This window comes from Acrocarpospora macrocephala, from assembly GCF_009687865.1.
GTDB classification, from domain to species: domain Bacteria; phylum Actinomycetota; class Actinomycetes; order Streptosporangiales; family Streptosporangiaceae; genus Acrocarpospora; species Acrocarpospora macrocephala.
In genome coordinates, this window is the sequence record NZ_BLAE01000022.1 from 56,120 (window position 1) to 154,307 (window position 98,188).

Annotated in this window: 98 protein-coding genes, 1 pseudogene and 1 riboswitch (1 of these 100 only partly in view); of the genes and pseudogenes, 54 read left to right on the forward strand and 45 right to left on the reverse strand. The window is 70.6% G+C overall.

The features are described from left to right. On the reverse strand, positions 1 to 136 hold the 5' end (the start) of the coding sequence (locus Amac_RS20105; RefSeq protein WP_170322570.1) for an ATP-binding protein. Its footprint begins 2,963 nt before the window's first position; only the first 136 of its 3,099 coding nucleotides appear in the window; the start codon lies at positions 134 to 136; the stop codon falls past the left edge of the window. 135 nt (positions 137 to 271) lie between these two features. On the opposite strand from Amac_RS20105, the gene Amac_RS20110 reads away from it, so the two are divergent. After that, the gene (locus tag Amac_RS20110) at positions 272 to 1,249 is read left to right on the forward strand and encodes a carbon-nitrogen hydrolase family protein (protein WP_155355919.1); all 978 of its coding nucleotides are present in this window, start codon (positions 272 to 274) and stop codon (positions 1,247 to 1,249) included. 95 nt (positions 1,250 to 1,344) lie between these two features. Further along, a complete protein-coding gene (locus Amac_RS20115) occupies positions 1,345 to 2,085 on the forward strand; it encodes an AfsR/SARP family transcriptional regulator (protein ID WP_170322571.1) in 741 nt (246 codons plus the stop codon). On the opposite strand, the gene Amac_RS20120 is transcribed toward Amac_RS20115, so the two are convergent. Then, positions 2,063 to 3,256 carry an FAD-dependent monooxygenase gene (locus Amac_RS20120; RefSeq protein ID WP_155355921.1) on the reverse strand — a complete coding sequence of 398 codons (1,194 nt, stop codon included), beginning with the start codon at positions 3,254 to 3,256 and terminating at the stop codon, positions 2,063 to 2,065. The two genes, Amac_RS20115 and Amac_RS20120, sit on opposite strands and share 23 nt — an antisense overlap. Before the next feature lie 70 nt (positions 3,257 to 3,326). Here Amac_RS20120 and Amac_RS20125 point away from each other — a divergent pair, with 70 nt between their 5' ends. Continuing rightward, complete coding sequence (locus Amac_RS20125; RefSeq protein ID WP_155355922.1) at positions 3,327 to 3,908, forward strand: TetR/AcrR family transcriptional regulator; 582 nt, start codon at positions 3,327 to 3,329, stop codon at positions 3,906 to 3,908. Here Amac_RS20125 and Amac_RS20130 read toward each other — a convergent pair. Then, on the reverse strand, positions 3,889 to 4,659 hold the full coding sequence (locus Amac_RS20130) for a TetR/AcrR family transcriptional regulator (protein ID WP_155355923.1): 771 nt from the start codon (positions 4,657 to 4,659) through the stop codon (positions 3,889 to 3,891). The two genes, Amac_RS20125 and Amac_RS20130, sit on opposite strands and share 20 nt — an antisense overlap. Positions 4,660 to 4,716: 57 nt before the next feature. Between Amac_RS20130 and Amac_RS20135 the strand changes: the two genes are divergently transcribed. From Amac_RS20135 to Amac_RS20150, 4 genes are read left to right on the forward strand one after another with little or no spacing between them, the layout of a single operon-like run. Beyond that, positions 4,717 to 5,634 carry an ATP-binding cassette domain-containing protein gene (locus Amac_RS20135; protein ID WP_218041185.1) on the forward strand — a complete coding sequence of 306 codons (918 nt, stop codon included), beginning with the start codon at positions 4,717 to 4,719 and terminating at the stop codon, positions 5,632 to 5,634. Then, positions 5,631 to 6,413, forward strand: coding sequence for an ABC transporter permease (locus Amac_RS20140; protein WP_155355925.1), 783 nt, complete (start codon positions 5,631 to 5,633; stop codon positions 6,411 to 6,413). Before Amac_RS20135 ends, Amac_RS20140 begins: the two co-directional genes overlap by 4 nt. Before the next feature lie 48 nt (positions 6,414 to 6,461). Continuing rightward, positions 6,462 to 8,732: a DEAD/DEAH box helicase gene (locus Amac_RS20145; RefSeq protein ID WP_246268504.1), complete on the forward strand. Its 2,271-nt coding sequence runs from the start codon at positions 6,462 to 6,464 to the stop codon at positions 8,730 to 8,732. Between the two features lie 4 nt (positions 8,733 to 8,736). Further along, positions 8,737 to 9,474, forward strand: a complete 738-nt coding sequence (locus Amac_RS20150) for an SRPBCC family protein (protein ID WP_155355926.1) — start codon at positions 8,737 to 8,739, stop codon at positions 9,472 to 9,474. Positions 9,475 to 9,650: 176 nt separating this feature from the next. Here Amac_RS20150 and Amac_RS20155 read toward each other — a convergent pair whose 3' ends face one another. The 5 genes from Amac_RS20155 to Amac_RS20175 all read right to left on the reverse strand — a co-directional run bounded on the left by Amac_RS20155 (position 9,651) and on the right by Amac_RS20175 (position 14,446). Beyond that, positions 9,651 to 10,313 (reverse strand): CHAP domain-containing protein, encoded by a 663-nt coding sequence (locus Amac_RS20155; RefSeq protein ID WP_246268506.1) that lies wholly within the window; start codon positions 10,311 to 10,313, stop codon positions 9,651 to 9,653. Between the two features lie 35 nt (positions 10,314 to 10,348). Continuing rightward, a riboswitch (cyclic di-AMP (ydaO/yuaA leader) is annotated at positions 10,349 to 10,532 on the reverse strand. Between the two features lie 137 nt (positions 10,533 to 10,669). Beyond that, positions 10,670 to 10,876 carry a hypothetical protein gene (locus tag Amac_RS20160; RefSeq protein ID WP_155355928.1) on the reverse strand — a complete coding sequence of 69 codons (207 nt, stop codon included), beginning with the start codon at positions 10,874 to 10,876 and terminating at the stop codon, positions 10,670 to 10,672. Between the two features lie 69 nt (positions 10,877 to 10,945). Beyond that, a complete protein-coding gene (locus tag Amac_RS20165) occupies positions 10,946 to 11,464 on the reverse strand; it encodes a hypothetical protein (RefSeq protein ID WP_155355929.1) in 519 nt (172 codons plus the stop codon). A gap of 80 nt (positions 11,465 to 11,544) precedes the next feature. Continuing rightward, the gene (locus Amac_RS20170) at positions 11,545 to 12,885 is read right to left on the reverse strand and encodes a serine hydrolase domain-containing protein (protein WP_155355930.1); all 1,341 of its coding nucleotides are present in this window, start codon (positions 12,883 to 12,885) and stop codon (positions 11,545 to 11,547) included. A 10-nt stretch (positions 12,886 to 12,895) separates the two neighbouring features. Beyond that, positions 12,896 to 14,446, reverse strand: coding sequence for a hypothetical protein (locus tag Amac_RS20175; protein ID WP_155355931.1), 1,551 nt, complete (start codon positions 14,444 to 14,446; stop codon positions 12,896 to 12,898). 108 nt (positions 14,447 to 14,554) lie between these two features. Here Amac_RS20175 and recD2 point away from each other — a divergent pair, with 108 nt between their 5' ends. Next, complete coding sequence (gene recD2 / locus Amac_RS20180; RefSeq protein WP_155355932.1) at positions 14,555 to 16,744, forward strand: SF1B family DNA helicase RecD2; 2,190 nt, start codon at positions 14,555 to 14,557, stop codon at positions 16,742 to 16,744. 165 nt (positions 16,745 to 16,909) lie between these two features. Further along, a complete protein-coding gene (locus Amac_RS20185; protein WP_246268507.1) occupies positions 16,910 to 18,145 on the forward strand; it encodes a L,D-transpeptidase in 1,236 nt (411 codons plus the stop codon). Positions 18,146 to 18,161: 16 nt separating this feature from the next. Here Amac_RS20185 and Amac_RS20190 read toward each other — a convergent pair whose 3' ends face one another. The 7 genes from Amac_RS20190 to Amac_RS20220 are packed head-to-tail and all read right to left on the reverse strand — an operon-like array spanning position 18,162 to position 27,008. Then, positions 18,162 to 20,138 (reverse strand): S9 family peptidase, encoded by a 1,977-nt coding sequence (locus Amac_RS20190; RefSeq protein WP_155355933.1) that lies wholly within the window; start codon positions 20,136 to 20,138, stop codon positions 18,162 to 18,164. A gap of 43 nt (positions 20,139 to 20,181) precedes the next feature. Further along, a complete protein-coding gene (locus tag Amac_RS20195) occupies positions 20,182 to 21,549 on the reverse strand; it encodes an amidohydrolase family protein (protein ID WP_155355934.1) in 1,368 nt (455 codons plus the stop codon). Beyond that, on the reverse strand, positions 21,546 to 22,433 hold the full coding sequence (locus Amac_RS20200) for an ABC transporter ATP-binding protein (RefSeq protein ID WP_155355935.1): 888 nt from the start codon (positions 22,431 to 22,433) through the stop codon (positions 21,546 to 21,548). The genes Amac_RS20195 and Amac_RS20200 overlap by 4 nt, the downstream gene beginning before the upstream one ends. Beyond that, positions 22,430 to 23,512, reverse strand: coding sequence for an ABC transporter ATP-binding protein (locus tag Amac_RS20205; RefSeq protein ID WP_155355936.1), 1,083 nt, complete (start codon positions 23,510 to 23,512; stop codon positions 22,430 to 22,432). Before Amac_RS20205 ends, Amac_RS20200 begins: the two co-directional genes overlap by 4 nt. Beyond that, positions 23,509 to 24,399 (reverse strand): ABC transporter permease, encoded by an 891-nt coding sequence (locus tag Amac_RS20210; RefSeq protein ID WP_155355937.1) that lies wholly within the window; start codon positions 24,397 to 24,399, stop codon positions 23,509 to 23,511. Before Amac_RS20210 ends, Amac_RS20205 begins: the two co-directional genes overlap by 4 nt. A 42-nt stretch (positions 24,400 to 24,441) precedes the next feature. Beyond that, positions 24,442 to 25,410 carry an ABC transporter permease gene (locus Amac_RS20215; protein ID WP_155355938.1) on the reverse strand — a complete coding sequence of 323 codons (969 nt, stop codon included), beginning with the start codon at positions 25,408 to 25,410 and terminating at the stop codon, positions 24,442 to 24,444. Beyond that, positions 25,410 to 27,008 (reverse strand): ABC transporter substrate-binding protein, encoded by a 1,599-nt coding sequence (locus Amac_RS20220; protein ID WP_155355939.1) that lies wholly within the window; start codon positions 27,006 to 27,008, stop codon positions 25,410 to 25,412. Before Amac_RS20220 ends, Amac_RS20215 begins: the two co-directional genes overlap by 1 nt. Before the next feature lie 494 nt (positions 27,009 to 27,502). Between Amac_RS20220 and Amac_RS20225 the strand changes: the two genes are divergently transcribed. Beyond that, the gene (locus tag Amac_RS20225) at positions 27,503 to 28,663 is read left to right on the forward strand and encodes a C45 family autoproteolytic acyltransferase/hydrolase (RefSeq protein ID WP_170322572.1); all 1,161 of its coding nucleotides are present in this window, start codon (positions 27,503 to 27,505) and stop codon (positions 28,661 to 28,663) included. A gap of 67 nt (positions 28,664 to 28,730) precedes the next feature. Then, on the forward strand, positions 28,731 to 30,071 hold the full coding sequence (locus Amac_RS20230) for an aminotransferase class I/II-fold pyridoxal phosphate-dependent enzyme (RefSeq protein ID WP_170322573.1): 1,341 nt from the start codon (positions 28,731 to 28,733) through the stop codon (positions 30,069 to 30,071). Positions 30,072 to 30,151: 80 nt separating this feature from the next. On the opposite strand, the gene Amac_RS20235 is transcribed toward Amac_RS20230, so the two are convergent. The 3 genes from Amac_RS20235 to Amac_RS20245 form a co-directional block, all read right to left on the reverse strand. Continuing rightward, entirely contained in the window at positions 30,152 to 30,331 is a 180-nt protein-coding gene (locus tag Amac_RS20235; RefSeq protein ID WP_155355942.1) for a hypothetical protein, read from the reverse strand. Between the two features lie 49 nt (positions 30,332 to 30,380). Then, entirely contained in the window at positions 30,381 to 31,364 is a 984-nt protein-coding gene (locus Amac_RS20240) for a radical SAM protein (protein WP_155355943.1), read from the reverse strand. Positions 31,365 to 31,516: 152 nt separating this feature from the next. Further along, on the reverse strand, positions 31,517 to 32,659 hold the full coding sequence (locus Amac_RS20245; protein WP_155355944.1) for an FAD-dependent oxidoreductase: 1,143 nt from the start codon (positions 32,657 to 32,659) through the stop codon (positions 31,517 to 31,519). A 77-nt stretch (positions 32,660 to 32,736) separates the two neighbouring features. Here Amac_RS20245 and Amac_RS20250 point away from each other — a divergent pair, with 77 nt between their 5' ends. The 5 genes from Amac_RS20250 (at position 32,737) to Amac_RS20270 (ending at position 36,053) form a co-directional block, all read left to right on the forward strand. Next, positions 32,737 to 33,177 carry a MarR family winged helix-turn-helix transcriptional regulator gene (locus Amac_RS20250; protein WP_170322574.1) on the forward strand — a complete coding sequence of 147 codons (441 nt, stop codon included), beginning with the start codon at positions 32,737 to 32,739 and terminating at the stop codon, positions 33,175 to 33,177. Between the two features lie 48 nt (positions 33,178 to 33,225). Beyond that, a complete protein-coding gene (locus Amac_RS20255; RefSeq protein WP_155355946.1) occupies positions 33,226 to 33,894 on the forward strand; it encodes a HEAT repeat domain-containing protein in 669 nt (222 codons plus the stop codon). A 7-nt stretch (positions 33,895 to 33,901) separates the two neighbouring features. Next, positions 33,902 to 34,906, forward strand: a complete 1,005-nt coding sequence (locus Amac_RS20260) for a HEAT repeat domain-containing protein (RefSeq protein ID WP_155355947.1) — start codon at positions 33,902 to 33,904, stop codon at positions 34,904 to 34,906. Positions 34,907 to 35,031: 125 nt separating this feature from the next. Beyond that, complete coding sequence (locus tag Amac_RS20265) at positions 35,032 to 35,355, forward strand: DMT family transporter (RefSeq protein WP_155355948.1); 324 nt, start codon at positions 35,032 to 35,034, stop codon at positions 35,353 to 35,355. Then, entirely contained in the window at positions 35,352 to 36,053 is a 702-nt protein-coding gene (locus tag Amac_RS20270) for a TetR/AcrR family transcriptional regulator (RefSeq protein WP_170322575.1), read from the forward strand. The genes Amac_RS20265 and Amac_RS20270 overlap by 4 nt, the downstream gene beginning before the upstream one ends. On the opposite strand, the gene Amac_RS20275 is transcribed toward Amac_RS20270, so the two are convergent. The 3 genes from Amac_RS20275 to Amac_RS20285 are packed head-to-tail and all read right to left on the reverse strand — an operon-like array spanning position 36,028 to position 37,246. Beyond that, complete coding sequence (locus Amac_RS20275; protein WP_155355950.1) at positions 36,028 to 36,354, reverse strand: DMT family transporter; 327 nt, start codon at positions 36,352 to 36,354, stop codon at positions 36,028 to 36,030. The genes Amac_RS20270 and Amac_RS20275 overlap by 26 nt on opposite strands. Further along, positions 36,351 to 36,701, reverse strand: a complete 351-nt coding sequence (locus tag Amac_RS20280; RefSeq protein ID WP_155355951.1) for a DMT family transporter — start codon at positions 36,699 to 36,701, stop codon at positions 36,351 to 36,353. The genes Amac_RS20275 and Amac_RS20280 overlap by 4 nt, the downstream gene beginning before the upstream one ends. Then, positions 36,698 to 37,246 (reverse strand): TetR/AcrR family transcriptional regulator, encoded by a 549-nt coding sequence (locus Amac_RS20285; RefSeq protein WP_155355952.1) that lies wholly within the window; start codon positions 37,244 to 37,246, stop codon positions 36,698 to 36,700. The genes Amac_RS20280 and Amac_RS20285 overlap by 4 nt, the downstream gene beginning before the upstream one ends. Positions 37,247 to 37,404: 158 nt before the next feature. On the opposite strand from Amac_RS20285, the gene Amac_RS20290 reads away from it, so the two are divergent. The 6 genes from Amac_RS20290 (at position 37,405) to Amac_RS20315 (ending at position 41,124) form a co-directional block, all read left to right on the forward strand. Further along, a complete protein-coding gene (locus Amac_RS20290) occupies positions 37,405 to 37,638 on the forward strand; it encodes a hypothetical protein (protein WP_155355953.1) in 234 nt (77 codons plus the stop codon). After that, on the forward strand, positions 37,635 to 38,117 hold the full coding sequence (locus Amac_RS20295; RefSeq protein ID WP_155355954.1) for a Clp protease N-terminal domain-containing protein: 483 nt from the start codon (positions 37,635 to 37,637) through the stop codon (positions 38,115 to 38,117). Before Amac_RS20290 ends, Amac_RS20295 begins: the two co-directional genes overlap by 4 nt. A 241-nt stretch (positions 38,118 to 38,358) precedes the next feature. Further along, entirely contained in the window at positions 38,359 to 39,261 is a 903-nt protein-coding gene (locus Amac_RS20300; protein WP_155355955.1) for an ABC transporter ATP-binding protein, read from the forward strand. Then, positions 39,258 to 40,103 (forward strand): ABC transporter permease, encoded by an 846-nt coding sequence (locus Amac_RS20305; RefSeq protein ID WP_155355956.1) that lies wholly within the window; start codon positions 39,258 to 39,260, stop codon positions 40,101 to 40,103. Before Amac_RS20300 ends, Amac_RS20305 begins: the two co-directional genes overlap by 4 nt. A 176-nt stretch (positions 40,104 to 40,279) precedes the next feature. Beyond that, entirely contained in the window at positions 40,280 to 40,729 is a 450-nt protein-coding gene (locus tag Amac_RS20310; RefSeq protein ID WP_155355957.1) for a hypothetical protein, read from the forward strand. 77 nt (positions 40,730 to 40,806) lie between these two features. After that, complete coding sequence (locus Amac_RS20315; RefSeq protein WP_155355958.1) at positions 40,807 to 41,124, forward strand: DUF952 domain-containing protein; 318 nt, start codon at positions 40,807 to 40,809, stop codon at positions 41,122 to 41,124. A gap of 175 nt (positions 41,125 to 41,299) precedes the next feature. Here the strand turns inward: Amac_RS20315 and Amac_RS20320 are convergent, their stop codons facing one another. Beyond that, positions 41,300 to 42,040: a DUF2786 domain-containing protein gene (locus Amac_RS20320; protein WP_170322576.1), complete on the reverse strand. Its 741-nt coding sequence runs from the start codon at positions 42,038 to 42,040 to the stop codon at positions 41,300 to 41,302. 77 nt (positions 42,041 to 42,117) lie between these two features. Here Amac_RS20320 and Amac_RS20325 point away from each other — a divergent pair, with 77 nt between their 5' ends. From Amac_RS20325 to Amac_RS20350, 6 genes are all read left to right on the forward strand, one after another. Then, complete coding sequence (locus Amac_RS20325; RefSeq protein WP_155355960.1) at positions 42,118 to 43,122, forward strand: phosphotransferase family protein; 1,005 nt, start codon at positions 42,118 to 42,120, stop codon at positions 43,120 to 43,122. Positions 43,123 to 43,241: 119 nt separating this feature from the next. Continuing rightward, positions 43,242 to 43,637 carry a DUF3224 domain-containing protein gene (locus Amac_RS20330; protein WP_155355961.1) on the forward strand — a complete coding sequence of 132 codons (396 nt, stop codon included), beginning with the start codon at positions 43,242 to 43,244 and terminating at the stop codon, positions 43,635 to 43,637. Between the two features lie 120 nt (positions 43,638 to 43,757). Continuing rightward, the gene (locus Amac_RS20335) at positions 43,758 to 44,096 is read left to right on the forward strand and encodes a hypothetical protein (protein WP_155355962.1); all 339 of its coding nucleotides are present in this window, start codon (positions 43,758 to 43,760) and stop codon (positions 44,094 to 44,096) included. Positions 44,097 to 44,675: 579 nt separating this feature from the next. Beyond that, positions 44,676 to 45,125: a hypothetical protein gene (locus Amac_RS20340; RefSeq protein WP_155355963.1), complete on the forward strand. Its 450-nt coding sequence runs from the start codon at positions 44,676 to 44,678 to the stop codon at positions 45,123 to 45,125. A gap of 117 nt (positions 45,126 to 45,242) precedes the next feature. Next, positions 45,243 to 45,638 carry a type II toxin-antitoxin system VapC family toxin gene (locus tag Amac_RS20345; protein ID WP_155355964.1) on the forward strand — a complete coding sequence of 132 codons (396 nt, stop codon included), beginning with the start codon at positions 45,243 to 45,245 and terminating at the stop codon, positions 45,636 to 45,638. Positions 45,639 to 46,018: 380 nt separating this feature from the next. Beyond that, positions 46,019 to 46,909 carry a DUF2268 domain-containing putative Zn-dependent protease gene (locus tag Amac_RS20350; RefSeq protein ID WP_155355965.1) on the forward strand — a complete coding sequence of 297 codons (891 nt, stop codon included), beginning with the start codon at positions 46,019 to 46,021 and terminating at the stop codon, positions 46,907 to 46,909. A gap of 297 nt (positions 46,910 to 47,206) precedes the next feature. Here the strand turns inward: Amac_RS20350 and Amac_RS20355 are convergent, their stop codons facing one another. Next, positions 47,207 to 47,968, reverse strand: a complete 762-nt coding sequence (locus Amac_RS20355) for a MerR family transcriptional regulator (RefSeq protein ID WP_155355966.1) — start codon at positions 47,966 to 47,968, stop codon at positions 47,207 to 47,209. Positions 47,969 to 48,257: 289 nt separating this feature from the next. Between Amac_RS20355 and Amac_RS20360 the strand changes: the two genes are divergently transcribed. Then, positions 48,258 to 48,842, forward strand: a complete 585-nt coding sequence (locus Amac_RS20360; RefSeq protein WP_218041187.1) for a GNAT family N-acetyltransferase — start codon at positions 48,258 to 48,260, stop codon at positions 48,840 to 48,842. A gap of 115 nt (positions 48,843 to 48,957) precedes the next feature. Here the strand turns inward: Amac_RS20360 and Amac_RS20365 are convergent, their stop codons facing one another. From Amac_RS20365 to Amac_RS20375, 3 genes are all read right to left on the reverse strand, one after another. Next, positions 48,958 to 52,272, reverse strand: a complete 3,315-nt coding sequence (locus Amac_RS20365) for a PQQ-dependent sugar dehydrogenase (RefSeq protein ID WP_155355968.1) — start codon at positions 52,270 to 52,272, stop codon at positions 48,958 to 48,960. Positions 52,273 to 52,380: 108 nt separating this feature from the next. Continuing rightward, on the reverse strand, positions 52,381 to 53,532 hold the full coding sequence (locus tag Amac_RS20370) for a sugar phosphate isomerase/epimerase family protein (protein WP_218041188.1): 1,152 nt from the start codon (positions 53,530 to 53,532) through the stop codon (positions 52,381 to 52,383). 704 nt (positions 53,533 to 54,236) lie between these two features. Beyond that, the gene (locus tag Amac_RS20375; protein WP_155355969.1) at positions 54,237 to 55,649 is read right to left on the reverse strand and encodes an amidase; all 1,413 of its coding nucleotides are present in this window, start codon (positions 55,647 to 55,649) and stop codon (positions 54,237 to 54,239) included. Positions 55,650 to 55,733: 84 nt separating this feature from the next. Between Amac_RS20375 and Amac_RS20380 the strand changes: the two genes are divergently transcribed. Continuing rightward, a complete protein-coding gene (locus tag Amac_RS20380; protein ID WP_155355970.1) occupies positions 55,734 to 56,336 on the forward strand; it encodes a TetR/AcrR family transcriptional regulator in 603 nt (200 codons plus the stop codon). A 154-nt stretch (positions 56,337 to 56,490) separates the two neighbouring features. On the opposite strand, the gene Amac_RS20385 is transcribed toward Amac_RS20380, so the two are convergent. After that, positions 56,491 to 56,979 carry a cupin domain-containing protein gene (locus Amac_RS20385; RefSeq protein WP_155355971.1) on the reverse strand — a complete coding sequence of 163 codons (489 nt, stop codon included), beginning with the start codon at positions 56,977 to 56,979 and terminating at the stop codon, positions 56,491 to 56,493. Positions 56,980 to 57,087: 108 nt separating this feature from the next. Between Amac_RS20385 and Amac_RS20390 the strand changes: the two genes are divergently transcribed. The 6 genes and pseudogenes from Amac_RS20390 (at position 57,088) to Amac_RS20415 (ending at position 61,921) form a co-directional block, all read left to right on the forward strand. Then, positions 57,088 to 58,188 carry a tyrosine-type recombinase/integrase gene (locus Amac_RS20390; RefSeq protein ID WP_155355972.1) on the forward strand — a complete coding sequence of 367 codons (1,101 nt, stop codon included), beginning with the start codon at positions 57,088 to 57,090 and terminating at the stop codon, positions 58,186 to 58,188. A gap of 211 nt (positions 58,189 to 58,399) precedes the next feature. Then, positions 58,400 to 58,767 (forward strand): annotated as a pseudogene (locus tag Amac_RS58390) (Tn3 family transposase); the annotation flags it as partial. Positions 58,768 to 58,859: 92 nt separating this feature from the next. Continuing rightward, complete coding sequence (locus Amac_RS20400; RefSeq protein ID WP_218041189.1) at positions 58,860 to 59,699, forward strand: helix-turn-helix domain-containing protein; 840 nt, start codon at positions 58,860 to 58,862, stop codon at positions 59,697 to 59,699. A 66-nt stretch (positions 59,700 to 59,765) separates the two neighbouring features. Next, positions 59,766 to 60,347: a dihydrofolate reductase family protein gene (locus Amac_RS20405; protein ID WP_155355973.1), complete on the forward strand. Its 582-nt coding sequence runs from the start codon at positions 59,766 to 59,768 to the stop codon at positions 60,345 to 60,347. Positions 60,348 to 60,383: 36 nt separating this feature from the next. Beyond that, positions 60,384 to 60,743, forward strand: coding sequence for a tyrosine-type recombinase/integrase (locus Amac_RS20410; protein WP_281356313.1), 360 nt, complete (start codon positions 60,384 to 60,386; stop codon positions 60,741 to 60,743). A 458-nt stretch (positions 60,744 to 61,201) separates the two neighbouring features. After that, positions 61,202 to 61,921, forward strand: a complete 720-nt coding sequence (locus tag Amac_RS20415) for an HAD family hydrolase (protein ID WP_170322577.1) — start codon at positions 61,202 to 61,204, stop codon at positions 61,919 to 61,921. On the opposite strand, the gene Amac_RS20420 is transcribed toward Amac_RS20415, so the two are convergent. The 6 genes from Amac_RS20420 to Amac_RS20445 all read right to left on the reverse strand — a co-directional run bounded on the left by Amac_RS20420 (position 61,884) and on the right by Amac_RS20445 (position 69,765). Then, positions 61,884 to 62,594 carry a hypothetical protein gene (locus Amac_RS20420; protein WP_155355975.1) on the reverse strand — a complete coding sequence of 237 codons (711 nt, stop codon included), beginning with the start codon at positions 62,592 to 62,594 and terminating at the stop codon, positions 61,884 to 61,886. The genes Amac_RS20415 and Amac_RS20420 overlap by 38 nt on opposite strands. Continuing rightward, on the reverse strand, positions 62,591 to 63,457 hold the full coding sequence (locus tag Amac_RS20425) for an ATP-binding cassette domain-containing protein (protein ID WP_155355976.1): 867 nt from the start codon (positions 63,455 to 63,457) through the stop codon (positions 62,591 to 62,593). The genes Amac_RS20420 and Amac_RS20425 overlap by 4 nt, the downstream gene beginning before the upstream one ends. After that, entirely contained in the window at positions 63,454 to 63,813 is a 360-nt protein-coding gene (locus Amac_RS20430; RefSeq protein ID WP_155350479.1) for a GntR family transcriptional regulator, read from the reverse strand. Before Amac_RS20430 ends, Amac_RS20425 begins: the two co-directional genes overlap by 4 nt. Before the next feature lie 67 nt (positions 63,814 to 63,880). Continuing rightward, entirely contained in the window at positions 63,881 to 64,909 is a 1,029-nt protein-coding gene (locus Amac_RS20435; RefSeq protein ID WP_218041190.1) for a DUF4037 domain-containing protein, read from the reverse strand. A gap of 60 nt (positions 64,910 to 64,969) precedes the next feature. Beyond that, the gene (gene purB, locus Amac_RS20440) at positions 64,970 to 66,391 is read right to left on the reverse strand and encodes an adenylosuccinate lyase (protein ID WP_155355977.1); all 1,422 of its coding nucleotides are present in this window, start codon (positions 66,389 to 66,391) and stop codon (positions 64,970 to 64,972) included. Positions 66,392 to 66,561: 170 nt separating this feature from the next. Next, complete coding sequence (locus Amac_RS20445; protein WP_155355978.1) at positions 66,562 to 69,765, reverse strand: efflux RND transporter permease subunit; 3,204 nt, start codon at positions 69,763 to 69,765, stop codon at positions 66,562 to 66,564. A gap of 120 nt (positions 69,766 to 69,885) precedes the next feature. Here Amac_RS20445 and Amac_RS20450 point away from each other — a divergent pair, with 120 nt between their 5' ends. Continuing rightward, positions 69,886 to 70,461 carry a MarR family winged helix-turn-helix transcriptional regulator gene (locus tag Amac_RS20450; protein WP_246268508.1) on the forward strand — a complete coding sequence of 192 codons (576 nt, stop codon included), beginning with the start codon at positions 69,886 to 69,888 and terminating at the stop codon, positions 70,459 to 70,461. Between the two features lie 143 nt (positions 70,462 to 70,604). Here the strand turns inward: Amac_RS20450 and Amac_RS20455 are convergent, their stop codons facing one another. Together Amac_RS20455 and Amac_RS20460 are read right to left on the reverse strand one after the other, a co-directional pair. Continuing rightward, entirely contained in the window at positions 70,605 to 71,024 is a 420-nt protein-coding gene (locus tag Amac_RS20455) for a hypothetical protein (RefSeq protein ID WP_155355979.1), read from the reverse strand. Beyond that, on the reverse strand, positions 71,017 to 71,286 hold the full coding sequence (locus Amac_RS20460; RefSeq protein WP_155355980.1) for a type II toxin-antitoxin system ParD family antitoxin: 270 nt from the start codon (positions 71,284 to 71,286) through the stop codon (positions 71,017 to 71,019). The genes Amac_RS20455 and Amac_RS20460 overlap by 8 nt, the downstream gene beginning before the upstream one ends. Before the next feature lie 139 nt (positions 71,287 to 71,425). On the opposite strand from Amac_RS20460, the gene Amac_RS20465 reads away from it, so the two are divergent. After that, entirely contained in the window at positions 71,426 to 72,178 is a 753-nt protein-coding gene (locus Amac_RS20465) for an SDR family NAD(P)-dependent oxidoreductase (protein WP_246268510.1), read from the forward strand. 167 nt (positions 72,179 to 72,345) lie between these two features. Here Amac_RS20465 and Amac_RS20470 read toward each other — a convergent pair whose 3' ends face one another. Continuing rightward, positions 72,346 to 72,816, reverse strand: coding sequence for a pyridoxamine 5'-phosphate oxidase family protein (locus tag Amac_RS20470; protein WP_155355982.1), 471 nt, complete (start codon positions 72,814 to 72,816; stop codon positions 72,346 to 72,348). A gap of 180 nt (positions 72,817 to 72,996) precedes the next feature. Between Amac_RS20470 and Amac_RS20475 the strand changes: the two genes are divergently transcribed. Beyond that, the gene (locus tag Amac_RS20475) at positions 72,997 to 73,971 is read left to right on the forward strand and encodes an aldo/keto reductase (protein ID WP_155355983.1); all 975 of its coding nucleotides are present in this window, start codon (positions 72,997 to 72,999) and stop codon (positions 73,969 to 73,971) included. Between the two features lie 88 nt (positions 73,972 to 74,059). On the opposite strand, the gene Amac_RS20480 is transcribed toward Amac_RS20475, so the two are convergent. Genes Amac_RS20480 through Amac_RS20490 form a run of 3 tightly spaced genes read right to left on the reverse strand, consistent with a single transcriptional unit; the run spans position 74,060 to position 76,648 of the window. Beyond that, the gene (locus Amac_RS20480; RefSeq protein WP_155355984.1) at positions 74,060 to 74,803 is read right to left on the reverse strand and encodes an alpha/beta fold hydrolase; all 744 of its coding nucleotides are present in this window, start codon (positions 74,801 to 74,803) and stop codon (positions 74,060 to 74,062) included. Next, positions 74,800 to 75,633, reverse strand: a complete 834-nt coding sequence (locus Amac_RS20485; protein ID WP_246268512.1) for a LysE family translocator — start codon at positions 75,631 to 75,633, stop codon at positions 74,800 to 74,802. Before Amac_RS20485 ends, Amac_RS20480 begins: the two co-directional genes overlap by 4 nt. Positions 75,634 to 75,679: 46 nt before the next feature. Continuing rightward, entirely contained in the window at positions 75,680 to 76,648 is a 969-nt protein-coding gene (locus Amac_RS20490; protein WP_155355985.1) for a helix-turn-helix transcriptional regulator, read from the reverse strand. A gap of 73 nt (positions 76,649 to 76,721) precedes the next feature. Here Amac_RS20490 and Amac_RS20495 point away from each other — a divergent pair, with 73 nt between their 5' ends. The 3 genes from Amac_RS20495 (at position 76,722) to Amac_RS20505 (ending at position 79,679) form a co-directional block, all read left to right on the forward strand. Then, a complete protein-coding gene (locus tag Amac_RS20495) occupies positions 76,722 to 77,480 on the forward strand; it encodes a DeoR/GlpR family DNA-binding transcription regulator (protein WP_155355986.1) in 759 nt (252 codons plus the stop codon). A gap of 21 nt (positions 77,481 to 77,501) precedes the next feature. Then, complete coding sequence (locus tag Amac_RS20500; RefSeq protein ID WP_155355987.1) at positions 77,502 to 78,680, forward strand: MFS transporter; 1,179 nt, start codon at positions 77,502 to 77,504, stop codon at positions 78,678 to 78,680. A gap of 102 nt (positions 78,681 to 78,782) precedes the next feature. Continuing rightward, positions 78,783 to 79,679: a hypothetical protein gene (locus tag Amac_RS20505; protein WP_155355988.1), complete on the forward strand. Its 897-nt coding sequence runs from the start codon at positions 78,783 to 78,785 to the stop codon at positions 79,677 to 79,679. Positions 79,680 to 79,682: 3 nt separating this feature from the next. Here Amac_RS20505 and Amac_RS20510 read toward each other — a convergent pair whose 3' ends face one another. Continuing rightward, the gene (locus Amac_RS20510) at positions 79,683 to 80,447 is read right to left on the reverse strand and encodes a sulfite exporter TauE/SafE family protein (RefSeq protein WP_155355989.1); all 765 of its coding nucleotides are present in this window, start codon (positions 80,445 to 80,447) and stop codon (positions 79,683 to 79,685) included. 77 nt (positions 80,448 to 80,524) lie between these two features. Further along, positions 80,525 to 81,271 (reverse strand): hypothetical protein, encoded by a 747-nt coding sequence (locus tag Amac_RS20515; protein ID WP_246268514.1) that lies wholly within the window; start codon positions 81,269 to 81,271, stop codon positions 80,525 to 80,527. 95 nt (positions 81,272 to 81,366) lie between these two features. Between Amac_RS20515 and Amac_RS20520 the strand changes: the two genes are divergently transcribed. The 12 genes from Amac_RS20520 to Amac_RS20575 all read left to right on the forward strand — a co-directional run bounded on the left by Amac_RS20520 (position 81,367) and on the right by Amac_RS20575 (position 93,479). After that, complete coding sequence (locus Amac_RS20520) at positions 81,367 to 82,401, forward strand: AAA family ATPase (protein WP_155355991.1); 1,035 nt, start codon at positions 81,367 to 81,369, stop codon at positions 82,399 to 82,401. Then, positions 82,398 to 83,306 (forward strand): DUF58 domain-containing protein, encoded by a 909-nt coding sequence (locus Amac_RS20525; protein ID WP_246268516.1) that lies wholly within the window; start codon positions 82,398 to 82,400, stop codon positions 83,304 to 83,306. Before Amac_RS20520 ends, Amac_RS20525 begins: the two co-directional genes overlap by 4 nt. Then, positions 83,303 to 84,250: a VWA domain-containing protein gene (locus Amac_RS20530; protein WP_155355993.1), complete on the forward strand. Its 948-nt coding sequence runs from the start codon at positions 83,303 to 83,305 to the stop codon at positions 84,248 to 84,250. Before Amac_RS20525 ends, Amac_RS20530 begins: the two co-directional genes overlap by 4 nt. A 49-nt stretch (positions 84,251 to 84,299) precedes the next feature. Further along, positions 84,300 to 84,905: a class I SAM-dependent methyltransferase gene (locus Amac_RS20535; RefSeq protein ID WP_155355994.1), complete on the forward strand. Its 606-nt coding sequence runs from the start codon at positions 84,300 to 84,302 to the stop codon at positions 84,903 to 84,905. Next, positions 84,902 to 85,444, forward strand: a complete 543-nt coding sequence (locus Amac_RS20540; protein ID WP_155355995.1) for a TrmH family RNA methyltransferase — start codon at positions 84,902 to 84,904, stop codon at positions 85,442 to 85,444. Before Amac_RS20535 ends, Amac_RS20540 begins: the two co-directional genes overlap by 4 nt. A 53-nt stretch (positions 85,445 to 85,497) precedes the next feature. Then, positions 85,498 to 86,994, forward strand: a complete 1,497-nt coding sequence (locus Amac_RS20545; protein ID WP_155355996.1) for an AAA family ATPase — start codon at positions 85,498 to 85,500, stop codon at positions 86,992 to 86,994. Positions 86,995 to 87,096: 102 nt separating this feature from the next. Next, a complete protein-coding gene (locus Amac_RS20550; protein WP_218041191.1) occupies positions 87,097 to 88,506 on the forward strand; it encodes a CBM96 family carbohydrate-binding protein in 1,410 nt (469 codons plus the stop codon). A 4-nt stretch (positions 88,507 to 88,510) separates the two neighbouring features. Continuing rightward, positions 88,511 to 89,719 (forward strand): MFS transporter, encoded by a 1,209-nt coding sequence (locus Amac_RS20555; protein ID WP_155355997.1) that lies wholly within the window; start codon positions 88,511 to 88,513, stop codon positions 89,717 to 89,719. Next, positions 89,716 to 90,690, forward strand: coding sequence for a TolB-like translocation protein (locus Amac_RS20560; RefSeq protein WP_155355998.1), 975 nt, complete (start codon positions 89,716 to 89,718; stop codon positions 90,688 to 90,690). The genes Amac_RS20555 and Amac_RS20560 overlap by 4 nt, the downstream gene beginning before the upstream one ends. 82 nt (positions 90,691 to 90,772) lie before the next feature. Beyond that, positions 90,773 to 91,561, forward strand: a complete 789-nt coding sequence (locus Amac_RS20565) for a glycerophosphodiester phosphodiesterase family protein (RefSeq protein ID WP_155355999.1) — start codon at positions 90,773 to 90,775, stop codon at positions 91,559 to 91,561. A gap of 32 nt (positions 91,562 to 91,593) precedes the next feature. Beyond that, on the forward strand, positions 91,594 to 92,964 hold the full coding sequence (locus Amac_RS20570; protein WP_155356000.1) for an MFS transporter: 1,371 nt from the start codon (positions 91,594 to 91,596) through the stop codon (positions 92,962 to 92,964). A 170-nt stretch (positions 92,965 to 93,134) separates the two neighbouring features. Beyond that, complete coding sequence (locus tag Amac_RS20575; protein WP_155336694.1) at positions 93,135 to 93,479, forward strand: RNA polymerase-binding protein RbpA; 345 nt, start codon at positions 93,135 to 93,137, stop codon at positions 93,477 to 93,479. A gap of 117 nt (positions 93,480 to 93,596) precedes the next feature. Here Amac_RS20575 and Amac_RS20580 read toward each other — a convergent pair whose 3' ends face one another. The 4 genes from Amac_RS20580 to Amac_RS20595 form a co-directional block, all read right to left on the reverse strand. Beyond that, on the reverse strand, positions 93,597 to 95,477 hold the full coding sequence (locus Amac_RS20580; protein ID WP_155356001.1) for a glycoside hydrolase family 15 protein: 1,881 nt from the start codon (positions 95,475 to 95,477) through the stop codon (positions 93,597 to 93,599). 81 nt (positions 95,478 to 95,558) lie between these two features. Next, entirely contained in the window at positions 95,559 to 96,038 is a 480-nt protein-coding gene (locus Amac_RS20585) for an FxsA family protein (RefSeq protein WP_155356014.1), read from the reverse strand. A gap of 141 nt (positions 96,039 to 96,179) precedes the next feature. Further along, positions 96,180 to 97,052: a CU044_5270 family protein gene (locus Amac_RS20590; RefSeq protein ID WP_155356002.1), complete on the reverse strand. Its 873-nt coding sequence runs from the start codon at positions 97,050 to 97,052 to the stop codon at positions 96,180 to 96,182. Further along, positions 97,045 to 97,617 (reverse strand): RNA polymerase sigma factor, encoded by a 573-nt coding sequence (locus Amac_RS20595; RefSeq protein ID WP_155356003.1) that lies wholly within the window; start codon positions 97,615 to 97,617, stop codon positions 97,045 to 97,047. The genes Amac_RS20590 and Amac_RS20595 overlap by 8 nt, the downstream gene beginning before the upstream one ends. Positions 97,618 to 98,188 lie beyond the last annotated feature (571 nt).

Genomic DNA, 98,188 nt, shown 5'->3' on the forward strand with positions numbered 1-98,188 from the left:
GGGCGGTCTTGCCGATCCCGGCCTCACCGGTGACCAGCGCCAGCCCCACCCGGCCGCCGGGCGGCGCGGTGGTGAGGGCGTGGTAGGCGGCGGTCAACCGGGCCAGCGGCTCGATCCGGCCGACGAAAGTGAACATGTCTGACATCTTCCGCTGGCGCCAGGCGAAAGTGCTAGCCGGTTTCTGGCGGGAGACAGCCGCGTTCTGGCGCGTTCCGGGTATGACCCCACATCTGCACATCATGACCGGCACATTTGAGACAGGCGGCCGGCGATGACCACCGTGAAGATCGCCGCCGTGCAGGCGGCGTACCTCCTGATGGACCAGAAAGCCTGCCTGGACAAGGCGGTCGAGCTGCTGCGCCAGGCGGCCGCGGCAGGAGCCGGGATCGTGGTGTTCCCCGAGGTGTTCATCCCCGGCACCCCGATCTGGATCGACTCCCGCCCGATCTGGGACGGTGACGACGACTGGTACGCACTGCTGGTCGAGCAAGCCGTCACGGTCCCCGGCCCGATCACCGACGCCCTGGCCGCCGCCGCCGGCGAAACCGGCACCTACCTGGTGATCGGGGTGAACGAACGCGAACCGCACGGCGCCACCATCTACAACACCACCCTCTACTTCGGACCCGACGGCACCCTGCTCGGCAAACATCGCAAGCTGATGCCCACCGGCTCGGAACGCACCGTGTGGGGCATGGGCGACGGCTCCACCCTGCCGGTCATCGACACCCCGTACGGCCGGCTCTCCGGGCTGATCTGCTGGGAGAACTACATGCCCCTGGCCCGCTTCTACCTCTACAGCCAGGGCGTGGACATCTGGACCGCCCCCACCCTCGCCCAGGGCGACGGCTGGCTCGCCGCCATGCGCCACATCGCCCATGAGGGCCGCTGCTACGTGATCGGCGTCAACCCGTGTGTCCACATCGACCAGATCCCCGCCGACTTCCCCCACCGCGACCGAGTCTGGCGCGCCGAGCAGGAATGGGTCGAACCCGGTAACAGCATCATCATCGATCCCACCGGCAAGATCCTCGCCGGGCCCGCCCGGCACGAGGAGACCATCCTCTACGCCGACATCGACCTGGCCGCGGTCCACGCCGCCCGCCGGTACTTCGACCCGGTCGGCCACTACCACCGCCCCGACATCTTCCAGCTCGCCGTGGACACCAGCCCGCGCCCAGCAGTCGTGACCCGGCAGGGCATGGTGTCCGCAAGTGAGCCGGCCGATCCGAAGCCCCCGCCGGCATGACCCTGGGGTGTCAGCCATCAGTTTCGCCGTGGGGGCCGAGCTCAGCGCTCGATTGCCTCCCTCAGCGGGGTTCTGGCGACATCGCGCGGGCACCGGTGACGATCCGGCTGCTGGGCCCGCCGGCCATCGAACGCGACGGCCTGCCGGTCCGGCCGCCGCGGGGCCGCAAGACCTGGGCGCTGCTCGGCTATCTGCTGCTGGCCGAGCGGCCGCCCAGCCGCAGACGGCTGGCCAGCCTGCTCTTCGGCGACGCCGAGGATCCGCTCGGAGCGCTGCGCTGGTCGCTCGCCGAGCTGCGCCGCGCCATCGGCGTGCCTGGGCTGCTCACCGGTGACCCCGTCACCGTGCGGTACGGCGCGGAGTTGAACGTCGATATTCCGCTGCTCACCGGCGAGCTCGCCGACCCGGCTCCGCTGCTGGAATTCGGCGGTGAACTGCTCGAAGGCCTGCACGTGACCTCCAGCCCGGAGTTCGAGTCCTGGTTGCTGGTGGAACGGCGCCGGGTCTCGGCCACGGTCGAGGCGCGGCTGCGCCAGGCGGCCGCCACCCTGCTGGCCGAGGGCCGTGCGCGGGAGGCACTCGCGTACGCCGGGCGGGCAGTGGCGGGAAACCCGCTCGAGGAGGCCAACCATGAACTGCTGGTGCGGAGCCTGGCCGGGATGGGCGATCGGGCCGGGGCCCTGCGGCAGGTCGCGATATGCCAGGACACGCTGCGCCGCGAACTCGGCGTCGAAGCCTCCACGGCGTTGCGGGCGGCGGCGGCCGTCGCGCCCCGGCGGGGCGCACGAGGCGGGATGCGGGTCCGCTGGCGGATCACTCGTAGGTTTTCAGCGTGATCGCGTTGGCGGCCCGCCGGATCGGCTCGATCGCCTTGGCCATCAGGCGTTTCCCGCCGGGCAGCCGGTTGATGAGCGACAACATGGCCAGGGACGTCCGCACCTGTCCCCGGGTGCGCAGCACCATGCGCTTGATGTTGGCGGGGCCCAGCTTCTGGTTGGCCTCGGCGAAGGGCCGCATCTCCCGCTCGTACGCCGCCAGCCCCGCCCGCAGATCCCCCGCGGCGGCCAGTTCCCCGGCCAGCACGTACGCCCCGACCAGCGCCAGGCTGGTGCCCTGCCCCGAGGCGGGCGAGGCGCAGTAGGCCGCGTCCCCGACCAGGGCAACCCGCCCCCGCGACCAGCTGTCCATCCGCACCTGGCTGAGCGAGTCGAAGTAGAAGTCGCCCGCCTGGGCGGCCCCGGCCAGCAGCCGCGGCACCTCCCAGCCCTCCCCGGCGTACGCCTCGGCCAGCAGCGCCTCCTGCCGGGCCCGGTCGCGGTGGCCGTAGGCCAGCGGCGGGGAGGCGAACAGGAACATCGCCTTCGCGCCGCCGTCCCCGGCCGTGCTGTAGGTCAGCGCGGTACGGCCGGGCGCGACATAGGTCAGCTCCCACCGGTCCAGCCCCAGATGGTTGGGCACGCTGAAGATCGACACGTAGTAGCCCAGATCGTGAACGAACGACGATTCGGGGCCGAAGGCCAGGGCGCGGGTGTGGGAGTGCAGGCCGTCCGCGCCGACGACCACGTCGAAGTCGCGGACGGCGCCGCTTTCGAAGGTGACCTGAACGCCGTCGCCGCGCTGGACTAGGGCGGCGATGGAGTCGTCGAAGAGGTATTCCACGTCGTCCTTGGTCAGGTCGTACAGCAGGCGGTTGAGGTCGCCGCGCAGGATCTCGGCATCGCCGCCGTGGCGGCCGCCGAAGGTGTCGCCGTCCATGGCGGCCACCTGGCGGCCGGTGGCGGTGACGATGGAGCCGCCGCGCACGTCGGTGCGGCGTGCCCGGATCGAGGGCAGCACGCCCATCCGGTCGGCGACGTCGAGGGCGGCGCCGCGGATGTCGACCTTGTAGCCGCCGTCCCGGATCGCGGGGGCGCGTTCGACGACGGTGGGGGTCAGGCCGTGGCGGCGCAGCCAGTAGGCGAGCGTGGTCCCGGCGATGCTGGCGCCGGAGATGAGCACTGAGGTCATATCCCGGACGGTACACACGTCTTAGACATTTGTGCAAGACGCTCGTCTGAGACGTGTGTAGGATGCGGTCATGGGAAACAAGGAAGACCTGCTGGCGGGCGCGAAACAGTGCCTGTTCGCGCAGGGGTACGCCCGCACCACCGCCCGCGACATCGCCACCGCCGCCGGGGTCAGCCTCGCCGCGATCGGCTACCACTACGGCACCAAGGACGCCCTGCTCGACGAGGCCCTCCGGCAGGCCATCGAGGAATGGGGCGACGATCTGGGCCGCACCCTGGTCGCCACGCTCCGCCCGGGGGCCTCCCCGGCGGAACGCTTCGAGGCGGCCTGGGCGGGCGTCATCGAGTCCTTCCACGCGCACCGGCCGCTGTGGGCGATCCAGTTCGAGGTGCTGGCCCGCATCGACGAGCTGCCCGGCATGCGCCAGACCTACACCGAGTCCAGCCGCCAGGCCCGCCTCGGCCTGGCCCAGATCTTCGGCGGCGCGGACGTCGCCGCGGACGAGGAGGCCGCGGTCCGGCTCGGCGCCTTCTACCAGGTGCTGCTCACCGGCATGGCCGCCCAGTGGATGGCCGACCCGGACCAGGCCCCCTCCGGCCGCGACCTGCTCGACGGCCTGCGGGCCGCCGCCCTCAGCCTCCGCGAAGGCTGACGACCAGCGTCTGGATGCCGTCCAGTACCCGGGCCAGGCCGAACTCGAAGGCGTGGCCGGGGTTGTAGGCCGCGCCGTGCTCCTGGCCGGCCGCCGTGCCGACGCGGGAGGCGATCGGGAACCGGGTCTGGTCGACCAGGGAGTTCAGCAGCGGCGCGTAGGTCTGCCACCACTGCTCGTCGGTCATCCCCGTCTCCTGGGGCGCCCGGGAGGCCTCCACCGCGCCGCGCGCGGCGCCGTGCACGTACCCGTACACGAGCGTGACGACCGAGTCCATCTCCAGGTCGGACAGGCCGATGCCCTCGACGGCGGCCAGCTCGAACTCGTATTTGGCCATCGCGTTCGGGCCGAGCGTGGGCCGGCCGGTGGCGACCTGCAGGAGCCACGGGTGGCGGTGGTAGAGCGCCCACTGCTCGCGCGCGATCGACTCCAGCCGCTCCCGCCAGCCGCCGGCGGGCGCGGCCTGGTAGAGGTCGCCGTAGACGGTGTCGAGCATGACGTCGATCAGTTCGGCCTTGCCCGGCACGTACGTGTAAAGCGACATCGTGCCCACACCCAGGCGTTCGGCCACCCGGCGCATCGACAGCGCGGCCAGCCCGTCGGCGTCGCCCACCTCGATGGCGGCCCGCACGATCAGGTCCACGCTCAGCTCGGGCTTGCCCTTCCTGGACACCCGGCCCTTGCCGGGGGTGCGCCAGAGCAGCGCCAGGCTCCGGGCGGGATCGCCCTGACCGCTGTATTCCGTCGTCATGGTGCAGGCCAGCCTACCCGTACGCTCAACCGTATGTCGTACGGTACGCTGTACGGCATGATACGCGTCACTGGTCTGGCCAAACGCTTCGGCGCCACCCCAGCCCTGGACTCCCTCGACCTGCACGTCCCCGAAGGCCAGGTGCACGGCCTGCTCGGCCCCAACGGCGCCGGAAAGACCACCTTGGTCCGCATCCTCACCACCCTGCTGCGCCCTGGCGCCGGCCAGGCCCGCGTCGCTGGCTTCGACGTGGTACGGCAGGCCGCCGACGTGCGCCGCCACATCGGCCTGGTCGGCCAGCACGCCGCCGTCGACGAGCTGCTCACCGGCCGCCAGAACCTGGCCATGTTCGCCCGCCTCTCCCACCTGCCCCCGCGCGCCGCCGCCGCCCGCGCCGACGAACTGCTGGACCAGTTCGGCCTGGCCGACGCCGGCTCCAAACCGGCCAAGGACTACTCCGGCGGCATGCGCCGCCGCCTGGACCTGGCCGCGGGCCTGATCCTCGCCCCGCCGGTGCTGTTCCTGGACGAGCCCACCACCGGCCTGGACCCCCGCGCCCGCGACCAGGTCTGGTCGGCCATCCGCGACCTGGCCGGGCGCGGCGCCACGATCCTGCTCACCACCCAGTACCTGGAGGAGGCCGACCGGCTCGCCGACAAGATCTCGATCATCGACGGCGGGCGGCTGGCGGCGGCCGGCACCCCGGCCGAGCTGAAGGCCACCATCGGCGGCGACCGGATCGAGGTCGTCGCCGCCTCGGCCGCCGACCTGCCCGCGGTGGCCGCGCTGCTCGGCCCGTACGCGCGCATCGACGCCGACGCGCGGCGGGTGAGCGCGCCCGCGCCGGATCGGGTGGCGGCGCTGACCCGGGCCGTGCGCGGCCTGGAGGAGGCCGCCATCGCGGCCGAGGACATCGGCGTGCGCCGCCCCACCCTGGACGAGGTCTTCCTGCGACTGACGGAGAGAACAGCATGAGATGGGCTATCGCCGACGGCTGGACGATCACCCGCCGCGACCTCGCGCACTGGGCCAACCAGCCCGGCCAGATCGTCGCCGGGCTGCTGTTCCCTGTCATGATCGTGCTCATGTTCGGCTACCTGTTCGGCGGCGGCATGACCGTCCCGGGCGGCGGCGACTACCGCGAGTTCCTGATGCCGGGCATGTTCGCGCTGACCATGGTCTTCGGCCTGGAGACGACCTACGCCGCGGTCAGCGCCGACGCCGCCCGCGGCGTGACCGACCGGTTCCGGTCGCTGCCGATGGCCTCCTCGGCGGTGGTGACCGGCCGGGCCGCCGCCGACCTGCTCAACTCGGCGCTGGCGCTGGCCGTGCTGGTCGGCTGCGGCCTGGCGGTCGGCTGGCGGGCCGAGGCCGGGCCCGGCCGGGCGGCGCTGGCGCTCGGCCTGGTGCTGCTGCTGCGGTTCGCGCTGCTGTGGCTGGGCATCTGGCTCGGCCTGGTGGTCGGCAAGCCGGAGGCGCTGGTGGCGGTGCAGATCCTGGTGTGGCCGGTCGGGTTCCTGTCCAGCGCGCTGGTCTCGCCCGCGACCATGCCGGGCTGGCTGGGCGCGATCGCCGAGTGGAACCCGCTGTCGGCGACCGCGGCCGCGGCCAGGGAGCTGTTCGGCAATCCGGGCTGGGGCGGCGACTCGTGGGCGGCCCAGCACGCGATCACCCTCGCCGTCGCCTGGCCGCTGGTGATCGTGGCGGTGTTCTTTCCGCTCTCGATCCGGGCTTTCCGGCGGCTGGGCGGCTGACCCCCCGGTAGCCTGTCGGACCACGGCGCGAGAGGGGAGTCCCGCAGCGTGGCACGAGACCCCGATCGGGTCGCCCTGGTCCGGGGCATGGCCGTCTTCGAACCCGCGGAGCCGCCCCGGGAGGGCCGGATCGCCTTCCACCCGCCGCCCGGCGCGCCGGGACCGGTGGTGCGGATGGCGGTGGCCGAGGCGATGCCGCTGCTCAGCCTGGCCCGCCGCGAGAACGGCGCGCACCCGTCGGCCGCCTTCTGGGGGGCGGCCGTGGTGGTGGCGCTGCAGATGGTGGCCCGCGGCCGGATCCTGCCCGCCGGGGACGGCTCCTGGCGGGCCGGGCCGCTGATCGGCCTGGACGTCGAACGCGTGGAGGAACTCGCCGCCACGCTCGACGGGCCGGACGGTGAAGGCCTGGTCCGGGCGTTCCTGGACGCGGTCGCCGACGGCATGCCCCGCACCGCCGCCGCCATGCACGCCACCCGCGCCCCCGCCGCCGGCCTGAGGTCAGGTGGGCGGGGGTCCGATCCCAGGCCCGGCGCGGGGAAGCTGACCGTGCGCGCCGTCGTCGGGTCCGGCGAGCCGCCGCCCGGCGATCTGCGCGCGCTGCTGTCCGGCGGCGGCCTGCTGAGCTTCGACTGGCAGCTGGCCCTGGGCGGCGACCCGCTCACCGAAGCCGAGATGGACCTGCTGGCCGAATCCGCCCGCCCGCTGGTACGGCTGCGCGACCAGTGGGTGCACCTGGACGCCGCCACCACCCGCAGGGTCCGCAACCGGTCGATGAAACCCCTCACCCCGATCGCCGCGCTGGCGCTGGCCCTGACCGGGACGGCCGACCTCGACGGCGAGCTGGTCGAGATCGCCGCCACCCCGTGGCTGGAGGCGCTGCGGCGGCGCATCGCCGACCCGGAGGCCGCCGCGCCGATCGGGCCGCCGCCTGGGCTCGCCGCGACCCTGCGCGACTACCAGCTGCGCGGCCTGCGCTGGCTGGCCGCCATGACCTCGCTGGGGCTCGGCGGCTGCCTGGCCGACGACATGGGCCTGGGCAAGACCGTCACGCTGATCTCCCTGCACCTGCATCGGGGCGGCGGTCCCGCCCTGGTGGTCTGCCCGGCCTCGCTGCTGGGCAACTGGGAGCGCGAGATCCGCAGGTTCGCCCCCGGCGCGGCCGTGCGCCGCTACCACGGGCCCGCCCGCAGTCTGGATGGGGTGGTGGACGGGTTCGTGCTCACCACGTACCCGACGATGCGCCTGGACGCGGAGCGGCTGGCCGCGACCGCCTGGGACCTGGTGGCCGCCGACGAGGCCCAGCACGTCAAGAATCCCCGCTCCGGCGCCGCCCGCGCCCTGCGCGCCATCCCCGCCGCAGCCAGGGTCGCGCTGACCGGCACTCCCGTCGAGAACTCCCTCACCGAACTGTGGGCGATCCTCGACTGGACCACCCCCGGCCTGCTCGGCACCCTCGGCAGCTTCCGCGCCCGCTGGGTCCGCCCCATCGAATCCGAGAAAGACCCAGAAGCGGCGGCGCGGCTGGCCGCGCTGGTGCGGCCCTTCCTGCTGCGCCGCCGCAAAACCGATCCCGGCATCGTGCCCGAGCTGCCGCCCAAGACCGAGACCGACCAGCCGGTGCCGCTCACCCGCGAGCAGGCCGCCCTCTACGCCGCCGCCGTCCGCGAGGGCATGGCGCGGATCGCCGAAGCCGACGGCATGGCCAGGCGCGGCCTGGTGGTGAAACTCCTGACCGGGCTCAAGCAGATCTGCAACCATCCCGCCCACTACCTGAAGGAGCCGCACGGCCGCCTGACCGGCCGCTCCGGCAAACTCCAGCTCCTGGACGAGCTGCTGGACACCATCCTCGCCGAGGACGGCGCCGCCCTGGTCTTCACCCAGTACGTCGCGATGGCCCGCCTGCTCGAACGCCACCTGGCGGCCCGCGGCGTGACCGCCCAGCTGCTGCACGGCGGCACCCCGGTCGCGCGCCGCGAGGACATGGTCCGCCGCTTCCAGGACGGCGAGGTCCCGGTCTTCCTGCTGTCACTGAAAGCCGCCGGGACCGGCCTGAACCTCACCCGGGCCGACCATGTCGTGCACTTCGACCGCTGGTGGAACCCGGCCGTGGAGGAGCAGGCCACCGACCGCGCCCACCGGATCGGGCAGACCCGCCCCGTCCAGGTGCACCGCCTCATCGCCGAAGGCACCGTCGAGGACCGCATCGCCGACCTGCTGCGAACCAAACGCGCCCTGGCCGACGCCGTGCTCGCCGCCGGCGAGGCCGCGCTGAGCGAGCTGCCCCTGGACGAGCTGGCCCGCCTGGTGGAACTACGCTGAAAATATGCCGCGAGAATTCGAGGTGCGCGAGGAGATCGCCCTGGACGCCACGCCCGAGCAGGTGTGGGCGGCGATCGCCACCGGTCCCGGGGTCGACTCCTGGTTCATGGGCCGCAACGAGATCGAACCCCGCGAAGGCGGCGCGGGCCGGCAGACCGTCCTGGGCGTCACCGGCGAGTCCACGGTCACCGCGTGGGAGCCCGGCGTGCGCTTCGCCACCCGGACGCATGCGTCGCCGGAGGGCACGTTCATGGCGTTCGAATACCTGCTGGAGAGCCGGGACGGCGGCAGCACGCTCCTGCGGCTGGTCCACAGCGGCTTCCTGGAGGAGGACTGGGAGTCCGAATACGAGGCGCTGCGCGTCGGCGACGGCATGTACCTGCGCAAGCTCGCCGCCTACCTGCGCTGCTTCCCCGGCCGCACCTCCGTCTACGACCTGTTCCTCGCCGGCTCCTCGGTCACCACCCGCGAGGACGCCTGGGCCCGCTTCGCGGCGGCCTTCGGCCTGGCCGGCTGGCCCGTCACGCCCGGCCGTCCCATGGTCCTGTCCGTGCCCGGCCTCCCCGCCGAAACGGGGACGGTGCTGTTCGCCTCGTACGGATTCCTCGGCGCGGTCACCGCGAGCTCCCTCTACACCCTGGTCCACGGCCACCACGGCCTGATGGTCGCCCAGCAGCACTGCTTCACCGGCGAACCCGCGCGCGAGCGCGCCCAGGCGGCGTGGCAGGCCTGGCTCGGGTGAACGCGCCTTCGCTCGGGTGGCACGGCCCCGCGCGGACGGGGGGATTTCCGCGCGGGGCCGGGGGAAGCTGCCCGGCCGGTGGACGGCCGCCATACCGCTAGGGGGATGGGCCAGGTATGGCGCGTGTCCGCGGGCGCAGCGTTACCCGGTGGCCGGGCAGCCGGCTCTGATCGGTGTCAGGCGGGCAGCTGGTCGGCGTAGACGGGGTAGCCGTAGCCGACGACCTCGGCGGTGGGGCGGGTGCGGATCTCCACCTTGCCGTTGCCGGTGTTGCCCTCGACGGTCTTGATGGTGCCGTCGCCGTTGTCCTTGATGACGAAGCCGACGTGGTCGATGTTGTGGAGGTCCTTGCCGCCGTCCCAGCCGAAGAAGACGACCGCGCCGGGGGCCGGGCGGGTGCCCCAGCGCTTGTTCTGCTTGAACCAGTCGGCGTGGGAGACGGTGTAGGCGTCCCAGCCCATGGTGGGGCGGATGCCGAGCTGGTCGCCGACCCAGGAGACGAACATGTCGCACCAGGCCGCGTTGCGGTAGGCGTACACCGACCCGCCGTCGCGGGCGACGGTCTGCTGGGCGCGGGGGGAGTTCATGTACCACTGGTGGAACTTGGTGCCGCCGCCGTAGTAGTTCTCGCTGACGCCGACCTGGCTCTGCGCCAGGCGAAGCACCTGCTCGGAGCTGACCCTGGGCAGCTTCTGGGCGATCTTGAGCAGCGGGCTGGCGTCCGGGTGGAAGTCGGCGGCGTCCGCCGCGCGAGTGTCGGCGTGGGCCGTGCCCATGGCCGCGGTGCTTCCGGTCAGCACCAGGCCGGCGAGGAGAGTGGTGGCCAGGGTGACGCGCACGTGAGAATTGGGGGCTCGCATGTGGGGTCTTGCTCCCTTGCTTCCATGCCGCCTACCGGGTTAGCTGACGGATTCGGGCGTGGAAGTCGCCCTACGGCCTGCGGGTACAGGCCGATTCACCCCGGGAGGGCTGGGATTTGGTGCTTTCGTGTCGGGAGAGTGATCCCGGCCCTCGATGGTTCCCCGGCTCCGCGTGAGCGGACTCGACGGTCGGGCCGTCCCAGGAGCGGAACGGCCGTTCGATTGTGTGGTGGGGCAGCCTTGACCTGTTTGACGTCCCGGTGCCCCGGATTCCATCGAAGGTAGACGAATCACCCAAAAGGGTCAAATGCCGACAAGTGGGTACATGTGGGGAGTCATGGGATTTCAGGGCTGTTAACGCCCTCGGCAGGGGCTCTGGTGACGGCCGCCGCGGCGAAGGCGCGGACGACGGGATACGGGATTTTCTCGGCCAATCCGGGCTGGAACAGGGAGAGCGGGAAGAACGGATGATCATCCATTTCGGCCACCCGGACCGCGCCCTGAGCGTCGTGCCCGGTAAAGCGCAGACCGTGCACTTCCAAGGTGGCCTGATGGGCCTGCCCGCCAGGCGGGTGACGGGCAGGCGATCTACTCTGGGTGACTAATTCCGGTCACTTGTTCCGGATCTCATCGAGGATCGTCTGCAGCATCTTGTTGGCCGCGATCTGGTTACCTTCGACCCGTTCCAGACGCGAAGTGTGGTCCTTCTGCGTCTCTTCGACCCGTCCGAGCCGTTCGCCGTGCTTCTCCTGCACAGTCTCGATGCGTCCGAGGCGTTCGCCGTGCTTCTCCTGGACGGTTTCGATGCGTCCGAGGCGTGCGGTGTGGTCCCGCTGCGCCTCCTCGATCTCGCCGAGGCGGTCGCTGTGCTGGTTGAGCTTGTTCTCGGACTCACCGAACAGCCAGGCGAGAGTGTCCATCCTGGAGGCGGCCTTGCCGAACTGGTCGTTCATCTCATGATGCATCTTCTTCAGACGCGCATATGCCTCGTCCAGGCTGGCGTGCGCCGCCGCCGAGCTCCGGTTGGCGAGATCGGCGACGGCGTGGGTCTCCTCCGCCTGTGGTTCCTTCTCGCGCATCTTCCGTACCTCCTCTTCGAGAACGGTCACACGGTCTTCGAGGGTGGGCACTTCGACCTCCTGCTTGGGGGGGTTTTCGACGCCCCAAACCTATCGGCCGCTGCGCTCCGCGAGCGACCAAACACAAACGGTCATCGCCACCCTTCGGGGTCCACACCTCCAGGAATCGGGGCAGATTGATCGTAGGGTTCGCGGCTGAAGATGAACGTGTTGAGGGAAATATGCACACCCCCGGGATGATGTTCTACCCGCAGCGTCTCACCCGCGTAATACCCGTCCAGCCCGAGCCAGGTCCCGTCCGCCTGGGCGGCGAACCGGGACGCCCGACCGACCGCCCCGAGCGGGGTCAGGGACAGGCCGCGCCGGGGGAGCAGGCGCAGCGCGTACGCGGTCGGCCCCCAGTACCAGGGCCCCGTCAGGGCGAGCAGGTCCGCGTCGGCGGCGGCCGGTTGCCATTCGGCGGGCAGCGGCGGCTCGTGCTCGGCCAGGATGTCCAGCAGGTCGAACAGCAGCCGCCCGCGCACGCCTGAGGTGGTGTTGGCCAGGAACAGCACGCCGACCCCGTCGGCCGGGTCGGTCCACACCGTGGCCAGGAAGCCGGGCATCGACCCGGTGTGCCCGGCCAGCATCCGGCCCCCGTGGCGGGCCAGCTGCAGGCCCAGGCCGTACCCGCGTTCCCAGGAGGGGCCGTCCTCCACGGCGGCCGGCTCGCGCATCTCGGCCAGGGTGCTCGCCCGCAGCACGCCGCCGCCGTCTCCGGCCAGGAAGGCCGCCCACCGGGCCAGGTCGGCGGCCCCGCTCCACAGCTGCCCGGCGGGGGCCATCCCGCCGGCGTCGTGCTCGGGTTCGGGCAGCAGCACGTCCGCCCACGGGTGCACGGCGAACCCCTGCGCGTGCGGCGGTTCGGCGCGCTCGGTCACCGCCCCCATCCCGAGCGGCTCCAGGATCTCCTCGCGGACGGCCTGCGCCCACCCCATGCCGCGTTTGCGGGCCACCAGCTCGCCCAGCAGCCCGTACCCGACATTGGAGTAGTGGAAGCGCCGCCCGGGACGGTGGCGGGCGATCTCGGGACCGAGATCGCCGAGCAGACCGGCGGCGGGCGCGCCGGGGGTGCGCTCCCACCACTCGCCGGGCGGCTCGGCGGTCAGCCCGCCGGTGTGGGACAGCAGCTGCGCCAGCGTGAGGTCCCCGACCGGCGTGCCGGGAAGGTGCTTGTCCAGGGGGTCGAGCAGGTCCAGCTCGCCCTCGTCGCGCAGCCGCAGCACCAGCACCGCCACCATGCTCTTGGTGATCGACCCCAGCCGGTACCGCGTCCCGGGCGTCGGCGGCGCGCCGGAGACGCGGCCACGCGCCCCGAACCACACGGTCTCGCCTCCCCGGACCAGGGCGGCGACCAGCGAGGGAACCCGGCACTCGGCCTGTTCCGCGGCCAGCCGGTGGAGCAGGGCGCGGCCCGTGCTTTCGAGAACCATGGGCGACAGGCTAGTCCTCCCGCACCGGGATCAGGTCAGGCCCCACGATGTGTCCCTGATGGGGTTCCGGCGCGGCCTGGTCGTGCAGGAAATGACCCGCGTACCAGACGACCAGGTTGGCGCCGTCGATGTCCTCCCCGTCCAGGAATTTGTTGAGATGGGTCTTGCTGTCGGAGGGGCGCCCCATGTGGCCGCCGTCGTGCAGTTCGGTGGCGCGGTGGCGCAGGAACCAGGCGTCGGCGACGCCGTAGGAGTCGGAGCTGGAGTCGTGCTCGCCCGGCCAGATCTGGTAGCCGCGCCGGGTCTTCTTGTCCAGCACCTGCCAGCCCTTGATCGTGCCGCGCCGCCGCCGCGCGGTCTCCCGCTTGATGGGGACGCTGTCCAGGACGATGCCGCCGCCGTCCTGCAGCTGCTCGACGGTGTCGTTGGCGGCCCCGTCCAGGTCGAAGTCGAGCCGCCAGTACGCGTGGTGCTGGTGCCGGTTGCACGTCATCGGGTCCTTGGTGCCGGCGAAGCCGAACCGGGGGCGGATGGTGCCGTCGTCGGCCAGCCGCCAGTCCGACACGTACCGGTACCAGCCGGCCTGCAGCTCGCTGACGATGCGCAGCTCCTCCCCGTCGTGGTGGAACGCGACGCCCTGGAAGTTGCCGCGGTCGTCGTCGGGGCGTTCCAGGATGGTCTGCGGCGGCGCGGAGCACAGCCGCCAGCCCCAGCCGGCCGGGTCCTCACCGGTGGCCTTGAACACCGTCTCCTGGTTGGCCCAGTCGCGGAAGTTGGTCTCGCCGTCGCCGTACAGGACGTTCAGGACCGGCATGTGCGCCTGCCGCAGGACCAGCTTGCCCCGGTAGCGGACGTTCAGCAGCTCGACGCCGGCGCCGTCGGGGGCGGGCTGGGAGGCGCGCGGGCGCACCACCACCAGGTTCCATAACTCGACGCCGTCACGGACCACGCGGACCCGCACCTGGTCGGGGCCGCCCCGGTCGACGAGCGAGCCGACCCCTTCGGGCAGGTGCTTCTCGCAGTCGTCGTCGGTGTGGGCGGCCACGTCGGCCGGATGCCAGTCCACCTCGTGGGCGGCCAGGTCGACGGCGACGATCTGGTGGCGGGGCCCGCCCGCCGGGTTGTAGACGCCCAGCGTGGGCCGCCGCACCAGGCTCCCGTCGGGCCGTTCCAGATCGGCCAGCGGCGGCATCGGCTCGTAGATGACCACATCCTCGCCGGACGGGAAGCGATGGTCGCCGCGCAGGATCTCCGCCGCGGCCGCGAGCTCGCCGGGCTGCGGGCGGGGCCGGACCGCGCTGGGCCGCACCTCGACCTCGTCGAGCCGGTCCAGGGTGCCGCGCAGCTCCACGGCGCGGTTGCCGACCGGGTCGAAGACGTGCGCCCGGAAGGCCGCGCCGGGCCCCGGGTCGTGGCCGAGGGCCGCCGCGTCGCCGGCGATCAGCTCCTCGACCTGCTCCAGGTGCCCCCGCACCTGCGCGTGGCCGCGCGCCAGCTCGCGCACCTGCTCGGCCCGCAGCCCGGGCCGTCGTACCGGTTCGATGGTCACTTTCACGCTCATATCGGCTCCCCGTCGTTGGTGCCTCCGTCGTACACCGTCGCGCCCGCCCCCGCCAGCCGATCACGAAGAAACCGCTACGCTCGCAGCCACGACCAGAAGGGAGAAGCGGTGGAGGGCGCCAGCCTCGACGCGGTGCTGGAACGTGTCACTTATGCCAACGAGGAGACCGGCTACACCATCGCCAGGGTCGCCACCGAACGTTCCGGCGCCGAGCTGCTCACCGTGGTCGGGCCGCTGCTCGGCGCGCAGCCGGGGGAGTCGCTGCGCCTGACCGGCCGCTGGATCTCCCACCCCCGCTACGGCCGCCAGTTCGAGGTGTGGTCCTACACCACCGTGCTGCCCGCCACCGTCCAGGGCATCCAGCGCTACCTCGGCTCCGGCCTGATCAAGGGCATCGGCCCGAAAATGGCCGAACGCATCGTCGGCCACTTCGGCGCCGACACCCTGCGCGTCATCGAGGAGGAACCCGCGCGCCTGGTCGAGGTCCCGGGCCTGGGCCCCAAACGCACCAAGATGATCGGCGCCGCCTGGGAGGAACAGAAGATCATCAAAGAGGTGATGATCTTCCTGCAGGGCGTCGGCGTCTCCACCTCCATCGCCGTGCGCATCTTCAAGCAGTACGGCGAGCAGTCCATCACCGTCGTCCGCGCCGAGCCCTACCGGCTGGCCGACGAGGTCTGGGGGATCGGCTTCAAGACCGCCGACACCATCGCCCAGGCCGTCGGCATCCCGCACGACAGCCCGCAGCGCGTCAAAGCCGGCCTGCGCTACACCCTCTCCCAGGCCGCCGACGACGGCCACTGCTTCCTGCCCGCCCCCAACCTCGTCGCCGACGCCGTCAAGATCCTCGACGTGCCCGCCGACCTGGTCGCCACCTGCCTGGAAGAGCTCGCGGCCGCCGAAGGCGTCGTCCGCGAGGACGTCCCCGCCGGGGACGGCACCGTCCCGGCCGTCTACCTGGTGCCCTTCCACCGCGCCGAGCAGTCCCTCACCGCCACCCTGCGCGGCCTGCTCACCACCTCGGGCGACCGCCTCCGCGCCTTCGCCGACGTCGACTGGCCGGCCGCCCTGGCCTGGCTCAAAACCCGCACCGGCGCCGCCCTGGCCGCCGAGCAGGACCAGGCCGTACGGCTGGCGCTCACCGAGAAGGTCGCCGTCCTCACCGGCGGCCCCGGCTGCGGCAAGAGCTTCACCGTCCGCTCCATCGTCGAACTGGCCCGCGCCAAACGCGCCAAGGTCATCCTGGCCGCCCCCACCGGCCGGGCCGCCAAACGCCTGTCCGAGCTGACCGGCCACGAGGCCACCACCGTGCACCGGCTGCTGCAGCTGCGCCCCGGCGGCGAGGCCACCTTCGACCGCGACAACCCCCTCGACGCCGACCTGGTCGTCGTCGACGAGGCCTCCATGCTCGACCTGCTGCTGGCCAACAAGCTCGCCAAGGCCGTCGCCCCCGGCGCGCACCTGCTGTTCGTCGGCGACGTCGACCAGCTCCCCTCCGTCGGCGCCGGCGAGGTCCTGCGCGACCTGCTCGCCGCCCCCGGCGTGCCCCGGGTGCGGCTCACCCAGATCTTCCGCCAGGCCGCCGAGTCCGGCGTCGTGGTCAACGCCCACCGCGTCAACAACGGCCAGTCCCCCCTGGTCCGCGAGTTCCGCGACTTCTTCCTGTTCCCCTGCGAGGAGCCGGAGGAGATCGCCGCAATGACCGTGGACGTGGCCGCCCGCCGCATCCCCGCCAAGTTCGGCCTCAACCCGCGCCGCGACGTCCAGGTCCTGGCCCCCATGCACCGCGGCGCCGCCGGCGCGGGCGCCCTCAACCTGGCCCTGCAGGAAGCCCTCACCCCCGCCCGCGAGGGCATGCCGGAACGCCGCTACGGCGGCCGGGTCTTCCGGATCGGCGACAAGGTCACCCAGCTGCGCAACAACTACGACAAGGGCGCGGCCGGGGTCTTCAACGGCACCGTCGGCGTCGTCACCGGCATCACCCCCGAGGAGAACCGGCTCACCGTCCTGACCGACGAGGACGAGAACGTCGACTACGCCTTCGACGAGCTCGACGAGCTGGCCCACGCCTACGCCGTCTCCATCCACCGCTCCCAGGGCAGCGAATATCCCGCCGTGGTCATCCCGCTGGCCACCAGCGCCTGGATGATGCTGCAGCGCAATCTCCTCTACACCGCCATCACCCGCGCCAAACGCCTGGTCGTCATCGTCGGCTCGCGCCGCGCCCTCGGTCAGGCCGTACGCACCCGCGGCGCCGGCCGCCGCCACACCGGCCTCACTCACCGCCTGGATCTCTAGGTCAAGCGGGAATCAAAACGGCAGGCGCGGACTTTACTCTTCAGGGCGCCGATTTGGCCTGGTTTCGCTACCAAAATGTGAGCTAACTCTCCAGAAAGATGCGGACACATGCGGCCAGCCCTAATAGTGTCTTTGGGTGCACTTTGCCACCGTGGGGGAGAGGTTGTGCTGAACAGCAAGACGCGCGGCACCTGGCCGGCCGGCGTGATCGCCACGATCGCCGTTACGATGACGGTGCTGCTTTCGGCATGCACCAGCGGGTCCGGCGGCGGCCTGCTCGGCGGTGGCAGCGCACCCCAGGCGACCGAGAAGCCACCGATCCCCGCGCCGGCGATCACGATCGTCCCCGCCGAGGGCACCAACCGGGTCAGACCCGATAAGAACGTCGTCGTGACCTCCGAAGGCGGTTCGCTGGAGGAAGTCCTCGTCGAATCGGACGGCGAACACGTCGAGGGCGAATTCGACGCCGACCGAACGAAGTGGACCTCCAACAAGCCGTTGCGGCCCTCCAGCACCTACACCGTGTCGGCCAAGGCCACCGGCGAAGGCGGCCCCACCACCGCGACCAGCGAGTTCACCACCCTCAAGCCCAAAGCCGAGCTGGCCGTCGCCGACGTGACCCCCGGCATCAAGGGCGAGACCGTCGGCGTCGGCATGCCCATCATGGTCACCTTCAACCAGGCCGTCACCAACAAGGCCGCCGTCGAGGCCGCCCTCAAGGTCGACGCGGAGAAGCCCGCCGAGGGCGCCTGGCGGTGGATCAGCGACCGCCTGGTCATCTACCGGCCCGCCAAGTACTGGCCCGCCCACCAGAAGGTCACCTTCACCGCCGACCTCACCGGCATCCGCGGCGGCCCCGACATGTACGGCACCAAGTCCTTCACCCACACCATCAAGATCGGCGCCCGCCTGGTCAGCGTGGTCAACACCAAGACCCACATGATGGTCGTCAAGAAGGACGGCAAGGTCGTCCAGACCATGAAGATCAGCGCCGGCAAGGCCACCACCCGCGAATACACCACCACCAGCGGCGTGCACCTGACCATGTCCAAGCACAACCCCGAGACCATGATCTCCCCGGGCAAGAAGGAAGGCGATCCCGGCTACTACAAGGAGATCGTCAACCACGCCGTCCGCATCTCCAACAGCGGCGAGTACGTGCACTCCGCCCCCTGGTCGGTCGGCTCCCAGGGCCGCGCCAACGTCAGCCACGGCTGCGTCAACGCCTCCCCCACCCAGGCCAAGTGGTTCTACGACAACTTCCACCGCGGCGACGTGGTCACCGTCGTGGGCACCGACCGGGAGCTGGAGTGGAACAACGGGTGGGGCTTCTGGCAGATGTCGTACGCCAAATGGAAGAGCGGCAGCGCCCTGAAGGGCGAGGACTCCTCGGAGTCCTGAGCCTTAGAGAGCGTAATCAGGCCGTCGGGGGCATGTGGGTGGAAAACCAGGAGAGAACGCGGGTCAGCAAGTCGGTGATCGCCGGGTAGGAGCGGACCCCGTGCCCTTCCTGAGGGTAGATCGCCAGAACCGACTCCACGCCGTGGGCCAGCAGCGCCTGGTGGAATTCGCGTGCCTGGCCCGGAGGGGTGCAGTGATCACCGGCTCCCGCGACGCTGAGGCAGGGCGTGCGGACGTTGCCGGCCCGCAGCACCGGGCTGCGGGTGTGGGCCATCGTGCCCGGCTCTTGGGGGTCGCAGCGCAGAAAGGCGTTCCCCCAGCCGGCGATGTTGCTGGTGAAGGACTGGCTGTACCAGTCGGTGATAGGCGCGATCGGCACCGCGGCCGCGAACCGCTGATCCTGGGTGACCAGCCATGCCGTCATGAACCCTCCGTAGCTCGTCCCGATCAGGCCGATCCGTGCGGGGTCGGCCAGCCCCTTGCCCACGAGCGTGTCGACGCCGGCCAGGATGTCGAGGGCGTCGCCACCGCCCATGTCGCCGACCACGTGCGCGGCGAAGTCCCGGCCGCGGCCCCCGCTGCCACGGGGGTTGGGGTTGAGCACCGCGTATCCCCGGGACACCAGCAGCGGCACCAGGGGCGACTTCATGGACCACGCGTCGCGGAAGGCCCAGACCGGTCCGCCGTGGATATTGACCACCAGCGGAAAGGGCCCCTTCCCCGCCGGGCGGCACAGCAGCCCTTCGATCACCTGGCCGTCCGGCGCCAGCCAGGTGATCGCCTCGGCGGAACCCGCGACCGACAGCAGGTAGTCGCATCCGGCATGCCGCGTGGATGCCGCCACCCCGGCGGCGCCGGGGCCGAGCACGGCGACCTGGGGCGGCAGGCCGTAAGCCGATTCGGCGACCACGACCCTGCCGTCGCGGGTGAAGGCTCCGTCGGGATACAGGCCGCCGCAGGAATTGGAGGTGGAGAACAGCTCGGTGACCTCGCCGGTGCGCACGTCCACGACTCCCGCGACGGAGTCCAGGTGACGCTGTCCCAGGTAGCCCAGCCGGTCGGTGTCGATCCACTGCAGGCAGCTCACGTCGGTGCCCGCGGTGTCGATGCCGGAGGTGGTCCCCGAGGCCGGGTCGATGAGGGTCAGGTCGCCGGCCACGATCCACCTGTCGCTGCAGACGGCCTGGACGACCGCCACGTACCGGCCGTCCGGCGACCCGGCCGGTAGGCCGAGCTGGAATCGGCCGCGCAGCAGTTCCCGGGTCGTGCCCGTACCGGTGTCGATGGACATGAGGCGGGAGGTGTACCAGGCGTCCTCGTCGGGCGTGTCGGACGCCACCGTCACCACGGTGGACAGACCGCACCAGGCCGCCTCCCAGCAGTTCATGCCCCCAGCCGAGACCTGTGTCAGGTCGCCGTCGTCGAGGCTGTAGAGCCACAGGGTGCGCCAGGCCGACTCGGTAGCGCCGTCCTCGATCAGCGGATGCCAGTCCGGCAGTCCGGCGTCGACGGTGGTGTTGGCCACGGCGCCCTGGGTCGCGGCCAGGTCGGCGCCCAAGCCGGCCACGCCGAGCAGAATCCGCCGCCCGTCCGGCGACCAGTGGGCGTATTCCACCGATCCCGGTACGGACGGCGCCGGGGCCGCCTCACCCGGGGAGCCGGCGCCGAGCAGGTAGAGCTGGAACACGCCGGGCCGGGCGCGGTCGGACAGGAAGGCGAGCCGGGCACCGTCCGGCGAGAACCGCCCCCACCGGGCCGAGCCGGCGGCGGTGGTCACCGCCGATAGCGCGCCGCCTTCGACGGTGTACAGCCCGGTACGAGGTCTGCCGATCAGTTCGTCGAAGACCGAGCCGGTGACCACGACGCGGGCGCCGTCGGCGGTGACGTGCGGTTCGGCCAGATCGTGCGGCCGGCCGAACGCCGGCTCGTGCAGGCGCCGGACGTGCTCCGCCACGGCCGCGAACTCCGCGGTGTCCCGAAGGTCGCCACGCATGATCACACATCCTTTCCCCGGCGGCGGATACTCAAGACGGCGGTCACCGGGTCAGGACCGGGTGCTCGGGCAGGCGGTCGCGGTCGACGAGCTCGCCGTCCTTCACCACGTGCGCGATGCGGGCGTAGTTGTCCGGATCGGCCAGCGGGTCGGCGTCCAGGATGAGCAGGTCGGCCCGCTTGCCCGGCTCGACGGTGCCGAGTTCGTCCAGCCTGCCGTACGCCTGGGCGATGTTGCTGGTCGTGGCGAGCAGCGCGTCCATCGGCGCCATGTCGCGTTCGATGGCGGCGCGTAGCCAGAAGATGTGCGAGCGGCCCAGGTGCGTGGGCACGTCGGGAATGCCGGATTGGAATGGCCCCCACATGGGGCTCGTCTCGGCGGTCGGCCCATAGACGCCCATGTCGTTGCCCAGCAGCAGCATGGCGCCGGCCTTGACGAGCTTGCGGTCGTTGAGGTCCTTGACCATCATGACCTCGCCCCAGGCGTCGTTGCCGTGCCATTGGGGCTTGCGCTCCAGGAAGGCGGTGGTGTGCCGCTGGGTGTACAGGAACGCCACGCACGGCAGCCGCCGTTCGACGATGCGGTCGAGGGTCTCCTCCGGCATCGGGTGCAGGCCGGTGACGTCGCCATGCTGGAGCAGGTCGACGCCCGCGTCGATGGCGGCCTTGAGCGCCTCGGGCGACTGCGTGCACGCCTGCACGGTCATCCCGGCCGCGTGCGCCTCCTCCACGATCGCCCGCTGGGAGTCGGGGGACAGGGCCAGGAACCGGCTGTGGGCGTGGGAACTGGAGGCGTACTTGACGAAGTCGATGTCACTGGTGGCGATGTACTCGCGCACCGCCACGCGTACGTCCGCGGCCGGCATCCAGGTCAGCGCGGCTCCGACCCCCTGCTCCCAGTGCCGGTTGATCGCTTCCACCACCGACGAGCTCAGGCCCGCGCCGAGGTTGGGGAAGAAGTCGGCCGAGTAGGGCCCGCCGTTGCCGATGATGTTGCCGGCGCAGAAGACCCGGCTGCCGATCGCCTGCCCGGCGTTGATCCGGTCCCGGACGCGGCGCAGCGACTCAAGCGGCCCCCAGGTGTCGAAGACCGTCGTGACGCCGGCGCGCAGCGCTATCTGGGCGGCCTCCAGCACCAGCTCGTCGTAGCAGCCGGGGGCGTACCTGAGCAATACGTCGGGGTCCACATGGATGAGCAGGTGGACGTTGGCGTCCAGCAGGCCGGGGATCATGTACTTGCCACCGGTGTCGACGATACGCAGGTCCGGGGCGTGCTCCAGGTCGGCGCGCGCCCCCACCCAGGTGATGCGCCCGTCGCCGACCACCACCGCCGTGTCGGCGACGGGCAGCGCTCCGGTGCCGTCGATCAGGGTCGCGCCGACGAAGGCGGTGCGGGTCGCCTGTGCTGTCATGGCAGGTCGTCCTTCTCTCGCCGGCTCACCGGCCGGGTCGTTTGCATGGTGCTGGTGGGCTTGGTGATGGTGGGCATGGCGCCGATGAGCCGCCGGGTGTAGGGGTGCTCGGCCCGGTCGTAGAACCGCTCGACCGGGCCGCTTTCCACGATCTGGCCGTGGTAGGTCACGGCCAGGCCGTGGGATACGTAGCGGACGGCCGCGATGTCGTGGGAGATGAACAGGGCGGCGAAGCCTCGCTCGGCCTGCAGGTCGCGGATGAGGTTGAGGACCTGGGTCTGGACCGAGACGTCCAGGGCGGTGACCGCCTCGTCGAAGACGATCAGATCCGGCCGGGTGATCATGGCTCGGGCGATGGCGACGCGTTGTCGCTGACCGCCGGAGAGCTGGTGGGGGTGCCGGTCGGCCAACGCCGGGTCCAGGCCGACCAGGACGAGCATGTCGGCGACGGCTTCGCGGCGGGCGCGCCGCGCGGTCCGGCCGGTCACGGCGAGCGGTTCGGCGACCGATCGCCACACGTGCAGCGTGGGGTTGAGCGACCAGTCGGGGTTCTGCAGCACGACCTGCAGCCGCCCGCGCAGCCGCCGGGCGGTGCCCCGGCCGGTCACCGGCAGGCCATCGAACAGGACCTGACCGCTGGTGGGCCGGACCAGGCCGAGCAGCACCCGGCCCAAGGTGGTCTTGCCCGAGCCGGACTCGCCGACCACGCCGAGGGTCTGGCCCGGCATGATGTCCAGCGACACGCCCTTGAGGGCGTGCACCTGCTCCGCGCGACGGCCATGGCCGGTCCGGTAGGCGACGACGACGTCCCGCGCCGAGACCACCGGGGGTCGGCCGGGCTCGACCGGAGCCGGGTCGACCGGGCCGTGGTCGAGGACGCTCATCTGGCCGCCTCCTGTTCCTTGTCCAGGTGACGCCGCCCGGCCTCGGTGGCACGTGGGCGGCCGGCGTCGTTCGGCGCCGCAGACGGGTCGCCGATCTCGCCGGGATGCAGGTGGCAGGTGAGCGTCCGCCCGGCGACGGCCGCGTCCGCGGGGCGCACGTCCCGGCAGTTTGGCAGGGCGTCGGGGCAGCGCGGGGCGAAGGCGCAACCCGGGCAGCCGGCGTGCAGCACCGGCGGCACGCCACCGATCGCCTCCAGCCGCCGGCCGGGCCGCTCCTCGCCCGGCAGCGCGGCGACCAAAGCGCGGGTGTAGGGGTGCATCGGGCGGCCGAGCACCTCGGCGGTGGGGCCGTGCTCGACCATCCGGCCGCCGTACATCACCGCGATCTGCTCGGTGTGCTGCGCCACCGCGTGCAGGTCGTGGGTCAGCAGCAGTAGCGCACACCCCTGGTCGCGGCACTGCGACACCAGCAGGTTCAGGATCTGGGCCCGAAGCGTCGCGTCCACGGCCGCGGTCGGCTCGTCGGCGATCAGCAGCCGGGGACGGCGGCGCAGCGCCATCGCGATGCCGACCCGCTGGGCCATTCCGCCGGACAGCTCGTGCGGGTAAGACCGCAGCACCCGCGGCACGTCGGTCAGCCCGACCTCGCCCAGCGCCTCGGCCGCCGACGACCCATCCCGGGCCTCGCGCCCGGCGGGACCGGCCAACTCCATCTGCCGGCGAATCCGCATGGTGGGATTCAGCGCGGCGACCGGGTTCTGGAACACGAACGCCAGAACCTCGCGCCGCAACGCCCGTAGCCCTTCGCCGCCCTGGGCGCCGGGGCCGTACACCGGGCGGCCGGCCACCGACAGCAGCCCGCCGGCGTACACCGCGTTCGAGGCCAGGAGCCGGCCGGTCGCCATGCCCAGCGTGCTCTTACCCGACCCCGACTCCCCGACCAGCGCCACGATCTGCCCTGATCCCACGGTGAGCGTGGCCTGGTCCAGGGAGCGAATGGGGCCGTTCCGGGTGCTGTACTCGATCACCAGGTCGGTGGCGGCCAGCACCGGGGCGGCCGAGCCCGTTTCGGCGCTCATCGGCGCACCTCCACACCGCGTACGTCCAGCGCGTCGCGCAACCCGTCGCCGACCAGGTTGACCGCCATGATGGCCAGAGTGAGCAGCGTGCCGGGGATCAGCACCAGCCACGGCGCGATGGGCAGGTAGACCGCGCCCTCGTGCACCAGCGAGCCCAGTGAGGCGCTTGGCGGCTGCAGGCCGAGGCCGAGGAAGCTCAGCCCGCTTTCGAGCAACATGCCGACCGACAGCGCGTACGTCGCCTGCACCACCGCCGGGCCCGCGATGTTGGGCAGCAGGTGCACCAGCAGGATCCGTCCCGGACCGGCGCCGCCGACCCGGGCGGCCACCACGAAGTCCCGGTCGACCACCGACAACGACGCGGCGCGTACCACGCGTACCATCAGCGGGCTGCAGATCAGCACGATGCTGATCAGCGCTCCCGGCGCGCCCGGGCCGACGATCGCCGCCAGCAGGATCGCCAGCAGCAGTGCGGGAAAGGCGAACAGCACATCCGCGCCGCGGGTGATCAGCTCGGCGACCAGGCCCCGGTAGTAGGCGGCCATCATGCCCAGCAGCACGCTGACCGCGGCGGTGACCATCACCGCGGTGCCGGCCAGCAGGAACGTGGTGCGGATCCCTTCGACCAGCCGGGGCAGCACCGAGCGTCCCAGGCTGTCGGTGCCCGCCCATAGCCGCCCCGAGGGCGCCGCCAGCCGGGGTCCGGCGTTGACCGCCTCCGGATCGCCTAGCGGCAGCCAGGCACCGAACACCGCTACCAGCAGGAAGCCGATCAGCAGGAGCAGGCCCAGCCGGGACAGGGCGTCGCCGTGGAAGGGCAGGTGCCGCCGCGGCGCCGCCGCAGGCGGCGGGCCGGTCGAAGCAGGTGAGGCGGTAATGGCACTCATGGGGTCACCGTCCCTGGGGATGCGTGGTGGTGGTCGGGGTCGTCATCCGCGGTGACCGGCCCGGATTCGGGGATCGACCACGCCGTAGGCGAAGTCGGCCAGCAGGTTGATTGCGATGAACACCGCCGCCGCGACCAGGACCAGGCCCTGCACCGTCGCGTAGTCCCGGCCGTTGATCGCGTTCAGCACGGCTTGGGCCACTCCTGGCAGGGAGAACAGGTTCTCGACGATCACCGCGCCGCCCATGAGATAACCGGCGTAGGTGGCCAGCACGGTCAGCACCGGGATGGCGGCGTTGCGCAGGACGTGGTGGCGGGTCACCTGGCCGATGCGCTCGCCGCGGGCCAGGGCGGCGGCGATGTGCGGGGAGCTGAAGGTCGCGGCCACCGCGTCGCGCCCGGTCCGCACCACCAGCGCCAGGCCGAACACGCTCAGCGTCAGCGCCGGCAGGGCCATGGAGCGCAGGTTGGCCACCGGGTCCTCTGCCAGCGGCACGTAGCCGCCGACCGGCAGGCCGAGGGAGAACCGCGAGAACAGGAACACCAGCAGGCTGCCCAGCACGAAGTCCGGGACGCTCATCGCCGAGGACCCCACCAGCCGGCTCAGCCCGCGGCCGAACCGCCCGCGCGACAGCCCGGCCAGCAGCGCCAGCGGCACCCCGGCCAGCACGGTCAGGGCCAGCGACAGCCCCGCCAGTTCGGCGGTCACCGGCAGGCGCCGCATGAGCTGCGCGGACACCGGCTCACCGGTGCCCAGTGAGGTGCCCAGGTCGCCGGTGAGCACGTGGCGTACCCATTCCAGGTACTGCAGCACCAGCGGCCGGTCCAGGCCGAACTCGGCCCGCAGCGCCTCGCGTACCTGCGGAGAGGAGGCCGGCCCCAGGACGATGTCGGGGTAACCGCCGGGCACCAGGTGCACGGCGGAGAACACCAGCACGGAGACCACCCACAAGGTCACCGCGCCGGTGACCAGGCGACCGGCGAAGTAGCGCAGGCCGCCGGACGGCGCCATCACTTGGCCTCGAACTCGGCCAGCTGCCGCAGCGGCAGGGCGTACCCTTCCACCGGCAGGATGCTGACCGAGGTCGTGTCCGACCGGTACGCGACGATCGCATCCTTGGTCACGACGGGGATGATGTTGGCGTTCTGCGCGATGCGCTCGCAGGCGTCGCGGAACAGCTTGGTGCGCCGGTCGCCGGGCTCGGTGGCCAGCCCGTCCAAGATCAGCGAGTGCAGTCGCGGGTCGGGCTTGACAAAGCCCTTGTTGAAGCCGACGAGTTCGGGGTCGTACCAGGCGAGGTCCATGGCCGGATCGGCATAGCCGGCCGACCAGCTCACCACCAGGTCGAAGTCGGCGTCCTTGCCGCTGTAGGCGCGCTTCATCACCGCACCGATGTCCAGCGCGGCGATGCGCACGCGCAGGCCGGCGTCCTGCAGGTTCTGCTGGATGACCTGGGCGATCGGGGAGGACATCGGGACCAGGGAGATGGTGCTGATCTCCACGGTCTTGCCGGTGGCGCCCGCGGCGGCCACCAGTTGCCGGGCGCGCTGGGCGTCGGGCTTGCCGAAGGGGACGGTCGCCGGATCGCATACCCCGGCGAAGGCGGGTGGCACGGCCGCCGACGCGCGGCCCACGCCGCCCAGCGCGACGTTCTTGATCTTCTCCCGGTCGATCGACAGGGCCAGCGCCTCGCGCAGCCGGTCGTCGCGGAAGATGGAGGAGGTGGCGTTGACGTCCACCCGGTAGTAGTCGGTCGTCGACTGCACCACCGTCTTGACGTTGGCCTGCCCTTCCAGCAGGCGGATGGAGTCGGGCACCTCGAAGGTGGTGAAATCCACGCTGCCGTCGCGCAGTGCCGCCGCCCGTGCCGCGTCGTCGGGCATGATGCGCACCGTGAGCTTGTCGACCGCCGGCACTCCGGTGCGCCAGTGGTACGGGTTGCGCTCGAAGGTCCACGACTCGCCCTGGGAGTGGGCCACGGCCTTGAACGGGCCGGTGCCCAGAAGCTGCTTCTTGGGGTCGAACGTGCCGGCCTTGAGCTCCTTCATCGGCAGCACGGCCGCCGGACTGCCGGCCAGTGCCGCCACGAACGGCGTCTTGGGCTTGAGCAACTTCACCCGCACCCGCGTGTCCCCGTCGGCGCCGACGCTCGCGATCCCGAGTTGGCCGGCCCAGATCGAGGCCGTCGCGGGGTCGATAAGGCGCTGCAGGCTGCCGACGACGTCGTCGGCGGTCAACTCGCGCCCGTTGGCGAACTTCACCCCTTTACGCAGGTGGAAGAGGTACTCGGTCGGGGAGATCTGATCCCAGGAGGTCGCCAGCTCCGGCACGACCTTCAGGCCGTCGTCAAGGCCGACAAGGTTCTCGTACGTGAGGTCCAGAAGCTCCCAGGACGTGGCGTTCCCGGCGGCCGGCGGGTCCAGCACATCGGCGTCGGCCGACTTGCCCCAGACCAGTTGCGCGCCGCTCGGGCCCTTCGCCGGGGAACCGCCGCCTGCGGCGGCGCACGAGACGCTGGCGGCAAGGGTCGCGACGGCGACCGCGATCTCGGCTCTGCGCGCAGATTTTCTACGGGTGGACGACTTGAACAGTGGCCATGCTCGCGCCATCTGTCTCTCCTGTTCCACGGTGGCCGTTCCGCAAAGCCGTCCGGGACGTTCAGCCCGGGGCACCCCGAGAACCCACGTTGGGCCATGAACGCCGACGATCACGAAAGCACCACTGTTTTACGTGCCGGAATGCTATGTGTTCCCATGCGAACACACAATAGAAATCTTGTACTGTTGCAAGTTGACGGGTCAGGCTCCGCGGCCTGGGGACCCGTCCTAGGCGCTGACGAACGCCATGGCCAGGGCGGTCTGGGGTGTGAAGGTCCGCACCACTCCGCCTCCCTCCTCGATGGTTCACGTACCGTATCCCCTCCATTGTCCACACACAAGAGCAATCTTGTGCTGTTACAAATCATCGCCCCAATTGCGCCTTTTACCTGTTCAGGAATGTGACAGCACAAAAATATTCTTGTGTACCAATGATGTGTCACTTATGTTTCGGAGGGATGTGCCCCGCCTTGAAGCCGGATGACCGCAAGGAACGAGCCGCCGTGATGAGTGCCACCCCCGAAGATCCCGCCCACCCGCCCGCCGCCCCGGGACCGTCCGATTCCCCGGGTAACGGGCTTTGCGGCAGGCTGATCGACATGTCCGGCGACGGGGCATCGCGCGGCGCCGCGCACGGCGAGGAGCTACGGGACCTGATCGCTGACAGTCTGGACCGCTGGCGGGCCGACATCGGCCGGCGCACCGGCGATGGCCCGCGAGCCTACGTGCGGGCGTTCCTGGCCTCCACCGGCTTCGTCAAGACGATCGCATCGGCCAGCCCCGACCTCTACCAGGAGGTGCTGGCGATCGCCGCGGCCAGCAACCAGCCGGCCGACGACATGCTGGTCTACAACATGATGGACGAGCAGTGGCGGTTCGACCGCAAGAGCAACACCGGGTGCAGCGTCATCGGCACTGCCGTCCGTAACGGCCCGGACTTCGTGCTGGGCCAGAACATGGACCTGCCGCTGTCGATGGACGGCTCCCAGGCCGTGCTGCGCATAGCCGGCGACGGCCGGCGGCCCGACCAACTCGTCCTGACCGCCGCCGGGCTGATCGGGCTCCTCGGCGTCAACGCCGCCGGCCTGGCGTGCTGCGTGAACACCCTGGGCATACTGCCGGCCGCCGCCACCGGGATGCCGGTGGCGTTCATCGTCCGCGAGGTGCTCGGGCACCGCGACGCCGTTACGGCCGCCGGTTACCTGACCTCCGTGCCGCACGCCTCCGGCCAGCACTACGCCATCGCCGACCGGCATGGCCTGCACAGCTATGAGTGCTCCGCGCGCGGATGGGCGGCCGGGCCGCGGCGAGACGAACTCGTGCACACCAACCATCCACTGTGGTGGCCCGACGAGTCCATCGCCGGCGACGTCGCCGCCGTCCGCCAGATATCCCCGACGACCTACCAACGGCTGCAGGCCCTGAGAGCCGGTCTTGACCGGGTACGCGCGTCCGGCGACCTCGAGACGCTGCTCAGCTCGTCGTCGGACGGGGTGTGCGTGCTACCCACTCCCGAGCGGGCCAGTGCGACGTTCTGCAGCGCGGAGTTCACTTTGACCTCGCCCCCGGCCGTGCGCGTCGCCCTGGGCCGACCGGACCGCACCGTCTGGACGAACCTCGGCTGGACGAACTCCGGCCCGGCCGGCGCCGCGCCCCCACCGCCGTGACGACCCGTCCGCGACGACGATGTACCGCCACATGGCAGTACAAACCGAAAAACGATACATTACAGTAATGATCGAAGCGGTAAAGGCGGAGCTGACCGAGCTCAGCGCCCGTGGCCTGGCCGACGCGTTCAGCCGTGCCGTACGAGCCGGTGCGGTCGTCCCGGGGGAGAGACTGCCATCCATACGCGCCGTCGCCCGGGAACTCAGCCTCTCCCCGACGACGGTGAGCGCGGCCTGGCGCCTGCTGGCGCGGGCCAACCTCATCCACGCCGACGGCGCCCGCGGCACCGTCGTCGCCGACGGCGCCGGGCAGGGACCGGTCCGGCACCGCCGCGCCCTGCAATACGAGGGACGCTTCGAGATCGACCTGTCCACCGGGCTGCCCGACCCGGCGTTGCTGCCCGACCTGGGGCCGTCGCTGCAGCGCGTCCCGCGCGGCGGAACGTTGGAAAGCTTCCTGGCCGAACCCATCGTGCCACAGCTTCGCGACCACCTGATGGCGGACTGGCCCTCGCCCGCCGAGATCATCACCATGGCCGACGGGGCCACCGACGCACTCGACCTGATCACCATGACCTGCCTGCAGTTCGGTGACCGCGTCGCGGTCGAGCACCCCAGCTACCCCCCGCTGCTGGACCTGCTGGAGGCCACGGGCGCACGGATCGTCCCCCTCGAACTCGATGAGGCCGGCCCGGTCCCCTCCTCCCTCCGCGACGCGCTCGACGCCGGTGTGCGTGCGGTGTTCCTGCAACCACGCGCGCACAGCCCGACCGGTATGTGCCTGGCCCCCGAGCGAGCCACCGAGCTGGCCGCGGTCCTACGGGGCCAAGATGTCCTGCTGGTGGAGTTCGACCTGTGCGCCGGCATCGCCGCCACGCCGTTGGTCACCGTCGGCGAACACGTGCCGGATCTGGCTGTGCACATCCGCGCCTATTCCGAGTCGCACGGCCCCGATCTGCGCCTTGCCGCGGTGGGCGGGTCGGCCGCGTTGATGGACCCGCTGATCAGGCGCCGCCATCTGGGTCAGGGCTGGACCAGTCGGCTACTGCAGTGGCTGCTGCTGGACCTGCTCACCCACGCCGAGCCCGAACAGCAGGTACAGCAGGCCCGCCGTCAGTACGCCCGGCGGCGCACGGCCCTGGTCGACGCGCTAGCCGACCAGGGCGTACAGGTCGGCGGCCAGGACGGCATCGTGGTGTGGGTGCCGGTGGAGAACGAGGCCGCCGCCCTGATGCTGCTCAGCAGCCACGGCATCGGCTGCGCCCCGGGCACTCCATACCAGATCCGCCCGCAGGCCGCCCCGCACCTTGCCGTGACCGCCGCTCTCCTCCCCGAGACCCAGGCCCCCCAGATCGCCACCGTCCTCGCGCAGGCCGCCCGCCCCTCCCTGCCCGGCTCCATCCACTGAGCGGTGCTGCGAAGCTGAGTGGCACCGGCAGGCGGATCCAGGCCGAGTCCGGCACCGGGCTCGTCTCACGCAACGCCCTCTTAGTGCACGCCCAGTCGCATCAGCAGGAACGCGCCGATGAACTTCACCACCACCAGGCCGATCACGATCAGGAAGACGATGAGGGCGGGCTTGTGCTCGAAGTGCTTGCCCTCCTTCAGCGGCGGCCGCTTGGCGACCCGATCGGCGATACGCTCCTCGATGGGCTTACGGTTGAACATGCTTTAACCGTACAGGGCGGGGCTTGAGGGCCCGCCACGAGCCCGGGGCTCACACCAGCGACAGCTGGCGGGCGGGGGAGCGGCGCCGCTTCCACCCGCGGGCGGAACGCCCGATTCCGTACGTCTCCGCCAGCACCGCCACCTGCGCCGCGATGCCCGCCCGATACTCCGGCGGCGCGGCGGGCGACTTGCCGTACAGGGCGGCGTAGCGGGGGACCAGGCCGGGATGCTCGCGCTCCAGCCACGCCATGAACCACTCCCGCGCCCCCGGCGGCAGCCGCAGCACCACCGGCGTGACCGCGACCGCCCCGGCCTCGGCCGCCCGCCGGACCGTGGCCCGCAGATGGTCGGCCGAATCGGTGATCAACGGCAGGATCGGCGCCATCAGCACCTCGCACGGCACGCCGCCGTCGTTGAGCGCCGCGCACACCTCCAGCCGCCGCTGCGCCCCCGCCGCGCCCGGCTCCAGACCGCGCCGGATCTTCTCGTCCACGAAACCGACCGACACCGCCGCCCGCGCCCGGGTGAGCTTGCCCGCCTCCCGCAGCTCCGGCGCGTCCCGCAGGATGAGCGGGCTCTTGGTCAGCACCGTGAACGGATTGCCCGCCTCGGCCAGCGCCCGGATGATCTGCGGCATCAGCCGGTAGGTCTCCTCCGCGGGCTGGTAGCAGTCCCCGGTCAGGCCCAAGGCCACCGGCTCGCCCTGCCAGCGCGGCGAGGCCAGCTCCCGGCGCAGCCGGTCGGCCAGATTCGTCTTCACCACGACCCGCGAGTCGAAATCGTCGCCCGCGTCCAGGCCGAGATAGCGGTGCCCGCGCCGGCCCGCACAGTACCGGCACCCCGCCTGGCAGCCCCGGTAGGGGCTGGCCGCCCACCCGAACGGCAGTTCCGCCGCCGCGGGAATCCGCTCCAGCGCCACCCGCGCCGCCACCTCGTAGCAGGTCAGACCGCCGAACTCCCGGGTCACCGCCTGCCGCTCGATCCGCGGCCGCTGCGGGCCCCCGTCCAGCAGGGGGAGAGCATCCCATGGCATAGAGATCAGTAGAACACGCATTCGACCGCGTCCGCCACCTGTTCCCGCAACCCCGGGTGGAACGGGATGGAACGCCCCTGCTCGCGAAGGCCGCTCCTCGATTGGCCGCGTCCTGGCCGGCTTCGCGCCGCTACGGTGAAACGCTTCCGCGTTTACCGGCGCCGGGGAGCGAAGGGGTGGTCGCGGGAGGCGGCGACCGCTTCGAAGGCGTAGGCGAACATCTCTCGTTCGTACCGCGCCACCGCCGCGGCCAGGCCGCCGGGGCGCGCGGCCGTGATCTCGGCGGCCAGCAGGGCGGCGTCCTTCAACGCGATGTTCGCGCCCTCGCCGCGGCCCGGCGACATCGTGTGCGCGGCGTCGCCGAGCAGGGTCACGCCCGGGGCCTGCCACGGCGGGAACGGGAGCGCTGAGCGCAGGCGCACCGCGAACGTGGCCGCCACGTCGGCTTCGGCCACGACGCGGCGTGCCGCCGGGTGCCAGCCGCCGACCATCTCGGCGGCCAGCCGGTGCAGTTCCTCGGGACGGGCGCCGGTGGGCGGTCCGTCCGGCCAGCCGTCGACCGTCCAGGCCAGATAATCGGGAATGCCGGTCAGGCCGGGGCCCGCGGCGGGGGTGTGGCGGCGGCAGGTGGCCACCGACATCGCGCCCACCGGGCCGGTGACCCGGTTGAAGCTGTCCAGCAGCACCTCGGGCAGCCAGGCGAGCAGGCCGGGGGTGATCGTGGTCCGGCCGTACACGAAACCGCCGAGATCCTCCAGTTCCGCGTGCGGCGCGATGATCCGCCGCACGGCCGAGCCGGTGCCGTCGGCGCCCACCAGGAGATCCCCGGTGGCGGTGGAGCCGTCGGCGAAGCGGGCCAGGACGCGGCCGTCGGCGGTGCGGTCGAAGGACTCGAAGGCGGCGCCGAAGCGCACGTCGCCGCCGAGGCCGGACAGCAGGATCTCGCGCAGGGTCAGCCGGTTGACGCCCAGGTGTTCCTCGGGCGGCAGCGCCGGGATGGGTTTGCTGAACCGGGGTGTCAGCCGCTCGTCGGTGAAGGTCATCGTGGTGGCCGGGCGGATCGAGGTGGCCAGGCACAGCGCGTACAGCTCGGGGGGTAGGCAGGAGCGCAGGGCCTGCACGCCCGCGGACTTGAGGGTGATCCGGTGGCCCTGGCCGCGGCAGGCGGGGGACGGGTCGGCTTCGAAGACGGTCACGCCGACCCCGGCCCGGCGCAGGCCCTGAGCCAGGCACAGGCCGCCGATCCCGGCACCGGCCACCAGTACGCGGGAGTCGACGTGGGGGGCATCGTTCATGGCCGCGAAGCTAGCACTTAGCTGTCGCGACAGCAAATGCCGGAGCAGTTAATTCGGGGGCAGCTACCATGACGACCATGGACGCCACCCCTGACCCCGCACCCCCGTTCGACCTCGTCCTCGCGGGCGGCGCCCAGCTCACCCAGGTCGCCCGCGACCTGCGCACCGCCCTCGACGACGACCTCGCCCCCTTCGACGTCACCTCCCAGCAGGCCGCCCTCCTCATGCACGCCGCCGGCAACACCCCCAACCGCCTCGCCGCCCTCCTCGGCACCGACACCGCCGGCATGACCCGCCTCCTGGACCGCCTCGAAGCCAAGAACCTCATCCGCCGCCAGCGCAACCCCGCCGACCGCCGCTCCATCGTCATCGAACTCACCGCGGCAGGCCGCGCCCTCCTCCCCAAGATCGCCCCCAGCTTCGGCCGCGCCAACACCCGCCTGCTCCGCGGCTTCACCACCACCGAGATCACCCAACTCCTCGCCATGCTCAACCGCATGCGCGACAACCTCGCTTGACCTTGACACGGTGACAAGGTCTTCACTGTTGCCGAGGAGGTGGTCCCGATGGCCATGCCGAAACAGGACACGGATACGATTCAAGCTCTCCAAGGGCTGGAGGACAGCAGCTCGTCGGTGCGGCTGCGAGCGGCCCTGGCGGCCGGCACGACCCCTGACCCGCGGTTCATCGACAAGCTCATCGAACGATCCGCGATCGAGCCCGAATTCTATGTGCGCGACATGCTGACGTGGGCACTCACCCGCCACTCGGCGTCGATGACGGTCCCAGAGCTGCTCAAGGAAGTCCGCTCGGAGCGTGCGCAGGCGCGAAGCCAGGCATTGCACACGCTGTCCAAGATCGGGGATCGGCAGGCGTGGCCGGCGATCACCCGGGCGCTGCTGTCCGACGCCGACGATGAGGTGGCGCGGAGCGCTTGGCGGGCAGCGGTCGTGCTCGTGCCCGCAGGTGAAGAGCCCGGGTTGGCCGAAGTGTTGTCGACACAGCTCGGGCGCGGCGGACGCGAGATGCAGCTGAGCCTCAGCCGGGCGCTGATCGCGCTCGGCGAGGTGATCGTGCCGACGCTGCGCGCCGCGATGACGGACCTCGACCCGCGGGTGCGCGCGCACGCGATCGCCACGGAACGGCTGTTGCGCGACCCGGATGCCGCGTTCGGGTTCGCGATCGAGGAGGCGAAGCGCGTCGTGGCCCTCGGCGGCACCGGCAAGGAGGAGTGACGGGGCAGTGTTGATCGGTGAGGTGGCACGTCGGGCCGGGGTCAGCGCCCGCATGCTCAGGCATTACGACTCGCTCGGCCTGGTACGGCCAACGGGTCGCAGCGATGCCGGCTATCGCGAGTACTCCAGCGAGGACATCCGGCGGATCTTCCATATCGAGAGCCTGCGGTCATTGGGGCTGTCGCTGCGTGAAGTCAGGCGCGCGTTCGATGATCCGGACTTCACGCCCTCGGAGCTCGTCGACGACCTCATCCGCCAGACGCGAGAACGCATCGCCGCTGAGACGGAGCTGCTCACGCGACTGCGCCGGATCGGCGCCGCGGAACCCGCAGGCTGGGAGGACGTCCTCCAGATCGTCGCGCTCCTCCAGGCGCTGGGGTCGAAGAGCGCCGGCAAGCGCCAGCGCGCGGCCTTGTCCTCGGTCGAAGAGGTTCCGGTGCCAGTGGAAGCACTCGTCGAGGCAGCGCTGAGCGAGACGGACCCCAACGTCGCCGGAGCCCTTCGATGGGCTCTGGCGCAATCGGGCGATGACGCCTTGGCGCTGCTGGCGGAGGGCCTCGGCTCACCGGTGGCCGAGGTGCGCAAACGTGCCGTCCAGTCCATCGCCGAGATTCCGGACGGTGAGGCGACCGCGCTGCTGCGGGACGCCCTCACGAGCCCCGACATCGTGGTCCGCAGGTATGCGGCGCTGGCACTCGGGGCACGTGGAGTGGCCGACGCGGTCCCGACGCTCATCGACATGGTCGTCGAGGGGACGAATGACGTCGATGCGGCCGATGCGCTGAACGCGCTGGCGAGTCCTCCCGCGTTGGCGGATCAGATCGCCACCAGGCTCGTTGATCGCCTCGCCCACGGCGCCGTTGAATCGTCCGCCCGTCGACGGCTGACCCAGGCGCTCGCGGACATCCCGGGAACCACAGCGTCACGAGCCCTCGCGGATCTGTCACATGACGAGGACCGTGCCGTCGCGCTTACTGCGGCATACATTCTCGGGATACGCGACGCACGATAACGGATCTTTCCTTGGGTGCTGTGTGCCCTGGCAAGGGGGCCTGTCTGCTCGTCATGGGCTTTCGTGATCGGCGTATCCGGGCGGTCGGCTAAACTGGGACAAGCGTACCGTTTTGAGGAGATGTCATGGCGTGGATCCTGCTGGGCTGCGCGATCGTATCCGAGGTCTTGGCCACCACCGCGCTCAAGCTCAGTGACGGATTCGCCCACAAGGGCTGGGCTGTGCTTGTTGTCATCGGCTACGTCGCCTCTTTCGTCCTGCTGTCGCAGGCGCTCAAGCTGCAGATGCCTGTCGGCGTCGCGTACGCGGTCTGGGCGGGCATCGGCACGGCCGCCGTCGCCGCGATCGGCACGCTGTTCCTCGATGAATCCATGAACCTCGCCAAAGCCGGTGGAATCTTGCTCATCATCGGCGGCGTCGTGCTCATCAACCTCACCGGATCCCATTGACCAGCCACCCACAACCCAGCCCTTTCCAGGCCGGCACCCCTCAGCCTGGCCATGGGCATTCCGTACCTGCGGGAGAGGGGCCCGACGAGCCTGCCACCGGTGCCCGCCACGCGTCCGGAAAGGCCACTCAGAAGCGTGCCCAGGCACGGCGCGACGCTCTGCTGGACGCCGCCGTCGCCCTTCTGGAAGACGGCGGATTTCCCGCCGTCACCCATCGCGCGGTCGCCCACCAGGCCGGTGTTCCCCTCGCCGCCACCACCTACTACTTCGACTCCCGCGACCAGCTCGTCGCCCACGCCTTCACCCGGCTCGTCGAACGTGAACTCGCCGCCACCGGCGCCATCCTCGACGGTCCCGGCTCGCTCGTAGACCGGCTCACCGCCCTGGTCGGACAGGACCGGGCCCGCCAGCTCGGCCTGTGGGAGCTCTACGTCCACGCCGGGCGCGACCCCGTCCTCCAGGCCATCGCCCGCACCTGGACCGACGGCTGCGACGCCGCCCTCGCCACCGCCCTGCGCCGCGACCGCTACCCGCACACCCCCGCCGACGTCCGCTTCCTGGCCACCCTGCTGTCCGGCCTCTGGATCGAAACCACCGTCGAAGCCCGCCCGGGAACAGCCGCCCACGACACCCTCACCCGAGCCCTCAACACCCTCCGCGCCGCCAAGGATGTCAGTGGGCGGCTCCGAGCTCGATGAGCAGGACGCCGGTGACAATGAGGCCGATGCCGAGACCCATGACCTTGGTGAGAGGTTCGTGGAACAGGATCCGGGAGGCGAGCGCGGTCAGGGCGACGCCGGAGGCGGCCCAGATGCCGTAGGCGATGCCCAGGGCCAGTCCGCCGTCCAGGGCGAGGGTGAGGAAGACGAAGGCGGCCAGATAGCCGGCGGCCACCACGATGAACCACTTCTTCGTGCCCCCGCCCTGCGCGGCCATCCGCAGCGCCAAGGTGGCGCCGACCTCGGAAAGAATCGCGCCCGCCAGAAAGACCAAGGTCATGAGGTGACTCCATCCTTGCGGGCGTGCGCGACCTGGGAGCCGAGTTCGACGCACAGGACGCCGCCGATGACCAGGGCGATGCCGAGGCCCGTCGTCGCGGTGAGCGGGTCGCCGAAGATGACCGTCGCCAGGACGGCGGTGAGGGCGACTCCGGAGGCGCCCCAGATGCCGTACGCGACGCCGATGCCCATCCCCAGGCGCAGCAGGAAGGACAGAGCGGCGAACGCGGCGATGTAGCCGATCGCCACGACGGCGAACCAGGCCGCGTGGTCGAGGGCCGCGCGCAGCGAGAGCGTGGCGGTGACTTCGAGCAGGATCGCGGCGAGCAGCAGCAGCCATTTCCTCATGAGGCGGTCTCGGCTTTCAGGAGTTCTTCGGTAACCGCCAGCAGGTGTGCGCGGTCTTGTGCCGGGACGGGGAAGACGTCGGTGGCGGCGGCCATCCAGTAGCCGTCGGCCAGGAGCCGCGCGGCCGTGAGCCTGCCCCTGGCCTGCCCGGGCAGGTCGTCGGGCAGATCCAGCCACGGCTCGAAGTGGCGCACCCAGGCCGCGGTGAGGGCATCGCGATACAGGGCGTCGAAAAAGATGGCGAAGTCCGCGCGATCGAACTGCCCGGTCAGCGCCACCTCGACGTAGGCCCGGATCCGCTGGTACGGCGATGCCGTCTCCACCGGCTGCCCCAACCGGTCGAGCATGAGCTCCTCCCACCGGGCGGCCACATGGTCGACGACGGCGAGCATCAGCGCGTCCTTCGTCGGAAAGTGGTACATCAGCCCGGGCTTGGTCAGCCCGACCTGCTTGGCCGCGGCATCCAAAGTGATCGACCCGCCCCCTTCCGCGCGGAGCAGATCGAGCGCGCCGTCCAGAACCCGCCGCTTCGTGTCTGTTGCCATGACCGAACTTTACCATCCGGTTGGTAAAGTTCGAACGCCGGGTCCCCAGGAGGGAGCGGCGCTCCATCGTTTGGCATGTGCTCGTTCCCGGGCCGCATCCGCTCCGGCTAAGCAATCTAGGTTGACTATTTCCTTCTTAGTCAACTACGGTTGCTTATATGTCGGCGGAAGACGTACCCGTTCCCAACGACCCCAGCGATGCGCTGGCGGCGGTGGTGGCGCTGCGGCGCCTGGCCGATCAGCTGGAGGACGCTGCCGTGGAGCAGGCCATGCGGTCGGGTTGGAGTTGGCCGGAGGTCGCCGAAGCGCTCGGCGTCACCCGGCAGGCGGTCCACAAGAAGCACGCCAAGCGGCTCATCGCCGGGGGCGTCGCGCTGAGGAGACGACAGTGAGCGCAATCGATCACTACATCAACGCGGTCATCGTGCGGGGAACGGCCGAGGCGCAGGAGGACGGCTCCGCGGCGGTGGAGGCCCACCATCTCCTGCTGGCGATCGCCTCTCTCGACGACACGGCCGCACACCGCGTCCTGACCTCGGCGAGCCTCGGCCGCCAGACCATCAGGGAGGCGCTGGGCCGGGAGTTCGAGCACAGCCTGAACGCGGTCGGGGTGTCCCTTGCCTCCTTCGACCTCCCTACGCCCAGCCGCGATCCCAAGCACTCGCCGAAGATCGGCCCCTCGGCCAGGCTCGCGCTCGAACGCGGCTTCGCCGCCGCCACCGGCAAGAAGGACCTGCGGCCCGCGCATCTGCTGCTCGGCGTCCTGAACACCGAGATCGGCACCGTACCCCGCGCGCTCGCCTTGGCCGGGGTCGACCGGGTGGGCCTGATGGCACGCGCCCGCGAGACGCTCGCCAGCGAGAGCTGGTAATCCGTCCCACCGATTCACTCTCCCGCACGTCCTGGCCGCCCTGGCAGACATGCCGTCCGGTTTCTCCTCCTAAGCGCGGCCAGACGACCTTTGAGCCGCCTGATTACCCATCCCTTGCCGCGGCCGCCCACCCCGCGATGCGGTCCTGCCGATTCGGGCGGTGATGCGTCATGCCCTCACGACGAGTCCTGCCGCATGCGTTTTGGCGCGAGGGTGTCCGCTCACAAAGAGAGGTCATTTCATGACGACGAGCGAGAAGGTCGTGCTCCACGTCGACGGGCTGCGCATGCGCTACGGCTCGGTCGACGTCCTGCACGACGTCACATTCGAGGCCCGCACCGGCGAGGTGCTGGCCCTGCTGGGCCCGAACGGCGCAGGCAAGACGACCACGATCGAGATCCTGGAGGGCTTCCGCACCCGCTCTCAGGGCCGGGTCGAGGTACTCGGCGCCGACCCCGCGCACGGCGACGAGCGATGGCGGGCCCGGCTCGGGATCGTCCTGCAGTCCTGGCGCGACCACGGCAAATGGCGCGTCCGCGAGTTCCTGGCCCACCTCGGCACCTACTACGCCGCTTACTCCACCCCCGAGATCCAGCGGCCCTGGGACCCCGACGAGCTGCTCGATGCGGTCGGCCTGACCGAGCACGCCGACAAGAAGATCAGGACACTGTCGGGCGGCCAGCGGCGCAGGCTGGACGTGGCGATCGGCCTCACGGGCCGACCCGAGCTGCTGTTCCTCGACGAGCCGACCGCGGCCTTCGACCCGCACGCCAGGCACGAGTTCCACGACCTCGTACGGGCCATGGCCGCCGCCGGCGAGACCACCATCCTGCTCACCACCCACGACCTGGACGAGGCCGAGAAGCTCGCCGACCGCATCCTGGTCCTGAACGGCGGACGGATCATCGCCGACGGCACCGCGGCCGAGCTGGCGCGGCGCATCGCCGGCGAGGACGAGGTGCGCTGGCTGCGCGATGGACAGCGCTTCGTCGAGAGGACCGCCGACTCGACCACATTCGCCCGCCACCTGTTCGCCCGCTACGGCGACGACATCTATGAGCTCGAGGTCCACCGGGCCTCGCTGGAGCAGACCTACCTCGCCCTGGTACGCCAGGCCGAATCGACCCCGGAGGTCACCCGATGAACCCCGCCACGATCGCGCTGCGCGCGGGCTGGTCCCGCGGCCTGATCGAGCTACGGCAGTCGTTCACCAACGGCGCCGAGCTGTTCTCACACTTCCTGTGGCCCGGGCTGATGGTGGCCGCCATGTTCTTCATCCGGAACACGTCGTTCGGATCCAGCGGCCTCCTGCTGGGCACCCTGGCCCTGCCGAGCATCCTCGGCATGAACGCCTCGGTCGGCGTGATCAGCATGAGCCAGCAGCTCACCGCCGACCGCGAGGACGGCACCCTGCTGCGGGCCAAGGCGACCCCGCACGGGATGCCCGCCTACCTCATCGGCAAGGTGATCTCGATCTCCGGCGGCCTGCTGGCCGACCTGGTGATCTTCCTCGTGCCCGCCATGCTTCTCGTCGACGGACTGGAGGTCGGCCCGGGATCCTGGCCGACCCTGGCCTGGGTGCTGGCACTGGGCCTGGTCGCGACCCTGCCCATCGGCGCGGTCCTGGGCTCGGTCTTCACCAGCGCACGCGCCCAAGGATTGGTCCAGCTGCCGTACCTCGCCCTGATCGGGATCTCCGGCATCTTCTACCCGATCACCGCGCTGCCCGAATGGCTGCAGGGGATCGCCCAGATCTTCCCGATCTACTGGATGGGACTCGGCATGCGCTCGGCCCTCCTGCCGGACTCGGCGGTCGCCATCGAGATCGGCGAGTCCTGGCGGCACCTGGAGACCGTCGGCGTCCTGGGCACCTGGGCGGTGCTCGGCCTGCTCGTGGCGCCGGTCGTGCTACGGCGGATGGCACGCGGCGAATCGGGCTCCAGCGTGACCGCGCGCCGCGAGCGCGCCATGCAGCGGATCGGATGACCTCACGACACCGACCGGCCGGTCGCCGACGCGCGGCCTCATGCTGAGGACTGATCTTGGCTCGTAATGGCACCGGAATCGGGCGGTCCCGCGGGTCGGCATGCCCAAGCAGGGTCAGGGGCAGGTCAGGGACTTCCCCGATGCGACGAAAGCGAGCGGACAAACAGGCTGAAGGCATGAACGAACCCACACGACGCGAGGAGACATTGCTGGCGGGTGCCGCGCTTCGCGGCGCTCCCTGGAAGACCGCGGCCGTGGCCGGGGGAGCCGTCACGACGACCAGCCTGCTGCTGGGGCTGGCCATCGGGTCGGTCGACCTGAGCGGGGCGCTCTACGTGGGCATCACCCTGTTCTCGCTGATCTCGGGGATCGGGGCGATCTCCAAGCCGGACCGGGGGGACCAGGTCACCCAGCAGACCCGGCGCTGGTCACTCCAGCACCCGTGGCGCTTCGCGCTCTACCCGGCCGCAGGTTCGACCTTCCTGATGTACCCGGTGCAGCTCATCCTTGCCCGCGAAGGCGCCTTCGAGGCTGCCTGGGACGCGGCCTGGGGCGGCGCCATGATCTACCTGATCACCGCACTACTCGCCCTCTCCATGCGCGGCCGCGCCTTGAAGGGCCACTAGACATAAACGTCCCCTGGTACGGCGCGAGCAGCCCCTCCGTCAATTCGCACCGCGGACCGCACGCTAAAGTCCACGCCATGATTCTCCACCTGGCCCTCGCCTCCGACTGGGCCCACGCTCAGGCCAGCGGCCACTACCGTGTCTCCACCCTCGGCCGCACCCTCGAACAGGAAGGCTTCATCCACGCCTCCGCCGATCTCGCCCAAGCCCGAGGCGTCGCCGCCCGCTACTACACGACCGTCACCGAACCCCTGCTCCTCCTCCACATCCAGGAAGACCTCCTCGGCTGCCCCGTGAAACACGAAACCCCCACCGGCAGCGACGAAACCTTCCCGCACATCTACGGCCCCATCCCCGTCACCGCGGTCACCGCCGTCACCCCATTCCAGCCCTGACCCCTCGTTTCGGTCACCGCCGCGCCTTCCCATGGAGCTGACGGGCCGACACCGGATGCCTTCGGCCAGCGAATAAGTCGCGACCGACATGCGCTTCGCAGCTGAGCCGGGGTGGGGACGCACGTCGACGTCAATAGGCTGGGGGAGGAGCGCGGGGTTCGCCGGGATGCCCTGATCACGCGGTATCCGGACCGATCAACCCCGCCGGCCGCTGGGAACCCACACGCGGGGCCTCCAAATCCGCTTGGTCGCCCGCGGCCCGCCCGTCCTCCCAGCCCGACCAATCCCGTAACCGCCGCCGCGCCCCACGCCGCACCCGCGGGAACATCTCCTCATAAACCCGGCTCACCTGCGCCCGCCGATCCACCAGAACCAGCTCCGCCGACCGGCCGCCCGCCGTGCTCGCCGCGCTGTCGGCGGCCGCCCGGCGCTCCGCCTCACCCAGCCGTTCACACACCCGATGCACGAACCCCGCCATCCAGCTCTTCCGGAAACTCACCGTCGCCAGCCCCTCCGGCGCCCGCACCCGCAACACCCCCGACCCCATCTGCAGGCACAGCGACGTGAACAGCAGTTCCACCACCGCCAGATCCGACCCGAACCCCACCACCCGCACCACCGACTCCCGCCCCGACCGCCAGTAGATCGCCCGGCACCGCAACGCCGCCGCCACCCCCGCCAGCAGCGCCCGCCGATCCGCCTGATAGGGATTACCGACCGTGACCGTCAGCTGTCCCACCTCATCGGCCACCATCCCGGCGTCGGCCAGCATCGCCTGCTCGATGCCATACGCGGCCATCACCGCATACGCCTTCTCCAGATACACCGCCGCCTCGGTCGGATCCGTGCCCGGATGCTCGGCCACCGCGAGCAGCTTCCGCACCAACTCCAGCTTCCGCTCCGGAATGCCCGTCACCCCGCACCTCCTCCCGCCGACGACCATAGACTACGAACAGTGACTGACAATCCGCTCCCGCTGCCCTGGCCCCCACCTTGTACGACACCCTCGGCACCCCCGCCAACCCCCAGCGGCTCGGCAGCAGCCCACGCTCCCGCGTCTGGCGCATCGAACTCCACGGCCAGCCCGCCATCGTCAAACAGATCATCGGCGGCCCCGAGCCTGGCCTCGACAACATGGACGCGGGGGAGCGGCACACCCGCGAGGCCACCGCCCTGCGCCTGGCCGCCCGCGCCCACCCCCCGGTCGCCCCGGCTCTGATCGCCAGCGATCCCGCCCACCGCCTCCTCGTCCTGGAACAGCTGCCCAACCGGCGCACCGGCGCCTGGCCCATCCGCTACGCCGAGACCCTGGCCCGCCTGCACGCCGTCACCACCCCGGCCGACACCGGCACCCTCCCGCCCTGGCACGGCCCCACCCCGGCCGACGCGGACGCCTTCCTCGCCCTGGCCGCCGCCCTCGGCATCGCCGTACGCGCCGACGCCGAAACCGAACTCGCCGACCTGCTGGACCGGCTCGACCCCACCGGCCACCACGACCTCATCCACGGCGACCCCTGCCCCGGCAACGACCGCCACACCCCGACCGGCACCCGCCTGCTCGACTTCGAAGCCGCCGCCCTCGGCAACGGCCTGGCCGAACTCGCCTACCTCCGCATCGGGCTGCCCACCTGCTGGAACGCCACCGCCCTGCCCAACACACTCGTCGACGAAGCCGAAACCGCCTACCTGACCGCACGCGGCCTGACCGGCGGCAGGGAAGCCCTGCTGGACGCCTGCGCCGGATGGCTCATCCGCGGCGACGCCCTCGTCGAACGCGCCCACCGCGGCCAGGCCGACCACCTCGCCCGGCTCACCGGCGAAGACTGGCACTGGGGCGCCGTCTCCGCCCGCGACCGACTCACCCACCGGCTCACCGTGGCCGCCGCCTTCGAACACATGCCCGCCTTCGCCCGCCTCTGCCAGAAGATGCACCAGCACGCCACCACGCTCTGGCCGAGCCTGCGCCCCCTCCCGTCCCGGCTGATCACCTGGGTGTGAGGGCCGTACGGAAGAAACAACCACCAACGGCGCGAACGGCACACCGGCCCTGGCCTTAGCGGGGGAGTAGGTCCCGATACCTGACAGGAAGTGGCAGTCACCTCTGCCACGCTGAGCGCATGCACGCAACCGGAAGCTTCGAGATCACCTCCTGGGAAACCCTCGCCACCGACGAGCGTGAGGGCGCCAGCATCGGCCGCAACCGCCTTACCAAGACCTTCCACGGGGACATCACCGGCACCAGCGTCACCGAACTGCTCACGGTCGGGACCGCGGCCGGGCCCGCCGCGTACACCGGAATCGAGCACCTCGAAGGCGTCCTCAACGGCCGGAAAGGCACCTTCGTCCTGCGACACAACGGCGGTGCCGACGGCGAACGGCCCTGGCTCACCTGGATCATCGTCGACACCTCCGGGACCGGAGAGCTCACCGGCATCCACGGGCAAGGCCAGATCGCCGTCGACGAGCAGGGCAAGCACACCTTCACCCTCGATTACCAGCTGCCCGGCACGTGACCGGGGGAGCGGCCCCAATCCTTGATCAACAATCACCCAAACGGCGGCCCGCCGCCGGGCCTCCCGCCGCGATCGGAACAACGCTGACCACAGCAATCCCGATCAACGCGAAGGTTCACGATGAAACACACGCTCCTCGCCCTGTCGGTCGCCGTCTGCACCGCACTACCCGCCACCGCGCACGCCGCGGCCATCCCGCCGCCACCACCCATCCCGGCCGTGAAAGCGCCTCCGGCCCCCGTTCCGGGCATCGCCGCGATCCCCAAGCCCAAACCGCCGGTGCCGCCGACATCAGTACTGCCGCCGCCCAAGCCGATCCTGCCCGCCGCCGACCAGGAGGAGCCCGACGCGCTCGAGATCCTGATCGCCGACGTCATCAGGGAACTCAGCAAAGCCGTCAAGGCCAAGATCGCCGAGAAACTCACCGAGCTCAAAGACAAGCTCGTCCTCGTCCCATAACCAGCGCCCGCCAAGCACGCCCGGCTCCTCCCCGATCCGCACCCGCGGGACCGGAGGAGGAGCTCCTCCGGTCGGCGGGCCCGGCGGATGATCGTTTCCGCGACCAACTCAGGCATCGGCTCCGGCTGTTTCGGCGCTCGCGAGACCGGGGGAGTAGCCCCGGGCATCCGATCAGAGCGACCACAGCCCGGGGTTTAGAACGCGGGGATCGCCGTGGATGCGGTCGTGGTGGGCGGTGGGTCGAGCTCTAGTCGAGGCGCTGGCCGCCATCGCCAGGCAGGCCCTCGGCGGCCGCGGGCCGGCTGACCGGCGCGCCCGCCTGGCGCGAGTTGTGCGCCGGTGGCGTCGAGTGCCACGGCGATGGCGGGGTCGGGCGGGAGCCCGAGGACAAACCAAAGGGAGGGCGGGCGGGAGATCCACGGTCCCGCGAGGCACGGTCGCGGGCATCCACGGCGATCCCCGCGTTCTAAACCCCGGGCGCTCGCCAACCTGAGAGCCCTTCCACCCCAAAAGGGTTGCTACTTGACATAATGTTCATTATCGAGCAACTGGTGAACGCGGAAATACTACGATCAAGGCATGTTTGGCATCGGAATCACCGAGCTCGTCGTCATTCTCGTCGTCATCGTCGTGATCGTGATCATCGCCGGTGTCATCGTCCTTGCCGTCCGCGCCGGAGGCCGCCCCAGCGCCACCCTCGCATGGCGCACACCCGGATTCCTCCCGCCCGTACCCGAACACATCCAAGGCCGCATCCGCGAACTCGCCGCCGAAGGCCGCAAAATCGACGCCATCCGCCTCCTCCGCCAGGAAACCGGCCTCCGCCTCAAGGAGGCCAAAACCATCACCGAAGCCATCGCCGCAGGCCGCTTCGTGCCCACACCACCCGACCGCCCCGGCGCCGCCGACCTCGCCACCCGCGTCCTCGAACTCAAAGCCGCCGGCAACACCGAACAAGCCATCCATCTCGTACGCGGCGAAACCGGCATGAGCCACGAACAAGCCGAAGCCTTCGTCTCCCTCATCTGAACGCAGCCGGTCCGACCTCACATCACCCGCTCCCGCCACTCGGCCAGCATCGACCGCCAAGCCATCCGCCGCAGCGAACCATCCCGTGACACCCGAACGCAGAGGAGCCGGCCCGCCATGACCAAGTACGTGATCGGTCCTGACGTGGCCCTTCACCTGGCCCGCGACGAGGCCGTGATCCCCGACGAGCACCAGCTCCTGGCTCCGACACTTCTTCGCTCGCAGATGCTCTCCCTGCTCTACCAAGCGGTACGCCACGGTGAGATGACCAAGAAGGACGCCGATCGCCAGCTCAATTACGTGCGCGCGCTACGGATTCGGCTCCTCGGAGACCGCGTCCTTCAGAACGTCGCCTGGAAGATCGCCGACGAACTCGGATGGCCCGACACGCTCGACGCCGAGTACGTCGCACTGACCCGGCTCCAGGCCGACGCGCTCATCACCCTCGACGCGACGTTCGCCCACGCCGTGAAGCACCTAGTGACAATCGCGCCCATCGAAGCGCTGTCCTGAGACAGACACGTGTCCTGTTTCAGCGACCTGCTCACCGCTTGAAGCGCTGACCTGGGCTGATAGCAGATCAGATGAGCCGTTCCGACTCGTCGGTCTCACTTGACCTGCTCGCTCAGGCAGGTTCGCTGAGCGGCGTCTCACTTAATCTGCTCCGTGAGGCCGTTTTCCGCGGCTCTGGTCCCACCTCAGGAGCTGACTCCTCGTGTGAGGCGCCCTCCGGGCGGCCCAGCAGCTGACAGGGTCGTGCTTGAGGCTGTCCATGGTGTCCCCGACTCCGCGCGAGACCGAGACGCGCGCCAGAGCCCGTTCCCGCCGCCGGGCGACGACATCCGAAAAACGGGTTTGAGCCTCACGTAACGTGAGTCCGTAGCGTCGCCGGCATGAAACTCATCGTGCACGACACCGCCGCGACGATCGGCGGCATCCTGGCCCGGCCGCTCCCCGAGCGCGCCGAGGCCCTGTCCGGGCTTATCGGCCCGATGCTGGCCGCGATGCCCTTCCTCGGCACCGGCGACCTGGCCGCCTTCCATCACCGGGGCAGCGGCTTCCGGGTCGACCGCGACGACGACCGGTACCCGGCGGCGCTGCACCGCCTGCGCGCGGCCGGCGTCTGGGAGCGCGTCGAGGCCGAGGTCACCCGGGCCTGGGAGCACCAGCGGGCGGCCGTGCCCGGCATCCGGGCGGCCGAGGAGGTCAACGTCGTCCTGGTCCTGGGCGACCCGGACGACGACTGGCTGATCGGCCACAACCGAGGGCTGTTCGGCATGGGCGCCATCCCCGGCTGGATCCACCTGACCGTCTGGCCGACTGACGACAACATCGACCTGATCGCGCATTGCGCGGTCCACGAGTTCAACCACAATGTCCGCTACGCCAACGTGGTGTGGAATCCGGCCACGGTGGAGCTGGGCGAGCAGATCGTCTCGGAGGGCCTGGCCGACGCGTTCGTCCGGGAACTGTCCGGGGAGAGCGCGCTGGGCCCGTGGGCGACCGCGCTCCGGCCGGAGGACTTCGACCACGCGTACCGGACGATCACAGCCGCGCTCGGGCTGACCGGGATGGCGAACTTCTCCGCGTACGTGCACGGGGACACCTCGGCCCGCCGGATGGGCGCCGAGCCGGTCGGCCTGCCGGACATGGCCGGCTACCCGGTGGGCCTGGCAATCGTGGACGCGCATCTGAAGGCCACCGGCCTGACCGCGGCGGCCAGCACCGCCCTGCCCAGCAAGGAGATCATCGCCAACGCGGGACTCCTCCCCGGCTCCAGGTAGCTCCGCAGGATGGCCCAGTTCTCCGCGTCGTCGCCGTGCGGGGCGCGGAGACGGGCGGCGGTGCACACCGTGATGTCGTTGAGCCGCCACCGGAGCCGGTACAGGTCCAGGGTCGGCGTGTCGGATGACGCCGGTGGCGTCGGCGTACGCCGTCAGGACGGAGCCGTCGCCAGGATCCAGGGCCCACAGGTCGCGTTCCGGCTGGGCCGGTAGGGCTGTCTCCCAGTCGATGCTGCCATCCTGGGTAACGCCTATTACAGCGGGGTTTCCGGTTTCACAGACCGGAAACCCCGCAGGTCAGGCCTGCCTACGGGCGGCGTTGGTGTGAATGGCTTCACGAATGTACGCCGCCATGCCGGGCGCGATCGTGTCGTAGTTGGCGGTGAAGCGGGGGTCGTTGACGTACAGGTCGCCGAGGCCGCGGTGGATGTCGTGGCCGCAGTCGTAGAACCAGCGGCTGATGTGCAGCCGATGTTCCTCGGCCAGATCGGCGGCCCGTTCCCCGCTCGCGGGCGTGCCCTCGCTGTAGGCGGCGGCGAAGGCGTGGACGATCTCCCCGGCCTCCTGTTTGATCTTCACCCAGTCGGCTTTGGTGTAAGCGGCGGTGCGGCGGCGGCTCTGCTCGAACGTGGCGGTGCCGCCCCAGCGTTCCTCCGCCTCCTGCTCGTGGTCCTCGGGGCGGAAGCCGCCGAAAACCTCGAAACGCTCCTCCGGAGTGAGGGATATGCCCATCGTGTGTGCCTCCATCGCGGTCTCTACGGCGGCCAGCATGCCGGCCAGCCGGTCCATCCGGGTGCGCAGCAGCCGATGCTGGCGGCGCAGGTGGGTCAGGGGGTCGACGGCCGGGTCGTCGAGGATGACCGTGATCTCCTCCAGCGGGAAGCCCAACTCCCGGTAGAACAGGATGCGCTGCAGCCGGTCCAAGTCCGCCTCGGTATAACGCCGGTACCCGCCCCGGGTGCGCTCACTCGGCGTCAGCAGGCCGATCTCGTCGTAGTGGTGCAAGGTGCGTACGGTGACCGCCGCGAACGCGGCCACCTGCCCCACCGAATAACTCATCCCGACCCTCTTCCCCTTTTCGTCCCTTCCAGGGTGCGGGCTCCCGTTACGTGAGGGTCAACTTGTGGCCGAACCCGGCGATGTCCATCCGCCTGCGCGCCTCCTGCCGACAGAGGCGCTGTACTGAATGCGCGAATAGGCACAAAACTAGCGATACCAGACAGAAGGTGAATTCTGTCTGGTATCGGAAAGGGGTTCTCAACGGCTGATCAACGGCCGCCTGTCCTGTTGTCCCGCCTCAAACGACCCGCTCGGCGTCTCACGCGGCACCCCTATGGAAAGGAATCCGGTGAACCACCAACGCCTCCCGCCAGCACCCACTAAGAGACTGGCGTTCCGCGAGATGACGGTTGACGATCTCGACGACATGGCGGCGCTCTTGGCTGACCCCAAGGTCATGCGGTATTACCCGAAACCGATGAATCGCGATGAGGCACGGGGCTGGATCGAATGGAGCCAGCATCTCTACCGCGAGCACGGTCACGGATTGTGGCTGATCACGCTCCAAGACACCGGCGAGTTCGTCGGCAACTGCGGCTTGCCCGTACAGAACGTCGAGGGATCCGTCCAGGTCGAGATCGGCTACCTTGTCCGAACCGACCTCCAGGGCAACGGCTACGCTACCGAGGCCGCGACCGCCTGCCGCGACCATGCTCGCGACATCCTTGAGGCCAAAACGCTCAATTCGTCCGTGAGGTGCTTGGTCGATCTGGTTCTGACGGATGACGCCGTTGTTCTCGACTCCTTGCCGTCGAAGCTTGAAAGCGCGCTTATTACTCCGCTCAGCATCCTCGCAAGCGTCTACGAGGAGGGCAGGTACCTGGATGGCGCCCCAGACGAGGTCGCGGAACTGATCCGTGCGCTCCCGAGCTGAGGGCTGCTTGACGGCTGGACTGAAGTTGATCTCGCGACCACTCCCCTGGTTCGGACTGATAGTCCGGAAAGGGTGGGGCGGGGAAGGGCGCTGAACGGCCCTCCCCCGCCGTCGGTTACAAGTTCAACTGGTCGATCAGGGCCTGGGCATCCCTGGCCAGTGCCGCGCGCACCTCCGCGTTGTTGACGTTGTCGCGCTTGGACAGGTCCTCGATGAACCGCACGAGTTCGTCCCTGGCCGCTCGTGGCTTGTTCTTGCTCAGGCTGTACTGGGCGTCCTCAAGATGACGGACCAGCTTCTTGGCGCCGTTCACGGTGATGATTCCGCTGTCTCTGAAGCGGTTGACCAGCGTGGTGAGGTCGGCGTAGGACGTGGTGGTGGTGAAGGACACCGATTGTGTGGTGGTCTTGCCCGCCTTGTCCTTAGCTGTGGCGGTCAAGGTGTGCGCGCCCAGCGGCAGCTTCCACAACGGCACCGCGGTGCCGGAGGTGGCCGGCTGGCCGTCGATGGTGAGCGTGACGGTGTCCACGCCTGACGTCGCGTCGGTCGCCGTGGCCACGGGGGTGATGGAGGCCGAGTCGCCGTAGGTGGTGTCGGCCACGCCGCTGACTGTCAGGACGGGGGCGGTCTTGTCGATTTTCACGGTGAGGGTGCCGACCGGCGAGATGTTGCCGCCGGTGTCGGTGGCCCGGTAGCTGACCTCGTGGGTGCCCTCCGCGCTCAGCGTCACCGGGTTGTTGGCGTTCAGCCAGGTGGTGCCGCCGTTGAGGGAGTACTGACGGCTGGCGACCGCGCCGTTGTCGGTCGCGTTCACCGTCACGGTGACGTTGTCGGTGTACCAGCCGTTGGCGCCGTTCGGCGTCGCCGGGTTGGTGGTGGCGGTCACGGTCGGCGGCGTCTTGTCGCCCACGCCGTTGCCCGAGAAGGTGAAGGAGTCCACCTCGACGCCACCGCTGGAGGTGACGAACAGCTTGCCGCTGCCTGTGGGGGCGCCGGCCAGCGAGGTGGTGACCGTCTGCCAGCCCGAGCCGGCGGGGATCGTGACGGTGGCGAACGGATTTGCGGTGGCGGAGTTCCAGCGCAGCGAGAGCGTGCCCGCGCCGGAGGCCTTGGTCTGGACCGAGTTCACGCCGACGAAGTTGACCGGGTCGTACGCGATCGAGTCGCCCGGGTCGAGCGAGGTGATCTTGCCCTTGCCCGAGGCGGTGTCGTCGTCGGTGTCGGTGACGCCGGTGAGCTGGTCGGCGTGCTCGGCTTCCAGGAGCTTGGGGTTGAGGATGAGGCTGGCCTCGCCCAGCGCGCCGGGGATGCCGTTGGCGCCGTTGTCGCGGTACTGCACCACGACGACGCCGAAGATGTTCTCGGTCTCGCCGTGGTCGGTGGCGTTGGCGGGGGTCGGCCAGGTGCCCGAGCAGCCGGTGCCGAGCGTCTCCGGGTGGGCGTGGGTGTCGTGTCCGAGCCCGAAGGTCCACTGCACCCGCGAGCAGACCGGCGTGTTGCCGTCCTCGGCGTCGGCGACCGTGATCTGGTACGGAATCGCGTTGCCCCAGTCGAAGAACGCGCCGGTCGGCGGCGTGGTCACGGTCACCACGGGCGCGGTGTTGCCCACGGTGATCTCGATCGAGGTGAGCCCGGCCCGGCCGCCGGAGTCGGTGACGCGCAGCCGTGCGGTGTACTGGCCTTGGGTGGCGTAGGTGTGGCTGGTGGTGGCCCCGGTGGCGTCGAAGTCGCCGTCGCCGTCGAGGTCCCACTCGTAGGTGAGGGCGCCCGGCTCGGTGTCGGTCGACCCGGAGCCGTCGAACTGCACGGTCAGCGGCGGCGCGCTGGCCGAGGCCTTGTCGACCGTGATCCTCGCCTGCGGCGTCTTGTTGTCGGGGGAATAGTCGATCCGGTAGAGGCCGGCGTCGGGGTTGGCGCGGAAGAAGCCGTCGCCGTAGTCGAGCACGTACAGTGAGCCGTCCGGGCCGAACTCGATGTCCATCGGGCTGTCGGTGAGCGGCTGGGCGGCGATGCGCAGCGCGCTGTTGGGCAGGAATTGTTCCAGCTTGGTGACCGGCCCGTCCGGGTGTGTCACGGTGAACGCCGCGAGGTAGTCCTGCGAGAACTCGGCGAAGAACGCCTTGCTGTCCCAGTACTCGGGGAACTTCGACGTCGAGGGATTGGCCGCGTCGTAGTGGTAGATCGGGCCACCCATCGGGCCCTGGCCGCCTGCGGCTTCGAAGTCGACCAGTCCGGCCCATTCCGCGGGCTGATGGGTGTTGTTGTCGCCGTAGTAGAGGTCAGCGGGGGTCGCGGGGGGCAGCTGTGCGAGCCCGGTGTTGTAGCGGGAGGTGTTCGTCGGTCCCGCCGCGCAGTCGAACCATTCGCGCGGCTGGGAGGTCGCGAAGTCCCAGTTGTTGTAGTTGAAGTTGTCGCCCGTGCAGTACGGCCAGCCGCTGTTCATCGGCTTGGTGATCGGGGTGATGTTCCACTCGACGTAGCCGAGCGGGCCGCGGGTCGGGCTGGCGGTTCCGGCGTCAGGCCCGTAGTCGCCCCATGAGACGGTGCCGGTCTGCGCGTCCACGTCCATCCGGAACGGGTTGCGCACGCCGGTGACGAAGACCTCAGGGCGGGTCTTCTCGGTGCCCGGCGGCCACAGGTTGCCGGCCGGGATGGTGTACGTCCCGTCCGACTGCACCTTGATGCGGAGGATCTTGCCGCGCAGGTCGTTGCTGTTGCCGGCGCCGCGGCGGTCGTCGAAGCCGGGGTTCATGCCGGGCGCGTCGTTGTTGGGCGCGTAGCCGCTGGCGCCGGGCGCGCTGGCGGGGGTGTTGTCGCCGGTGGCGAGGTAGAGGTTGCCGTCGGCGTCCCAGTCCATGTCGCCCGCGACGTGGCAGCACTGCCCGCGCTGGGTCTCGACCTTGATGATGACCTGCTCGGTGGCGAGGTCGAGGGCCGAACCGGTCCACTTGAACCGGGAGAGCTGGTTGTAGCCCTTCCACTGGTTCCAGTAGGTCTCGTCCTGGCCCGCCGGGAGCGAGTTGGGCGCCGAGCCGGTCGGGGTGGTCTCCGGGTAGGGCGCGGTCAGGGTGCGGGGGGCGTAGTAGACGTACACCCACTGGTTGGCCGCGAAGTCCGGGTCGAGGGCGATGGTCTGGAGGCCGTCCTCGGAGTTGGCGTAGACCGGGATGGTGTTGATGACCTTGGTGACGCCGGTGGCGGGGTCGGTCAGCCGGATGTCGCCGTTGCGGGCGGTGTGCAGGACCCGGAGGTCCGGCAGCACGGCCAGGTCGATCGGCTCGCCGACGTTCTTGGTGAGGGTGATCTTCTCGTAGTTCGACCAGGTGGTCGCGGGTTCGGCGGCGGCGGCCGGGGCCGGCACCGCGAGCAGGCTTAACGGGAGCGCCAGAGCTGTCACCAGGACGGCCAGCGCTTTTTGGGTACGCTGCATGAAGGTACTTCTCCTAGGACGAGGAGTATCAGGACCGGACCGCCACGCCCGCCGGGGCAACGGCGGATGCGCATGGCGGTCCGGCATTAAAGGCGACTGGTGACGCGCTTACTCGTAGAAGCGGTCTTCCTTCATAGCTGCCCAGTTCTCGTAGCTCAGCCGGGCGTAATCCAGGGACTGCGCCGGGTTGGCGGTTCCGCCGGGGGCGTTGTCCTGCTCGTACATCGGGTGGTGCTTGTCCCGGATCTTGACCCGGTTGAAGAATTCCTTGTAGCCGATGTCACCCGTGCCGAGCGGCACCATGTCGTAGCCGTTGGAGGTGGCCGGGTTGAGCTTGCCGTCCTTGATGTGGAAGAGCGGGTAGCGCTTCTGGTTGTCGCGGACGAGCGTGAACGGATCGAAGATGTCGGTCTGGACCGATCCGTCCGGTGCGGTGAAGAGGGTGTGCTTGTACTGCGCGACGTGCGCCCAGAACAGGTCCATCTCCAGGAAGACGAAGTGCTTGTCGGTCTGGCTGAGGAAGTACTCCAGCTTCCGGATGCCGGAGGAGCGGGTCGGCCGGCCCAGCGTGTCCAGCGGGCCGCTGTCCAGCAGGAAGTTGTAGGCGGCGTCGTGGTTGTGGGTGTACAGCTTGAGCCCGGCCGCCTGGGCCAGCTGGCCGAGACCGTGCCACTTCTCGATGGCGAGGTCCCAGTCGGCCTTGAAGTTGCTGCTGGTCGGGTCGTTGCCGGTGCCGACGTGCTGCATGCCGATGATGTTGGCGATCTCCAGGGTTCGCTGGAACCGGTCCAGGTCGGCGGGGCTGAGCGGCCACGAGCCGGGGATGAAGCCGTGGTTGCCCTGGGCCTTGAGGCCGTTGTCGTCCAGCCAGGTACGGAGTAACTGGGCGCCCTGGACGGTCTCGAGGTTGGCGCCGCCTTCGGAGTTGGCGTTCTGGGTGTAGCCGGCGAACTCGACCTGGGCGTACCCGATCGCGGAGAGCGCCTCGAACACCTTGCGGAAGCCGGACGGGAGCGGGCTGGTCAGCGGGTTGCGGCTGATGGCGTCACGGACGGTGTAGAGGATGATGCCCCGCTGGGACGCGGGCACCAGGGCGTGCCGCTCGTCGCGTACGGGAGCGGGGTCGGCCTGGGCCGCGCCGGGCAGGGCAAGCGGGATGGCCGCTGCGGCGGCCATGCCGGTGGTGGCGGCCATGAACTGCCGTCGGTTGAGTCCGAGGCTACGGCGGAGCGAGTCTTCTCGGGCATGCGTGTCGCTCACGCTTACTCCCTTTCGATCGAGGGACGCGTGCGCCGATCACGTCACTGTGATTCGTGTCAAGCCCGCGAGCATGCCACCGCTGTTGAGCCGAGCGATCACATTGTTACTACGCGACCAGAACGGGGTCAATGGTTCCGTCACCCTTACCCGATCGGTACGCAGGGGAATATTCATGTCACTCTGCGTTAAATCCGCAGTACAACGTCACATAGGGCGGATTTTGGTCACGAATCGGCAGACTTCTGTTGACAAAAATCAAAAGTGGTATCTATTGTCACGAAATGTGTAGGACATGTGCGGTTACGCCAACAAAACATCCGATGTATCCGTGGTGAAGGAACGCACCTCGATCATGTCCCCGTCTTCTGGAAGGTTCGGTCCGGTCCCTTCCACCGTCGCGCCGAGACGGTGGGCACGAGGGAATGCCACCCCGGTCCGAGTTTTCCGGATGACTCGTCTCCGGTCCTCTCGCGTCCGGGCGCGGTGGGTTCCTCCATCGCGTCCGGACGCGGATACGACACGATCGCCGCTGGTTCCCGGTCAGGAATCCGGATCGCGGTCCGGCCAGGTAACCCGTCGCTCAATCTCCCGAAGACAGTCCCTCCCCCGCTCACGACCGCCCGTTTCGCGGCGTTCCGCCGGCCCGAGGAGTGCCCGCGTCAGCCCGAAGGCCATAGCCAGGTGCCGCATGAATCCTCCCCCGTTCAGACGTGGGCGAGCTGCTCGGCCGGCCGCGGCGCGATCGGCGTGAACGTGCCGAACCGATCCTCCAGGACCTGCGCCGCCTGCAGGCAGACGTCCTCCCGGTACCGCGGCCCGATGAGCTGAACCGCCTGCGGCAGCCCCCCGGACACCCCCACGGGCGTGACGACGGCCGGCAGGTCGAGGAAGTTCACCAGGATGACCAGCAGGGACTGGTCGATGAGCGCGGAGACCGCGCCGCTCCCCCGCGTGTCGGTCCCGACCGGGAACGGCGGGTGGGTGTTGCCCGGCGCGAGGATGATCGGATACCGCTCCTGCAGGTGCGCCCACGCCCGCGCGGTGGCGAGCCGGTCGGACAGGGCGCGGACGTAGGAGTCGAGGGTGAGCACGCCGGTGGCCTCGGTGAAGTCCTCGACGAACCGGCGCTGGCCGGGGCTGAGACTCTCGTGCCAGAACGGCGGGCTGAGCCGGATCTCGGTGGCGGCCAGGGCGGCGAAGGCCCGGGCCGCCGATTCCACGTCGGGCGGGTCGATGCGGTCGACGGCGTACCCGGCGTCGGCGAGGGTGTCGGCGGCGCGCTGGACGGCTTCGGCGGCGTGCGGGGAGACGCCGGTGCCGGCCGGGTCGAAGGTGACGGCGGCGCGGCGGGGCAGTTCGGGTCCCGTGAGCGGGGCACTGACGGTCCAGGGGTCGGCAGCGTGCTGGCCGGCGATGATCTGGAGGGCTGCTCTGAGGTCGGCGACACGGCGGGCGATGGGGCCGTTGGTGGCGCACATCTGAAGGGTGAAGGGCAGTTCGGCGGGCGCGGCGGAGTGGTAGGGGACGCGGGTTCTGGTCGGGCGCAGGCCGGTCACGCCGCAGGCCTGGGCGGGCCACCGGATCGAGCCGCCGTAGTCGTTGCCCAGGGCGAGCGGGGTGATGCCCGTGGCGACCGCGGCGGCGTCGCCACCGCTGGAGCCGCCGGGGGTCCGGGTGGGGTCCCAGGGGTTGAGCGTGGGTCCGTAGAGGCTGCTGTCGGTGTGCCAGCGGAAGCCGAAGTTGGGCATGTTGGTACGGCCGAGCGGGACGGCTCCGGCCTCGCGGAGCCGGGCGACGTGCGGGGAGTCGGCGGCGGCGACGGCGTGCTGCAGGGCGGGGACGCCGTGGGTGGTGGCCGATCCGGCGAGGTCGATGTTGGTCTTGAGGGTGAACGGGACGCCGTGCAGGCGGCTGGTGGGGTGGCCGTCGCGGATGGCCTGGTCGGCCTGGCCGGCGGCGTGGAGGGCTTGTTCGGTGCGGGTTTCGACGACGGCGTTGATGTGGGGGTTCACGTCGGCGAGGCGGTCGAGGTGGGCTTGGACGACTTCGCGGCTGGTGGTACGGCGCTGCCGGATGAGCTGTCCGAGTTCGACTGCTCCCATCTGCCAGAGTTCCATGACGATCTCCAAATCAGTGGATGTCTACTCTACTCAGTAGATCTGCACTCTACTGAGTAGACTTATGCTACATTAAGTGCTCTCATGACCGAGCACAAGCCCTCCCGCCGCCAGATCCAGGCCGCCGCCACCCGCGCCGAGATCATCTCCGCCGCCCGCCGCCTGTTCGCCGGCCAGGGCTACGTGGCCACGCCCATCTCGGAGATCGCCAAGGAGGCGGGCGTCGCCGTCCAGACCGTCTACAAGGTGTTCGGCACCAAGGACGCGATCCTGCTGGCCCTGCTGGACGTGTTCGAGGCCGAGGCCCGCGAGATCAGCAGCGTCTTCGACTTCGCCGCGCCCGCCGATCCGGCCGAGCAGCTGCGCCTGGTCGCCGCCTACCATCGCGCGCTGTTCGACCGGGGCCAGGACATCCTGGACGTGTTCCGCGCGGCCGCGCACGGCGAGCTCGCGGCCTTGTGGGAGGAGGGCGGCCGGCGCCGCCGCCAGGCGCAGGCCCCGCTGGCGGAGGGCTGGCGGGATCGGCTGCCCGAGGGCCTGTCCCCCGCCCGCGCCGCCGACATTTTGTGGGCGCTGACCAGCCCGGAGGTCTACACCCTGCTGGTAGTGGAGTCAGGCTGGTCAGGCGACGCCTACCAGGAGTGGCTGGCAGCCACGCTCACCCGCCAGCTGCTGGGATCGCCGTAGGCCGGGCATGCCTGCGCCAGGCGCTGGAGCGAGCCTTCGACGGCTCTGCGCACGTAGTCGGGGCGTCCGTTGACGCCCACCCGGGAGCCTTCGGGGAGGTGTTCGATGCCGAACTTCGTGGCACACCCCTAGCCCGGTGGCCAGAAGGAACCGGTCAGATCCAGAAGGTGTCGTGGCGGAAGTAGAACTCGGTGAGTTCTTCCTCGCTGGGGCGGCCGGTGGCGGCGAATTCGGCGAGGCCTTCGAAATAGCCTTCGCGGGGCGCGCCGGGGGCGAAGTGCAGCAGCATGGAGGCGGGTGCGCCGGATTCGTTGCGGAAGCCGTGGATTCCGCCTTCGGGGACGTGGACGTAGTCGCCGGGGCCGGTGTCGATCCAGCGGGTGCCGTCGAAGATGCGTACGGTGCCGGTGAGGATGTAGAAGGATTCGCTGATCGAGCGGTGGAAGTGCGGCGCGGGGCCGGTCGGATGGGGGCCCATCTCCCACCGGTAGAGGCCGAACTTGCCGTTGGTGGTGGCGCCGGTGGCGAGGTAGTGGGCGGCGCTGCCGGAGCCGTAGTCGATGTCGGGCCGCTGCCCGTCGGGGCGGTAGGTGGCGCTGATCTCGCCGCCGTCGCCGAGGTACACCGGGTCCGGATAGGTCACGACTTATCCCCCTTTGTGTCGATCTTCTCCATTGTGCCTGGACGCCCGCGGGCCGGGTGGCGGCGGGCGGCCGGGAAATGTCGGTGGGGGTCGCTATCGTCTCGGGTCATGCGCCCGGGTGAAGTGAATCGGCTGACCGTTGAGGAGGCCGCGGACCGTTATGTGGAGCTGGTCCGCGCCAAGATGGTGACCGGCGCCCTGTCCGCGGGCACCGGCGAGGTGTACGCGCGGGATGTGGCCACATTCGTGCGGCTCTCCGGCCCGGGCAGGATCCTGGACGATCTGTCGGGCGAGGACGTGGACGCGATCCTGCTGGCCTTCGCCCGCAAACCCGACGAACGCCGGTCGGCCGCCGGCGCGGAGGCGGCGCAGAGCGCGTCGTCGCAGGCGAGGTTCCGGCGGTCGGTGTCGGCGATGTTCAAGCACGCGGCGCTGGCGGGCTGGGTGCAGCTGAATCCGATGCCGTCGGCGACGGTGGTGGCGCGCGAGCGGGGCGGGCTGCGTCCCGAACGGCGGGCCCTCACCAAGGAGCAGGCCGAGGGTCTGATCGGGGCGGCCCGCTCCCCCGCCGCGCCGGCCCGGCCGCGCCGCCGCGACCAGCGGACCGACCTGCGTGACGCGCTCATCGTGCTGCTCCTGACGACGCTGGGGCCGCGGGTGTCGGAGCTGGTGCGCGCCAATGTCGAGGACTTCTACACCAACGACGGCGTCCGCTACTGGCGCATCTTCGGCAAGGGCGGCCGGACCCGCGACGTGCCGCTCCCCCGCGACGTCGCCACCGCCCTGGCGGCCTACCTGCACGCGCGCCCGCCCGTGCCCGACAAGGCGCTGCTGCTGTCCTGGCGCGGGAAACGCCTGGCCAGGGGCGACGTCCAGGCGGTCATCGATCGGGTGCAGGAGCGGGTGGACCCCGACCGCCGCCGTACGGTCACCCCGCACGGGCTCCGCCACACCACCGCCACCCACCTGCTGGCCGACGGCACGGACATGGACGCGGTCCGCCGCGTCCTGGGGCACAGCGACCTCAGCACCCTCGGCCGCTACCGCGACGAACTGCCGGGCGAGCTGGAGGTGGCGATGCGCGCGCACCCGCTGCTACGTCCCGCCCGCCCAGGCTCGCCTGACGGCCTGCCGGGACGGCCGTCCGCCGGTCCGGCTGATCTCGCGGGCCGGGAGGATGCGCCCGGCTCCCGCCGCGACCAGGGCTGACGACACGCCGGTCCCTCGTGATCGCCCACCGGCGAATCCACGCTCAGCCCCCTGCCCGGGCCGGCCGCCGCCGAGCCCACAACCGAGCCAGGTCGGCGGCGGCGTAACGAGCGGCCAGGACATTGGGAATACGCGGCGAAAGATCCGTGGTCTCCCGGACGGTCGGCGGCCCGGGCATAGGGGTGTCGGTAAGACTCGTGCAGCCAGGTACCTGAACGCGATCCGCAAGGTCGGCCTCCCGGACGACCTGTTCGCCGACGTCGCCCCGAAGGTTCTGGCCTCCTGGCGGGCCCGCGTCGCCGCTGAAGCGCCCTCCCACCTGCGGTTCCACCCGCACGACATCAAGGTGACGCTTCTGGCGGCCTACCTGTACTGCCGGTCCCGTGAGATCACCGACACCTTCTGTTCAAGATGACCGAGGCCGCTCTCGGGTCACCCGAGTCGCGGGTGGAGGACGTCATCTACCCGGCGGTGCCGGGCGGCTACAGGACGCTGGTCCAGTTGCTGCAAGAGCACAAGGCGAAGGGCACCTCTTACCGGCAGCACAAGCAGCGAGTGTTCAAGGCCTCCTACACCAACTGCGTAACGCCGGACGCTCGCCCGTTCCGGCGGCAGCGCGGCTGGACCATCCCGGCGCGCGATGCCGGCGGGGCGTCGGCGATACTGTGGGCGTGGAGTACGTGTCCAGAGTGCCGCGACCGCCGCTGGACGGGCTGATCGACGACCTTTACTACCTGGAGGGTGCGCCGCCGTACGCCCGGCTGATGCTGCCGCCGAGTCCGTCGGCGTTGCTCATCGTCAACCTCGGGGCGCCGTTCCGCATCCGCGCCGGCACCGACATCGAGACGGCCGAGTACGCCGACGGCTGCGTGGTCACCATGCCCACCCGCGCCTTCGAGTTCGGCTATCCGCCGGGGACCCGGTCCGTCGGCGTGCACGTCAAGCCGTGGGGGCTGGCGCCGTTCCTGCCGATGCCCGCGGCCGAGCTGTGCGACCGGCCGGTGACGGTGGAGCAGGTTTGGGGCCGGCCCGCCATTGCCGAGCTGCGGGACCGGCTGGCCACGGCGGCCGGGCCGCAGGAGATGCTGACGCTGCTCGAGGAGGAGCTGATGCGACGGCTGTGCGAGACCGCCGGTCTGGGGCTGGTCCGCCATACGAGCAGCGTCATCGCGGCGGCCAGCGGGGCGGTGGCGATCGGCGACCTGAGCGTGGCAGCCGGTGTCAGCAGCACTCATCTGGCACAGCGGTTCAAGGAGCTCATCGGCGTCACGCCGAAGCGGCTGGCCCGCACCTACCGCTTCACCGCCACCGTGTTCGCGATCAACCCCGCCGGACCGATCGACTGGGGCGACCTCGCCGGTGGCGCAGGCTACTTCGACCAGGCCCACTTCGGCCACGAGTTCCGGGCGTTCACCGGGCTCACGCCGACCCGGTACGTCGAAGTCCGGCGGCGGTTCCTGCGCGAACATCCCGGCCACGCGCTGGACGGCTGGCCGCTGCCGGCCGATTGATTTCTTACAAGAGCGACAGCTCACGACACGCTAATTTGGGGGCACCCCAAAGCAGAGGAGAGCCCCGTGGGCAAGGTGGTCATGTACAGCTCGGTGTCGGTGGACGGCTTCGTCGCGGACGAGAATGATCAGCCCGGACCGCTGTTCGACTGGTTGTCCAGCGGTGACGTCCCGTTGGACGAGAGCGGCGAGCTGAAGGTGTCGCAGACGTCCTACGACTACACCCGGGCGTACTGGGACCAGATCGGGGTGACGATCGCCGGCCGCCACGTCTTCGACCTGACGGACGGCTGGGACGGGAAGCCTCCGAGCGGGATCGACCACGTGGTCGTCGTAACGCACCGGCCGATGCCCGAGGGCTGGGACCCCGAGGCGCCGTTTCACTTCGTCGACGGCGTCGAGGCAGCCGTGGCCAAGGCGCAGGAGCTTGCGGGTGACCGCTTGGTCGAGGTCGCCGCTGGCGACGTCGGTGGCCAGGTGCTTGCCGCGGGTCTGGTCGACGAGGTGCGCATGGACGTCGTACCCGTCGTGTTCGGGTCCGGCAAGCGCTACTTCGGGTCGGTCGACGCGCAGCACCTGTTGGAGGATCCTGACGTGGTGATTCAGGGCAACCGGGTGCTTCACCTGCGCTATCGGGTGCGCCGTTGACCGATCTGAGCGGGTACGCGAAGAAGTCCACTGCGAATGGACGGCACCGCGCGGACCTCCATCACCGAGTGGCGCACCGACCGCGCCTCCTGGCCCGGCGCCGATACCCCGGCGCTGTTCCTCAATCGCCGCGGCGGGCGTCTGTCGGCCCGGGCGGTCGACCAGCTCATGGACGAACTCGCCGCTGACGCCGACATCCTCGACGACGCGGGCGCCCTCGCCCTTTCCCACATCCTGCGGCACACCTTGGCGACCAACCTCCTGCGCGCGGGCGTCGACATCGTCGTCGTCGCCGAACTCCTCGGCCACACCCGCCTCGACACCACCCGCCGCTACACCCTGCCTACCCACGCCGACCTCGAAGACGCCGTCAGCCATCTTCCCACCGATCAGTAGGGCCACCGCTGATCTGGGCGAACTTGATCGCGTGTACCTGGCTGCACGAGTCTTACCGACACCCCGCATAGCGGCTGATGTGGCTGTCTAGCGTGGGCGCAATACGAGGCTATAGCGATGAGGGCCGTCCGTCTGGGCCTGTGTCTGGGAGTGGTCAGGGGCGGGGCCAGAGGGGTCGAGGCCGGGGTGGCGTTTGATGAGCGCTGGGCGGCCAGGTCGTCGACGCGTACGCCGGACAGTCCGCCGCGGTTGCGGCCGAAGGGGGTGCGCACGGCGTCGAGGATGTACGGTTCCACGGGCTCCTCCACGAAAACTATCCTGACTTCGCGTACAGCAGCTGGATTTGAGATTCCCCCGGGAAACCTGACCGCCGGCCCTGACCAGCCGGCAAACGGCAGAGTTTCCGGTTTCACATCGCGGAAACTCCCCTGTAACAGCAGTTACCCAGGATGGCAGACATGATCAGGGCCATCCTCTTCGACCTGGACGAGACCCTCTTCGACCACCGCACGGCCGTCGCCGCCGCGGTGACCTCGTGGACGGCGGAGCTCTCCCCCTGCCACCCGCTCCTCGCCGAAGGCCCCGCCCTGTGGCTGCGCCTGGAGGACAAGCACCTGCCCGCCTGGCACCAGGGCGAATGCTCCTTCGGCGAGCAGCGCCGCCGGCGCCTGCGCGACTACTGCGACCAGCTCGGCCTGCCCGTCCCCGCCGACCTCGACGAGGCCTACGGCCGGTTCCTGCTCCGCTACGAAGCCGCCTGGCAGGCCTTCCCCGACGCCTACCCCGTCATGGACGCCCTGTCCGGCACCGGGCTGACCCTCGGCGTGCTCACCAACGGCCAGCCCGTCCAGCAGGAGGCCAAACTCCGGCGGCTCGGCCTGCTCGACCGCCTCGACCCGGTCCTGACCCCCGACTCCCTCGGCGGCCACTTCAAACCCTCCCCCCGCTGCTACCTGGCCGCCGCCGCCAAACTCGGCCTCGACCCCCACCAGGTCGCCCTGGTCGGCGACAACCTCAACCTCGACGCCGTCGGCCCCACCCGGGTCGGCATGCACGGCATCTGGCTCGACCGGTACGGCACCAGCCCGCCCCCGCCCGGCATCCCCGCCATCCGCACCCTCACCGACCTGCCCGCCCTGCTCACCCCTGCTGATTTCGCAGTGGCACATCACGGATGATCGGCCACGTCAGCGCCAGCCCGAGCAGGAACACCCCCAGCCCGACCCCCAGCGTCACCGGCAGGCCCGGCGGCAGATCCACATCGAAGCCGAACAGGCGGGACACGACCGGGATCCGCAGCTCGGAGCCGGTCGCCCCCGCGGCCACCAGCACCAGCGCCACCCCCACCGGGATCGTCAGCAGCCCGCCGCCCTGCCAGCGGTAGAAGCCCGCGCCGATCAGCGCGCCCGCCGCCGCCCACGCCAGGTACTCGACCGTGTACTCGGTGAAGATCAGCCCGGCCTGGGAGGTGGACGCGAACAGATGGGGCCGGTTGAGCCCCTGCGGCCAGCCCGCCAGCGCGTGCAGGCCGTTTTCCAGCAGATAACCGGCCGTCATCAGCGCCGCCACGCACGGCGCGAACAGCGCGATCGTGATCGCCGCCTGGCCGCCGAACTGGCGGCGCGTCTGCCCGTGCGCGATGTACATCGGCAGGTACTCGCGCACCAGCGTCACCCCGGTGAACAGCACATACCAGCGGGGCAGCTGGCTGGCCGGCTCCCAGACGCTGCCGCTCACCTCGCCGAAGACAGAGATGCCCAGCGTGATCAGCGCGACCACGACGAGATAGCCCGCCCACAGCAGGGCGGCGAACAGCAGGTTGGCCGCGAGCAGCCGGGTCGGGAACCTCATCGGGGGCCTCCGGTCAGGTGGACGAACAGGTCCTGCATGGCGATCGGGCCCAGCTCCAGGCCCGCCGCCGCGGCCTCACGCCGCCGCGCGTCGTCGAGCACGCCGTACACCATCGCCGATTTCGTCGCCCCCAGCTGACGGCTGCCGAGCACGGTCAGCCCCGCCGTGAACGCGTCCACCGGCGCGGCCGCGCCGGTCACGGCGGTGCCGCGCGACAGCAGCGCCTGCGCCTCCTCGTGCACCACCACCCGGCCCGCGTCGATGATCACGACCTGCTCGAACAGCGGGCTCACCTCCTCGATGAGGTGGCTGGACATGATGATCGTCCGCGGCCGGGCCATGTAGTCGGCCAGCAGCACGTCGTAGAACGCCTGCCGGGACGGCGCGTCCATGCCCAGATACGACTCGTCGAACATGGTCAGCGGCGCCCGCCCGGCCAGCCCGATGATCACCCCAAGCGCCGACCGCTGGCCCTTGGACATGGTCTTCACCGTCATCTTGCGGGTCAGCGCGAACCGCTCCAGCAGCTGGTCGGCGAACTCGCCGTCCCAGTCGCGGCGCAGCCACTCGGCGAAGAACAGCGCGTCCTCGACCGTGCCGATGTCGGTGGTCTCCCCCGCGTCCCGGATCAGGCTGATCCGGGAGGTGACCGGCGCGTGCTCGAAGACCGGCGCCCCGTCCACCCGGACCACGCCCTCGGACTCGCGGCGGAAGCCCGCCAGCACCGACAGCAGGCTCGTCTTGCCTGACCCGTTGCGGCCCAGCAGGCCGTAGATCTTGTGCTCGCCCAGGGACAGGGTGATGCCGTCCAGCGCGGTCGTCTCGCCGTAACGCAGGACCAGATCCCGCACCTCGACCCTCATCGCGACCCCAGTTCGTTGATCCGGCCCACGACCTCGCCGAGCGGGATGCCGATCGCCTTGGCCTCGGCCACCATCGGATCCACCACCTCCGCGAAGAAACTCTCCCGGCGGGCGGCCCGCAGGCTCTCCCGGGCGTCCGGGCTGACGAACATGCCGATACCTCGCTTCTTGTACAGGACGCCTTCGTCCACGAGCTGCTGGAACGCCTTGGCCGCGGTGGCCGGATTGATCCGGTAGAAGGCCGCGTACTGGTTGGTGGACATGACCTGCTCGTCGCCCTTCAGCGTCTCGCTCAGCACATCGGCCTTGATGCGGTCGGCGATCTGCCGGTAGATCGGGCTCCGGTCATCGAACACGCTGGATCGCCCGCCTCATTGGTTCATTACTATACTAACGAACCATAGAAGTCATGCCGGACCGCTGTCAACGCACCGCCGCCGCCAGCGAACGCGCCCGATCCGAGCGCGTCAGCGCGTCCGTGCTGTCCGCGAACTGATCCACCGTCCCCACCAGCGGCAACTCCCGCACCCGCGGATCCGACACCGCCCCCATCAGCGCCTCGGCGAACCGCATCCCCCCGATCACCCGGAACGGCCGCGCGAAGAACGGCCGCACCGACCCCTCCACCGGCTCCGCCAGCCCCAGCCGGTTCTGCACCGACGCCACCCGCCGGTACGCCACGCACAGATGCTCCTCCCGCGCCCGCCAATCCCCCGCCCGCAACGCCGCGCTCAGCGCCTCCCCCAGCTCCGCCGACCCGCTCAACCGTTTGAACGCGCTCCCCAGCCACTTCCCGTACGGCGGATACCTGCGCCGCATCAGCAGCGACAACCGCATCAGATCCCGCACCAGCCGGCCCGCCGCCAGCAACGACCCCAGCTCATCCCCCACCTCGGCCGCCCGCCCCGGGAACGCCTCCTCCTGCGCGATCCGCACCCACTGACACGCCAGCACATACCGCCACACATCCGGCGGATACCAGCGCAACCCCGCCCGCGCCGCCGCCAGCTCCCCCAGGCCGTCATGAAAGACCTCACCCGAGGTCAGCTCCGCCAGGCGCTGCCACGGCGCCGACCGCCAATCCTCCACCGTGATCTCACCCCGCGGGTCGAAGCCCAGCTGGCAACGCGCCCACGGCCCGAACTCCGCCACCTCCACGCCGGGCCGTACCGGATGGCGATCGGAACCGAACGCCGTCGGATACCCACCGAACTCCGCCGGAAGCCGGGACCACACCTGCTCCCGCACGCCCTCCACCATCCCCGGCGCCACGAACACCAGCACCCGGGGACCCCAATCATGATCAGCCGACCGGGCCGTGTCGAAACCCAGCACCTCCGAACCCGGCCCGATCAGCGCCGCCCCATGCGCCACCCCGCCCAGCAGCGGCCCCACGACCTCGCGATAGAACGCCCTCGACAACTCAAGACCCGGAACGAAACTGGACATCATGCACCAACTGTGCCTCGTCCCCTTCGCCCGCTCACCTGGTTTTCCCCGGGCGTGAACCGGTCAGAGAATCGCCGACGGCGTGTAAGCGGCCGCCTCCGGACGCGCCGCGACGACCGCCTCGACCCGGGCCACCACCGCCGCCACCTGCGCCTCGGCCGCACCCGTGAACGACAGCCGGTCAGCCAGCAACGCCTCCAGCGCCGCCCGGTCCAGCGGGAACCGCGGATCACCCGCCAGCCGGTCCAGGACGTCGTTGCCCGCACCGTCCACCCGCATCGCCAGCGCCGCCGCCACCGCGTGCTCCTTGATCAGCTCATGCGCCGACTCCCGGCCCAGACCCGCCCGAACCGCCGCCATCAACATCTTCGTCGTCGCCAGGAACGGCAGATACCGGTCCAGCTCCGCCTCGATCACCGCCGGGAAAGCCCCGAAATCATCCAAGATCGTCAACATCGTCTCGACCAGGCCGTCGAACGCGAAGAACGCGTCCGGCAACGCCACCCGGCGCACCACCGAACACGACACATCCCCCTCGTTCCACTGATCCCCCGCCAGCTCCCCGGCCATCGACGCGTACCCCCGCAAGACCACCATCAGGCCGTTCACCCGCTCGCTGGAGCGCGTGTTCATCTTGTGCGGCATCGCCGACGAACCGACCTGGCCCTCCCGGAACCCCTCCGTCACCAGCTCGTGCCCGGCCATCAACCGGATCGTCTTCGCCAGCGACGACGGCGCCGCCGCCAGCTGCACCAGCGCCGTCAGCACCTCATAGTCCAGCGAACGCGGATACACCTGGCCCACGCTCACGAACCGCTCCGCGAACCCCAGATGCGCCGCCACCCGATCCTCCAGCTCGGCCAGCCGATCCGCGCCCAGCAGATCCAGCATGTCCTGCGCCGTCCCGACCGGGCCCTTCACCCCGCGCAGCGGATAGCGGGCGATCAGCTCCTCCAGCCGCGCGTACGCCACCAGCAGCTCGTCGGCCGCCGACGCGAAACGTTTGCCCAGCGTCGTCGCCTGCGCCGCCACATTGTGCGAGCGGCCCGCCATGACCACGCCCGCGTACCCGGCCGACAGCCGGCCCAGCCGGGCCAGCATCGCCACCATCCGGTCCCGCACCAGCAGCAGGCTGTCGCGGATCTGCAACTGCTCCACGTTCTCGGTCAGATCCCGCGACGTCATGCCCTTGTGCACCTGCTCGTGCCCCGCCAGCGCGCTGAACTCCTCGATCCGCGCCTTCACATCGTGCAGGGTCACCCGCTCCCGCGCGGCGATCGACGCCAGATCCACCTGATCGACGACCTTCTCGTACGCGGCGATCGCGTCGGCCGGCACCGCCACCCCGAGATCGGCCTGCGCCTTCAGCACGGCCACCCACAGGCGGCGCTCCAGCACCACCTTGTGTTCGGGAGACCACAACCGAGCCAGGTCGGCGGAGGCGTAACGAGCGGCCAGGACATTGGGAATACGCGGCTTGGTCACGTTGCCCCAGCCTATCGCCGCTCCCCGCGACCCGCATCGCCGCCTCGTCCTAGCTGAGGGTTTTGCCTGCTGGGCTGCGATTTTTCACCCAGCCGCCTGCTTTACAAAGTAGATCAATAGAGCAGATCAGAAGGCCGCGCGACCATCGGTCGCGCGGCCTTCTTCCAGGGTCAGCGGGAGGGGGTGAGCGCCTCCTCCTCGTACACCTTCACGTCCTCGATCTCATGCTTGCCGCCCGGCTTGCGCCGCAACCGCTCCTTCGTCCGCTCGACCATCGTGTACAGGGTCGGCACCAGGACCAGCGTCAGCAGCGTCGAGGAGACCAGACCGCCGATCACCACGATCGCCAGCGCCTGCGAGATGAACCCGCCCGAACCGGTCAGACCGATCGCCATCGGCGTCAGCGCGCCGATGGTCGCCAGCGCGGTCATCAGGATCGGGCGAACCCGGCGGCGGCCGCCCTCCATGACCGCCTCGACCACGCCCAGTCCCTGCTCGCGGTACTGGTTGATCAGGTCGATCAGGACGATCGCGTTCGTCACCACGATGCCGATCAGCATCAGCATGCCGATCAGCGCCGGCACGCCGAGCGCGGTGTCGGTGGCCAGCAGCAGCCCGATCGCGCCGGTCGCCGCGAACGGGATCGACACCAGCAGGATCAGCGGCTGCACGAAGCTGCGGAACGTCGCCACCATGATCATGAAGACGATGGCGATCGCCAGCACCATGGCCAGCCCGAGGTCGGCGAAGGCCTCCTCCTGGTCGGCGCTCGCCCCGCCGATCTGGTAGCTCACCCCGGCGGGCAGCTTGACGCCCTTCATCTTCTCCGTGACCGTCGCCGTGATCGCGCCCAGGTCGCTGGCCTCGGCGGTGCCCGAGACGGTCGCGGTGCGCTCGCCGTCCAGACGGCTGATCTGGGTCGGGCCGCCGGCCTTCTCGACCTCGGCCACCGACGACAGCTTCACCGGCCCGGCCGCGGTGGGCAGCGTGAGGTCCCGCACCTCGGCCAGCGTCGCCGGAGCGTCACCCGTGCGCAGCACGATGTCGCTGGACCGGCCGTCCACGTCGATCGACCCGACCGGCGCGCCCCGGAACGCCTGCGCCACCAGCTGGCCGATCCCGGCCTCGGTGAGACCGCGGGACGCGGCCTTCTCCCGGTCCACGTGCACTTCGATCCGCTCGGCGGAATCCTCCAGGTTGGAGGCGACATCCCGCAGCCCGGGCGTGCCCGCCAGCGCACCGGCCACCGTGGTCGCCGCGGTCTTCAGCTCGGCGTTGTCGGCGCCCTGCAGGATGACCTGCAGCTGATCGGAGCTGAACCCGCCGCCGCCCCCGCCGATCACGACCTCACCGGCGCCCAGCGCCGACAGCCGCTCCCGCAGCTTCTCCTCCAGCACCGGGGTGTCGACGTCGTCGGCCAGCGTCACCGAATACGACGCCCGGTCCGCGCTGCCGCCCGCGCCGCCCATGAACTGGCCGCCGCCGCCCACGTTCACCTGGTAGGAGGCGATCTCCGGCGTCGCCGCCAGGACGGCCTCCACCTTGGCGGCGGCCGCGTCGGTGGTCTCCAGGTTGGTGCCGACCGGCATGCGCTGGGTGATCTGGATGGTGTCCTGGCCGGAAGAGTCCAGGAAGTTCGTCCTCAGGTTGGGCGCCAGCGCCATCGTTCCGGCGAACACCGCGAACCCGATCAGCAGCGTGATCCACCGCCGCCGGGTCGCGAACCGCAGCACCGGCAGGTACATGCGCTGCAGCGGCGAGCGCAGCTCCTTGCGCTCGGCCTCCTCCCGCACGGCCTGCGCCTGTTCCGGCGAGATCTTGGGCGCCTTCAGGAACCAGTAGGCCAGCACCGGGATCACCGTCAGCGACACCAGCAGCGAGGCCAGCAGCGCCACCGTGACCGTGATCGCGAACGGGCTGAACAGCTGCCCGACCATGCCGCCCACGAACGCGATCGGCAGGAACACCGCCACCGTGGTCAGCGTCGAGGCCGTCACCGCCCCGGCGACCTCGCGCACCGAGGAGAGAATCGCCGACCGCTTCTCCTCGCCGTACCCGAGATGGCGCTTGATGTTCTCCAGGACGACGATCGAGTCGTCCACCACCCGGCCGACCGCGATCGTCAGCGCGCCCAGGGTCAGCAGGTTCAGCGAGTAGTCCCCCACCCACAGGGCGATCAGCGCGATCACCACCGACAGCGGGATCGACACGGCGGTCACGATCGTCGACCGGATCGACAGCAGGAACACCAGGATGATCAGAACCGCGAACGTCAGGCCCAGCAGGCCCTCCGTGGTCAGGTCCTCGATCGAGCGCTCCACGTACGGCGCCTGGTCGAACACCACGGTCAGCTCCGCGACGTCACCCAGATCCCTGACCAGCTTCGGCATCAGCGCCCGCACGTCATGCGAGATCTGCACCGCGTTGCCGTCCGGCGTCATCGTGATCGACACGCCCAGGCTCGGCTTGCCGTTGGTCCGCGTGAGCGTCGAGGCGTCCCCGTCCTTGACCTCGATGTCGGCGACCGAGCCCAGCGTGACCGGCTTGGGCGGCTTGGGCACCGCCACCGGCCGTGCCCCGGCCGCACCCGGCCGCGCCTGCGCCGGCTGCCCGGCAGCCGCCTGGGCCGGTACGGCGGGAGCCAGATACAGCCCCTTCAGATCCGCCACGCCCTCGATCCGGTCCCCGATCTGGACGGTGAGGTTCTTGCCCTCCTCGACCAGCGCCCCGGCCGGAATCGCGACACCGTTGGCGCGCAGCAGATCCGGGATCACCGCCGGGGACAGCCCCAGCTTGGCCAGCTCCTTGCTGTCCGGGGTGATCACGACCTGCTTCTCGCGGGCCCCGGTGACCTCGGCCTCCCGCACCCCCACCACGCCCTGCACGGCCGGGACCATGATCCGCTCCAGCCGGTCCAGGGTGCCCTGCTGGTCGCCGCCGTCGCTGACCGCGATGACCATGACCGGGATGTCGTCGGTGCTGCCCGCCAGCACCTGCGGATCCACGTTCGCCGGGAGCTGCGCCTCGATCCGGGAGATCGACTGCTGCATCTTGCCGATGGCCTCGTCGATGTCGGTGCCGTACTCGAAGGCGACCTGGATCTGGGCCATGCCCTCCCGGGACGTCGAGGTGATCTCGGTGACGCCCGCGACGCCCTGGAAGCTGTCCTCGACCGGCTTGGTCACCTGCTCCTCGACGATGTCGGGAGAGGCACCCGGGTAGGCGGCGATGACGAACGCCCCCGGGAACTCCAGGGAGGGGAAAAGCTGTTGTTTCAGCGACGGGATGGCGAACGCGCCAAAAGCACTCAGCACCACCGCAATCATGATGACGAGACTGCGGTTGGCGAGGCTCAGCCTGGCCAGGGACGTCATGGGGGCGGGACTCCTCAGGATGACGCGGAAATGTTCGCCCAACCCTAACACTTCGCCTTGCACGAATATTTAACGTCGCCTTGCTTTCCTGATAACCTTCTCAGGTTGCGAGAGGTGAGCGTGAGCGACGAGACAGGCACGAGACCGGACCTGACCCCCGGTGACGACGTCAGCGACAACGTCAACGGTTACGTCAAAGACCCCCATGACCTCGATTTCGGTCTTTCAGAAAAGGAAGCGGAAGAACGGCAGTCGCTCCTGGTGAGTCTCGGCGAGATCCAGCATGGCATGGGCCGCTTCTTCGCCCGTGACCGCTCCCTTCCCCTGCTGGCCTCCAACCTGACGATGCAGCAGCTCAAGGTCGTCATGTCGCTGGCGTTCCTCGGCTCGGCCTCCGGCCAGGACCTGGCCCGCGAGCTCGGCATCGGCCTGGGCACCGTCACCGGAATCGTCGACCGCGTCGTCGCCCAGGGCCTGGCCACCCGCCACGAGGACCCCGCCGACCGCCGCGTCCGCCGCGTCGAGCTCACCCCCGCCGGCCGCGACCTCACCGCTCAGATCCTCGACGCGGGCGACGCCACCTGGCGCGACCTCCTGGCCCACCTCGACCTGACGACCCTGCGCGACCTCGACCGCGTCATGCGCCGCCTCCTTGAGGTCATGTCCACCCTCCACCCCGCTTGCCCCCGCGACTGACCCGCGGATCGGCATGCCGGCCGGAGACGGTGGAGCGTCTGGGGAGCTGGCAGAAAGCGGCTGGCGGTTCCAGCTCGGCGTGCGGTTACGGGGCCGATGGCCGCGCGGAGGAGCGTGCGAATCCCCTTCGCCCGCGTCACGGGTCACACCTCGGGGTCCGCCACCTCCGCGACCTGTACTCCGTCCAGCTCGTAGCCTTTCCAGCGAGCCATGTCGAGCGTGAGGATCTGGCCTCGCCACAGCCTTGCCAGCATCACCGTGTGCGCGTCCGGCCAGCGCGCCTCCTCACCCAGCCTGCCCAGGACCCGGCCGAGCTCCAGCGCGTCGTCGAAATCGGCCAGCGACCCGTACGAACCGTGTTCCAGGCGCGCGATCCCGCGCACCGCCGGCAGGAATCCGGATGGTTCACCCAGCTCGGCGGCCACCGACGACACCACCAGCGCGGGCACCACGACCCGGATTCGCTGGGACGTGAGTCCGAACAGCATCGTGATCAGATCCCCGTCCCCGCGGGCGACCTCGGACACCACCGAGGCGTCCAGGACGTAGGAGGTCTCAGACATCCACGGCCACCGACCCGCCGCCGCGCCGGTTCAGCAGGTGCGCCGTCATGCGCTCAACACGGGCGCTTCGGGCCGGGTCGGCCCGGACGGCCTCCACCGCGGCCATGACCGCCGCGTCGGCGGCCTGGTCCGCCTCGGCGCGCGCGGCCAGCGCCGCGTTGATCACCGCGCTCACGGACTTGGCGCGGCCCGCGTCCACCTCCGCCTGCGCGTACGCCAACAGGTGCTCATCGATCGTCACCGACACCGCTCTCGTCGTCATACGATAACTATACGATGATCAACCTGAGCAGCCATGGGCAGCCCGGGGAGACCGCCCTCCTACGCGGCATACGGAAACATCTGGCCGGGACAAAGATGGGATGATACGGTAACCCGCCATGTCGTCCTATCTTTCGGACATGTTCTCGCTCGTGGGGCGGGTCGCCCTCGTCACCGGGGGAAGCTCCGGGATCGGATACGGGATCGCCGAAGCCCTCGGCCGGGCCGGTGCCGCCGTCGTGCTGGTGGCACGCCGCGAGGAGCGGCTCGCCACGGCCGCCGCCGCGCTCGCGGGCCATGGGGTCCGAGCCGCGACCATCAGCGCCGATCTCGGCGACCGCGCCGCGATCGCCCGTGTCACGGAACACGCGGCGAGTCTCTTCGGCGAGGTCGACATCCTCGTCAACGACGCCGCCAACAACATCCGCCGCCCGATGGCCGAGCTCACCCTCGACGACTACGAGCAGACCATCGCCGTCAACCTCACCGCTCCCTACCTGCTCGGCCAGCACTTCGGCCCGCGCATGGCCGCCCGCGGCTGGGGGCGCATCATCAACATCGGCTCCCAGCAGTCCATCCGCGCCTTCGGCGACAGCGGCGCGTACGGCGTCGCCAAAGCCGGCATCTGCGGCCTGACCCGCTCCCAGGCCGAAGCCTGGACCCCGCACGGCGTCACCTGCAACACCCTCATCCCCGGCTTCGTCCTCACCCCGCTCACCGAACCCGCCCAGGCCATCCCCGGCCGGGTCGAAGCCCTCGCCGCCCGCACCATGACCGGCCGCAACGGCCTCCCCACCGACTTCGCCGCCATCGCCATCCTGCTGGCCTCCCCCGCCTCCGCCTACCTCACCGGCCAGACCCTCTGCGTCGACGGCGGCTTCTCCGTCACCTGACCCACGCCGACGCCGCGGCGGCTCCCACCGACCGCCTGCCCCCGGCTACCGGACCGTTGGGGAAGATGGCCCGGCCAAGGACGGCCGATGGGAGGTCTTCGAAGCTCTGACCGCTCAGATGTCCTCGGCCCCCGCAGACGACGGGGATATCTGAGCGGCCAGAGCGGCTATTTGCGCCGGATTTCGCGGAGGCCGCGGCCCTCGGCCCAGCTTTCAATGATCAGCAGATCGCCTTCGACGTGGGTGTAGGCGATCTCCCGCACGTCCAGCCGGAACAGGTGGAAGTTCCCGGGCGGTCCCCCGAAAGCCTTGATCACCTCGGGGTCGGTGATCTCCACGGCGAGGCCGGACAGCTTGGCCTCGCCCGGCCAGCTGCTCGGATCGTCCGCATCCGGATCGACGGACGGGCTGTGCACCGCCACCCGCGGATCCCGCTTCAGATCCCGCGCCTTCATCGCGCCGAGCATCGACCCCAGCCACACCTCGTCGTTCTTGAACTCCAGCTCGGTGCCGCTGATCCGGGGCGAACCGTCCTTGCGGAGGGTCGCCATCGTCTTGTGCTTGCCCGTCCCCATCGCCGCCAGCACGCGCCGGGCGAACTCGGGGACCTCCTTCTCGATCTCCTGCCACGAAGCCATGCCCTCATCGTGCCCGTCGCCACCGACAAAACCGCGTTACCCCAGCTGAGCCCTTGATCTTTGGCGTTCGAAGCCGCATAAATTACCCAGAAACCGCCTTTACAATGTAGATCAATTTGACCTGGTCCGTACTCCAGCGAGAAGACTTGACGGGAACGACCAGCGACGGAGGAACGACACATGAAGCAGCGCACGCTGGGCACTCTGCGCACGTCCGAGCTCGGCCTCGGCTGCATGGGCATGAGCGACTTCTACGGCCCCGGCGACGAGGGCGAGTCCATCGCCACGATCCACCGGGCCCTCGACCTGGGCATCACCCTGCTGGACACCGCCGACATGTACGGCCCGTTCACCAACGAGCGGCTCGTCGGCAAGGCCATCGCCGGCCGCCGCGACCATGTCGTGGTGGCCACCAAGTTCGGCATCGAACGCCTCCCCGACGGCACCCGGGTGGGCGTCAACGGGCGCCCCGACTACGTGCGCGGCGCCGTCGAAGGCTCGCTCCAGCGCCTCGGCGTCGACCATATCGACCTCTACTACCAGCACCGGGTCGACCCGGCGGTCCCGATCGAGGACACCTGGGGCGCGCTCAAGGAGCTCGTCGACGCGGGCAAGGTCCGCCATCTGGGCGTCTCCGAGGCCGCCGCCGACACCGTCCGCCGCGCCCACGCCGTCCACCCGATCACCGCCGGGCAGTACGAGTACTCGCTGTTCACGCGCGGCGTCGAGGCCGAGATCCTGCCCACCCTCCGCGAGCTCGGCATCGGCCTGGTCGCCTACAGCCCGCTCGGCCGCGGCATCCTCACCGGTGCGTACGCCACCGTGGAGCGTTTCGCGGACAACGACTTCCGCCGGAACAACCCGCGCTGGACGAGCGACAACCTGGCGGCCAACCAGGCGCTGGTGGCGGAGATCACCCAGCTGGCCAAGGGCAAGAACGCGACCGAGGCGCAAGTCGCCCTGGCCTGGGTCCTCGCCCAGGGCCAGGACGTGGTGCCCATCCCCGGCACCAAGCGGGTGACCTACCTGGAGCAGAACGCCGCAGTGACCGGCCTGACCCTCACCACCGGCGAGCTCGACAACCTCGGCAAGCTGGCCTCCTCCGTCGCCGGCGAACGCTACGACGAGCGCGGCATGTCCTCGGTCGACCTGTGACCCGATCCGCGAATCGCCACCGAAGCCTGGCTCAGAATGCCGCTGCCGCCCTCCGGCCAGGCGATCGGGTGCTCGCGCCTGCGTGCGGTCAGCTCAGGTGGGTGAGGAGCAGGTCGGCGATCTCGCTGGGGCGCTCCAGGGCGGGTAGGTGGCCTGCCCACGGGAGTTCGAGCAAGGTGGCGGACGGCAGCTCGGCGACCAGGTGGTGGCCGGTGGCGGTGAAGTAGGGCAGGTCGTGGCCGCCGATGATCACCAGCGCCGGGGCGGTGATCGCGGTCAGGTCGACCTCGGGGCGGGTGACCTCGGGCTCGGGGTCGGCGGCCAGTTGCAGTTCGAAGGCGTTGCGCTGCATCTCGACGAGTTTGGCCCTGGCCTGGTCGTTCGCGTCGGGGCCGAGCCACGTGCGCGCGTTCAGCTCGGCCGCGCCCGCGACGTCACCGGCCTCGATCAGCCGGTCCTCCTCGTCGCCGAACGCCGCCAGCTCCGGCGTGGGCGGCAGCCCGGCCGCCGCGGCGATCAGCACCAGGTCCGACACCAGGTCGGGACGGATCGTCGCCAGCTCCAGGGCGACCCGCCCGCCGCCGGAGGCGCCCACCACCGCCGCGGCGTCGATCCCGAGGCCGTCCAGGAGTGCGGCCACGTCGCCCGCGTTGGAATACGGCTTCTCGGCGACCAGGGGGCTCTTGCCGTACCCGCGTAGATCCAGCCGGATCACGCGGAAGGCCGCGGCGAGGGGTTCCCACACGTCGTCCCACATGCGCGCGTCGGCCGACGTGGAGTGCAGCAGCACCACCGGCCGGCCGGTTCCGGACTCTTCCCACCAGATGCTCATCGAGCCTCCACCGCTAGTCGTACACCCAGGCCGATCAGCACAGCCCCAGAGATCTGTTCCAGCCGCCGGCGCGCCAACGACCGGGAGAACACCGTTCTCGCCCGGCTGACCAGCCAGATCAGCGAGACGTACCACACCAGGTCGACGAGGACCCAGACCGCGGCCAGCAGCGTGAGCGTGACCGGCACGTGCGCGCCCGGCGGGACGAACTGCGGCAGGAAGGACATCGCGAACACGGCCGCCTTCGGATTGGCGCCACAGGTGGCCAGCCCCAGACCGTAGGCACGCCTCCAGCCCGTCCGCGTGGAGCCCGCGAAACCACCCACGATGCCATCCCCGGAGTCGCTCCCGGGATGGCCCGGCTTGCCGGGACCGGCGGGTGGCGAGTCCCGGCGCGCGTGCCAGATCGACTGTACGCCCATGACCACCAGCACGCCCGCACCGACGATCTTGAGAATGCCGTAAGCCGCCTCGGAGGCCAGCACCAGGGCGGACAGCCCGAACACCGCCGCCATGGCCCACAGGAAGATCCCGGTTTCGTTGCCCAGCGTGGCGGCCAGGCCTGACGCTCGCCCCTCGCGGAGCGTCTGGCGCACGATGACCGCCGTGCTGACGCCGGGGATCATGGCGAGCAGCACGCAGGAGCCTAGGAAGGCGAGGAACAGCACGCGGTCATCGTCGCCATCCCGGCCGTGTGACGGCAAATGGATTAATCCTGGGACACCGAAGCCCTCGTCCGGGCTGGAGCCGCCGTCGTTCTGGTGGCACGTCGCCAGGAGCAACTCGCCACGGCCGCCGCCGCTGCGGAAGCTCCCGGCGTCGGCGGACAATCCGCCCCAGTCCTCGCCCGTGTGGCATCACCGGAACGGCCTGCTTTCAATCCCGATACATCACGGACAGTTCCTCGATCGTTTCGGCCATGAGTTTGCGCAGCTCAGGTGGGTCGAGGACTTCGACGGCCGAGCCGAGGCGCAGGAGCTGCCACCGGGCGTGGCGTACCGACTCGATGGGAACGGCGAGGCGGAGCCAGCCGTCGGGCGTGGTCTCGGCGGTGGCGAGGGCGGTGTCGGTGGTGTCGTTGCCGATGGTGTAGCGCAGCAGGCCGAGATAGCCGGGGTCGAGGCGGATGGTGGCGGTGCCGGTGTGCATGCGGGCGGCGAACTCGGCCGCGAACCGGGACCAGAACTCGACCAGGTCGAAGCCGGGACGCCGGTCGAACCGGCCGGGCAGCGCTTCGATCCCCAAAATCCGCGCAACACGATAAGTCCGGAAATCTCCGGATGTTTCGGCGGCGAGGTACCAGGAGCCGCCCTTCAGGACGAGACCGTAGGGGTGGATGTCGCGCTCGACCTCCTGGGGACCCCAGCGGCGGTAGCGCATCCGCAGCGGGCGCTGCTCCCACACCGCCTCGGCCACCTCGGCCAGAAACGGCGCCTCATCACTCCCCCGATACCACCCCGGCACGTCCAGATGGAAACGTTCCCGCATCATGGCCGCCTGCGAGCGCGGTTCCGGCGGCAACGCGGCCAGCAGCTTCAACTCGGCCGCCGCCGCCACCTCCCCCAGCCCGAGCTCGGCCGCCGGCCCCGGCAACCCCGCCAGAAACAGCGAGGACGCCTCCGCCGAGGTCAGCCCGGTCAGCCGGGTCCGGTACCCATCCAGCAACTGGTAGCCTCCGGCAGGCCCCCGATCAGCGTAAACGGGAACCCCGGCCCCCGACAGCGCCTCCACGTCCCGGTAGACGGTCCGGATCGACACCTCCAGCTCCGCCGACAGCTCGGCCGCCGTCATCCGGCCCCTCGTCTGCAGGAGGAGGAGCAGGGACAGCAACCGGCTGGCACGCATATCACCCAGTCTGCCACCTTTACAAAGTAGATTCCGTTTGCTCACCGAACATGCCCTATGTTCAAATGCACACATGGAAGGTGCCGACCGAATCCGGGCGATCATGAACGCGTTACGCGCCCACGACAGCGTCTCCGTCGCCGAACTCGCCGGCCGGTACGGCGTCTCCGAGATGACCATCCGCCGCGACCTGGACGAACTAGCCCAGCAGGGCGTCGTACGACGCGTCCGCGGCGGCGCCCTCAGCCTGCTGCTGCGCGGCGAGGAACCCCCCTTCGGCGTCCGCGAACGCGAAGCCGTGGACGCCAAGCGCAGGATCGCGGCCGAGGTCGCCAACCTGCTGGCCGACGGCGAGGCGGTCGTGCTGGACGGCGGCACCACCACCCTGGAGGTGGCCAGGGTCGTGCACGACCGCCGCCTCACCGTGCTGCCGCTGGCGCTGCGCTGCGCCGACGAACTGGCCACCGCGCCCCGGATCAAGCTCGTGCTCCCCGGCGGCGAGGTCCGCCCGGGCGAGCTCAACTTCGTCGGCCCGCTCACCGAGGCCTCGCTGCGCTCGCTCCGCTTCGACACCACCGTGATCGGCTGCTGCGGCATGTCGGCCGAGCACGGCGTCACCGCCCACGATCTGGAGGACGTCGCGGTCAAGCAGGCCGCCATCGCCTCGGCCAGGCGCGTCATCGTCGCCTGCGACTCCGGCAAGTTCACCAGGACCGCGTTCGGCGCGGTCTGCTCCTACGACAAGCTCGACGTCGTGGTCACCGACATCGGCATCCCCCGCGACCAGCATGACGCGCTCACGGGCGCGGGCGTCACCGTCCGCGTCACCTGACCCCTCCCCCGGAGTCGAACCATGACAATCTCCGCCCCTCCTCGCCCCACGCTGCTCCGCGCCCGCCTCGCCGTGTACGGATTGTTCATGATTGCCGGAATTGCCCTCGGCACCTGGACGTCCCGCATCCCGGCCATCAAGGACGGCCTGTCCCTCGGCGACGGCGAGCTGAGCCTCGCCCTGCTCGGCATCGCGGGCGGCGCGATCACCGGCATGCAGGCCGTCGGCCGCCTCATCGACCGGTACGGCAGCCGCCGGGTGATGGTCCCCGTCGGCCTGCTGCAGGGCGCGGTCCTGGTCCTCCCCGCGTACGCGCCCGGCCTGCCCTCCCTGGCCGCCGCCATGTTCACCTTCGGCATCGTGCACGGCGTGCTGGACGTGGCGATGAACGCCAACGCGGTCGTGGTGGAACGCCTGTACGCCAAGCCGATCATGTCCTCCTTCCACGCCGTGTTCAGCATCGGCGGCTTCCTGGGCGCCGGCGTCGGCGGCCTGTTCGCGCACGCGGGCGCCAGCGTGCCGATGACGTTCGGGTCGGTCGCGGTGGTGACCACCACGATCGCGATCCTGTGCCTGCGCTGGGCGCTGCCGGACTCCTTCGACCCCGGCCGCCATCCGGAGGCCGCCGCCGAGCAGGTGCCGGGCCGCTCGCTCGCCGGGTGGGTGCTGTTCCTGGGCGTGCTGGCGTTCTGCTGCCTGGTCGGCGAGGGCGCGGCGGCCGACTGGAGCTCGGTCTACCTGGTGGAGGACCTGGGCGCCAGGGAGGCGGTCGGCGCGGCCGGCTACGCGGCCTTCTCGATCATGATGACGGCGGGGCGGCTGGCCGGGGACTGGCTCACCGCCCGCCTCGGCCCGGTCCTGCTGGTACGGTGCTGCGGCGGCCTGGCGGGGATCGGCCTGCTGGTCACCCTGCTGATCGGCAACCAGGTCGCCGGGGTCGTCGGATTCGGGCTGTTCGGCGCGGGCCTGTCGTGCATCATTCCGCAGGTGTTCTCCGCCGCCGGGCATCGCGACCCGGCCCAGTCCGGCCGGGCCCTGGCCCGGGTGGCCAGCATCGGCTACGCAGGCCTGCTGGCGGGCCCGGTCCTGATCGGCGCGGTGGCCGAGCTCACCGGCAAGCCGGTCGCCCTCGCCATCCCCGCGATCATGGCCCTGTTCGTCGCGGCGGCCGCCCCCGCCCTGCGCCCGGCCCGGATCTAGGTATGGGGTTACCCGGGCGCTGAACGGCGGGCCAGCACCCTGGGGCGGGCCGGTCGCGGCTACCTAAGGTGGCGGTGATCCTCTCGCAGCCAGGAGCGTGTGATGACCCAGGACAACCGCCCCCAGTCGTGGCGGCCGACCGCCAGAGAGCGGGACACGTGGACCCGCGACGTGTTCCGCGCCGCGGCCGGTCTGATCGCCGGCCCTGGCGGATTCATTCTCTATCTCGCGGGCGAGTACCTCTACGACCGGCGGCACCTGCTCTTCGAGACCGGCGGGGCTCCCCTGGCGGCGATGAACCCGGAGGGCGAGTCGATCGCCCTGCGCGGCGGCTTCACCAGCGTGAACGCCGTCCCCCTGCTCGGCGGCGGCAACCGCGGCACGCAGGTGCTGTCGGTCACTCCCAGCCTGACCGCCTCCACCCGGGCCATGGGCCTGCGCGACGGCGACCCGGTGTCGGTGGCGCTGTCCAGCCGGACCGTCAGCTCCACCCGGAGCGGCCTGATCGTGCCGGCCAGGATCGGGACCACCACCCGGATCACCGTGCCCGCCGACGACTACTCGGTGGCCGCGCTCGGCGCCCGCACGTCGGCGCTGTTCACCAGCAAGGACCCGGTGATCGGCACCGGCACGGGGACGGTCTCGGGCCTCCAGGAGCTGCCATTCCAGCGGATACGGCCGACCCCGGGCGGCCTCTGGCTCGCCCCGGAGACCGCGCGGCAGGTGAACGTGCCGCTGATCGGCCGCACTCCGTTCCCGTCGCCGCGGCAGCCGAACCCGCTGGCGGCGCCGCGGTGCCCCTGGTGCGGCCAGACGGTGACCGGTTCGGTGCTCCACGCGATGGCCAACTGCCCGAAGAAGCCCGGATACGCCGCGTACCAGCCTCTGACCTTCGCCAAACCGGCCGGACAGTACTGCTCGGACTGCCACCGGTATGTCACCTACCGCGAGGACCACAGCCTCTGGTGCAGGTTCATGACCTTCCTCGACGAGTTCTGAGGCTCAGCCGGAGAACTGGTCGTAGCCGAGGCGCAGCACCAGCGCGGACACCACGCACAGCAGCACGGCCCGGACGAACCCGGCGCCCCGGCGCAACGCCATCCGGGCCCCGAGCTGCGCGCCCGCGATGTTGCAGGCGGCCATGCCGAGCCCGAGCGCCCACACCACCTTCCCCTGCGCCCCCAACACCAGCAACGCCCCCAGGTTCGTGCCCGTGTTGATGATCTTCGCGGTGGCGGAGGCGTGCACGAAGTCCAGGCCCAGGATCGAGGTGAACGCGATCAGCAGGAACGTGCCGGTGCCCGGCCCGAGAATGCCGTCGTAGAAGGCGATGAACACCCCGCTCGCCACGATCGCCGCCGCCACCCGCGCCCGGGTGCGCAGCCGCGGATCCGGCGCAAGACCGAACGCGGGCCGTAAGGTCACGAACGCCGCCACCGCCAGCAGCACCACCATGACCAGCGGTTTGAGCACCTCCGCCGCCAGCAGCGCCGCCAACGCGGCCCCCGCCCCGGCGAAACACACCGCCAGGATCCCCGCCGGTACGGCCACCGCCCGGTCGAACTTGGTCCTCCCGGCGAAGGTGACGGCCGCGGAAGCCGTACCGAAAATGGAGGCCGTCTTGTTGGTGGCCATCGCCTCGACGGGCGGGAGCCCGGCCAGCAGCAGGGCGGGAAGTTGCAGCAGCCCGCCGCCGCCGACCACCGCGTCCACCCAGCCGGCCGCCAGCGCCGCCGCGAGCAGCAGCACGATCTGTTCCGCCCGCATCGGCGCCCGACCCCTACCGTGGTTGACCAAAGAACCTCAGCAGAGTAGCGAAACCCCCCGCATCGCCTCAGACCGGGTCAAATGTCCTGACCCGGGTCCTCGTTCTCGCCCGGCGCCGGGGACGGGCTCTGGCCCTGCTCGGTCTCCCCCGGGGTCGGCGACGGCTGCATCGGCTCGGGCGAGGTCGGCACCGGCGGCGGCGTGGGCACGAACACGGTCGGCGGCAGCGGCCTGGCCGGCATCGGCTCGTCGTCGGAGCGGACCAGCATCAGCCACAGGATGGCCCCGATGAACAGCACCAGCGTCGCCAGCAGCGCGGAGGCCAGCGCCACCGAGCGCACGGTCTCGGTGCGCGGCGGCGCGGGCGGCGGCGGGGCCGGCAGCGCCGGGTTGCGATCCCCCAGCCAGTACGGCACGAAGTCCGGCCCGTGCCGGTCCCCGATCAGCATGCCCGACACCATGACGGGCTCCAGGAACCTTTCGGCCCCGACCCCGCCCGGCGCGTACGGCACCGCCACCCAGGGCGCCTCTCCCCCGTCCCAGGCCACCACCGGCGGCGTGGTCACGTTCCGCCGCCTGCTCACCCGCGAGAACAGGCCGCGCACCCCCGACCTGGCCGCCTCGCCTTCCTTGATCCCGGTCACGAACCGGTTCCTGGCGGCCGGATCCAGGGCCGCGCCCCGGGTCAGCACGGCCACCGAGACCGCCCGCCCGTCCGCGCCCTGCCCGAGGTAGACCAGGCCCGCGGGGGCCGCCTGCAGGCGCGCCTGAAGCACGAAGGGCCCCAGCCGGGGCGGGTCGCCGTACTGCAGTGGAGTGGCCATCCCCTTCATGAAAACACACCGGGTGTTTTCGCCCATCCGAGCGGGCAGTGATCAGGGCATGGATTCTGTCGGGGAGTCACGATTGAATAACACCCATGACCGTTGCTGAAGGAGAGCCGGGCACCGAGGTGTCCCGGGCGCAAGACGGGGGCGAGGCCGGCCTCGGCGCGCTCCGGGACGCCCTGAACGAGGTCCGGCGGGTGATCGTCGGCCAGGACCACATGGTCGAGCGCCTGCTGGTGGCGCTGCTGGCCCGCGGGCACTGCCTGCTCGAAGGGGTGCCGGGCGTGGCCAAGACGCTGGCCGCCTCCACCCTGGCCACCGTGGTCGGCGGCACGTTCGCCCGGATCCAGTTCACCCCCGACCTGGTCCCCAGCGACATCGTCGGCACCCGCGTCTACCATCCGAGCACTGAACGTTTCGACATCGAGCTCGGCCCGGTGTTCGTCAACTTCCTGCTCGCCGACGAGATCAACCGGGCCCCGGCCAAGGTGCAGTCGGCGCTGCTGGAGGTCATGGCGGAACGCCAGGTCACCCTGGCCGGGGTCACCCACCAGCTGCCCCGGCCCTTCGTGGTGCTGGCCACCCAGAACCCGATCGAGTCCGAGGGCGTCTACCCGCTGCCGGAGGTGCAGCGCGACCGCTTCCTGTTCAAGGTGCGGGTCGACCACCCCAGCGCGCACGAGGAGCTGGAGATCCTGCACCGGATGAGCGTCACCCCGCCGGTGGCCGGCAAGGTGCTCGACCCGGAACAGCTGCTGGCCCTGCAGAAGGCCGCCGAGGAGGTGTCGGTGCACCAGCTGGTCGCCGACTACGTGGTCCGGCTGGTCATGTCCACCCGCAACCCGGGCGAATACGGGCTGCGCGAGCTGGAGGAGACCATCGAGATCGGCGTCAGCCCGCGCGCCACGCTCGGCCTGGTCGCGGCCGGGCGCGCGCTGGCGCTGCTGCGCGGCCGCGACTACCTGCTCCCCGACGACGTGCGCGACGTGGCGGTGGACGTGATGTCGCACCGGCTGATGCTCACCTTCGACGCGCTCGCCGACGGCATCGAACCCGAGGACGTGGTCCGCCAGATCCTGATGTCGGTGCCGCCGCCGCTGGTCGTCTGGAACCAGGGCCAGCGGTGACCAGCCGCGCCCCGCACGCCGCGCTCCGGCGGCTGGAGCTGACCGTGGTGCGCCGCCTGGACGGGCTGCTCCAGGGCGGCCACCAGGGCCTGCTGCCCGGCCCCGGCAGCGAGCTGGGTGACACCCGCGTCTACGTGCCCGGCGAGGACGACGTGCGGCGGATGGACTGGGCGGTCACCGCCCGCACCACGATCCCGCACGTCCGCGACCTGATCGCGGACCGGGAGCTGGAGACCTGGGCGCTGGCCGACCTGTCGGCCAGCATGGACTTCGGCACCGCCGACACCGACAAACGTTCCCTGGTCGTCTCCGCCATCGGCGCCGTCGGCTTCCTGGCCAGCCGCGTCGGCGACCGCTTCGGGGCATATGTGATCCACGGCGACCAGATCCACCGCTACCCGGCCAGACCCGGCAGGCCCGCCCTGTTCGGCCTGCTGAAATCGCTCGCCGAGGCCCCGCACGACCCCGGCTCCACCGACCTGGGCGGCGCCATCGAGCTGATGGCCGCCGCGCACCGCAGGCGCGGCATGCGGGTCATCGTGTCCGACTTCCTGGACGCCCCGGACAGCTGGGAACGGCCGATCCGCCGCCTGGCCGCCCGCCAGCAGGTGCTCGCCGTCGAGGTCATCGACCCGCGCGAGCTGGAGCTCCCCGACGTCGGCCAGGTCACCCTGGTCGACCCGGAGACCGGCCACTCCCGCGACATCCACCTGTCCCGCAAGCTGCGCGACCGCTACGCCGAGGCCGCCGCCGCCCAGCGGGAGGCCAACCGGGTGGCCCTGCGCCGCAGCGGCGTCGCCCACCTGGTGTTGCGCACCGACCGGGACTGGGTCTTCGACATCGCCCAGTTCGTCCTGCGGCAGCGGCGCACCGCCCATCTGATGGCCCGGAGAACACGCGCATGATCTTCCTGTCCCCCGCCTGGCTCTGGCTGTTCGCCGCGCTCGCCGCCCTGATCGCGCTGTATGTGGTGATCCAGCTCACCCGCCGGAAGTACGCGGTGCGCTTCACGAACCTGGCCCTGCTGGCGCTGGTCGCGCCGGAGAAGCCCGGCTGGCGGCGGCACGTGGCCGCCGCGCTCTTCCTGGTCATGATGAGCCTGCTCGTGCTCGGCGCGGCCCGGCCGGCCGACGCGGTCCGGGTGCCCAGGGACCGGGCCACCATCATGGTCGCGATCGACATCTCGCTGTCGATGGAGGCCGCCGACGTGCCGCCCACCCGGATGATCGCCGCCCGGCAGGCCGCCGAGGCGTTCGTCCAGGAGTTGCCCGAGCGTTTCAACGTCGGCGTGGTCTCCTTCGCCCGCTCGGCCGCCGTCGCCATCCCGCCCACCACCGACCACGCCGCCGTCGTCAACACGATCAGGAACCTGACCACCCGCCCCGGCACCGCCATCGGCGAGGCCGTCTTCAACTCCCTGGACGCGATCCGCTCCTTCGACCAGCAGGCGGTCACCGACCCGCCCCCGGCCGCGATCGTGCTCCTCTCCGACGGCGACAACACCTCCGGCCGCTCGGTCAACGAGGCCATCGAGGCCGCCCTCGGCGCGAAGGTGCCGGTCTCCACGATCGCGTACGGCACGCCCGAGGGAACCGTGGCCATCGACGGGCGCGACGTCCAGGTGCCGGTGAACAAGCAGACCCTGCAGTCCCTGGCGGACGGCACCAGCGGCCGCGCCTACAGCGCCGAGTCGGGCAGCGAACTCCGCGACGTGTACGAGCAGATCGGCACCTCACTCGGCTACAAGATCGTCCACGAGGAGATCACCCAGCGGTTCATCATCGGCGCCATCCTGGCCGGGCTCCTGGTCGCGGGCTCGGCGCTGATCCTGGGCACGCGCATCCCCTAGCCGGGCGCGTGGCCTGGGCAGGGGCAGGAGATTGGTAACGTTGCTGCGCGTGAGCAACACCGGCGCGCACTACTTCGACGAGCGTCCGCGGGCCGAATCCCGGCCGGGGACGGTCAGCCTGGTGTTGCCCGACCTGCACCTCCAGCTGGAAACCGATCGCGGCGTGTTCTCCCCCGACAAGGTGGACCTGGGCACCAGGATCCTGCTGGAGTCGGTCCCCGCCCCGCCCGCCGAGGGCGACCTGCTCGACCTCGGCTGCGGCTACGGCCCGATCGCGCTGACCATGGCCTCCCGCGCGCCCGCCGCGACCGTCTGGGCCGTCGACGTCAACCGCCGCTCGGTCGAGCTCACCGCCCGCAACGCCGCGCGCGCCGCCCTTGACAAAGTAAGGTCGGCGCACGTGGACGAGGTCCCCCCGGACATCCGGTTCCGCGCCATCTGGTCCAACCCCGCCATCCGCATCGGCAAGCCCGCCCTGCACGAGATGCTGACCCGCTGGCTCGACCGCCTCACCCCCGACGGCGTCGCCTACCTGGTCGTCCAGAAGCACCTCGGCTCCGACTCCCTGCAACGCTGGCTGACCGACCAGGGCTGGCCCACCACCCGCCATACATCCCGCGCCGCCTACCGAATCCTGAAGGTGACTCCCCGATGAGCACGCCGAACCCGCGCCGCCAGCTCCGGCCGACCGACGTGAAGCGGCTCAACCGCACCTGGCGCCGCACCACCGAGGCCCGCCTCGCCCTCATCCTGGAATCGGTCACCGGCCCCTTCAACATCGGCTCCATCTTCCGCACCGCCGCCGCCTTCGGCGTCGACACCGTCTGGCTGGCCGGCAACGCCACCCCGCCCACCAACCCCAAGGCCCAGAAGACCGCCCTCGGCACCGACCGCCTCGTCTCCTGGCACGACCCCGTCCCCGCCCCCGAAGCCGTCAAGGCCGCCAAAGCCGACGGCTACCGCGTCATCGCCATCGAACTCACCGGCGACGCCACCCCCCTCCACGAAACCCCCCTCACCGGCGACGTCTGCCTCGTCGTCGGCAGCGAGGACCACGGCTGCTCCCCCGCCCTCCTCGAATCCTGCGACGCCGTCGCCTACATCCCCCAGGTCGGCCGCGTCGGCTCCTTCAACGTCTCCATCGCCGCCGCCATCGCCATCGCCGAATCCCGCCGCCAGGAGTGGACCCGTTAAGCCCAACGTTAACGAAATCTGTTATGGTCCACCTCAACGGCTATGATGGCGGCATGGAGCTGGCTAAACCTGACACGGTCCTCGACCGGGAGCGCCCCTGGGAGCTCCTGCGCGACTTCGTCAGCGACCCTGCCCCCCAGCTCCGCCTGGCGATCGTCTCGGGGCGGCGACGCCACGGGAAATCGTTCCTGCTCCAAGCGCTGACCGGGGCCTGCGGGGGGCTCTATCTGACCGCCGTACAGGAAGAGGGCCGGGTTCCGGCGCTGCGGCGCTTCACGGAAGCGATCGCCGCGCACGCGGGCCTGCCCGGCGGCGCGCTGCGGCTGACGGACTGGCGCGAGGTGCTGACCACCGCGCTTGAGGTGGCAGGCCGGGCCGAAGGGGCTCCCCTGGTCGTCATCGACGAGCTGCCCTACCTGATGCAGCACTCTCCGGAGGTCCCCGGCTTTCTGCAGTTGCTCTACGACCAGTCGCAGGCGGGGCAGGGCCCAGGTGGCCGGATCATTCTGTGCGGCTCGGCGATGAGCGTCATGAGCGAACTTCTCACCGGGACCAAGCCCCTGCGCGGGCGGGCGGTGATCGACCTGCGGCTGGGCGCTTTCGACTACCGGACGTCGCGGCGGCACTGGGGGATCGAGGACCCGGCGACGGCCCTGCGCGTGGACGCGGTGCTGGGCGGAGCACCGGGTTACCGGCCCCTCGCTCCGGTGCCCGCTCCCCAGGACGCGCGCCAGTTCGGCCCCTGGGTGTGCCGGACGGTCCTGGACCCCGGGCTAGCCCTGTACTCGCGCGTGGAGGCCGAGTTCCTGCTCCGCGAGGATCCCAGGATCACCCACCGGACGCTCTACTACGACCTCCTGAGCGCGGTCAGCCAGGGTGCGAGCACCCCGTCGAAGATCGGCGCGATCCTGGAGCGTCCACGGGCATCGGTGGTCCCGCCGCTGGACGTCCTGGAGTCCACGGGTTACCTCAGGAAATCGCAGGACCTCCTCAAGGCCCGCAATCCCGTCATCACCGTCGTGGATCCCATCATCAGGTTCAATCAGCTCATCACGCTGCCGTTCGCCGACGAGATCGAGCGCGGCCGCGCCACCCAGGTCTGGGCGGACTCCATGCCCACCTTCAACTCCAAAATCCTCGGCCCGCACTTCGAGGACCTGGCCCGAGAGTGGACGAGATCCTTCGCGGCCGCCGAGTCCTCCCTGCGGCCGGGCACGGTCGGCATCGCCGATGTGAGCGACCCCGCGGCCCGCACCAAACACGAGGTCGACGTCCTCGCCCTCGCTCCCGGGCAACGGCCCCAGGCTCCGCGCGTCGCGGTCGCCCTGATCGGAGAGGCGAAGGCGACCGTGCAACCACGCGGCCCGCGCGACCTGGAACGCCTGGAGCACATCCGCGGCCTCCTCACCGAGCAGGGACACGACGCCCGCAAGGCCACGCTCGCGCTCTACTCGCTGCACGGATTCCAGCCGGATCTCCTCCGCGCCGCGAGCGCCCGCGAGGACGTCCTGCTGGTCGGGATCGGCACGCTGTACGGCGAAGGCAGCTGAAGCCGCCTGGGCTTCACCGGATGGACGTGTGGCGATCACCTGGAAGCGCGTTCGGCGATCTAACGTCCGGGGGGTCCTAAGCCAGGAGCACGAGGAGCGCGCGTGTTACGACGTACGAGCTTCATGACGGTCGCCGTTGGTGTGACGGCCCTATTTGTCACGATGAGCCTTCCGGGTGGGGTGGCCAGTGCGGCCACCGCCACGTTCGCGCCGGTCGCGGACACCTATGTGGACAACAGCACGACGGGCACCAACTTCGGGACGTCCGGACAGCTTGGTGTGGACAATTCACCGGTGAAACGGATGTTCCTGCGGTTCACGGTGTCGGGGGTGAGCGGCGCGATCAGTTCGGTCAAGCTGCGGGTGCACACCGACGACGTGAGCGGGTCCGAGAGCGGCAGCGGTGGCGTCTTCCGGGGGATGAGCAGCACCACCTGGTCGGAGACGGCGACCACGTGGAACAACCAGCCGTCCATCGACGGGGCCACGCTCGGCACGCTCGGGTCGGTCGCCAGGAACCAGTGGTACGAGGTCGACGTGACCTCGTACGTCACCGGGAACGGCGCCTACAGCTTCGGCGTGACCTCCACCAGCACCAACGGCGCGGACTACGACTCGCGGGAGAGCGGATCGGGGACGGCGCCGCAACTGGTGGTCACCACCGGGACCGGCCCGTCACCGAGCCCCAGCCCGAGCCCGAGCCCGCCGCCGGGCGGCGACCCGGTGCTGGTGGGCGCGGGCGACATCGCCACCTCGGGCTCCGGCGACACCGCGACCGCGGCGCTGCTGGACTCGATCCCCGGCACCGTGTTCACCCTCGGCGACAACGTGTACGACAACGGCACAGCCTCGGAGTTCAACACCTACTACAACCCGACATGGGGGCGGCACAAGGCGCGCACCCGGCCGGTCCCGGGCAACCACGACTACAACACCTCCGGCGCGACCGGATATTACGGATATTTCGGGGCGTCGGCCGGTGATCCCACCAAGGGGTACTACTCCTACGACCTCGGCGCGAACTGGCACGTCATCGTGCTCAACTCCAACTGCTCGGCGGTCCCCTGCGGCACGACCTCCGCGCAGACGACGTGGCTGCGCGCCGACCTGGCCGCCAGCACCCGCCCGTGCACGGTCGCGATGTGGCACCACCCGCGCTACACCTCGGGCGCCAACCACGCGCCCAACAGCTCGGTCGCGCCGTTCGTCCAGGCCCTGTACGACGCCAACGCCGACCTCATCCTGACCGGCCACAACCACCAGTACGAGCGGTTCGCCCCCATCAACCCCGCCAACCAGCTCGACAACACGCGCGGCATCCGCCACTTCGTGGTCGGCTCGGGCGGCGCCAGCCACTACGGCTTCGGCACCATCCTGGCCAACAGCGAGGCCCGCAACAGCGACACCTACGGCGTGCTCAAGCTGACCCTGCACGCCAACGCGTACACCTGGCAGTTCGTCCCGGAATCGGGGCGCACGTACAGCGACAGCGGCACCACGAACTGCCACTGACGACGTGTACCTGTCCACCCTCGACCGAAGCGGGGCCGCGGGCGGCTCTCCCCGAGCCGTCGGCGGCACCGTCTTCGCCCTCGGCGCCGTCAGCCTGGTCACCGACATATCGTCGGAGATGGTGACGGCCGTCCTGCCGCTGTACCTGGTGATCGGCCTCCAGTTCAGCCCCGCCGCGTACGGCCTGATCGACGGCCTCTACACCGGCGCGACCGTGCTGCTGCGCCTGGCGGGCGGCCATGTCGCCGACCGCGTCAACCGCCACAAGGCGGTCGCGGGCGCCGGATACGGCCTGTCGGCGCTGGCCAAACTGGGCCTGCTCGCCGCCGGAGCCTCGGGCCCGCTGATCGGCCTGGCGATCACCGTGGACCGCGCCGGGAAGGGCCTGCGCACCGCCCCCAGGGACGCGCTGATCACCCTCACCACGCCGCCGGAACGCCTGGGCCTGGCCTTCGGCGTGCACCGGACCATGGACGCGACCGGAGCGTTCCTCGGCCCGCTGGCGGCCCTCGGCGTGCTGACCCTGGCGGGCGGCGTGTTCGGGCCGGTCTTCCTGGCGAGCTTCTGCGTGGCCCTGCTCGGCGTCCTCATCCTGGCCCTGTTCGTCCAGGACGTCCCCAGCCCGGCGGTGACCGCCAAGAAGATGCCGTGGCGTGCCGCTTTCGGCCCCGCCCGGCGCCGGCTGCTGCCCGCCGCCTGCCTGCTGGGCCTGGTCACCGTCGGGGACGGCTTCGTCTTCCTGCTGCTGCAGCGCCGCACCGAGCTGGCCCTCGGCTGGTTCCCGCTGCTGGCGGTCGCCACCAGCCTGGCCTACCTGCTGCTGGCCGTCCCGCTCGGCCGCCTGGCCGACCGCTTCGGCCGCCTCCGCGTGATGATCGGCGGCCACGCCGCCCTCATCGCCGTCTACCTGCTCCTGTACGGCCCGCTGACCGGCCTCCCCCTGCTGATCGTGATCCCCCTGCTGTACGGGACGTTCTACGCGGCCACCGACGGGATCCTGATGGCCATGGCCGGCCCGGTCTTCCCGCCGGAACTGCGCGCCACCGGCCTGGCCCTGATCCAGAGCGGCCAGGCCCTGTCCTACCTGCTGTCCTCGGTCCTGTTCGGGCTCGCCTGGCAGGCCTGGGGCCCCGGCCCGGCCTGCCTGGCCGCCGCCGGGATCGCCGCCGCCGTGCTCCCCCTGGCCGTGCTCCTGCTCACGAGGAAACCATGACCTCCCTCCGGGCCCGTCTGGTCGTCATCAGCCTGGCGACCGTCCTCCTCGCCGGAATCGCCCTCACCTACGCCGTGCTCGCCCCCGCCGCCGACGCCCCCGCCTCGACCGCCCTGGCGGGTGCGGGCCCCCGCGTCCAGGTCCTGACCAACGGGCTGCTCTCCACGGTCTCCCGCGCCGACCCTGGGGGCCCGCGCGAGGTCACCGCCGTCCGCTGCGACCGCGCCCACACCGGCGCGGCCACCGTCGCCTGCCTCACCCCGGTCGGCGCGCTCACGGCAACCAGCCTGGTGGTCATGGACGCCGCCCTGCGCCCGCTCAAGGAGATCCCGCTCACCGGTTTCCCCAACCGGCTGCGCGTCTCCGCCAGCGGCCGCATGATCGCCTGGACGCTCTTCATCGACGGCCACTCCTACGCCACCAACGGCTTCTCCACCCAGACCGGCATCCTGGACACCAGGACCGGCCGGATCGTGCGATCCCTGGAGGATTTCACGATCACGCGGGACGGCAGGCCGTACCGGAATGCGGACGTCAACTTCTGGGGGGTCACCTTCGCCGGGGACGACAACCGGTTCTACGCGACGCTGTCCACCGGCGGCCGCCGCTCCCTGGTCGAGGGCGACATGGCGGCGGGAACCGTGCGGACGCTGCGCGACAACGTGGAATGCCCGTCGCTGTCCCCGGACGGCACCAGGATCGCCTACAAGTCCGCGATCGGCGCCGACCCGGCCAAGGGCTGGCGGCTGACCGTGCTGCACCTGGGCAGCGGCAGGACGGTCCCGCTCGCCGAGACCCGCAGCGTCGACGACCAGCCCGCCTGGCTCGACGACCAGACCATCGCCTACGGCCTGCAGACCGGCGACGGCACCAACAACACCTGGACCGTCCCGGCCGACGGCGGCGGCGCGCCCACGCTGCTGATCCCCGGCGCGAACTCGCCCGCCGTCATCGGCCGCGACGGAGCGTGAAGCCGGTCATTGGTCCAGACGTGACCCAAACGTTCATCTTCGCGCGCTGACGGCGGGCCCTGACAAACGGCATACTCCACTCGTGCGGCGGCGTTTCGCGTTTCTCGAGCACCCCGGGCCACTGGCGTTCGCCCATCGGGGTGGGGCGGCGGAGGGCCGGGAGAACACCATGGCCGCGTTCGAGCACGCCGTCGAGCTGGGCTACTCCTACCTGGAGACCGACGCGCACGCGACCGCCGACGGCGTCCTGGTGGCCTTCCACGACCACACGCTGGACCGGGTCACCGACCGGACCGGGCGGGTGTCGGAGCTGCCCTACCGGGAGGTGGCCAAGGCCAGGATCGGCGGCACGCACGAGATCCCGCTGCTGGCCGACGTGCTGGGCGCCTGGCCGGATGTGCGGGTCAACATCGACGTGAAGGAGGCCTCGGCCATCGAGCCGCTGGCCGAGCTGATCAAGCGGACCGGCGCGTACGACCGGGTCTGCCTGACCTCCTTCTCCGACCAGCGGCTGGCGCGGGCCCGGCGGGCGGCCGGCGGGCGGGTCTGCTCCGCGCTCGGGCCGCGCGGCGTGGCCGCGCTGCGCACCGCCGCCATCGGCTCCGGGTACGGGCGGCTGCTGGCCGGCCTGGCCCGGGCGGGCGTGCCGTGCGCGCAGGTGCCCATCGGGGTGCGCGGGCTGCGCATCGTGACCCCCGCGTTCGTCAGGACCGCGCACGCGATCGGCATGCAGGTCCACGTGTGGACCATCGACGCCCCCCAGATCATGGAACGCCTGCTCGACCTCGGCGTCGACGGGATCATGACCGACAACATCTCCGGCCTGCGCGGCGTGCTGGACGCGCGCGGGCAGTGGTATCCGAGGCATTGAAGTAGTCCGAAGTAATCTCGAAGTAGGAGAACATGACTGCCCCCCAGGCCCCCCAGGTCATCGACGAGAGCCCGGACGCCCGCCGGCGCGAGCAGCGCGGCTGGTACTGGTACGACTGGGCGAACTCCGCCTTCCCGACGACGGTGCTGACCGTCTTCCTGGGGCCGTACCTGACCGACATCGCGGAGCGGGCCGCCGAGGTCCGCGGGAGCGACTTCGTCGACGTGCTCGGCTTCGACGTGCGCCCCGCCGCCTATTACGGCTTCGTGGTGGGCGCGGCGGCCATCTGCCAGATCGTCTTCATGCCCATGGCCGGCGCGATCGCCGACCACACCGGGCGGAAGAGGGGCATGCTCGGCCTGTTCGCCTACCTGGGCGCGGCGGCGACGCTGGCCATGTGGTTCCTCTCCGACACGCGCTACCTGCTGGGTGGAGCGCTGTTCATCGTGGCGAACATAGGGTTCGCGTGCGCCATGGTGATCTACAACAGCTTCCTCCCGCAGATCGCCACCGCGGACGAGCGCGACCGGGTCTCCTCCATGGGCTGGGGGTTCGGCTACCTCGGCGGCGGCCTGCTGCTGCTCATCAACCTCGCCCTGTACCTGCAGCGGGAGCAGCTCGGCATCGAGACCAGCGTCGCCGTCCGGATCAGCCTGGTCTCGGCGGGCCTCTGGTGGGGCGGCTTCACGATCATCCCGCTGCTGCGGCTGCGGAACCGGCCGGTCACGACGCATGACGCCACGCTGGGCCAGGCGGTCGGCGGCAGCTTCCGCCAGCTCGGCCGCACCCTGCGCGATCTGCGCCGATACCCCCTCACGCTGCTCTTCCTCGGGGCCTACCTGCTCTACAACGACGGCGTGCAGTCGGTCATCGCGTTCTCCGGGCAGTTCGCCTCCGAGGCGCTCAAGCTCGACGAGGAGGTCCGGATCGCGGCCATCCTCATCGTCCAGTTCGTCGCGTTCGGCGGCGCCCTGCTGCTGGGCCGCCTCGCCATCCGGTACGGCACGAAGCGGGTCGTGCTCTACAGCCTCATCGGCTGGGTGGGCGTGCTGGGTCTGGCCTACATCGTCCAGGAGGGGTCGGCGCTGCAGTTCCTCGGCCTCGGCGTGCTCATCGCCATCGTGCTCGGCGGCACGCAGGCGCTGTCGCGCTCGCTGTTCTCCCACGTGATCCCGAAGGGCAAGGAAGCCGAGTACTACAGCCTGTACGAGATCAGCGACAAGGGCTCCACGTTCCTCGGCGCCTGGACCTTCGGCCTGGTGCTCCAGCTGACCGACAGCGACTACCGGGTCGCGATCATCTCCCTGCTGATCTTCTTCGCGCTCGGCTTCGGCCTGCTGCTGGCCGTCGACCTGCCCCGGGCCATCCGCGAAGCGGGCAACGAGGTCCCCGACAAGATCTAGGAATCCGCGGCGCTGGAGCCAGCTCAAGTGATTCCTGAGGAGCCCGCGCCAAAAAGCGCGATTGGATCACCTCTTGGGTGGGAATCCACACACGGTATCAAGCGTTGTACGCGGTGGAGACCAACCCCTCTAAGGCAGTATCGCTAGGGGGACCTCAGGAGGCTTAGAACATGGGCGAGCGTGCACTTCGCGGTACCCGGCTCGGGGCGACCAGCTACGAGAACGACCGCAACACCGACCTGGCTCCGCGCCAGGAGGTGTCCTACACCTGCCCGAAGGGCCATCACACCACCGTGCCGCTTGCCGCCGAAGCCGAGATTCCGGCGAGCTGGGAGTGCCGCAGCTGCGGCTCCCCCGCCCTCCGGGTGGACGCGGAGCAGCCCCAGCAGAAGAAGGCCAAGCCGCCGAGGACGCACTGGGACATGCTGCTGGAGCGGCGCTCGATCGAGGACCTCGAAGAGGTGCTGAACGAGCGGCTGGCGATTCTCCGGGCGCAGCGGCGCAAGAGCGCGTAGGACAGGCCGAAACCCCGACGGACACCCCAACCTCAACGAACCCTCCAGAGCAGAGGGAGCCGGAAGCCCCCGGGAGATCTTCCCGGGGGCTTCCGTGTGGTTTCAGGACGTGTGGTTTCAGGACGTGTGGTGCGGGACCGGCATGATCGTCTCCGCCCGGATGATGTGGATCACCGCGTTGATCAGGGCCAGGTGGGTGAACGCCTGCGGGAAGTTGCCCAGCTGGCGGCCGCTCACCGGGTCGATCTCCTCGGCGTACAGACCGAGCGCGCTGGCGAACGACAGCAGCTTCTCACACAGCCGCCGGGCCCGGCCCAGCTCGCCGATCTCGGCCAGCGCGGACACCAGCCAGAACGAGCAGATCGTGAACGTGCCCTCCTCGCCGGACAGCCCGTCGTCGGTCTCCTTGGTGCGGTAGCGCAGCACCAGGTCCTCGACGGTCAGGTCGTCGGCGATGGCGATCACGGTGGCCCGCACCCGCGGGTCGTCCGGCGGCAGGAACCGGACCAGCGGGATGAGCAGCAGCGAGGCGTCCAGCGCGGTGGTCGAGTAGTGCTGGGTGAAGACGCCGTTCTCGCCGACGCCGTTCTCGCACACGTCGGCGTGGATCTCGTCCGCGATCTCCTGCCAGCGTTCGGCCACCTCCGGCTCCTGCCGCAGCCGGGCCAGCCTGGCGCCCCGGTCCAGGGCGACCCAGCACATGACCTTGGAGGAGGTGAAGTGCCGGGGTTCGCCGCGCACCTCCCAGATGCCGCGGTCCGGCTCCCGCCAGTGCGCGATGGCCATCTCGACCTGGCGTTTCAGGATCGGCCAGACGCGCTCGTCCAGGCGGTCCCTGGACTTGATGTGGATGTAGAACGAGTCCAGGACCGCGCCCCACACGTCGTTCTGCCGGTGGTTGAAGGCGCCGTTGCCGACCCGGACTGGTTGGGCGCCCTCGTAGCCGTGCAGGTGGTCCAGGGTGTACTCGGAGAGGTCGCGCTCGCCGTCCACGCCGTACATGATCTGGAGTTCTTCGTCGCGTTCGGCCATGTCGGCGATGAACCAGAAGAAGTCATCGGCTTCCCAGTCGAAGCCGAGGGTGTAGAGGCCCCACAGCGCGAACGTGGAATCCCGTATCCAGGTGTAGCGGTAGTCCCAGTTGCGTTCGCCGCCCGGGGTCTCCGGCAGCGAGGTGGTGGCGGCCGCGACCAGCGCGCCCGTCGGGGCGAAGGTGAGGCCCTTGAGGGTGAGGGCGCTGCGCTCCAGGTAGCCCCGCCACGGGTGGTCGGGGATGTCGCCCCTGGCCAGCCAGTGCTGCCAGTGGTGCGCGGTCCACACCAGCCGCTGGTAGGCCTCCGCGAAGGTGTAGGGCGGCTCGTGCTCGGTCCAGGTGAGCGCGCAGAACCGCGTGTCGCCCTCCTTGAGCAGGGTCCTGGCCATCGCCCGGCCGCCCTCGAAGCCGAGCCGCATGTCCGTGGTGAGCCGCAGCTGCAGGTCGACCCCGTCGGCGGTGGCCAGGCCCTGGTGGTAGCCGCGGTCGGTGTGCTCCCAGCGGACCGGGTTGCGGCCGTAGTCCAGCACGGGCTCGCAGTCCAGCGTCACCTGGACCTCGCCGCTCACGCAGCGGACCGTGCGCAGCAGCACGTGGTCGGCGTCGTAGTCGGTGGGCGCCCGCCGGTGGGTGTGTGACATCTCACCCTCGTGATGCCACGGGCCGATCAGGAGGAGGTCCCTGACGATGATCCAGCCGGTGGCCGTGCCCCAGCTGGTCTCCAGCACCATGGTGCCGGGCAGATATCGCCGCGCGGCCGGCACCATGGTGTCGGCCGGGCCGATCCGGAAGCGTCCGGCGCTGCGGTCCAGGATGGCGCCGAACACGCTCGGCGAGTCCAGCCGGGGCAGGCACAGCCACTCGATGTTCCCGCTGCTCGCGACCAGCGCGGTGACCTCGCAGTCGGACAGGAAACCGTAGTCGGCGATCGGCGGAAAGGGCGAAGATCCGTGAAGCGTGTCCATCTACCGTCCTATCCCCTTGTACATCCCCCAAACGATACGCTCGCGGGGTTGCCGGGACGGTCCTTCAGGTTTTCGCGTAGATCACCTTTCGGCAAAGTCGTCGTCGTCCAGCACCTGTCCGGGGACGACGTTCCCCGGGCGCCCCGGCCCCGGCTGGTTCAGGAGCGGCCCGTACGGCGAGCGCGCGGCCATCACCCGGACACGGCGGCCCAGGAACCAGGTCAGGCCGCGCCGGGCCAGCGGCCGGGTGAACGGCAGGATCAGGAAGAACCCGAAGATGTCGGTGATGAATCCCGGGGTCAGCAGCAGCGCGCCACCGGCGACGATCATGCCGCCGTCGGCCAGTTCCCGGTCCGGCATGCGCCCCGACTGGAGCGCGTTCTGCAGCGCCGCCCAGGCCCGCCTGCCCTCCCTGCGGACCAGCCAGGCCCCCAGCAGGCTGTCGGCGATCAGCAGCCCTACCGTCTGCCAGCCGCCGATCACCGACCCGATCTGGATCAGTAACCAGATCTCCAGCACGGGCACGACGAGAAACCCCAGGAAAAGTCCGATTCGCAGCATCACACGACCTCACTCATACCTAAGCAACGTCGCTTGAACCCTACGCGTTCCAGCCGATCAGCGCTTTCTACCGAATGGATCTCCCACCCACCCTCCGGTTTCTTCCCAGCTCCGCCCGCACCGATCTGCGGAAGGCGGGGGCTAGCTCTTCTTTACCGAAGGAAGCTGGTCCGTCCACTCGGTGGTCACGGAGATGAACTTCTCGCTCCACGCCATGCCGCCGTCGCCGGCGAGGACGAGGTTGGCGCGGGTCACCTGGGCCTTCTCGGGATCGACGACCAACTCGATGCTCTTCTTACCGCCATGAGGATCAGGGAAGCGCAGTTGCTGGCCGCCTTCGACCGCGCCCGCGTTCTCGACTCCCGGCGTCGCGGCGAGCGCCCGGAACGCCGCGGAGCGGACCTCCGCGGGCGCCGGCAGCTCCATGATCAGCGCGAGCAGGGTGAAGGTGGGGTCGCCTCCGATTTCGGATGCGGACATATTGTTCTCGTTACCCTTGCGCTCGACGATCCACGCCTTCAGCGCCTCCGGGTCCGTCGGCAGCCTTTCGAGGTCCTCGAAGCTCACCTTGGCGCCCTTGAGGCTGAGCGTTTTCCAGGTCGGCACCGGTACGACGGCGTCGGGGGGATCCCCCGGCTCGCCCTTGGTCCAGCGCTTGCCGTCGCGCCTGGTCCAGCTCTCCATCGGCGGAATCTCCGACCTGGACCACTGACGCGTGACGTGCCAGTACGTCCCGGAGCCTTGGGGTGCACGTTCCGCGCTGACGGCGGCCATGAGCAGGACCTCCTTGCCCGTGACCGGTGCGCCGTCGTTCGTGGGCGCCCCCGTGGCGAACACGACCGCCGCGGCGGCCCCGGCGGCGACCAGGGCGACTCCCGGTACGAACCAGCGGACGCGCCTGCGCGCCCGGCCCGCCCGTGTCCTGTGCTGAAGGCGGTCCCTGCTGCGCGCGACGGCCCCAGCGGACGGCTCCGGCTTGGCCAGCAGAGTGGCGACCTCTTCCAGGTCATTCATGGATCGTCTCCTTGTCGATGAGGGCTTGGATCTTGGCGCGGGCCCGGCTGAGCCGCGAGCCCACTGTGCCGATGGAAATGCCGAGCGCCTGGGCGATCTCGTCGTAGCTGAGCTGACCCAGCGCCAGGAGCAGCAGCACGTCACGCTCGCCGCCGTTCAGCGAGGCGAGCGCTATGGCCAGGTGCGGCTGCATGCGCTGGGCGGTCACGGAGGTGACGACCCGGTTCTCGTGTCCTTCCACGACCGGCGCGGGGTCCAGCCGGGCCAACGCCTTGTAGTGGCGGGCCTCCTTGCGGCGGTGCCTGGCCACCAGGTTCGTGGCGAAGCCGAACAGCCAGGGCCGCAATCCCCCTTTTCCCGGGTCGAACCGGTCACGCCGGTCGAACGCCAGCAGGAACGTCTCCGCCGCGATGTCCTCGGCCACCTGGATGTCCAGGCGGCCCGCCACGTACAGGTAGATGTCGCGGAAATACCGGTCATGCACGGCGGTGAACAGCTCGGGGTTCCGCCGGTAGCCGGCGACGAGGTCGGCGTCGGTCACCAGCTCGCCCACGTCGGCGGTCACGTGCCCGTCTCCGTCATGAGTGTGCCTTCCGGATGGTGATCATTGCTTTCATCCATCCTTCGCCGCACGCCCGCATCTTCTTCCCGTTCCCCGAAGGGCGGCCGTTCAGCGGCCGAGCGCGTCTTTCCACGCGTGCCGCCTCGTCTCCACCACCAGGATGATCGCCGCCTTGATTCTCCGGCCTTCTCCCAGAAGGACCCAGCCGAAAGTGCGGTGGGAAGTGGAGAAGCGTGGGGAGCGGTAGTGACGTGCGGAAATACGGGTCTAGCCGCGCTCGTGGGATGAGGTTGTCCGGTGGTGTCTGCCTACAGCGTGTGTCGTCCTCCAAGCGGGGGGTGAGTTCGGGGTACACGGCCGGAGCCGGGTGTGACACCCCGGTCTATGCCGCGGTCGGGTGCGATACCGCGGGCGATGCCGGGGTTGGGTGCGGCGGTGGCGGCCATGCCGGGGTTGGGTGCGATGCCCGGGGCGGGGCGGGGGTTGGGTGCGATACCCCAGGCAGGGCCGGGGTCGGGTGCGATATCCCGGGCTATGCCGCGGTTGGGTGCGGTACCCCGGGCGGGGCCGGGGT

Excerpts from the sequence above, each read along its gene's own strand:
- Amac_RS20110 (WP_155355919.1), top strand. The coding sequence starts at position 272 with ATGACCACCGTGAAGATCGCCGCCGTGCAGGCGGCGTACCTCCTGATG.
- Amac_RS20120 (WP_155355921.1), bottom strand. The coding sequence starts at position 3,256 with ATGACCTCAGTGCTCATCTCCGGCGCCAGCATCGCCGGGACCACGCTC.
- Amac_RS20125 (WP_155355922.1), top strand. The coding sequence starts at position 3,327 with ATGGGAAACAAGGAAGACCTGCTGGCGGGCGCGAAACAGTGCCTGTTC.
- Amac_RS20130 (WP_155355923.1), bottom strand. The coding sequence starts at position 4,659 with ATGACGACGGAATACAGCGGTCAGGGCGATCCCGCCCGGAGCCTGGCG.
- Amac_RS20135 (WP_218041185.1), top strand. The coding sequence starts at position 4,717 with ATGATACGCGTCACTGGTCTGGCCAAACGCTTCGGCGCCACCCCAGCC.
- Amac_RS20140 (WP_155355925.1), top strand. The coding sequence starts at position 5,631 with ATGAGATGGGCTATCGCCGACGGCTGGACGATCACCCGCCGCGACCTC.
- Amac_RS20150 (WP_155355926.1), top strand. The coding sequence starts at position 8,737 with ATGCCGCGAGAATTCGAGGTGCGCGAGGAGATCGCCCTGGACGCCACG.
- Amac_RS20170 (WP_155355930.1), bottom strand. The coding sequence starts at position 12,885 with ATGGTTCTCGAAAGCACGGGCCGCGCCCTGCTCCACCGGCTGGCCGCG.
- Amac_RS20175 (WP_155355931.1), bottom strand. The coding sequence starts at position 14,446 with ATGAGCGTGAAAGTGACCATCGAACCGGTACGACGGCCCGGGCTGCGG.
- Amac_RS20190 (WP_155355933.1), bottom strand. The coding sequence starts at position 20,138 with ATGCGTGGCGACCTTCGGGACACCGCGGAGTTCGCGGCCGTGGCGGAG.
- Amac_RS20195 (WP_155355934.1), bottom strand. The coding sequence starts at position 21,549 with ATGACAGCACAGGCGACCCGCACCGCCTTCGTCGGCGCGACCCTGATC.
- Amac_RS20200 (WP_155355935.1), bottom strand. The coding sequence starts at position 22,433 with ATGAGCGTCCTCGACCACGGCCCGGTCGACCCGGCTCCGGTCGAGCCC.
- Amac_RS20205 (WP_155355936.1), bottom strand. The coding sequence starts at position 23,512 with ATGAGCGCCGAAACGGGCTCGGCCGCCCCGGTGCTGGCCGCCACCGAC.
- Amac_RS20210 (WP_155355937.1), bottom strand. The coding sequence starts at position 24,399 with ATGAGTGCCATTACCGCCTCACCTGCTTCGACCGGCCCGCCGCCTGCG.
- Amac_RS20215 (WP_155355938.1), bottom strand. The coding sequence starts at position 25,410 with ATGGCGCCGTCCGGCGGCCTGCGCTACTTCGCCGGTCGCCTGGTCACC.
- Amac_RS20220 (WP_155355939.1), bottom strand. The coding sequence starts at position 27,008 with ATGGCGCGAGCATGGCCACTGTTCAAGTCGTCCACCCGTAGAAAATCT.
- Amac_RS20225 (WP_170322572.1), top strand. The coding sequence starts at position 27,503 with ATGAGTGCCACCCCCGAAGATCCCGCCCACCCGCCCGCCGCCCCGGGA.
- Amac_RS20230 (WP_170322573.1), top strand. The coding sequence starts at position 28,731 with ATGATCGAAGCGGTAAAGGCGGAGCTGACCGAGCTCAGCGCCCGTGGC.
- Amac_RS20235 (WP_155355942.1), bottom strand. The coding sequence starts at position 30,331 with ATGTTCAACCGTAAGCCCATCGAGGAGCGTATCGCCGATCGGGTCGCC.
- Amac_RS20240 (WP_155355943.1), bottom strand. The coding sequence starts at position 31,364 with ATGCCATGGGATGCTCTCCCCCTGCTGGACGGGGGCCCGCAGCGGCCG.
- Amac_RS20245 (WP_155355944.1), bottom strand. The coding sequence starts at position 32,659 with ATGAACGATGCCCCCCACGTCGACTCCCGCGTACTGGTGGCCGGTGCC.
- Amac_RS20250 (WP_170322574.1), top strand. The coding sequence starts at position 32,737 with ATGGACGCCACCCCTGACCCCGCACCCCCGTTCGACCTCGTCCTCGCG.
- Amac_RS20255 (WP_155355946.1), top strand. The coding sequence starts at position 33,226 with ATGGCCATGCCGAAACAGGACACGGATACGATTCAAGCTCTCCAAGGG.
- Amac_RS20265 (WP_155355948.1), top strand. The coding sequence starts at position 35,032 with ATGGCGTGGATCCTGCTGGGCTGCGCGATCGTATCCGAGGTCTTGGCC.
- Amac_RS20275 (WP_155355950.1), bottom strand. The coding sequence starts at position 36,354 with ATGACCTTGGTCTTTCTGGCGGGCGCGATTCTTTCCGAGGTCGGCGCC.
- Amac_RS20280 (WP_155355951.1), bottom strand. The coding sequence starts at position 36,701 with ATGAGGAAATGGCTGCTGCTGCTCGCCGCGATCCTGCTCGAAGTCACC.
- Amac_RS20285 (WP_155355952.1), bottom strand. The coding sequence starts at position 37,246 with ATGGCAACAGACACGAAGCGGCGGGTTCTGGACGGCGCGCTCGATCTG.
- Amac_RS20290 (WP_155355953.1), top strand. The coding sequence starts at position 37,405 with ATGTCGGCGGAAGACGTACCCGTTCCCAACGACCCCAGCGATGCGCTG.
- Amac_RS20300 (WP_155355955.1), top strand. The coding sequence starts at position 38,359 with ATGACGACGAGCGAGAAGGTCGTGCTCCACGTCGACGGGCTGCGCATG.
- Amac_RS20305 (WP_155355956.1), top strand. The coding sequence starts at position 39,258 with ATGAACCCCGCCACGATCGCGCTGCGCGCGGGCTGGTCCCGCGGCCTG.
- Amac_RS20310 (WP_155355957.1), top strand. The coding sequence starts at position 40,280 with ATGAACGAACCCACACGACGCGAGGAGACATTGCTGGCGGGTGCCGCG.
- Amac_RS20315 (WP_155355958.1), top strand. The coding sequence starts at position 40,807 with ATGATTCTCCACCTGGCCCTCGCCTCCGACTGGGCCCACGCTCAGGCC.
- Amac_RS20330 (WP_155355961.1), top strand. The coding sequence starts at position 43,242 with ATGCACGCAACCGGAAGCTTCGAGATCACCTCCTGGGAAACCCTCGCC.
- Amac_RS20335 (WP_155355962.1), top strand. The coding sequence starts at position 43,758 with ATGAAACACACGCTCCTCGCCCTGTCGGTCGCCGTCTGCACCGCACTA.
- Amac_RS20340 (WP_155355963.1), top strand. The coding sequence starts at position 44,676 with ATGTTTGGCATCGGAATCACCGAGCTCGTCGTCATTCTCGTCGTCATC.
- Amac_RS20345 (WP_155355964.1), top strand. The coding sequence starts at position 45,243 with ATGACCAAGTACGTGATCGGTCCTGACGTGGCCCTTCACCTGGCCCGC.
- Amac_RS20350 (WP_155355965.1), top strand. The coding sequence starts at position 46,019 with ATGAAACTCATCGTGCACGACACCGCCGCGACGATCGGCGGCATCCTG.
- Amac_RS20355 (WP_155355966.1), bottom strand. The coding sequence starts at position 47,968 with ATGAGTTATTCGGTGGGGCAGGTGGCCGCGTTCGCGGCGGTCACCGTA.
- Amac_RS20365 (WP_155355968.1), bottom strand. The coding sequence starts at position 52,272 with ATGCAGCGTACCCAAAAAGCGCTGGCCGTCCTGGTGACAGCTCTGGCG.
- Amac_RS20375 (WP_155355969.1), bottom strand. The coding sequence starts at position 55,649 with ATGGAACTCTGGCAGATGGGAGCAGTCGAACTCGGACAGCTCATCCGG.
- Amac_RS20380 (WP_155355970.1), top strand. The coding sequence starts at position 55,734 with ATGACCGAGCACAAGCCCTCCCGCCGCCAGATCCAGGCCGCCGCCACC.
- Amac_RS20390 (WP_155355972.1), top strand. The coding sequence starts at position 57,088 with ATGCGCCCGGGTGAAGTGAATCGGCTGACCGTTGAGGAGGCCGCGGAC.
- Amac_RS20410 (WP_281356313.1), top strand. The coding sequence starts at position 60,384 with ATGGACGGCACCGCGCGGACCTCCATCACCGAGTGGCGCACCGACCGC.
- Amac_RS20415 (WP_170322577.1), top strand. The coding sequence starts at position 61,202 with ATGATCAGGGCCATCCTCTTCGACCTGGACGAGACCCTCTTCGACCAC.
- Amac_RS20420 (WP_155355975.1), bottom strand. The coding sequence starts at position 62,594 with ATGAGGTTCCCGACCCGGCTGCTCGCGGCCAACCTGCTGTTCGCCGCC.
- Amac_RS20425 (WP_155355976.1), bottom strand. The coding sequence starts at position 63,457 with ATGAGGGTCGAGGTGCGGGATCTGGTCCTGCGTTACGGCGAGACGACC.
- Amac_RS20435 (WP_218041190.1), bottom strand. The coding sequence starts at position 64,909 with ATGATGTCCAGTTTCGTTCCGGGTCTTGAGTTGTCGAGGGCGTTCTAT.
- Amac_RS20445 (WP_155355978.1), bottom strand. The coding sequence starts at position 69,765 with ATGACGTCCCTGGCCAGGCTGAGCCTCGCCAACCGCAGTCTCGTCATC.
- Amac_RS20455 (WP_155355979.1), bottom strand. The coding sequence starts at position 71,024 with ATGTCTGAGACCTCCTACGTCCTGGACGCCTCGGTGGTGTCCGAGGTC.
- Amac_RS20460 (WP_155355980.1), bottom strand. The coding sequence starts at position 71,286 with ATGACGACGAGAGCGGTGTCGGTGACGATCGATGAGCACCTGTTGGCG.
- Amac_RS20465 (WP_246268510.1), top strand. The coding sequence starts at position 71,426 with ATGTTCTCGCTCGTGGGGCGGGTCGCCCTCGTCACCGGGGGAAGCTCC.
- Amac_RS20470 (WP_155355982.1), bottom strand. The coding sequence starts at position 72,816 with ATGGCTTCGTGGCAGGAGATCGAGAAGGAGGTCCCCGAGTTCGCCCGG.
- Amac_RS20475 (WP_155355983.1), top strand. The coding sequence starts at position 72,997 with ATGAAGCAGCGCACGCTGGGCACTCTGCGCACGTCCGAGCTCGGCCTC.
- Amac_RS20480 (WP_155355984.1), bottom strand. The coding sequence starts at position 74,803 with ATGAGCATCTGGTGGGAAGAGTCCGGAACCGGCCGGCCGGTGGTGCTG.
- Amac_RS20490 (WP_155355985.1), bottom strand. The coding sequence starts at position 76,648 with ATGCGTGCCAGCCGGTTGCTGTCCCTGCTCCTCCTCCTGCAGACGAGG.
- Amac_RS20495 (WP_155355986.1), top strand. The coding sequence starts at position 76,722 with ATGGAAGGTGCCGACCGAATCCGGGCGATCATGAACGCGTTACGCGCC.
- Amac_RS20500 (WP_155355987.1), top strand. The coding sequence starts at position 77,502 with ATGACAATCTCCGCCCCTCCTCGCCCCACGCTGCTCCGCGCCCGCCTC.
- Amac_RS20505 (WP_155355988.1), top strand. The coding sequence starts at position 78,783 with ATGACCCAGGACAACCGCCCCCAGTCGTGGCGGCCGACCGCCAGAGAG.
- Amac_RS20510 (WP_155355989.1), bottom strand. The coding sequence starts at position 80,447 with ATGCGGGCGGAACAGATCGTGCTGCTGCTCGCGGCGGCGCTGGCGGCC.
- Amac_RS20515 (WP_246268514.1), bottom strand. The coding sequence starts at position 81,271 with ATGGCCACTCCACTGCAGTACGGCGACCCGCCCCGGCTGGGGCCCTTC.
- Amac_RS20520 (WP_155355991.1), top strand. The coding sequence starts at position 81,367 with ATGACCGTTGCTGAAGGAGAGCCGGGCACCGAGGTGTCCCGGGCGCAA.
- Amac_RS20530 (WP_155355993.1), top strand. The coding sequence starts at position 83,303 with ATGATCTTCCTGTCCCCCGCCTGGCTCTGGCTGTTCGCCGCGCTCGCC.
- Amac_RS20540 (WP_155355995.1), top strand. The coding sequence starts at position 84,902 with ATGAGCACGCCGAACCCGCGCCGCCAGCTCCGGCCGACCGACGTGAAG.
- Amac_RS20545 (WP_155355996.1), top strand. The coding sequence starts at position 85,498 with ATGGAGCTGGCTAAACCTGACACGGTCCTCGACCGGGAGCGCCCCTGG.
- Amac_RS20560 (WP_155355998.1), top strand. The coding sequence starts at position 89,716 with ATGACCTCCCTCCGGGCCCGTCTGGTCGTCATCAGCCTGGCGACCGTC.
- Amac_RS20570 (WP_155356000.1), top strand. The coding sequence starts at position 91,594 with ATGACTGCCCCCCAGGCCCCCCAGGTCATCGACGAGAGCCCGGACGCC.
- Amac_RS20575 (WP_155336694.1), top strand. The coding sequence starts at position 93,135 with ATGGGCGAGCGTGCACTTCGCGGTACCCGGCTCGGGGCGACCAGCTAC.
- Amac_RS20580 (WP_155356001.1), bottom strand. The coding sequence starts at position 95,477 with ATGGACACGCTTCACGGATCTTCGCCCTTTCCGCCGATCGCCGACTAC.
- Amac_RS20585 (WP_155356014.1), bottom strand. The coding sequence starts at position 96,038 with ATGCTGCGAATCGGACTTTTCCTGGGGTTTCTCGTCGTGCCCGTGCTG.
- Amac_RS20590 (WP_155356002.1), bottom strand. The coding sequence starts at position 97,052 with ATGAATGACCTGGAAGAGGTCGCCACTCTGCTGGCCAAGCCGGAGCCG.